The 115,343-nt window shown below is 61.5% G+C and carries 104 protein-coding genes and 5 tRNA genes (2 of these 109 cut by a window edge); 63 read left to right on the top strand and 46 right to left on the bottom strand.

The window, feature by feature from the left end; genetic code table 11:
• On the bottom strand, positions 1–308 hold the 5' end (the start) of the coding sequence (locus ACE3P9_RS01295; RefSeq protein ID WP_374491166.1) for a LysR family transcriptional regulator. Its footprint begins 649 nt before the window's first position; only the first 308 of its 957 coding nucleotides appear in the window; the start codon lies at positions 306–308; the stop codon falls past the left edge of the window.
• Positions 309–470: 162 nt separating this feature from the next.
• Here ACE3P9_RS01295 and ACE3P9_RS01290 point away from each other — a divergent pair, with 162 nt between their 5' ends.
• The 3 genes from ACE3P9_RS01290 to ACE3P9_RS01280 all read left to right on the top strand — a co-directional run bounded on the left by ACE3P9_RS01290 (position 471) and on the right by ACE3P9_RS01280 (position 2,351).
• Entirely contained in the window at positions 471–1,181 is a 711-nt protein-coding gene (locus ACE3P9_RS01290) for a pirin family protein (protein ID WP_374491164.1), read from the top strand.
• 72 nt (positions 1,182–1,253) lie between these two features.
• Entirely contained in the window at positions 1,254–1,703 is a 450-nt protein-coding gene (locus ACE3P9_RS01285) for a DoxX family protein (protein WP_374491162.1), read from the top strand.
• Between the two features lie 81 nt (positions 1,704–1,784).
• The gene (locus tag ACE3P9_RS01280; protein ID WP_374491160.1) at positions 1,785–2,351 is read left to right on the top strand and encodes a flavodoxin family protein; all 567 of its coding nucleotides are present in this window, start codon (positions 1,785–1,787) and stop codon (positions 2,349–2,351) included.
• A 374-nt stretch (positions 2,352–2,725) separates the two neighbouring features.
• Here the strand turns inward: ACE3P9_RS01280 and ACE3P9_RS01275 are convergent, their stop codons facing one another.
• From ACE3P9_RS01275 to ACE3P9_RS01255, 5 genes are all read right to left on the bottom strand, one after another.
• Positions 2,726–3,085, bottom strand: a complete 360-nt coding sequence (locus ACE3P9_RS01275; RefSeq protein ID WP_374491158.1) for a hypothetical protein — start codon at positions 3,083–3,085, stop codon at positions 2,726–2,728.
• A 118-nt stretch (positions 3,086–3,203) separates the two neighbouring features.
• Entirely contained in the window at positions 3,204–3,560 is a 357-nt protein-coding gene (locus ACE3P9_RS01270) for a hypothetical protein (RefSeq protein WP_374491156.1), read from the bottom strand.
• Positions 3,557–3,943: a roadblock/LC7 domain-containing protein gene (locus ACE3P9_RS01265; RefSeq protein WP_374491154.1), complete on the bottom strand. Its 387-nt coding sequence runs from the start codon at positions 3,941–3,943 to the stop codon at positions 3,557–3,559. The genes ACE3P9_RS01270 and ACE3P9_RS01265 overlap by 4 nt, the downstream gene beginning before the upstream one ends.
• Positions 3,940–4,497 (bottom strand): ATP/GTP-binding protein, encoded by a 558-nt coding sequence (locus tag ACE3P9_RS01260; protein ID WP_374491152.1) that lies wholly within the window; start codon positions 4,495–4,497, stop codon positions 3,940–3,942. The genes ACE3P9_RS01265 and ACE3P9_RS01260 overlap by 4 nt, the downstream gene beginning before the upstream one ends.
• Before the next feature lie 479 nt (positions 4,498–4,976).
• Positions 4,977–5,756: a hypothetical protein gene (locus tag ACE3P9_RS01255; RefSeq protein WP_374491150.1), complete on the bottom strand. Its 780-nt coding sequence runs from the start codon at positions 5,754–5,756 to the stop codon at positions 4,977–4,979.
• 325 nt (positions 5,757–6,081) lie between these two features.
• Between ACE3P9_RS01255 and dnaE the strand changes: the two genes are divergently transcribed.
• A complete protein-coding gene (dnaE, locus tag ACE3P9_RS01250) occupies positions 6,082–9,666 on the top strand; it encodes a DNA polymerase III subunit alpha (protein WP_374491148.1) in 3,585 nt (1,194 codons plus the stop codon).
• Positions 9,667–9,816: 150 nt separating this feature from the next.
• On the opposite strand, the gene tolA is transcribed toward dnaE, so the two are convergent.
• From tolA to ACE3P9_RS01200, 10 genes are all read right to left on the bottom strand, one after another.
• Positions 9,817–11,136 carry a cell envelope integrity protein TolA gene (gene tolA / locus ACE3P9_RS01245; RefSeq protein ID WP_374491146.1) on the bottom strand — a complete coding sequence of 440 codons (1,320 nt, stop codon included), beginning with the start codon at positions 11,134–11,136 and terminating at the stop codon, positions 9,817–9,819.
• Positions 11,137–11,159: 23 nt separating this feature from the next.
• On the bottom strand, positions 11,160–11,591 hold the full coding sequence (locus tag ACE3P9_RS01240) for an ExbD/TolR family protein (RefSeq protein WP_374491144.1): 432 nt from the start codon (positions 11,589–11,591) through the stop codon (positions 11,160–11,162).
• Between the two features lie 25 nt (positions 11,592–11,616).
• Entirely contained in the window at positions 11,617–12,354 is a 738-nt protein-coding gene (tolQ, locus tag ACE3P9_RS01235; RefSeq protein ID WP_374491142.1) for a protein TolQ, read from the bottom strand.
• 111 nt (positions 12,355–12,465) lie between these two features.
• On the bottom strand, positions 12,466–12,879 hold the full coding sequence (locus ACE3P9_RS01230; protein WP_374491651.1) for a YbgC/FadM family acyl-CoA thioesterase: 414 nt from the start codon (positions 12,877–12,879) through the stop codon (positions 12,466–12,468).
• 29 nt (positions 12,880–12,908) lie between these two features.
• Positions 12,909–14,090, bottom strand: coding sequence for a pyridoxal phosphate-dependent aminotransferase (locus ACE3P9_RS01225; protein ID WP_374491140.1), 1,182 nt, complete (start codon positions 14,088–14,090; stop codon positions 12,909–12,911).
• A 6-nt stretch (positions 14,091–14,096) separates the two neighbouring features.
• Complete coding sequence (gene nusB / locus ACE3P9_RS01220; RefSeq protein ID WP_374491138.1) at positions 14,097–14,657, bottom strand: transcription antitermination factor NusB; 561 nt, start codon at positions 14,655–14,657, stop codon at positions 14,097–14,099.
• Complete coding sequence (gene ribH, locus ACE3P9_RS01215; RefSeq protein ID WP_374491136.1) at positions 14,654–15,139, bottom strand: 6,7-dimethyl-8-ribityllumazine synthase; 486 nt, start codon at positions 15,137–15,139, stop codon at positions 14,654–14,656. Before ribH ends, nusB begins: the two co-directional genes overlap by 4 nt.
• Before the next feature lie 14 nt (positions 15,140–15,153).
• Entirely contained in the window at positions 15,154–16,284 is a 1,131-nt protein-coding gene (gene ribBA, locus ACE3P9_RS01210; RefSeq protein WP_374491134.1) for a bifunctional 3,4-dihydroxy-2-butanone-4-phosphate synthase/GTP cyclohydrolase II, read from the bottom strand.
• A gap of 124 nt (positions 16,285–16,408) precedes the next feature.
• A complete protein-coding gene (locus tag ACE3P9_RS01205; protein WP_374491132.1) occupies positions 16,409–17,605 on the bottom strand; it encodes a multidrug effflux MFS transporter in 1,197 nt (398 codons plus the stop codon).
• Between the two features lie 188 nt (positions 17,606–17,793).
• Positions 17,794–18,576, bottom strand: a complete 783-nt coding sequence (locus ACE3P9_RS01200; protein ID WP_374491130.1) for a 3-hydroxybutyrate dehydrogenase — start codon at positions 18,574–18,576, stop codon at positions 17,794–17,796.
• A gap of 115 nt (positions 18,577–18,691) precedes the next feature.
• On the opposite strand from ACE3P9_RS01200, the gene ACE3P9_RS01195 reads away from it, so the two are divergent.
• The 8 genes from ACE3P9_RS01195 to rlmD all read left to right on the top strand — a co-directional run bounded on the left by ACE3P9_RS01195 (position 18,692) and on the right by rlmD (position 28,197).
• Positions 18,692–19,639 (top strand): alpha/beta fold hydrolase, encoded by a 948-nt coding sequence (locus tag ACE3P9_RS01195; RefSeq protein ID WP_374491128.1) that lies wholly within the window; start codon positions 18,692–18,694, stop codon positions 19,637–19,639.
• Between the two features lie 54 nt (positions 19,640–19,693).
• Positions 19,694–21,967: a bifunctional (p)ppGpp synthetase/guanosine-3',5'-bis(diphosphate) 3'-pyrophosphohydrolase gene (locus ACE3P9_RS01190; protein ID WP_374491126.1), complete on the top strand. Its 2,274-nt coding sequence runs from the start codon at positions 19,694–19,696 to the stop codon at positions 21,965–21,967.
• Positions 21,968–22,090: 123 nt separating this feature from the next.
• Positions 22,091–22,167, top strand: a tRNA-Val gene (locus ACE3P9_RS01185).
• 170 nt (positions 22,168–22,337) lie between these two features.
• On the top strand, positions 22,338–23,480 hold the full coding sequence (locus ACE3P9_RS01180) for a bifunctional nicotinamide-nucleotide adenylyltransferase/Nudix hydroxylase (RefSeq protein WP_374491124.1): 1,143 nt from the start codon (positions 22,338–22,340) through the stop codon (positions 23,478–23,480).
• A 141-nt stretch (positions 23,481–23,621) separates the two neighbouring features.
• Positions 23,622–24,407: a 5'/3'-nucleotidase SurE gene (surE, locus tag ACE3P9_RS01175; protein ID WP_374491122.1), complete on the top strand. Its 786-nt coding sequence runs from the start codon at positions 23,622–23,624 to the stop codon at positions 24,405–24,407.
• 2 nt (positions 24,408–24,409) lie between these two features.
• Positions 24,410–25,306, top strand: a complete 897-nt coding sequence (locus ACE3P9_RS01170; protein WP_374491120.1) for a protein-L-isoaspartate(D-aspartate) O-methyltransferase — start codon at positions 24,410–24,412, stop codon at positions 25,304–25,306.
• Positions 25,307–25,526: 220 nt separating this feature from the next.
• Entirely contained in the window at positions 25,527–26,414 is an 888-nt protein-coding gene (locus tag ACE3P9_RS01165) for a peptidoglycan DD-metalloendopeptidase family protein (protein ID WP_374491118.1), read from the top strand.
• Between the two features lie 202 nt (positions 26,415–26,616).
• Positions 26,617–28,197, top strand: a complete 1,581-nt coding sequence (rlmD, locus tag ACE3P9_RS01160; RefSeq protein WP_374491116.1) for a 23S rRNA (uracil(1939)-C(5))-methyltransferase RlmD — start codon at positions 26,617–26,619, stop codon at positions 28,195–28,197.
• Positions 28,198–28,204: 7 nt separating this feature from the next.
• Here the strand turns inward: rlmD and ACE3P9_RS01155 are convergent, their stop codons facing one another.
• The 15 genes from ACE3P9_RS01155 to ACE3P9_RS01085 all read right to left on the bottom strand — a co-directional run bounded on the left by ACE3P9_RS01155 (position 28,205) and on the right by ACE3P9_RS01085 (position 42,963).
• The gene (locus tag ACE3P9_RS01155) at positions 28,205–28,480 is read right to left on the bottom strand and encodes a hypothetical protein (RefSeq protein ID WP_374491114.1); all 276 of its coding nucleotides are present in this window, start codon (positions 28,478–28,480) and stop codon (positions 28,205–28,207) included.
• Between the two features lie 233 nt (positions 28,481–28,713).
• Complete coding sequence (locus ACE3P9_RS01150) at positions 28,714–29,427, bottom strand: Bax inhibitor-1 family protein (RefSeq protein ID WP_374491112.1); 714 nt, start codon at positions 29,425–29,427, stop codon at positions 28,714–28,716.
• Between the two features lie 209 nt (positions 29,428–29,636).
• Positions 29,637–29,981, bottom strand: a complete 345-nt coding sequence (gene hemP / locus ACE3P9_RS01145) for a hemin uptake protein HemP (RefSeq protein WP_374491110.1) — start codon at positions 29,979–29,981, stop codon at positions 29,637–29,639.
• Positions 29,978–30,391 (bottom strand): ExbD/TolR family protein, encoded by a 414-nt coding sequence (locus ACE3P9_RS01140; RefSeq protein ID WP_374491107.1) that lies wholly within the window; start codon positions 30,389–30,391, stop codon positions 29,978–29,980. The genes hemP and ACE3P9_RS01140 overlap by 4 nt, the downstream gene beginning before the upstream one ends.
• Positions 30,392–30,443: 52 nt before the next feature.
• Complete coding sequence (locus ACE3P9_RS01135) at positions 30,444–31,157, bottom strand: MotA/TolQ/ExbB proton channel family protein (protein WP_374491104.1); 714 nt, start codon at positions 31,155–31,157, stop codon at positions 30,444–30,446.
• A 56-nt stretch (positions 31,158–31,213) separates the two neighbouring features.
• On the bottom strand, positions 31,214–31,969 hold the full coding sequence (locus ACE3P9_RS01130; protein WP_374491102.1) for a TonB family protein: 756 nt from the start codon (positions 31,967–31,969) through the stop codon (positions 31,214–31,216).
• Between the two features lie 111 nt (positions 31,970–32,080).
• The gene (locus ACE3P9_RS01125) at positions 32,081–33,196 is read right to left on the bottom strand and encodes an alpha-hydroxy acid oxidase (RefSeq protein ID WP_374491099.1); all 1,116 of its coding nucleotides are present in this window, start codon (positions 33,194–33,196) and stop codon (positions 32,081–32,083) included.
• Positions 33,197–33,271: 75 nt separating this feature from the next.
• Entirely contained in the window at positions 33,272–33,949 is a 678-nt protein-coding gene (locus ACE3P9_RS01120; RefSeq protein ID WP_374491097.1) for a Fe2+-dependent dioxygenase, read from the bottom strand.
• 83 nt (positions 33,950–34,032) lie between these two features.
• Positions 34,033–36,210: a TonB-dependent receptor gene (locus ACE3P9_RS01115; RefSeq protein ID WP_374491650.1), complete on the bottom strand. Its 2,178-nt coding sequence runs from the start codon at positions 36,208–36,210 to the stop codon at positions 34,033–34,035.
• A gap of 441 nt (positions 36,211–36,651) precedes the next feature.
• Positions 36,652–38,079, bottom strand: a complete 1,428-nt coding sequence (locus ACE3P9_RS01110) for a coniferyl aldehyde dehydrogenase (protein WP_374491095.1) — start codon at positions 38,077–38,079, stop codon at positions 36,652–36,654.
• A 217-nt stretch (positions 38,080–38,296) separates the two neighbouring features.
• Entirely contained in the window at positions 38,297–39,076 is a 780-nt protein-coding gene (locus tag ACE3P9_RS01105) for an MBL fold metallo-hydrolase (protein WP_374491093.1), read from the bottom strand.
• Between the two features lie 179 nt (positions 39,077–39,255).
• Positions 39,256–40,392 carry an outer membrane protein assembly factor BamC gene (gene bamC / locus ACE3P9_RS01100; protein WP_374491090.1) on the bottom strand — a complete coding sequence of 379 codons (1,137 nt, stop codon included), beginning with the start codon at positions 40,390–40,392 and terminating at the stop codon, positions 39,256–39,258.
• 78 nt (positions 40,393–40,470) lie between these two features.
• Positions 40,471–41,367: a 4-hydroxy-tetrahydrodipicolinate synthase gene (gene dapA / locus ACE3P9_RS01095; protein WP_374491088.1), complete on the bottom strand. Its 897-nt coding sequence runs from the start codon at positions 41,365–41,367 to the stop codon at positions 40,471–40,473.
• 187 nt (positions 41,368–41,554) lie between these two features.
• Positions 41,555–41,698, bottom strand: coding sequence for a hypothetical protein (locus ACE3P9_RS01090; protein WP_374491086.1), 144 nt, complete (start codon positions 41,696–41,698; stop codon positions 41,555–41,557).
• Between the two features lie 11 nt (positions 41,699–41,709).
• Entirely contained in the window at positions 41,710–42,963 is a 1,254-nt protein-coding gene (locus ACE3P9_RS01085; RefSeq protein WP_374491084.1) for an MFS transporter, read from the bottom strand.
• A gap of 343 nt (positions 42,964–43,306) precedes the next feature.
• On the opposite strand from ACE3P9_RS01085, the gene ACE3P9_RS01080 reads away from it, so the two are divergent.
• The 5 genes from ACE3P9_RS01080 (at position 43,307) to ACE3P9_RS01060 (ending at position 50,674) form a co-directional block, all read left to right on the top strand.
• Complete coding sequence (locus ACE3P9_RS01080) at positions 43,307–45,277, top strand: DNA topoisomerase IV subunit B (RefSeq protein ID WP_374491082.1); 1,971 nt, start codon at positions 43,307–43,309, stop codon at positions 45,275–45,277.
• An 11-nt stretch (positions 45,278–45,288) separates the two neighbouring features.
• Positions 45,289–46,422 (top strand): lytic transglycosylase domain-containing protein, encoded by a 1,134-nt coding sequence (locus ACE3P9_RS01075; protein WP_374491080.1) that lies wholly within the window; start codon positions 45,289–45,291, stop codon positions 46,420–46,422.
• A 212-nt stretch (positions 46,423–46,634) separates the two neighbouring features.
• Positions 46,635–48,983 (top strand): DNA topoisomerase IV subunit A, encoded by a 2,349-nt coding sequence (parC, locus tag ACE3P9_RS01070; RefSeq protein ID WP_374491078.1) that lies wholly within the window; start codon positions 46,635–46,637, stop codon positions 48,981–48,983.
• A gap of 26 nt (positions 48,984–49,009) precedes the next feature.
• Entirely contained in the window at positions 49,010–49,852 is an 843-nt protein-coding gene (locus tag ACE3P9_RS01065) for a hypothetical protein (RefSeq protein WP_374491076.1), read from the top strand.
• Positions 49,853–49,915: 63 nt separating this feature from the next.
• Entirely contained in the window at positions 49,916–50,674 is a 759-nt protein-coding gene (locus ACE3P9_RS01060; RefSeq protein ID WP_374491648.1) for a 16S rRNA pseudouridine(516) synthase, read from the top strand.
• Positions 50,675–50,793: 119 nt separating this feature from the next.
• On the opposite strand, the gene ACE3P9_RS01055 is transcribed toward ACE3P9_RS01060, so the two are convergent.
• On the bottom strand, positions 50,794–52,053 hold the full coding sequence (locus ACE3P9_RS01055) for an MFS transporter (RefSeq protein WP_374491074.1): 1,260 nt from the start codon (positions 52,051–52,053) through the stop codon (positions 50,794–50,796).
• Between the two features lie 268 nt (positions 52,054–52,321).
• Here ACE3P9_RS01055 and ACE3P9_RS01050 point away from each other — a divergent pair, with 268 nt between their 5' ends.
• The 5 genes from ACE3P9_RS01050 to ACE3P9_RS01030 all read left to right on the top strand — a co-directional run bounded on the left by ACE3P9_RS01050 (position 52,322) and on the right by ACE3P9_RS01030 (position 59,125).
• Entirely contained in the window at positions 52,322–55,009 is a 2,688-nt protein-coding gene (locus ACE3P9_RS01050; protein WP_374491072.1) for a GNAT family N-acetyltransferase, read from the top strand.
• Between the two features lie 30 nt (positions 55,010–55,039).
• Positions 55,040–55,115, top strand: a tRNA-Ala gene (locus ACE3P9_RS01045).
• Positions 55,116–55,224: 109 nt separating this feature from the next.
• The gene (locus tag ACE3P9_RS01040; protein ID WP_374491070.1) at positions 55,225–55,755 is read left to right on the top strand and encodes a disulfide bond formation protein B; all 531 of its coding nucleotides are present in this window, start codon (positions 55,225–55,227) and stop codon (positions 55,753–55,755) included.
• Positions 55,756–55,831: 76 nt separating this feature from the next.
• Positions 55,832–58,243: a UvrD-helicase domain-containing protein gene (locus ACE3P9_RS01035; protein ID WP_374491068.1), complete on the top strand. Its 2,412-nt coding sequence runs from the start codon at positions 55,832–55,834 to the stop codon at positions 58,241–58,243.
• Positions 58,244–58,372: 129 nt separating this feature from the next.
• Complete coding sequence (locus tag ACE3P9_RS01030; RefSeq protein ID WP_374491066.1) at positions 58,373–59,125, top strand: copper resistance protein NlpE N-terminal domain-containing protein; 753 nt, start codon at positions 58,373–58,375, stop codon at positions 59,123–59,125.
• A 60-nt stretch (positions 59,126–59,185) separates the two neighbouring features.
• Here the strand turns inward: ACE3P9_RS01030 and ACE3P9_RS01025 are convergent, their stop codons facing one another.
• A complete protein-coding gene (locus ACE3P9_RS01025; protein WP_374491064.1) occupies positions 59,186–60,253 on the bottom strand; it encodes a quinone-dependent dihydroorotate dehydrogenase in 1,068 nt (355 codons plus the stop codon).
• Positions 60,254–60,356: 103 nt separating this feature from the next.
• On the opposite strand from ACE3P9_RS01025, the gene rpiA reads away from it, so the two are divergent.
• Entirely contained in the window at positions 60,357–61,028 is a 672-nt protein-coding gene (gene rpiA / locus ACE3P9_RS01020) for a ribose-5-phosphate isomerase RpiA (RefSeq protein ID WP_374491062.1), read from the top strand.
• A 535-nt stretch (positions 61,029–61,563) separates the two neighbouring features.
• Entirely contained in the window at positions 61,564–62,880 is a 1,317-nt protein-coding gene (gene aceA / locus ACE3P9_RS01015; protein ID WP_374491060.1) for an isocitrate lyase, read from the top strand.
• Between the two features lie 770 nt (positions 62,881–63,650).
• Here aceA and ACE3P9_RS01010 read toward each other — a convergent pair.
• Positions 63,651–64,214 carry a phasin family protein gene (locus tag ACE3P9_RS01010; RefSeq protein WP_374491647.1) on the bottom strand — a complete coding sequence of 188 codons (564 nt, stop codon included), beginning with the start codon at positions 64,212–64,214 and terminating at the stop codon, positions 63,651–63,653.
• Between the two features lie 438 nt (positions 64,215–64,652).
• Between ACE3P9_RS01010 and ACE3P9_RS01005 the strand changes: the two genes are divergently transcribed.
• On the top strand, positions 64,653–65,687 hold the full coding sequence (locus ACE3P9_RS01005) for a 2-hydroxyacid dehydrogenase (protein ID WP_374491058.1): 1,035 nt from the start codon (positions 64,653–64,655) through the stop codon (positions 65,685–65,687).
• On the top strand, positions 65,684–67,306 hold the full coding sequence (rmuC, locus tag ACE3P9_RS01000; protein WP_374491055.1) for a DNA recombination protein RmuC: 1,623 nt from the start codon (positions 65,684–65,686) through the stop codon (positions 67,304–67,306). The genes ACE3P9_RS01005 and rmuC overlap by 4 nt, the downstream gene beginning before the upstream one ends.
• A 101-nt stretch (positions 67,307–67,407) precedes the next feature.
• Here the strand turns inward: rmuC and ACE3P9_RS00995 are convergent, their stop codons facing one another.
• The 4 genes from ACE3P9_RS00995 to earP form a co-directional block, all read right to left on the bottom strand.
• Complete coding sequence (locus ACE3P9_RS00995) at positions 67,408–67,620, bottom strand: hypothetical protein (RefSeq protein WP_374491053.1); 213 nt, start codon at positions 67,618–67,620, stop codon at positions 67,408–67,410.
• Positions 67,621–67,778: 158 nt separating this feature from the next.
• A complete protein-coding gene (locus ACE3P9_RS00990; RefSeq protein WP_374491052.1) occupies positions 67,779–68,702 on the bottom strand; it encodes a TIGR00730 family Rossman fold protein in 924 nt (307 codons plus the stop codon).
• Between the two features lie 220 nt (positions 68,703–68,922).
• The gene (gene efp / locus ACE3P9_RS00985) at positions 68,923–69,477 is read right to left on the bottom strand and encodes an elongation factor P (RefSeq protein ID WP_374491050.1); all 555 of its coding nucleotides are present in this window, start codon (positions 69,475–69,477) and stop codon (positions 68,923–68,925) included.
• 156 nt (positions 69,478–69,633) lie between these two features.
• Positions 69,634–70,857 carry an elongation factor P maturation arginine rhamnosyltransferase EarP gene (gene earP / locus ACE3P9_RS00980; protein WP_374491048.1) on the bottom strand — a complete coding sequence of 408 codons (1,224 nt, stop codon included), beginning with the start codon at positions 70,855–70,857 and terminating at the stop codon, positions 69,634–69,636.
• Between the two features lie 118 nt (positions 70,858–70,975).
• On the opposite strand from earP, the gene uvrC reads away from it, so the two are divergent.
• From uvrC to ACE3P9_RS00835, 29 genes are all read left to right on the top strand, one after another.
• Positions 70,976–72,985, top strand: a complete 2,010-nt coding sequence (gene uvrC, locus ACE3P9_RS00975; RefSeq protein WP_374491646.1) for an excinuclease ABC subunit UvrC — start codon at positions 70,976–70,978, stop codon at positions 72,983–72,985.
• A 96-nt stretch (positions 72,986–73,081) separates the two neighbouring features.
• Positions 73,082–73,651: a CDP-diacylglycerol--glycerol-3-phosphate 3-phosphatidyltransferase gene (pgsA, locus tag ACE3P9_RS00970; RefSeq protein ID WP_374491046.1), complete on the top strand. Its 570-nt coding sequence runs from the start codon at positions 73,082–73,084 to the stop codon at positions 73,649–73,651.
• A 42-nt stretch (positions 73,652–73,693) separates the two neighbouring features.
• Positions 73,694–74,809, top strand: coding sequence for a tartrate dehydrogenase (locus tag ACE3P9_RS00965; RefSeq protein ID WP_374491044.1), 1,116 nt, complete (start codon positions 73,694–73,696; stop codon positions 74,807–74,809).
• 181 nt (positions 74,810–74,990) lie between these two features.
• Positions 74,991–75,263, top strand: a complete 273-nt coding sequence (locus ACE3P9_RS00960) for an HU family DNA-binding protein (RefSeq protein WP_374491042.1) — start codon at positions 74,991–74,993, stop codon at positions 75,261–75,263.
• Positions 75,264–75,280: 17 nt separating this feature from the next.
• Positions 75,281–75,356 (top strand) — tRNA-Val (locus tag ACE3P9_RS00955).
• A 175-nt stretch (positions 75,357–75,531) separates the two neighbouring features.
• Positions 75,532–76,575, top strand: coding sequence for a tRNA (adenosine(37)-N6)-threonylcarbamoyltransferase complex transferase subunit TsaD (tsaD, locus tag ACE3P9_RS00950; protein ID WP_374491040.1), 1,044 nt, complete (start codon positions 75,532–75,534; stop codon positions 76,573–76,575).
• Between the two features lie 172 nt (positions 76,576–76,747).
• Entirely contained in the window at positions 76,748–77,005 is a 258-nt protein-coding gene (gene rpsO / locus ACE3P9_RS00945; protein WP_374491038.1) for a 30S ribosomal protein S15, read from the top strand.
• A 173-nt stretch (positions 77,006–77,178) separates the two neighbouring features.
• Positions 77,179–79,386 (top strand): polyribonucleotide nucleotidyltransferase, encoded by a 2,208-nt coding sequence (pnp, locus tag ACE3P9_RS00940; protein WP_374491036.1) that lies wholly within the window; start codon positions 77,179–77,181, stop codon positions 79,384–79,386.
• A gap of 22 nt (positions 79,387–79,408) precedes the next feature.
• A complete protein-coding gene (locus tag ACE3P9_RS00935) occupies positions 79,409–80,395 on the top strand; it encodes an NAD(P)H-quinone oxidoreductase (protein ID WP_374491644.1) in 987 nt (328 codons plus the stop codon).
• 19 nt (positions 80,396–80,414) lie between these two features.
• Positions 80,415–81,158, top strand: coding sequence for a triose-phosphate isomerase (gene tpiA / locus ACE3P9_RS00930; protein WP_374491034.1), 744 nt, complete (start codon positions 80,415–80,417; stop codon positions 81,156–81,158).
• Between the two features lie 63 nt (positions 81,159–81,221).
• Positions 81,222–81,665: a preprotein translocase subunit SecG gene (gene secG / locus ACE3P9_RS00925; protein WP_374491032.1), complete on the top strand. Its 444-nt coding sequence runs from the start codon at positions 81,222–81,224 to the stop codon at positions 81,663–81,665.
• A 120-nt stretch (positions 81,666–81,785) separates the two neighbouring features.
• Positions 81,786–81,870 (top strand) — tRNA-Leu (locus tag ACE3P9_RS00920).
• 39 nt (positions 81,871–81,909) lie between these two features.
• Positions 81,910–82,269, top strand: coding sequence for an NADH-quinone oxidoreductase subunit A (locus ACE3P9_RS00915; RefSeq protein ID WP_374491030.1), 360 nt, complete (start codon positions 81,910–81,912; stop codon positions 82,267–82,269).
• A 67-nt stretch (positions 82,270–82,336) separates the two neighbouring features.
• Positions 82,337–82,819, top strand: coding sequence for an NADH-quinone oxidoreductase subunit B family protein (locus ACE3P9_RS00910; protein ID WP_374491028.1), 483 nt, complete (start codon positions 82,337–82,339; stop codon positions 82,817–82,819).
• 10 nt (positions 82,820–82,829) lie between these two features.
• Entirely contained in the window at positions 82,830–83,441 is a 612-nt protein-coding gene (locus tag ACE3P9_RS00905; RefSeq protein WP_374491026.1) for an NADH-quinone oxidoreductase subunit C, read from the top strand.
• Between the two features lie 18 nt (positions 83,442–83,459).
• Positions 83,460–84,713 carry an NADH-quinone oxidoreductase subunit D gene (locus tag ACE3P9_RS00900; RefSeq protein WP_374491024.1) on the top strand — a complete coding sequence of 418 codons (1,254 nt, stop codon included), beginning with the start codon at positions 83,460–83,462 and terminating at the stop codon, positions 84,711–84,713.
• Complete coding sequence (gene nuoE / locus ACE3P9_RS00895; RefSeq protein WP_374491022.1) at positions 84,710–85,198, top strand: NADH-quinone oxidoreductase subunit NuoE; 489 nt, start codon at positions 84,710–84,712, stop codon at positions 85,196–85,198. The genes ACE3P9_RS00900 and nuoE overlap by 4 nt, the downstream gene beginning before the upstream one ends.
• A complete protein-coding gene (nuoF, locus tag ACE3P9_RS00890; protein WP_374491020.1) occupies positions 85,198–86,550 on the top strand; it encodes an NADH-quinone oxidoreductase subunit NuoF in 1,353 nt (450 codons plus the stop codon). Before nuoE ends, nuoF begins: the two co-directional genes overlap by 1 nt.
• A 13-nt stretch (positions 86,551–86,563) precedes the next feature.
• Positions 86,564–88,699, top strand: a complete 2,136-nt coding sequence (gene nuoG, locus ACE3P9_RS00885; RefSeq protein ID WP_374491018.1) for an NADH-quinone oxidoreductase subunit NuoG — start codon at positions 86,564–86,566, stop codon at positions 88,697–88,699.
• Positions 88,696–89,772 carry an NADH-quinone oxidoreductase subunit NuoH gene (gene nuoH, locus ACE3P9_RS00880; RefSeq protein WP_374491016.1) on the top strand — a complete coding sequence of 359 codons (1,077 nt, stop codon included), beginning with the start codon at positions 88,696–88,698 and terminating at the stop codon, positions 89,770–89,772. Before nuoG ends, nuoH begins: the two co-directional genes overlap by 4 nt.
• A gap of 13 nt (positions 89,773–89,785) precedes the next feature.
• A complete protein-coding gene (gene nuoI / locus ACE3P9_RS00875) occupies positions 89,786–90,304 on the top strand; it encodes an NADH-quinone oxidoreductase subunit NuoI (protein WP_374491014.1) in 519 nt (172 codons plus the stop codon).
• Positions 90,305–90,331: 27 nt separating this feature from the next.
• Positions 90,332–90,997, top strand: a complete 666-nt coding sequence (locus tag ACE3P9_RS00870; protein WP_374491012.1) for an NADH-quinone oxidoreductase subunit J — start codon at positions 90,332–90,334, stop codon at positions 90,995–90,997.
• Complete coding sequence (nuoK, locus tag ACE3P9_RS00865) at positions 90,994–91,305, top strand: NADH-quinone oxidoreductase subunit NuoK (RefSeq protein ID WP_374491010.1); 312 nt, start codon at positions 90,994–90,996, stop codon at positions 91,303–91,305. Before ACE3P9_RS00870 ends, nuoK begins: the two co-directional genes overlap by 4 nt.
• 5 nt (positions 91,306–91,310) lie before the next feature.
• On the top strand, positions 91,311–93,326 hold the full coding sequence (nuoL, locus tag ACE3P9_RS00860; protein WP_374491008.1) for an NADH-quinone oxidoreductase subunit L: 2,016 nt from the start codon (positions 91,311–91,313) through the stop codon (positions 93,324–93,326).
• Positions 93,327–93,340: 14 nt separating this feature from the next.
• Positions 93,341–94,816, top strand: a complete 1,476-nt coding sequence (locus tag ACE3P9_RS00855; protein ID WP_374491006.1) for an NADH-quinone oxidoreductase subunit M — start codon at positions 93,341–93,343, stop codon at positions 94,814–94,816.
• A gap of 11 nt (positions 94,817–94,827) precedes the next feature.
• Positions 94,828–96,324, top strand: coding sequence for an NADH-quinone oxidoreductase subunit NuoN (gene nuoN / locus ACE3P9_RS00850; RefSeq protein WP_374491004.1), 1,497 nt, complete (start codon positions 94,828–94,830; stop codon positions 96,322–96,324).
• Between the two features lie 30 nt (positions 96,325–96,354).
• Positions 96,355–96,678, top strand: coding sequence for a DUF2818 family protein (locus tag ACE3P9_RS00845; RefSeq protein WP_374491002.1), 324 nt, complete (start codon positions 96,355–96,357; stop codon positions 96,676–96,678).
• A gap of 143 nt (positions 96,679–96,821) precedes the next feature.
• On the top strand, positions 96,822–97,442 hold the full coding sequence (locus ACE3P9_RS00840) for an NUDIX domain-containing protein (protein WP_374491642.1): 621 nt from the start codon (positions 96,822–96,824) through the stop codon (positions 97,440–97,442).
• Positions 97,418–97,918: a DUF1178 family protein gene (locus ACE3P9_RS00835; RefSeq protein WP_374491000.1), complete on the top strand. Its 501-nt coding sequence runs from the start codon at positions 97,418–97,420 to the stop codon at positions 97,916–97,918. Before ACE3P9_RS00840 ends, ACE3P9_RS00835 begins: the two co-directional genes overlap by 25 nt.
• A gap of 78 nt (positions 97,919–97,996) precedes the next feature.
• Here the strand turns inward: ACE3P9_RS00835 and miaA are convergent, their stop codons facing one another.
• From miaA to ACE3P9_RS00805, 6 genes are all read right to left on the bottom strand, one after another.
• A complete protein-coding gene (gene miaA / locus ACE3P9_RS00830; protein ID WP_374490997.1) occupies positions 97,997–98,995 on the bottom strand; it encodes a tRNA (adenosine(37)-N6)-dimethylallyltransferase MiaA in 999 nt (332 codons plus the stop codon).
• Between the two features lie 182 nt (positions 98,996–99,177).
• A tRNA-His gene (locus ACE3P9_RS00825) sits at positions 99,178–99,253 on the bottom strand.
• A 57-nt stretch (positions 99,254–99,310) separates the two neighbouring features.
• Positions 99,311–101,245 carry a SurA N-terminal domain-containing protein gene (locus ACE3P9_RS00820; protein ID WP_374490995.1) on the bottom strand — a complete coding sequence of 645 codons (1,935 nt, stop codon included), beginning with the start codon at positions 101,243–101,245 and terminating at the stop codon, positions 99,311–99,313.
• 176 nt (positions 101,246–101,421) lie between these two features.
• Complete coding sequence (locus ACE3P9_RS00815; protein WP_374490993.1) at positions 101,422–102,015, bottom strand: TIGR00730 family Rossman fold protein; 594 nt, start codon at positions 102,013–102,015, stop codon at positions 101,422–101,424.
• Positions 102,016–102,211: 196 nt separating this feature from the next.
• Positions 102,212–102,649: a diacylglycerol kinase gene (locus tag ACE3P9_RS00810; RefSeq protein WP_374490991.1), complete on the bottom strand. Its 438-nt coding sequence runs from the start codon at positions 102,647–102,649 to the stop codon at positions 102,212–102,214.
• Positions 102,646–103,227 carry an RDD family protein gene (locus tag ACE3P9_RS00805; protein WP_374491640.1) on the bottom strand — a complete coding sequence of 194 codons (582 nt, stop codon included), beginning with the start codon at positions 103,225–103,227 and terminating at the stop codon, positions 102,646–102,648. Before ACE3P9_RS00805 ends, ACE3P9_RS00810 begins: the two co-directional genes overlap by 4 nt.
• Before the next feature lie 252 nt (positions 103,228–103,479).
• Here ACE3P9_RS00805 and ACE3P9_RS00800 point away from each other — a divergent pair, with 252 nt between their 5' ends.
• The 7 genes from ACE3P9_RS00800 to ACE3P9_RS00770 all read left to right on the top strand — a co-directional run bounded on the left by ACE3P9_RS00800 (position 103,480) and on the right by ACE3P9_RS00770 (position 113,325).
• Positions 103,480–105,249, top strand: a complete 1,770-nt coding sequence (locus tag ACE3P9_RS00800) for an acetolactate synthase 3 catalytic subunit (RefSeq protein WP_374490989.1) — start codon at positions 103,480–103,482, stop codon at positions 105,247–105,249.
• A gap of 176 nt (positions 105,250–105,425) precedes the next feature.
• Positions 105,426–105,917 (top strand): acetolactate synthase small subunit, encoded by a 492-nt coding sequence (ilvN, locus tag ACE3P9_RS00795; RefSeq protein ID WP_374490987.1) that lies wholly within the window; start codon positions 105,426–105,428, stop codon positions 105,915–105,917.
• A gap of 140 nt (positions 105,918–106,057) precedes the next feature.
• Complete coding sequence (ilvC, locus tag ACE3P9_RS00790) at positions 106,058–107,074, top strand: ketol-acid reductoisomerase (RefSeq protein WP_374490985.1); 1,017 nt, start codon at positions 106,058–106,060, stop codon at positions 107,072–107,074.
• Between the two features lie 186 nt (positions 107,075–107,260).
• Positions 107,261–107,902 (top strand): phosphatidylserine decarboxylase, encoded by a 642-nt coding sequence (locus ACE3P9_RS00785; RefSeq protein WP_374490983.1) that lies wholly within the window; start codon positions 107,261–107,263, stop codon positions 107,900–107,902.
• A gap of 311 nt (positions 107,903–108,213) precedes the next feature.
• The gene (pssA, locus tag ACE3P9_RS00780) at positions 108,214–109,086 is read left to right on the top strand and encodes a CDP-diacylglycerol--serine O-phosphatidyltransferase (protein WP_374490981.1); all 873 of its coding nucleotides are present in this window, start codon (positions 108,214–108,216) and stop codon (positions 109,084–109,086) included.
• Between the two features lie 231 nt (positions 109,087–109,317).
• Entirely contained in the window at positions 109,318–110,859 is a 1,542-nt protein-coding gene (locus ACE3P9_RS00775; protein ID WP_374490979.1) for a 2-isopropylmalate synthase, read from the top strand.
• A gap of 342 nt (positions 110,860–111,201) precedes the next feature.
• Positions 111,202–113,325, top strand: a complete 2,124-nt coding sequence (locus ACE3P9_RS00770; RefSeq protein WP_374490977.1) for a serine hydrolase — start codon at positions 111,202–111,204, stop codon at positions 113,323–113,325.
• Between the two features lie 97 nt (positions 113,326–113,422).
• On the opposite strand, the gene ACE3P9_RS00765 is transcribed toward ACE3P9_RS00770, so the two are convergent.
• Together ACE3P9_RS00765 and ACE3P9_RS00760 are read right to left on the bottom strand one after the other, a co-directional pair.
• Positions 113,423–114,229, bottom strand: coding sequence for an IclR family transcriptional regulator (locus ACE3P9_RS00765; RefSeq protein WP_374490975.1), 807 nt, complete (start codon positions 114,227–114,229; stop codon positions 113,423–113,425).
• A gap of 115 nt (positions 114,230–114,344) precedes the next feature.
• Positions 114,345–115,082: an arginyltransferase gene (locus ACE3P9_RS00760; RefSeq protein ID WP_374490973.1), complete on the bottom strand. Its 738-nt coding sequence runs from the start codon at positions 115,080–115,082 to the stop codon at positions 114,345–114,347.
• 80 nt (positions 115,083–115,162) lie between these two features.
• Here ACE3P9_RS00760 and ung point away from each other — a divergent pair, with 80 nt between their 5' ends.
• Positions 115,163–115,343 carry the 5' end (the start) of a uracil-DNA glycosylase gene (gene ung, locus ACE3P9_RS00755; RefSeq protein ID WP_374491637.1) on the top strand. It continues 494 nt past the right edge of the window, so only the first 181 of its 675 coding nucleotides appear in the window; it begins with the start codon at positions 115,163–115,165; its stop codon lies beyond the right edge, outside the window.

The raw sequence follows: 115,343 nt of genomic DNA, 5'->3' as shown, positions 1-115,343 counted from the left end.
GTGAGCTGGGGTTCCCATCCCGTGGCCACGCGCTGCACGCGGTGGGCAATGGTGTCCATGTCCGCGAGGATGCGCGATCCTTCGCGGATGAGCTCCAGGGCCGCCGGGGTGGGATGGGCCTGCCGGCGGCTGCGGTCGAAGAGAAGCACGTCCAGCGCCTCCTCCATCGCACGGATGCGGTAGGTGAGCGCGCTCGGCACCAGCCCCAGCTCACGGGCGGCCGCTGCAAAACTGCCCAGGCGGGCCGCCGTCTGCAGCATGTGCAGATTGGTGGGGGTGATGATGTCGCGGATAGCGGTCTTGGACATGTCTGTTCGAATTTATTGAATGAAAAATACGATTTTGATGTATTTCTGGGGAGGCCTGGGCCGATACAGTTGTCTTCAACGAAACAGCTTATGCCGCTTCCGCTTCCTGTCACTCCCCTTCCGGGATGGCAGGACGCCACCAGGACTCCAGGACGCTTCACCATGATCATCATCCGACGCGCTGCGCAGCGAGGCCATGCCCACCATGGCTGGCTCGATACCCGGCATGTCTTTTCGTTTGCCGACTACTACGACCCCGAGTGGATGGGGTGGGGCAATCTGCGCGTCATCAACGAAGACCGCATCGCTCCCCGCACCGGTTTTGGGCGCCACGGTCACCGCGACATGGAAATCCTGAGCTATGTGCTCGAAGGAGCCCTGTCACACCAGGACAGCATGGGCAACGGCACTACCATCGTTCCCGGACAGATCCAGCGCATGACGGCAGGAACGGGGGTGCTGCACAGCGAGCAGAACGCAGATGCAGCGGCCAGCACGCATTTTCTGCAGATATGGCTGCTGCCCGATGCCTTGGGCCTGACGCCCGGCTACGCGCAGCAGGAAACAGGCATTGCCGCTGATTCCGGCCACCTGCGTCTGCTGGCTGCCCCCGTCGCGCAAGCCCCTGCAGGAGTGCTCCCCCTGCACGCAGATGCCCGCCTGTATGCGGGCCTTCTGGATGCCGATGCCCAGGCACAGGTTTCGCTCGCGCAAGGTCGCAAGGCCTGTGTGTTCGTGGCCCGCGGGCAGATCGAGATCGATGGTCAACCTCTGCAGGCGGGAGATACCGCCCTGCTGGAGCAGGAACCGGAGGTCCTCCTCTCCCATGGCCATCAGGCCGAAGTGCTCGTGTTCGATCTGGCTGCGCAATAGGAGACCTGAGCGATACCCGCCTCCATTTTTTCGTTTTCTTTTTATCTTGCCCTTCACTTTCAGGAAAATTTCATGTCTTCTACCCTGACCCCTTCAGCTTCTTCTTCTGGCAATGCCTCTGCTGCACTGGCCCTGGCGGGTCGCCTGCTCATGGCCTATCTGTTCCTTCCCGCCGGCATCAGCAAGGTGCTCGGTTTTGCCGGCACCGTCGGCTACATTGCCTCCGCTGGTCTTCCGGTACCGCAGCTGGCAGCCCTGGTGGCGCTGGTGGTGGAAATCGGCGGCGGCCTTGCCCTGATCCTGGGCTATCGCGTGCGCATCGCAGCCATCGTGCTGGCGTTCTTCACCCTCGTGGCCAGCTACTTCTTCCACGCCTATTGGGCCGCCCCTGAGGCTGCCAAGATGGTGATCACCCTGCTGTTCAACAAGAACATCGCCGTGGCAGGTGGGCTGCTGATCCTGGCAGGCATGGGAGCCGGTGCCTGGAGCCTGGACGCCCGCCGCAGCACTACCACCCGTTGATTTTTTCCGCGCATGCAGGGTCTTTGGCCCTGCATGCATCATGTGCCATCGTTCTTTTGTGTTTTTTTCGAGGAGCTCACCATGTCGAATGTTCGTACTGTCGTCGTTTATCACTCTGGCTACGGCCACACCCAGCGTCTGGCCCAGGCCGTGGCCCAGGGAGCCGAAGCCGAACTGATCGCCATCGACGCCGAAGGCAATCTGCCCGAAGGCGCATGGGACACCCTGGCTGCTGCCGATGCCATCATCTTCGGCACGCCGACCTACATGGGTGGCCCCAGCTGGCAGTTCAAGAAGTTCGCAGATGCCACCTCCAAGGCCTGGTTCACCCGTCAGTGGCAGGACAAGGTGTTTGGTGGCTTCACCAACAGCGCCAGCCTCAATGGCGACAAGCAAAGCACTCTGTCCTACCTCACCACGCTGGCCTGCCAGCATGGCGGCCTGTGGGTCAGCCTGGGTCTGCTGCCGGCCAACACCAAGGCCGCATCCCGCAACGACATCAACAACCTCGGTGGTTCTGTCGGTCTGCTCGGCCAGACTCCCTCGGATGCCAGCGTGACCGAAATGCTGCAGGGCGACCTGGATACCGCCGCAGCCTACGGCAAGCGCATCACGGAAATGGCAGCCCGTCTGTCGAAGCAGGCCTGATGTGAACCGGTTGCTGTTTTGCCTGTAAAACCGAGGTTTTAAGCAACACATCGGCAACTGGCCAAGACGGTTATCTGGCTTCTCAGGGAATCATTTCCTGAGAAGCTTTTTTATGGCCTGCATATTGCAAACAATAGCATGCATTTTATTCTGTAATGTAGAAAGGGTGCTGTCTGGAGCTATCTGAAAATCGCACCGTAAGAGAAAAAGCCTCCATGGCGGCGCAGATTCAGAATCTGCATACATCTTCTGTATGTGCTGGAAAAGATAAAGAAAAACCCATCTGTTTCCGGATGGGTTTTGTCTGGTGGGCCTTCAGAGACCCTGCCGCAGCACCCACACTGTGGATGCCTGCATCTGCGTGAGGAATGTCCTCAGAACATCATTTCCTTGTCCGCATCCTGCGTCTTGCGGCGGGCCATGGCCAGGTTGGCACGCGCACGGTCCATCACCAGATAGATGAAGACGCCTTCTAAATGTGTAGAAGGACGAATAATATGATATTGCTTTCCAAGGGTTATCAATATATCTTCAATTTTGTCATCAAGCTGAAGTGAACGTATTGTTTTTAGCTTTGCTCGTACAACCTCTGTATTGCCTGCTGCAGCAATTTCTAGATCGACACCGCTTCCAATAGAGCCAAGCATCATTCCGCTTCCAGCATCTACAATGGCGGCACACATTGCGCCGCCTAATGTCATGAGTTCATTTAGTGTTTCATCGATAGTGGCCATTTTTACCTCACTAAATTAAAAAATATAAAATATCCAGTAGATTCTAACATACTGAAATAAATTCTTCTGAATTAAATGGAATTTAAGTCGAAGAAAATATGCTTATGAAAAAGGGTGCTCACACCATCAACGAGGCGATCTGCGTAACTTTTTCCTGCCATGCCTTCCAGTCGATCTGCATGCGGTGGGTGATCGTGACCATGATCATGGTCGTGCCGCAGGGCGCCAGCGTGAGCATGCCATGTGCATGGATCATGGCGCAGGTCTGCAGGGGGCCCAGCTTGTCGAAATGGTTCTGCAACCGCGTGTAGAGCCGCCAGTAGTCGGTGGCGGTTTCCACCAGCGGCTCCATGTGCTCGTGGCCGCCGCTCATGAAGAGCACCATGCCGGTTTCCGGATCTGCAAGGGCACAGGCCGAGATGCCGGGCAGCGCGGCAAGGGCATCCAGATGGGAGTGAATTTCAGGCGTGTTCATGATGCGGAAAGAGTGTCGGCTGTCTGGCGGGCAGCGTACATGATATGGGCGAGCATGCTCTGCTCCGAGGCCAGCAGATGCAGAACGAGCGGGACATCGGCCCGTGGAATGGCATAGAGAATGGCGCGGCCCTGCGCAGCCTCGATGGTGGCGCTGACGTAGTTGCCCAGCCCTGCCTCGCGGGCCACGGCTTCGCCCAGGGCACATACCGAGCTGGCCATGGCAGCCATGCGGGCCGCGTCGATGGTGGCATGGCTGGCCTGAGCCACCTCGAAGCCGTCCACCGTGGCAACGACGGCAGCCTGCAGGCCATCGACCGATTGCAGCAGCCGGTGCACCTCTTGCTGGGCAGCAGCCGTGATGTGGGCGGGAAGCGTAGTCATGGGGTGGAATCTCCTGGAAGGACAATATCGAGAGCGGATTCGTTCTGGGCGATGAGCGTGTCGAGGAGCAGCAGCACGTCCTGCTTGCGCCGCACATCCACGGGAAGAACGGGGAACACCAGCCCGCGCTGCGCCATCTCGTCGACATAGGCTTCGAGGCTGGGCTGGGGGTGCGATTCGGTGCGTCCTACACCCACCGTGCAGGGGAGCATGCGCAGGTCGTCAGAAAATCCGTCGAGGTAGATGCGGAAATCCTGCACCGGGTCCGGGCGCGAGTTGTCGATCAGGATGATGAGGCCGAAGGCATTCTGGGCCAGGATTTTCCACATGAAGTCGAAACGTTCCTGGCCTGGGGTGCCGAACAGGCGCATGCGGTTGCCATCGGCCAGCGACACAAGGCCGAAATCGAGGCCCACGGTCGTGCGCGCCTTGGCTACGCTGGTGTCGGTATTGGCCACATCGGTGACCACGGGAGCGATGTCGCTGATGGCGGCAATGGCAGTCGTTTTGCCAGCGCCCATGGTGCCTGTGAACAGGATCTTGAGTTCGCTCATGACGGATGAAGAACAGGGGAGAGAGTGGATGATCTCCATGGCAGTACACAGCTCAGTTCAGTTCCTCTGTCTTGCGCAGAGCGGCCGCATGCATGGGGAAAGATGAAAAGGGGAACAGGAGACAGGCAGAAAGAGCATGCAGGACAAGCGCATGCCCTCGGGACGGCTGCTCCCCGTGAAAATGCGGGCGCGCAGAAATCCGGTGTAGCCGGATGGCCGGTGCGGTGGCGATCCCCGTGATGCTGACCATGATCCTCCCGTGGATCGACTTGCAGCGACAGATACAGGGTGTGCGGCGTCATGCACACACCTGTGTTCCATCTGTTCTTGTAGTTTTGATGTCGGGCCAGTCTATCACGGGGCCATTCATTTTTCGTGCGCCACGACAGGTTTGCCCAGGGGAAACAACTGGACACCACCCCTGCCTTCGGGAAGGCAGGGAGGCCAGACCATTTTTTCCTGCGCGTTCTGAAGGAAGCTCAGAGTCCCAGGTGACGGCGCAGATTCTGGAAGAATCCGAGAGCGGCTGCCGGCTTGGAGGCCTGAGGAGCAGTGCTGTCTTGCTGGGTTTGGATGGGCGTAAAGGATGCATTGGCTGCAGCCATGACAGCATGGGGATGAGAAACTGCCGTGGCGGATGCGATATCGTGGTGGGCTCTGGGGCGGACTTCCAGCAGCTTGGCAGTCTGCAGCTCGTGTACGAAGTCGTCACAGGTTTTCATGCTTTCGCCGCTGACCACGGAGAGCTTGGCAATGCTCATCGAGCGCTTGGACAGCAGGGCAGACAGGCGGATGCGAGTGGCATCACCCCGCAGGAATACCGTGGAAGGCCAGCGAGTGAGCCGGATATCGGAATGCCCCAGCCCTGCAACGATGGGGGCAGAACGTTGAGGTTGCTCTCCATTGCCGGTGGGTTGCTCCTCCACGTAGCCGGGGGTCTTGCGTGCCAGCCAGTCCAGCAGGCATTCAGCCCGGATGGGGCGAGGCATGATGTCGTGGGCCATGTCCAGCGGACTGTGAGGCTGTCCGATGCACAGGCGTGCGCCCGCCTGGGCGATGGCATTCATTCCTTCCATGGACAGGGTGGTCACCTCCACATGTTCTCCCAGCAGGACAGCTGCCAGAGGAGCTTCATCCACACTATTCACCCAGCGCCATTGACGGACGTAGGGGTTGGAGGAAAGCTTCAGGATGGTTTGGATGAGCGTGGCTTCCGCATGGGTCAGGCCGATGCAGCTGATGGTGAGCGACCGGGTCATGGTGTCAGTTCCTTAAGAGATATGCCGAAACTGCTGGCGAGCCAATCTGCGTTCATCGTGTAACGAAGATTCATGAAGATAATTATTCATTAATTTAATTTTTTGGACAACGTGCAACTGTCTTTGTCGGCGCAATGATGAATGGAAAATTTCGTTTTCTGGTGGTCGGCTTGGAGGAGACTGTGACAGTTTCCACATCTGTGTCATTTATGTGACGTGGCTCCCTGTAGAGGCGGGGATCGCTCCACCTGCAGAAAGAGACCGGCGGTCGGTTACCCGTCTGGCTCGGAGGCAGCGGGACGCCCGGCCACCTACAATGACCGGCATGTTTGTGCACCTCCGTCTTCATTCCGAGTTTTCCGTGGTCGATGGCACCGTGCGTGTCGACAAGGCTGTTGCGGCAGCCGCGCGGGATGGTCAGCCTGCCCTGGCGCTGACCGATCTCAACAACATGTTCGGGGCACTCAAGCTCTACAAGACCGCGCAGAAGAAAGGGGTGCAACCGATTCTGGGCGCCGAGGTGATGGTCGAGGGACTGGTGCCACCCGCCAAGGATCGTCCGCTGCCGCGCATGATCCTGCTGGTGCAGAGTCATGAGGGCTATCTGCATCTGTGCGAGCTGCTGACGCGGGGCTGGCAGGCCATCGGCTCCAAGCCGCAGGCCACCATGAAATGGGAGTGGATGCGGGAGCTGTCTGGCGGGCTGATTCTGCTGTCTGGCGCACAGGCGGGGCCGCTTGGACTGCCGCTTCTGGCGGGAGACATGGAGCAGGCACATGCGCTGGCGCTGCAGTGCGAGGAGGTCTTTCCCAACCGTTTCTATCTGGAATTGCAGCGTGCAGGACGGGGGACGGACGAGTCCCATGTGGTGGCCGCCGTGCGGCTGGCGCAGCGCATGCAGCTGCCGGTGGTGGCCACCCATCCGATCCAGTTCATGACGGCGGCGGAGTTCGAGGCCCACGAGGCACGGGTCTGCATTGCAGAAGGGGAGATTCTGGGAGACCAGCGGCGCCAGCGCCGATTCACGCACCAGCAGTACTTCCACACCACGGCGGAGATGGAGGCCCTGTTCGCCGACATTCCTTCCGCGATCGCCAACACGGTCGAGATTGCGCGACGCTGTGCCATCACGCTCACGCTCGGCAAGCCTCAGCTGCCCAACTATCCGATTCCCGACGGTCTGTCGATGGAGGAGTATTTCCGCAAGCTCTCCCACGAGGGTCTGGAGGCACGGCTCGCCCACCTGTATCCCGACGAGGCCCGGCGCAACGAGGAGCGCCCCCACTATGAGGAGCGTCTGGAGTTCGAGCTGGGCACCATTTTGCAGATGGGGTTCCCGGGCTACTTCCTGATCGTGCAGGACTTCATCAACTGGGCCAAGAACAATGGCTGTCCGGTGGGGCCGGGGCGGGGGTCAGGAGCCGGTTCGCTGGTGGCTTACGCGCTGCGCATCACGGATCTCGACCCGCTGACGTACAACCTGCTGTTCGAACGGTTCCTGAATCCGGAACGGGTGTCGATGCCTGACTTCGACATCGACTTCTGCCAGACCAACCGCGACCGTGTGATCGACTATGTGAAGGATCGCTACGGGCGCGATGCCGTGAGCCAGATTGCCACGTTCGGTTCCATGGCCGCGCGGGCCGCCATCCGGGATGTGGGGCGGGTGCTGGACCTGAGCTATACCTTCTGCGACGGCATCAGCAAGCTCGTGCCGAACAAGCCGGGCATGCATGTGACGCTGCAGTACCCGCCAGCCGAAAAGAAAGAGGGCGACAAAAACAACTACGCCATCGAGATGGAGCCTCAGCTTGCCGAGCGCATCTCGCACGACGACGAGGTGCGGACGCTCATCGAGATGGCGCAGCAGCTCGAAGGGCTGACCCGCAACATCGGCATGCATGCGGGGGGGGTGCTGATCGCTCCGGGCAAGCTGACCGATTTCTGCCCGCTCTACCAGCAGCCAGGCAGCGAATCGGCCGTGAGCCAGTACGACAAGGAGGACGTGGAAGCCGTCGGTCTGGTGAAGTTCGACTTCTTGGGGCTGGCCACGCTCACCATCATGGAGCTGGCCCGGGAATTCATCTGTGGGCGCCACAAGGGGCAGGAGCATTTCGACTTCGACCAGATTCCGCTCGATGACAGGGCCACTTACCGGCTGTTTCAGGAGGGCAATACCGAGGCGGTGTTCCAGTTCGAAAGCCGGGGCATGCAGTCGATGCTCCGGGACGCGCGTCCGACGCGGCTGGAGGATCTGATCGCCCTGAATGCGCTCTATCGTCCAGGCCCCATGGACCTGATTCCCAGCTTCATTGCCCGCAAGCATGGCCGCGAGGAGGTGATCTATCCCCATCCTCTGCTCGAGAAGGTGCTGGCCGAGACCTACGGCATCATGGTCTATCAGGAGCAGGTCATGCAGAGCGCCCAGGTGCTGGGTGGCTACAGCCTCGGGGGCGCCGACCTGCTGCGCCGGGCCATGGGCAAGAAGAAGCTTGAGGAGATGGTCAAGCACCGGGAAATCTTCCGTGCCGGGGCGGCCAAGAAGGGCATCAGCCAGGAGAAGGCCGACGAGGTCTTCGACCTGATGGAGAAGTTCGCAGGCTACGGCTTCAACAAGTCACACGCGGCGGCCTATTCGCTGCTGGCGTATCAGACGGGCTGGCTCAAGGTGCATTACACCGCCGAGTTCTTCTGCGCCAATATGACCATCGAAATGGACGACACCGACAAGCTCAAGGTGCTGTACGAGGACGCGGTCAAGATGGGGCTCACCTGCGAGCTGCCCGATGTCAACCGCAGTGCCTACCGGTTCGAGCCGGTGTCGGATCAGGTCATCCGCTATGGGCTGGGGGCGATCAAGGGCACCGGCGAGAATGCCATCAAGGCACTGACAGAGGCGCGGGAAGAAGGGGGGGGCTTCACCAGCCTGTTCGACTTCTGCAACCGTGTCGACCGTACCCGCATCAACAAGCGCACGGTCGAGGCCCTTATCAAGGCAGGGGCCTTCGATGCGCTCGATCGCAACCGGGCACAGCTCATGGCCAACATCGATCTGGCGTTTGAGTACGCGGCCAGCCAGGCAGCCAATGCCAACCAGGTGGGGCTGTTCGACATGCTGGATGGTCCAGGGAGCAGCACGGACGAGCCTCCCATGGTTCCAGCCACGCCCTGGGGCATCAAGGAGCGCCTTGTGCAGGAGAAGACCGCCATTGGGTTCTTTCTCTCGGGGCACCTGTTCGACGAGAACGAGGACGAGGTGCGGCGTTTTGCGCGGCTGCGCATCGCCGATCTGACGGACAGCCGCGATCCGGTGCTGGTGGCCGGCATTGTCGGTGATTTTCGTGTCATCAATGGCCGCAGCGGCAAGCTCGCGCTGTTCAAGCTCGACGACAAGTCGGGCGTCATCGATGCGAGTGCAGATGAGTCCGTATGGTCCGCCAGTCCAGGTCTGCTGGTCGATGATGCGCTGGTGGTGGCGCAGGCTGTGCCACGCTTCGACAAGTTCAGCGGTGGCATTCGTCTCACGGTGCAGCAGGCCTGGAGCCTGCCGGCGGCACGCTGCCGGTTCGGCAAGTACCTGCTGGCCGATGTGGGCTTGCTGGCCCCTGGACAGGCGGGACCCGATGTGGCCCGCGTGCTGCAGGAACATCCGCCCGAGAGGGAGGTGCTGGAGACCGGGGACGAGATCGTGCGCGGGCTGGCGGTGCGGCTGAAGATCCGCATTCGCCCTGAAGAAGGGGAACAGGCGGACAGGGCAGGGCAGGGCGGGGCAGAGACGTCGTCTCCCACCCGTCCGGTACAGGGGCTGCTGGCGCTGGGACCAGCCTCGCGCTTCTACCCGAGCGATGCCGCCATGGCGCGGTGGCAGGCCCTGCTGTCGCAGGGGTCTGCACGCATCATGTACGAGTGAGCATCGCGGCGGTCGATATGATCGTACGGGCATGACGGGCAGGCATGAGCGAGCCGTCGAGGGCAGCTCGTGCAGGGGCGCGCATGACAGGCGCGAGGCAGTGCCCAGACGTGCAAGCCATGCCGCTCCTGCCGGCGTGGCCGTGCAGCCTCAATGCCGCTTGAAGGTGATGGTGAACGGCACCTGGGGCACCTGACCATCGACATCGGCAGGCAGGGTCCCTGTGCGTTCCAGCGCATTGAGCACGGCCTGATCCCAGTCGGAATCGGTGCTGGGCTTGACGACACGGCTGAAGAGAATGTGCCCATCCGCTCCGGCCCTGACGCGCACCACCGTCACCGGCGCTCCGTCATTGCCTCCATGGAAGCGGATGTTGGGGTAGACCCTGTTGCGAACCCGGGCTGCATAGCTGGCAGAGAATCCGCCGCGTGAGGTGGCATCCTTGCCTGTTCCCTTCTGTCCCTTGCCTCCAGCGCCGGTTCCGCGGGCATGCGCGTCTCCTCCCGATCCGCCCAGGCTGGTGCCTGCAGCCATGCGTGCCATGCGGGCGATTTCGGACTGGCGGCCTGCCTCTGCCCGTGCCTTTTCACGGGCGATGCGGGCTGCAGCCATCTTCTCGGCCTTGGCCTTCTGGGCTGCTGCCGCTGCAGCGGCACGCGCCTGACTGCGGGCGGCAGAGGCTGCTTCAGCCCTGGCTTGTGCCTTGGCCTGAGCGGCAGCCGTTGCACGGGCCTTGCGGGCCTCGGCCGCGCGGGCGGCAGCTTCCTGCTGCCGTGCCTTTTTCAGTTGAGCGGCATGGGCCTGGCGTTCCGCTTCAGCCTGCGCAGCCTGAGCCTGCCGGCGGGCCTGTTCGGCGGCATGCGCCTCCTGTTTTTGCTGGAGCAGATGGCGCTGGCGGCGCAGAGCCACATCCGCTTCCTGTTGCTGGGCTGCCTGCCGTGCCTCGGCCATGGCCTGCAGGTGGCGCTGCCGGGCCTGGGCGGCTTCCTCGGTCTTGCGGGCGCGCTCCTTCTCGCGTGCCTCGGCCTGTTGTCGGGCCTCTTCTTGTGCCTGCTGTGCTTCGGCCTGCTGCCGTACGGCTTCGCGGGCCTGTTCCCTTGCCTGCCTGGCTGCAGCCAGCTGCGCTGCATGCGCAGCGGCGCGGGCCTGCTGTGCTTCCGCCGCGTGGCGCGCATCGGCGACATCGGCCTCTGTGGGAGCTGCTGCAGCTGTTGTCGGGGCAGCAGTCGCTTCTGGGGCAGACTGGCCACCACCTGTTCCGGACTGGCCTTCCTCCGAAGGCGTGGAGTCCCAGACTTCAGCCACCACGGCTTCTCCTGCGGGCGTGTCCACCGCCCAGTGCGTGGCCCACGCCAGCAGTCCGAGCAGCCCCAGATGGATCAGCAGCGCCACGAGCCAGGCAGCGGGCCGGAAGGGTTCCCGGGGCGGAAGCAGCCCTTCGTGGGAGGAGAGATCAGGGGTATGTGACACGGGAAGCGTGCGTGGGGATGGGGCTATTTCTTTGCTGCGCTCAGTGCGGATAGCGCAATATGCGATATGCCTGCTCCTTGCAGCTGCGCGTAGGCTTGCATCACATCGTCATATTTGAGTTGGCGATCAGCCTCAATCAACACGGCCACGTCGCTGCGCCCATGCAGCATGCGCTGCAGTTCAGACAGCAGGTGTTCTCGGAGGACAGGAACGGGTGTGCCGCGTTCTCCATCCTGAAGCGTCATCTGGCCGTCAGGCATCAGCACCAAGCGGATGGCTTGTGATTGCTGGGTATGCGTGCTGCCCACCTTGGGCAGATCGATCTTGCCCGGACGCAGCATGGGTGCCGTGACCATGAAGATGATGAGCAGCACCAGCATGACGTCGATGAACGGCACCATGTTGATTTCGTTGATGGGACGGCGGCGACTGCTTCGGGAGACCACTGCAGGCATGACTTTCTCCTCTCCGATGGGGCACTCAGCGGGTGGCAGCGAAGGCGGTGGTGTCGGCCGACGCGGGTGGCGCCTGCACTGCAGGCCGGCTGGCCGCGTTGCGCTGCAGGATGTTGGAGAACTCGTCGATGAAGCTTTCCTCTGCCACGGTGATGCGCTCGATGTCGCGGGCGAAGAAGTTGTAGGCCACCACGGCCGGAATGGCGGCGAACAGGCCCACAGCAGTGGTCACCAGCGATTCGGCAATTCCGGGGGCCACGGTCGCAAGCGACACCTGCTCCATGCCTGCAAGGCCGGTGAAGGCGTGCATGATGCCCCACACCGTGCCGAACAGGCCCACATAGGGCGAGATGGAGCCGACCGATGCCAGAAAGGACAGCTTGCTCTCTGCCATGTCGGTCTCGCGCTGGAAGCTTGCCCGCATGGCACGGCGGGCACCGTCCACGAGCTGCAGCGGATCGCCGGCCTGTCGTTCGCGGAGTTTCAGGAATTCGCGCATGCCACTGGCAAAGATGCGCTCGGTAGGGCCCGCCGAGCGGGCATTGCGGCTGGCTGCATCGTAGAGTTCATTGAGACTCGCTCCCGACCAGAAATGCTGCTCGAAGAGTGTATTGAGCCCTCTGGTGCGCCGAAGCGCTCCCATCTTGGCGGCAATGACGGCCCAGCTCGTGACCGAGATGACGAGCAGCAGAGCCAGCACTGCCTTGACGATCCAGCTGGCGTGCAGCACCAGCTGCACGAGATTCATGTCCGGGGAGTTCATGGGAAGAGCCTGAGAGAAACGGGAGAAGAGAAAGAGAACGCAGAAGACGGACGCACAGGGTGCACCTGTACCCTGTCGACAGTCACGGGCTTGCAGCTCGCCCGCAGCGGCTCACTGGCTGTGGCGCTGCAGCAGGGCGTGGAGACCGGCAGGCATGCGTGCCGGCTGCAGACGCTCGCCGTCCACCCAGCCCAGGCGAATGGTGCCTTCGGCCAGCAGGGGGCCTTCGGCATGGCCGAGTCGGGCTGTCTGCACGATGACGGCCGAAGCGCGGCCGACCTGCATCGGGTGGGCCGAGACCCAGAGCAGGTCGTCCAGCCGGGACGGACGGTGATAGCGCATGTCGGTGGCGCTCACGATGAACATGCCTCCTGTTTCCGCGCGCAGCCGATGCTGCTCCACGCCGAGCGCGCGCAGCCATTCGGTGCGTGCGCGCTCGAAGAACTTGAGGTAGTTAGCATAGAAGACGATGCCCCCGGCATCCGTGTCTTCCCAGTAAACACGCACCTGAAAATGAAACATGATGTTGCAGCGCAGCAGGTCGGCGAAAGAGGTCAGGCCAGCCGCTGCAGTCGGGCAATGGCTTCCTGCAGCTGGGCAAGCGAGTTGGCCGTGGAGAAGCGCACGAACCGGGAGGTGTCTGCCGTGCCGAAGTCGCGACCGGGTGTGACCACCACGCGGGCCCGTTCCATGAGGGCAAAGGTGGCGTCCCAGCTGTTGTCCACTCCCAGGCGGGGCAGCCAGCTGCCGATGTCGGCCCAGGCATAGAAGGCACCATCGGGCCGGACCGGCACGTGCATGCCGAGGGCGTCGAGCTGCGGTACGAACCAGTCACGTCGGGCACGGAATTCGGCGCGGCGCTCTTCGTAGATGCGCAGGCTCTCGGGCTCGAAGCAGGCCAGTGCGGCATGCTGGGCCACGGTGCTCGGGCAGATGAAGAGATGCTGGCTCAGCAGTTCCACCGTCTGCGCGAGTGCCGGTGGCAGCACCACCCAGCCCAGGCGCCAGCCGGTCATGTTGAAGTACTTGCTGAAGCTGTTGATGCTGATGATGTCGTCGCCCAGCTCCAGGGCACTGTGTCCGTAGGCATTGTCATAGCTCAGGCCGAGATAGATCTCGTCGACGATGGTGAAGCCGCCGCGTGCACGCACCACGTCCACAATGGACTTGAGGGCGGCCGGCGCGATGGAGGTTCCCGTAGGGTTGGAAGGGCTGGCCAGCAGCACGCCGCGCGTGGCGGCTGTCCAGTGGGCCTCGACCTGTGCGGCGTTGAGCTGGAAGCGGTCTTCGGCCGATGCGGGAATGAGGCGCGGCGTGCCTTCTGCCGCACTCACGAAATGCCGGTTGCACGGATAGCTGGGATCCGGCATGAGCACTTCGTCACCCTGCTCGATGAGGGCCATGCACACCAGCTGCAGGGCAGCCGAGGCACCGGCCGTCACCACGATGCGGGCCGGGTCGATGGAGAGACCGAAGCGCTCGGCGTACCAGCCGCTGATGCGCTCACGCAGGGCCGGCAGGCCGTTGGCTGCGGTGTACTGGGTGTTGCCGTCGCGGATGCAGCGCTCGGCTGCCTGGGCCACCAGGGGCGGAGCCGTGAAGTCGGGCTCGCCGATGTTGAGGTAGAGCAGGGGATCTGCATGGCTGCCGGAACGCTGCTGGAGCTCCTGTGCGGCCTTGCAGATTTCCATGACATAGAACGGCTCGATGCGCCGTGCGCGGTCTGCGATATGCATGGCAGGTCAGCTCCGTTGGCGGTCGGCTTCGACCTCCAGTGCGCGCAGCTCGGGAGCCACGGCGTTGAGAACGCCGTTGACGTATTTGTGCCCGTCCGTACCGCCGAAGGCCTTGGCCAGCTCGATGCACTCGTTGATCACGACGCGCCAGGGCACATCCGGGAAATGCTGGAATTCGTATACGCCGATCCACATGCAGGCATGTTCGACCGGGGAGATTTCCTTCCAGCCCCGATCGAGATGGGGGGCGATCTGGGCATCGAGCGCCTCGGCTTCCTGCACGCATCCGTGGAAGACGGCATCGAAATGCGCGGCGTCGCCCTTGTGGAATCCGGTGAGTTCACGGGTGAACTGGTCGATGGCGGCAGCGTCGTTGTGCCCCACCAGATACTGGTAGAGCGCCTGCAGGATGAATTCGCGCGCGCGGCTGCGTCCGGTCTTGCCGGTGTGCTTGCGCGGAGCAGGGGGCTCGGCAGGGGCCGGCGCATGGTCGGCCTGCACGCTGTGGGCCAGGGCCTGCTCGGGGGTCAGCTCGGAGGCGGGAGAGGTGCGGGAGGAGGAATTCATGCCACTTTCACCATGCTGCGCATCAGAAGGGCCATTTCGACGGCCACGCGGGCGGCATCGGTGCCTTTTTCGATCTGGCGGTCCTTGGCCTGCTTGAGGTTCTCGACGGTGAGGATGGCGTTTGCCACCGGCAGACCGTGGTCCAGCGCCACGCGCGTCACGCCTGCTCCGGATTCGTTGGCCACCAGCTCGAAGTGGTAGGTCTCGCCGCGGATGATGCAGCCGAGGGCGATGAGGGCATCGTAGTCGGAGCGGTCGGCCAGACCCTGCAGGGCCAGGGGCACTTCCAGTGCACCGGGCACCTGCACGAGGGTGACGTTCTTGGCCTTCACGCCGAGCTTCATGAGTTCGGCCAGGCAGGATTCGGCCAGTGCGTTGGTGATGTCTTCGTTGAAGCGTGCCTGCACGATGCCGATGCGGAGCTTCTTGCCGTCGAGCTGGCTGGTGAGGCTGGCGATGTCGCCCTGGTTTGCGTTTTTCATGGGAAAGGAGTCCTTCAGGATTTCTGGGGGGGAGCCGCAGTGAAGCCGACGACTTCCAGGTCGTAGCCAGCCATGCTGGGCATGCGGCGCGGTGTGCCGAGAATGTTGAGCTTGCGCACGCCGCATTCACGCAGGATCTGGGCCCCGATGCCGTAGCTGCGCAGATCGAAGCTCTTGCCCGGGGCATGGGAAGCCTGGGCAGTGCCATCGAACTGGGCCAGCAGCTGGGCGGCGGATTCGCCGCAGTTCAGCAGCACCACCACGCCGCGCTGCTGTTCGTGGATGTAGCGCAGGCTGTCTTCCAGGCTCCAGCTGTGCATCTTGCGGCCGACTTCGAGGGCGTCGAGCACGGACAGTGGCTCGTGCACGCGGGTGGGAACGGGATCGGAAGGCTCCCAGCTGCCCTCCACCAGCGCCAGGTGCAGGTTGTGGCCATGCATGTCCTGGTAGGCGTGGGCGGTGAATTCGCCCTGGGCCGTCAGCATGCGGCGGGTGGCTACCTTGCGGATCAGCGACTCGTGCTTGCTGCGGTATTCGATGAGCGAGGCAATGGTGCCGATGCGCAGACCATGCTCGGCAGCGAAGAGCTGCAGGTCGGGCAGGCGTGCCATGGTGCCGTCCTCGTTCATGACTTCGCAGATCACGGCGGCAGGCGTGCACCCCGCCATGGCAGCGAGGTCACAGCCCGCCTCGGTATGGCCGGCACGCATGAGCACGCCGCCATCGACGGCCTGCAGCGGAAACACGTGGCCAGGCTGCACCAGGTCCGAGGGCTTGGCGTTTGCCGCGACGGCAGCCTGTACGGTGCGGGCGCGATCGGCTGCCGAGATGCCTGTAGTGACGCCCTCGGCTGCCTCGATGGACACCGTGAAGGCCGTGCCGTGCGGTGCCCCGTTGCGAGAGGTCATGGGGGCCAGTCCCAGATGGTGGCAGCGCTCGCGGGTGAGGGTGAGACAGATGAGGCCACGGCCGTAGCGGGCCATGAAGTTGATGGCCTCCGCGCTGACGTGGTCGGCCGCAATGATGAGGTCACCTTCGTTCTCGCGGTCTTCCTCGTCGACCAGGATCACCATCTTTCCGGCCCGGAGGTCGGCCACGATGTCTTCGATGGGGGATACGGGAGCAGGTACGGGAGCGCTAGCCATGGAGGGATGAGCCTTGATTCGAAAAATAGTTCGTATTATCGCGCAAGGGCGCGTGGGGAGGGGAGGCGGGGATGTCCATGCCGCACCAGGCACGGGCGGCCGTGTGCATCCGGTGCGGCGCCCGTCAGGTTTGCCGACGTCGCAGGGCGGCAAAGATGAGGTAGCAGCACAGGCTGGCCGTGCCGGCCCCGACCATGCCCCAGGCCAGCTTGATGCTGCTGTCGAACAGCAGTGGCACCACAAACCCCGCCATGCTGGCAAAGACCACCATCTGCACGAAGGACTGCAGCGAAGACGCCAGGCCCTGGTTGCGCGGGAAGTAGTCCATGGCAGTCATGGTGACGGCCGGGGTCAAGAAGGACAGCCCGAACGAATAGATCAGCAGGGGCAGCACGGCCCAGGGCACCGTGACATGGGGAGCGGCCAGAAGGTTGTATGCGAGGTTGAAGGAGCCTGCGATCGCCATGATGCCAAAGGCCATCACGACCATGCGCGGACGCGAGATGCGGTGGGCGAGGCGGCTGGCAATGGCAGACCCGCCGATCAAGCCGGTCACGAGCGGGATGAACATCCAGCCAAAGGCCGTTTCGGGCAGGTGGAGGATGTCCATGATGAAGTGGGACGCCGATCCGATGTAGAGCGAGAAGCCTGCAAACGACAGTGCCAGCACGACCACCAGCAGCATGAACCGCAGGTGCAGCGTGCATTCCACATACTGACGCACGATCACGGAAGGCAGGAAGGGCTGGCGCTCTTCGGGAGGAAGGGTTTCGGGCAGCCCCTTCCAGCACAGGGCAAACATGAGTGCACCGAACAGGGTGGCGAACCAGAAGACCGAGCGCCATCCGAGATGGACCTGCAGCCAGCCGCCCAGGATGGGGGCGATGGCCGGTGCGAGTCCGAACACCATGGTCATGTGTGACATCATGCGCTGGGCTTCGGCGCCCCGGTACAGATCCCGCACGATGGCGCGCCCCACCACGGCGCCCCCGCCCGCGCCCAGGCCCTGCAGTACCCGGAAGACGAGCAGACTTTCGATGCCGGTGCTCAGTGCGCCGCCGAGCGATCCTGCGATGTACAGCACCAGCGACACCAGAATGACGCGGCGACGTCCGAAGGCATCGGCGAGCGTGCCATAAAAAAGCATCATGCCCGCAAAGGCATAGAGAAACAGACTCAGCGTCTGCTGCATCAGCACATCCGTGGTGTGCAGATCGGCACGGATGGCGGCAAACGAGGGCAGATAGCTGTCGATGGCCAGAGGCCCCACCATGGTGAGGGCCGAGAGCATCAGCAGGTAGCGGAAATAGGGAGACAGCAAGGCGATGGAAGGGAAAGTGGGAACGGCTCAGAGGGCCAAAGACTTCGGGCCATCCATGACACAAGTCGCATGGATGGCCCGATGGGGCCGGGCAGAATGTCTGCGGCCGGGATCTGCTCCTTCAGGGGGCAGGGAGCGCCGACCTTACCATGGATCGGAAGCGCCTGTCCTGCAGGGGAAGGATGGCATCACTGCGCGACCCAGCCTCCGTCCATGTTCCAGGCCACGCCGCGCACATTGTTGCCCGCAGGCGAGCAGAAGAACACAGCCAGTTGCCCCAGTTCATCGGGAGTGGTGAATTCGAGCGAAGGCTCTTTCTCGCGCAGCAGCTCCACCTTGGCCTGTTCCACCGGGATGTGTTCGGCGGCGGCGCGGGCATCGATCTGTTTCTGCACCAGGGGAGTCAGTACCCATCCGGGGCAGATGGCATTGCAGGTGACGCCGGAGGTGGCGTTTTCGAGCGCCGTGACCTTGGTCAGGCCCACGATGCCGTGCTTGGCAGCGACGTAGGCAGACTTCTGTGCCGAGGCGACCAGGCCGTGTGCAGAGGCCACATTGATGATGCGGCCCCAGTTGGCCTGCTGCATGGCAGGCAGTGCGAGGCGCGTGGTGTGGAAGGCGCTCGTGAGGTTGATGGCGAGAATGGCATTCCACTTCTCGACCGGAAAGTCCTCGATCCGGGCCACATGCTGGATGCCTGCATTGTTGACCAAGATGTCCACGCGGCCGAAAGTCTGGGCCGCAAAGGCCATCATGTCCTCGATCTCGGCGGGCTTGCTCATGTCTGCGCCATGGTAGGCCGTGGAGATGCCGTATGCCGCCCCAGCCTGTCGCACCTCGTCTTCGGGGCCGGCGTGGTCGCCGAAGCCGTTGAGCACCACATTGGCACCCTGTGCCGCCAGGGCCTTGGCGATGCCGAGCCCGATTCCGCTCGTGGAGCCGGTCACCAGCGCTGTCTTGCCTTTCAACATCATGAATCTCCTTGGTGAATTCAGGTAGGATGAAATGAGGATGCGGGCCGAAGGGGCTTTCTCGGAAGCCGGGCCTGCATGGTGCAAGATCAGGTCTTTCCGTCCGGGACACATCATGAGTCAACCAGTACTCGAGCACATTGTATGCACCCTCGGTGACCATGCCGTACGCATGGGGTACTGGCAATGGGGGGAACCCGCAGCAGGGCATGTGGTGCTGTGCGTGCATGGCCTGACCCGCCAGGGGCGCGACTTCGATGCCCTTGCGAGCGAGCTGATCGAGCAGGCACACCAGCGGGGACTGCCCCCGCTGCGCATCGTGTGCCCCGATGTGCCGGGACGCGGGCAAAGTGCATGGCTGCCCGATCCTGCGCTCTACCAGATTCCGGTCTATGTGCAGGGCATGGTGCAGCTGCTGACCCGGCTCGCGCAGCAGGCTCCCATCGACGCCCTGGACTGGGTGGGAACCAGCATGGGAGGATTGATCGGCATGGGGCTGGCCTCGCTCCAGGGCAGCGCCGCATGGCCGGCCGGGGTGCCTTCCCTGGCGCATCTGGTGCTCAACGACGTGGGCCCGCAGATCACCTATGCCTCGGTGGCCCGCATAGGAGCCTATGCGGGGGATACCGGGCATTACGCATCCGAGGCCGAGGCGCTGCAGGCCCTTCAGGAGCGCTTCGCGGCATTTGGCCCTCGCACGCCGGAGGAGTGGGCACGGCTGAACCGGCCCATGCTCCGTCCCCATCCTGCCGGGGGGCTGCGTCTGCACTATGATCCGGCCCTGGCCGATGCCTTTCGCGAGGTGCCTCGCGAGGCCTTCGATGCGGGCACCCAGGTGCTGTGGAAGCTCTACGATGCCCTCTCCACTCCCACGCTCGTGATCCGGGGTGAGGAGTCCGACCTCCTGACCCCGGAAGCTGCACACGCCATGCAGATGCGCGGCCCCCGTGCGCACTTGGTCGAGATTGCCGGGGCCGGGCATGCGCCTGCCCTCGACCATGCCGCAGAGATGCAGCCGATTGCCGACTTCCTGCTCGGGAGTTCCGGTGTTTCCCGTGTCTGACTGACTGACGGGCGCAGGCGGGGGCTTCCCAGGCCTGCTTCCGGTGTGATTCCCATGATTGCCTCTTCCTCTCTGTCCGATTCTTCAGCCTCTCCCGAGGATGTGGCCCACATCGTGCATGCCACTGCCGGCAGCCTGCCGGAGCCGGCCGATGTGCTGACCCAGGCCCGCCAGTTCGCCAGTCCTCTTCTGGCCAGCGTGCAGCTCGGAACGGGCGAAAACGCCCTGGTGCATGCCGATGGCGTAGCACGCATTCTGGAGCAGATGGGAGGGGCCCCCTCCCTGCAGGCAGCCGCCTATCTGGTCTATGCGTCCGAGCATCTGAGCCGGCCACAGGAAATGATCACCCAGGTCTTTGGCGAAAGCTATGCGCACCTGGCCTTGCAGGCCACCCGGCTCATGCATCTGCAGCAGCACCAGCGCAACCAGCCCGGAGCCACCACCCCCCAGGAGCAGGCCGAGCAGATCGAGGCCGTGCGCAAGATGCTGCTGGCCTTCTCGCGCGACCTGCGCGTGATCCTGCTGCGTCTGGCCTCGCGGCTGCAGACCCTCCGGCACTATGCGGCGGTCAAGGAAGTGGCGCCCTATGCGCTGGCCTACGAATCCCTGCATGTGCTGGCGCCGCTGGCCAACCGGCTGGGCATCTGGCAGATCAAGTGGGAGATGGAAGACCTCTCCTTCCGCTTTCTGGAGCCCGACACCTATCGGCAGGTCGCGCGCTGGCTCGACGAGAAGCGCGTCGAGCGCGAGCAGCGCGCGGCCCGGCTGCGCGAGACGGTGCATGCCGGCCTGCTGGCGCAGGGCATCAGCGCCAACGTGCAGGCGCGGCCCAAGCACATCTACAGCATCGTCAAGAAAATGCGCGGCAAGGGGCTCGACTTCAGCCATGTCTATGACGTGATGGCGCTGCGCATCATCGTGCCGACGGTCGAAGACTGCTATGAGGCACTCAGCTGGGTGCATACGCGCTTCGAGGCCATCCCTTCTGAATTCGACGACTACATCGTCAAGCCCAAGGCCAACGGCTATCAGTCGCTGCACACCGTGGTGCGCGAACACGAGCAAGGTCAGCCCGAGCGCCCGCTCGAAATCCAGATTCGTACCCAGGCCATGCACGAGCATGCCGAAAGCGGGGTGGCTGCCCACTGGGCCTACAAGGAAGCCGGGACCAAGGGCTATGCCGGACACACCGCCAACAGTGCCTACGACGCCAAGATTGCCGTGCTGCGGCAGCTGCTGGCATGGGAGCGGGATTTTTCTGCCACCGGCAACGAGGATGCAGCCCCCGACGCGGCCCAGCTCGCTGCCGTGCTCGAAGACAAGATCTATGTGCTCACCCCCGAAGCGGCCGTGATCGAGCTGCCGGCAGGCGCCACGCCCGTGGATTTTGCCTACAGCGTGCACACCAGCCTCGGGCATCGGTGCCGGGGCGCGCGCGTGGATGGGGCGATGGTGCCGCTCAATACCCCTTTGCGCAACGGCCAGACCGTCGAGATCATTGCCGCCAAGGAGGGGGGACCCTCGCTCGACTGGCTCAGTTCCGATCAGAAATACATCGTCAGCAACCGTGCGCGGGCCAAGGTGCGTGCCTGGTTCAATGCCCGTGCCCAGCAGGAAACCATCGAGAAGGGCCGCGATGCCGTCGAGAAACTCCTGCAGCGCGAAGGCCGCACGGCCGTCAAGCTCGACGAACTGGCAGCCCAGCTCGGATTCGATGGTGCCGATGCCCTGTTCGAGGTGGTCGGCAAGGATGAATTCTCGCTGCGCAACATCGAGGCCGTGCTCAAGCCCCAGGCGCCCCCGCTGACGCAGGATGAATTCCTGCTGCAGAAGCAGTCGCAGCTCCAGGAGCGGCATGCCCACCGCAGCGGTCCCAAGGGGGGCGTGCTGGTGGTGGGCATGGGCTCGCTCATGACCCAGCTCGCCAAATGCTGCAAGCCAGCCCCTCCCGATGCCATCGGGGGCTTTGTCACCCGGGGCAAGGGCGTGAGCGTGCACCGGCTCGACTGTCCCAACTACCGCAGCATGGTGCGCGACAACCCCGAGCGCGCCATCGAGGTGCAGTGGCAGGCCGAGGAGGGACGGGAGGGTGTCGGGCACTATCCCGTCGATGTGCTGGTGCAGGCCCATGACCGGCCGGGTCTGCTGCGCGACATCAGTGAGCTCTTCGCGCGCGAGAAGATGCCCATGATCGGGCTCAAGAACGACATCGTGCGCGAAGTCACGCACATGACCCTGACCGTGCAGGTCAGCGACACGCATCGCCTGCGCAAGACCCTGGCCGAGCTGGCCGGCATGGACGGGGTGCGCAGTGCCCGGCGGCGCTGAACGCCCGTTCTGCCATGGGACTCTGATGCAGTCCAGAAAGAGGAAAGTGCAATTTGTCTGAAGTTTTGGATGCGCGTTGCGAAAATTGTGCAAACCCTGCTATACTACGCAGCTTCTGACGACAGGCGCGTAGCTCAGCTGGTTAGAGCACCACCTTGACATGGTGGGGGTCGTTGGTTCGAGTCCAATCGCGCCTACCAATTGCAAGCCCGCTGGTACACAGGTACCAGCGGGCTTTTTGCATGGGGTGTTGCCAGGTGCCCATTGCTGCAGGACGAGGCGCTGTCGATGCCGCAGGGGGCGCAGGGGGCAAGGGCAGTGGTGGCTCCATGCACGGATGTCGGCCGTCCTCCATGGGACAATGTGCCGCATGTCTGCCTCATCTTCCCTTGCGCATTCTTTCGCCGATTCGCTTGCCGGCAGCACGCCCGTGTCGCGGCGCTATCGCTATGCCGTGGTGATCGGACGCTTTCAGCCGGTGCATGAGGGCCATCGAGCCCTGTTGCAGGCCTGCCTGGACTGTGCGGACCAGGTCGTGGTGGTGATCGGGTCCGATCGGCAGCCCCGCAGCTTCAAGAACCCTTTCACGGTGGCGGAACGCTCGGCCATGGTGCGGGGCTGTCTGGAGGATGGCGAGCGCCATCGGGTGCGCGCAGTCGGGGTGGTGGATGATCCCTACGACGACCAGGTCTGGATCGACGAGGTGCGGCAGGCTGTGGAGGCGGTTATCCGCGCCGATGGCGGCCATCCCGACGGGATGCCCGTGGCTTTGGTGGGGCATGTCAAGGACGACAGCAGCTATTACCTGCACCTTTTCCCAGGCTGGGACTTCGTGCCCTTTGCCAACGTGGATGGTATCAATGCCACCGATGTGCGCATGTGCTACTTCGGCCGTGCGCCCGAAGATGTGGCGCGCCAGCAGAGGATGGCCGCAACCATGCTGCCTGCTTCGACCGTGGCTTTCCTGCAGACGTTCCGTGCCACGCAGGCATGGGAACAGCTGGCGGACGAGCGGGAATATCTGCTGGACTACCGGCGCCGCTTCCGCTATGCCGAAGCGGGCTTCGCGCCCATCTTCTGTACCGTGGATGCCGTGGTGGTGCAGCGCGGCCATGTGCTGCTGGTGCAGCGCGGACGGGTGCCGGGGCAGGGCAACTGGGCCTTGCCAGGAGGTTTTCTCGAAGCGGACGAGCGGCTGCTGGACGGTGCACTGCGAGAGCTGCGAGAGGAGACAGCCCTTGCCGTGCCCGATGCCCAGCTGCGCGCCAGTCTGTGGGCTCGGCGGGTGTTCGATGCGCCGGACCGCAGCCAGCGGGGACGGGTTCTGAGTCATGCCCATGCATTTGGGCTCGCCGACTCCCATCCACTGGCACCTCTGCCTGCTGTGCAGGGGCGCGATGATGCCGCGCAGGCCGTCTGGTGGCCGGTGGAGCAGCTTGAGGAGCTGCGCGATCGCCTGTTCGAGGACCACTATTTCATTCTGAAGTACTTCCTGACGCTGAAGCAGCCGTAGCGTCAGCCACGCCGTGCTCGGCAGAACGCTGCATCGGGGTTTCTCCGCGACAGGGAGAGCACCGCGGCAGGCACTGTCGGTGCCAGACCCACTACAATTGGTTGCAAGTGCCGCCCCGCGGCAGGGAGATGGAACAGGACCATGAAGATTCTCATCAGCAACGACGACGGGTACCAGGCGCCAGGCATTGTGGCACTGCACGATGCACTGCACACCATTGCCGACGTGGAGGTCGTTGCCCCCGAGAACAACAACAGTGCCAAGTCCAATGCCCTCACTGTCACGGCTCCCCTGTACGTGCAGCGGGCGGCGAACGGCTTCCGCTATATCAATGGCACCCCGGCAGACTGCGTGCACATTGCCCTGACCGGGCTCCTCGACGAGCTGCCCGATCTGGTGGTTTCGGGCATCAACAACGGTGCCAACATGGGCGATGACACCATCTATTCGGGCACCGTGGCAGCGGCCATGGAGGGCTATCTCTTCGGCGTCCCTGCCATTGCCTTCTCGCAGGTGGAGCGGGGCTGGGAACATGTCGAGGATGCCGCGCGGGTAGCCCGCGAACTGGTGCAGCGGCTTGGCGCTTCGCTCGCATCACGGCCTGCGGGCAGTTCGCCCTGGCTGCTCAATGTGAACATTCCCAACCGGCCCTATGCCGACCTTCAGCCCCTGCGCGTGTGCCGGCTGGGGCGGCGCCATTCTGCCGAGCCCGTGATCCGGCAGCAGAATCCGCGCGGCGAGACCATGTTCTGGATCGGCAATGCAGGTCCCGTCAAGGACAACGGCGAAGGCACCGACTTCCATGCCACGGACGAGGGACACGTGTCCCTCACGCCGCTCAAGATCGATCTGTGCGATCACCATGCGCTCGGCTACTGGGCGCAGGCATTCACGGCCCAGGGGGGCGGCGGCATGGGCCCCGTGTGACCATGGCGCGGCCCACCTTTCCCGCGCGCAACCAGTGGAGCGAGGCCTCGTCGTCCGACACGGGGCCGGGCCGGGCTCCTGCACCTCCCCGACCACGGGTGCCGCCGGGAACCGGCACGCTGGTGCCGACGGTTCCGGTGGGATCGGGTGCGGCTGTGCCCGTGCCGGCGCAGGCAGTGCCGCGCGCGCATGTGATGCCCGTCAACACACCAACCACGGTCGGCAACGCCGGCGCAGCCAATGCGGCGGCCCTTCGGGCCCGCATGGTTCAGCAGCTGGAGGCGCAGGGGCTGCACGATGCACGGGTGGCCGCAGCCCTGATGGCAGTGGAGCGCCACTGCTTTGTCGACAGTGCGCTTCTGGCACAGGCCTATCTCGACACCAGCCTGCCCATAGGCCTGCAGCAGACGATCTCCAAGCCCAGTGTGGTGGCACGCATGGTGGAGCTGTTGCTCTCGAGTCCGGCCATGCAGCAGCAGCCTCCCGATGCCAGGCTCGGCCGGGTGCTCGAAATCGGGACGGGATGCGGCTACCAAGCCAGCGTGCTCAGCGAGGTGGCGCAGGAGGTCTACAGCATCGAGCGACTCAAGGGACTGCACGAAAAGGCACGCGACAATCTGCGGCCGTTCCGCATTCCCAACATCCATCTGCTGCTGGGTGACGGCATGCTAGGCTATGCGCCTGGCGCACCCTATGCGGGCATCATCGCTGCAGCGGGAGGGGCCGCCATTCCACAGGCATGGGTGGACCAGCTGGCGGTAGGGGGGCGCATCGTGGCTCCCATGGCCACGGGGCCGCAGAGTCAGGTGCTCGTGGTGCTCGACCGGACAGCGCACGGTTTGCAACAAACTGTGCTCGAACCCGTGCTTTTTGTTCCCTTAAAATCCGGCATGGCCTGACGTTCGGGACGCGATGGCGTTTCCTGTCGGCCCGATCCATTTGCCGAGACGGAGGCAGCTTCCTGCAGGAGGCCGATCTGTCCGCAGCACTGGCAGATGGCCGTGCGAGGCTCCATGCCATCCCGTTGCGCTGCCGGAGGCAGTCGTGCCATGGCTCCGCAGTCCGGCGGAGTCTGTTTCGGGAGTCTGGCCATTTCGAATCCAGCAAGAAGGACTTTGCATGCGTTTCATTGCTCGCGTTGGCACTCTGCGCCAATGCACCCGCACCGCGTGGTGTCTGGGCCTGGCGGCCCTGCTCGCGGCCTGTGGTTCCACTCCCCGCGCCCCGGTCCAGGACCGTTCCACCGGCATGTTCTCCACCACTCCGCGCGTCGACCCGGCCACGCTGCCAGGGCATGAGTTCGCCGGTCGGCCCGGGTACTACACCGTTCAGCAGGGCGACACCATCCGCAGCGTCGCTCGCGCCAATGGGCTGGACTGGCGTGACATCACACGCTGGAACAGCCAGTGGGTGCCCAATCCAGACCAGATCGAGGTCGGCCAGGTGCTGCGCGTGGTCCCACCGCCCGGCATGGCAGCCCATGGGCCGGCTCCGGTGGTCAGGCACCGTGCGCCTGCAGCCATGACAGCGGCAGCCCCGGCTGTGCGCCATGCACGTGCGCATGAGGCGCCCGCTGTCACGCCGGCCCCCGGAGCGCCTGCGGTGCAGGGGCATGCCTCTGGTGCCAGTGCGGCAGGCATCAGCCTGGCCTGGCCTACGCGGGGAGGGGCCATCCTCTCGTCCTTCGACGGGGATCGCAACAAGGGCATCAGCATCGGCGGGCGCGAGGGGGATCCCATCATGGCGGCTGCCGACGGCAAGGTGATGTATGCCGGTTCAGGCCTGCGCGGCTATGGCAACCTCATCATCCTCAAGCACAACAACACCTTCCTGACCGTGTACGCCCACAACAGCAAGCTGCTGGTGCGCGAGAACCAGACCGTGCGCAAGGGCCAGACGATTGCCGAGATGGGGCGCAGCGACAGCGACCGCGTCAAGCTGCACTTCGAGCTGCGTCGCAACGGCACCTCGGTCAATCCGCTGACCTATCTGCCTTCCCGGCCCTGACCTGGCCGGCGACGGCGCCTCCCTGTCTCGGCCACTTGCCGAACGGCGCGTGCCGAAAGCAGGAGCAGTCCATCGGCTGATTGCCCCGTCCCCTGTCCAGGAGGGCAGGGGACGGTTTCGTCGATGCGGGGCAGCGTTTTCTGCGTGCGCTCGGTTCGATCGGGGCGGCGTTTAGTGTTTCTCTTTTCTTTTCCAGACCATCATGAGTGACCTTCCGATTGCACCGCCCGTCGAGGATGCCCCCCAGACCGATACCGACGAAGGGGGCACGACGGATCGGCTGGGCGAACTGCTGCCGTACTTCGGCGAACGTCCGCCGCATGCCCAGCCCGACTGGCTGCTGGTGCATGCCATGGATCTGGATGCGCAGGGGGTGTCGCGCCGCGCCGACGGCAAGGTGATCTTCATCGACGGGGCGCTGCCCTACGAATGGGTGAGTGCCAACACCTACCGCCGCAAGAACAACTGGGAGGCGGCCACGCTCACCGCCGTGCATCGCGAGTCGTCGCAGCGCGTGCGACCTGCCTGCCCGCACTTCGGCCTGCATGCCGGCGCCTGTGGCGGATGCAAGATGCAGCATCTGCATCCCGATGCCCAGGTGGCCATGAAGCAGCGCGTGCTCGAGGACAACCTCTGGCACCTTGGCAAGTGCCGTGCGGGCATCATGCTCAGTCCCATCCATGGGCCAGACTGGGGCTATCGCTGGCGTGCACGCCTGTCGGTGCGGCATGTGATCAAGAAGGGCGAGGTGCTGATCGGCTTCCATGAGCGCAAGAGCCGCTACATTGCCGACATGCGCAGCTGCGCCATTCTGCCGCCACATGTCAGTGCGCTGCTGCTGCCCCTGCGTGCGCTCGTGGCCGGCATGGAGGCGCGTGACACCTGCCCGCAGATCGAGCTGGCCTGTGGCGATGGCGTGACTGCACTGGTGCTTCGCCACCTAGAGCCCCTGAGCGAGGCCGATCTGGCGCGGCTCCATGCCTTTGCGCGGGAGCACGCCGATGCCGGAGTGCAGTGGTGGCTGCAGCCCAAGGGCCCCGACACCGTGCACTGCATCAGCCCCGATACGCCCACCCTGAGTTACAGCCTGCCCGAATTCGGCATCACGATGCCTTTCCGCCCGACGGACTTCACGCAGGTCAATCCGCACATCAACCGCGTGCTGGTCAGCCGGGCCCTGCAATGGCTGGATGTGCAGCGCCACGAACGCATCATTGACTGGTTCTGTGGGCTGGGCAACTTCACCCTGCCGATCGCCACCCGGGCCCGCGAGGTGCTGGGCATCGAAGGCAGCGAGGCCCTGGTGCAGCGCTCGCGCGAGAACCATGCGGCCAACCAGCCAAACGCCCATGGACACGCGCTGGCACCCACACGCTTCGTGGCACGCAACCTGTTCGAGATGACCCCGGCCATGCTGGTGGCAGATGGCGCTTCGGACAAGTGGCTCGTCGATCCGCCGCGTGAAGGCGCCTTTGCGCTGGTCAAGGCTCTGGCGGACATTCACCAGCAGCGTCTGGGACGGGAAGTCGAGGGCGAGAGCAGCTATGTGGCACCTGCCGAGTGGCAGCCTCCGCAGCGCATCGTGTATGTGAGCTGCAATCCCGCCACCCTGGCACGCGACGCGGGGCTGCTTGTGCACCAGGCGGGCTATGTGCTGCGCGCGGCCGGTGTGGTGAACATGTTTCCGCACACGGCGCATGTGGAAAGCATGGCGGTGTTCGAACGGGCTGATGCCTCGCAGTCCCGTATTCCGCAGGCCATCGAATCCGTGGCCGGGGCCTGACGTCTGCTCAGTGCGAGGACAGGCCGTCGGTGGTCTGGATGCTCCCGTTGCGGGAGGTCTCCCGGCGGCCCACGCTCAGGTCGACCGTGCCATAGAGCTGTACTCCGGAGGCGCTCGATCCGGCTATGCCCAGATTGCTGCCGTTGCCTGCAGGGGAACCCAGGGCCGCATTTTCCTGGAGTGCGGAAGAGCCTGCACAGCCTGCCAGCAGCAGCATGGTCGCAGCGGCAAGCGTGGCTGCAGAAAGTCGATATCGGGAGGGGACGGTAGTGGGCGTGGACATGCAGGCTCCGGAAAAATGCACCAGGAATCAAAGGCATCAGCCTAACCGCGTCCTGCGTGACTGCAGGGGGAACAGGGCAGGCAAGCTGTGACGATTGGTGACGAAGCGTTCATGGCCGGTGGCCTGGGCATGCGATGTGCGGACATGAAAAAACCGCCTCCCGTGCAGGAGGCGGTGTGTCAGAGGGTGAGACAGGCGGTGCACCGGCCATGCCGGCTGTGCACCGGGGCTGCTCAGTCCCGGTCGCTGGTGAGGCCCAGAATGACCAGCAGGCTCTGGAACACGTTGTAGATGTCCAGATAGAGCGCCAGGGTGGCAGAGATGTAGTTGGTTTCGCCACCGTCGATGATGCGCTTGAGGTCGTAGAGCATGTACAGGCTGAAGATGCCCACGCACAGGGTGGAGAGGGCCAGCATCATGGCGCTCGATCCGAGAAACAGGTTGATGAGGCCTCCGAACAGGACCACCAGTGCTCCCACGAACAGCCATTGCCCCATGCCCGACAGGTCACGCTTGACGACGGAGGACAGCACGGCCATGACGGCGAAGACGCCGCCCGTACCGGCAAAGGCGGTCATGATCAGGCGTGCCCCGTTGGCGCGGCCGAGCACGGCGGACAGCAGAGGGGCGAGCATCAGGCCCATGAAGAAGGTGAAGCCCAGGAGCACCAGCACACCGGTACCGGACTGCTTGGTGCGCTCGATGGCGTACATGAAGCCGAAGGCACCGATCAGGAACACGGCCATGCCGAGGCCTCCCGACAGCAGCGCCATGGCGCCACTGGCCACCCCGATCCATGCGCCCAGCACGGTGGGAACCATGCTGATGGCAAGCAGCAGATAGGTGTTGCGCAGCACGCGCTGGCGGGTCGCCATGTCGGGTGCATAGGCAGATCGCCCCCAGTCGCTGCTGGCGGGGACGCCGGAAGAATTGAAACGGTTTTCCATGGAATTCCTTTGGGAAAGACGGGAGCGGGGAGAAACGGAGGCAACGCGCAGGCAGAAGATACGCGACAGGTCCATGCATTTCCGCTGTTTCCGTGACGACATGGACGGATTGATTATAGAAGCGCCCCCTGAATCGCTCGCAAGGACATGTAACACCCATCCCGGTGCCCGGCCACTCCGGGGCTGCAGAGGAATGCAGCCCCGGCAGGCTATTTGGTGAGAATGAGCTTGCCCTGTCGGGTGGACTGCAGGCGATAGGTTTCGCCTTGGTGGACGATGGTGACCGAACGCTTCCCCTGAAGCAGGGCTTCGCTGGCGATGCACCGGTCGGTGGGGGCAACAACGGTCACCGGCAAGGCGGCAGCCGGAGAGGCGGAAGAAGCGGAAGAAGCGGAAGAAGCGGAAGAAGCGGAAGAAGCGGAAGAAGCGGAAGAAGCGGAAGAAGCGGAAGAAGCGGAAGAAGCGGAAGAGGCGGAAGAGGCGGAAGAGGCGGAAGAGGCGGAAGAGGCAGGAGACGATGCCGGTGCGGCATCAGGGCGTGCAGGGCAGATCATCGGGCAGGCTCCGTGACGAATCCGACCGACGTCATGCCGCCCTCGCGCGCGGCGGCCAGGGCCTGGGCGACGGGTTCGTAGCGGGTGGCCCGGTCGGCGCGCAGTTCGATGGGGGGCTGGGGGCTGCGGTGTGCGGCCTCTGTGAGGCGGGTGCGCAGCTCCTGAGGCGATACGTGCGCATCGTTCCAGAAGGTCTGGCCGGAGGCGTCGATGGTGAGCCGAATGGCGTCTGGCTGCGGTGCGGCAGGAGCGGACTGAGCCTGCGGCAGTTCGACCCGGGTGGAGTTCTGGATCAACGGCATGGCCAGGATGAAGACGATGAGCAGCACGAGCATGACGTCGACCAGGGGCGTCATGTTGATTTCCGTCATCAGGGCGTCGTCGGTGGGGTCGGAAAGGGGCATGGACATGGCGGAACGGCAAAAGTAGACAGAGGAAAGGCGAGAGGCATGCGTGCGGCGGTCAGGCCACGCGGGCGCCCGTGACGAGGCAGGCATGCAGGTCGTGCGAGAAGCGGGCCAGGCTGGAACTGACGTGCTTGTTGGCGCGAACCAGGGTGTTGTAGCCGAGGACGGCGGGAATGGCGACGGCGAGGCCCAGAGCCGTCATGACGAGAGCTTCACCGATGGGGCCGGCAACGCGGTCGATGCTGACGGCGCCGCTGCCGCCGAGGCCCATGAGGGCGTGGTAGATGCCCCAGACTGTCCCGAACAGGCCGATGAAGGGCGCCGTGGAGCCGATGGAGGCGAGCACCGAGAGCCCGGCCTGCAGCCGTGCCACGAGACTGTCCATGCTGTGGCGCAGACACAGGCTGATCCAGTCACTTACGGGCAGGGTGTCGTGCAGTTCGGTGGATTCGGCCTGCAGGCGGTGGTGGGCGCGTGCGTCCAGCCCTGCCTGAGCCAGGGCACGGAAGGGGGTTTCGGATTCTCCGAGCAGCTGCATGCCGGCGGCCATGTCGGGACTGTGCCAGAACTGTTCGGTCCTGCGTGCCAGGCGATGACAGCGCCAGGCTTCCCAGGCCTTGCCGACCATGATGATCCAGGTCAGCAGCGACATGAGCAGCAGGACGAGCGCGACGCCCCGGGTGATGGCATCGGCCTGCAGCCAGAAGTGGGTCAGATCGAAGGAGCTGGCGGCAAGGGACGGGGTGGAAGAGGAGGCTGGGGTGGTCATGGGAAGGGTCTGGGAACAGAAAGAAGAGAGGGAAGAAGCGGCCCGCCGGGCTGACATCAGTCGAGGCGGAAGGCGATGGGGACGTCATAGTCCATGGCGGTGGCTACGCCATGGCGCTTGCCGGGCACGAAGCGCCAGCGCTGCACGGTGTCCTGTGCGGATTCATCGAGTGCGGGATAGCCGCTGGAGCGCTGTATGCGCACCTGCTGGGCGGTGCCGTCGGCTCCTACCCGTACGCGCAGCACCACGGTGCCGGATTCGCGCAGGCGCTTGCTGGCGAGGGGGTAGGGCGGACGTGGGTTGCGCAGATAACTGGCCTGGCTGGAAGGAAGTTCCAGCGAGGGCGTCGTGGAATCTGCGCTCTGTGCGGCTCCTTGCCGTGCTCCTTCTGTCTGCGTATGCGTGTGGGTCGCATCCGTGGCTGAAGCGCGGGACGCATGCGCGGGAGCAGAGTCCTGGGTGCGGGATGTGGGGCCTTCTGCGGGCGCTGTGACGTGTGCGCGTTCCGGCGTGCGGGCAGAGGCCCTGGGCACCGCGGTGGGCCTGGACACAGAGGGGCGCTGCGGGGATGGAGTCGACGTCCGGGTGGGGGCAGCAGTCTGTGGGCGTGGAGCTGGCGGCTCGGAGGAGCGTGCGGGTGTGGCTGCCTGCATGGCGACGGGGCTGCGTTCGATCCAGCGTGCCTGAAGCAGGTCCGAGGTGGGCAGGGGCTGGGGGCACTGCGGCAGGGATGCAGGGGATGCGATCCACAGCAGGCTCCCATGGATCAGCACGACTGCGGGTGCAATGAACAGATAACGACGATCGGACATGATAGAAAGGGGAGCAAGGCCAGAAGCACGGAGCGGTGGAAGATGTATCCGGGAGCGATGTGTAAATTATAAATGAGAATCAATATCAATTAAGAGAAGAGGGGTTCAAGCCTATTCCAGGTGTTCCGGACCGATGGCATCGACAGTGGCACAGCCGCACAGGGCCATGCAGGCTTCGAGCTCGTCACGCAGGGTGCGCAGCATGTGGGCCACGCCGCGCGCTCCGGCATTGGCAAGAGCGAACACCTGGGGACGCCCGATGAGCACGGCATTTGCTCCCAGCGCCAGCGCCTTGAACACATCGGTGCCACGGCGGATGCCGCCATCGACCAGCAGCGGGAAGTCCGCTCCGACGGCGGCCCGGACCTGCGGCAGCAGGCGGGAGGTGGAAGGCATGGTGTCGAGAGTGCGGCCGCCATGGTTGCTCACGATGAGGCCGTGTATGCCGAGATCCTGGGCGCGGCAGGCGTCTTGGGGGTGGGTGACGCCCTTGAGCCACAGGGGCAGGGAGGTCTGTTTCTGCAGCCATTCCACATCGGCCCAGGTCGGGGCATGGGCGGTCACGCCCTGGCACAGCCCGGCCTCGGCATGCGAAGCGGGCCAGGGACGGTTGGGCAGATCGGCCAGATGGGGTGGTTGCTTCTGGGGAGGGAGTACGAATCCGGTTCGGCGTTCTGCATCGCGCACCCCCTGGACCGGGGCATCCACCGTGAGCACGAGGGCTGCACATCCTGCCTGTTCGGCGCGGTGGATGAGTGCCAGGGTGTCGTCGCGATGGGGCTGTGCATACAGCTGGAACCATGGGGGCAGGCCGCCGGAGTCGTGCAGGCAGGCGGCCAGGGGTTCGATGGGGATGCTGGAGAGGGTGCTCACGACCATGCCGACGCCCATGGCGGCTGCCGCGCAGGCACTTGCCAGTTCGCCGTCGGGGTGGGCAAGCTGCTGATGGGCCACCGGAGCCAGCAGCAGCGGGGCGTGCAGGGTGGCGCACTGCAGCAGGGTACGGGTGTGCCCGCCCGTCAGCGACTGCAGCACGCGCGGCCGCAGCGTCAGGCTGCGCCAGCCCTGGCGGTTGGCGGCATGGGTCAGGCCATCTGCCGCAGTGCCCGCAAAATAGGCATGTGCAGCGGCGCCCAGCATGTGCTCGGCATGGCGCTCGTGGTCGTCCAGGGTGATGATGCCGGGGGGAAGAGGAGAGATGGAGGGAGGATTCCAGGAGATATGCACGGCGCAGGCGGAGATGGGAGATGACAGGGGCAGCCATGGGCAGCCAGGAGCAAGTGAAAACAGAGCAAGAATCGCCTATGTCTCTGCCCACATGCGCAGCAGGTTGTGGTAGGTGCCGGTGAGCTGGGTGGTATCGGCGCTGTCGCCATGCTGGCTGCGCAGCCGGGTGAGCGCCAGGTCGAATTCATGCAGCAGACGGCGCCGGGCATCGTCTCTCACCATGCTCTCGATCCAGAAAAAGCAGGCCAGCCGTTCGCCCCGTGTGACCGGCAGCACCTGATGCAGGCTGCTGGAAGGGTAGAGCACTGCGCTGCCGGCGGGCAGCTTGATGCGGTGCTCGCCGAAGGTGTCGGCAATCTGCAGTTCGCCACCGTCGTAGGTGTCCGGCTCGTTGAGAAAGAGGGTGCAGGACACGTCGGAGCGTACCCGCACACCCTGCGGGCCCTGGAGCACGGCGTTGTCGTAGTGAGGGCCGTAGTGGTCGCCCACGCCATGTCGATTCACCCGCGGGGGAAACACCCGACGGGGCAGCACGGCACCCAGAAAAACCGGGTGTCTCTGCAGGGCGTCGGCCACCTGCTGCCGGATGTGCTGCAGGGCAGCACTGTCGGCCGGCAGCTGGCTGTTGTGCTTGACGGTGCGGGCCAGGGACCCTGCCGTGTGGCTGCCAGCATCCCACGAGGCATCCCGCAGGTGCGTCTGGATGATGGCAAGCTGGGCAGGAGAGAGCAGGGCGTCGAGTGTCAGGATCATGGCGTGCGTGTGCCTGGAGGCAGAAAAATGCAGCGATCTGTGCGCTTGACTGGCCGGGGCCTTGGGGGCCCCGGCCCGCGCGTTCAGAACCGGTAGGTGGCGGTCAGGCTGTAGGTGCGGCCGGCACCGGCGATGTAGTGCCCGCGGTAGAGCTCCGCCGCATACAGCTTGTTGGTGGCATTGAGCAGGTTGGCGCGGAAGCTGAGATGGCTGTTGTGCCGGTATTCGGCCATCAGGTCATAGGTGGCATAGCCCGGTACCCGGATGCTGCTCAGCACCGGGGTCTGCGAGCTGCGGAAGTTCACCCCGGCTCCCACGCGCCACTGGGGGTGGACCTGGTAGGTGGTCCATACCGTGCCGCTGTGGCGGGGCGTCAGCCCCGGGCGCTCCCCTACGCGCTCGCCGGGCTGGTTCTGGCTGCAGGAACCCGTGGCCGGGCAGGCAGCAGCCTTGTCCACCTTGGCGACAGGCAGATACATGTAGGAGCCATAGACCTCCCACTGGGGCGTGATGCGGCCGCTGAGGTCGATTTCCAGTCCGGCTGCATGGCGCTGGCCGCTCAGGTTGGCCACGGGAAGGTCGGGGTCGGTGTTGCGCTCGTTGTATTTGGTGGAGTGGAACAGGGCGATCCGGCCGCCGAGCTGGCGGTCGGTGGATTCGAACTTGGCTCCGAGCTCGATGTTGCGGCTTTTCTCGGGCGGGACGGAAGCGGTGGAGGCGCTCAGCGAATAGGCATCGCCCGAGGTGTTGAAGGACGTGCCATACGACAGATAGTAGGTCTGGTTGGCGGTGGGCTGGTAGAGCAGCCCGGCGCGCTGGCTCCACTCGGACACCTTCATGCGGTACGAGCTCGTGGCACCGGACAGGCTGTAGGTGTCGTAGTCACCGTGCAGCCAGTCGTAGCGCAGGCCCCCCACCACTTTCCAGGCCGGTGCGATCTGCACCACATCCTGCACATAGGCTCCCAGCCCTGTCGAACGGTAGTGTCCGGAGCGATACAGCGTGCGTGCGGCTTCATCGACCCATGCGCCATCGTCGGGACTGCCGACCGTGGTGGAGGGCTTGGTGCCTGTGCTGGTGGGGGTGTAGCTGTCCTTGGTTTCGCGCGAAAAGTCCACACCGGCCGTGATCGTATGCTCCAGTCCGCCCCACTGGAACTGGCCGGTGTAGTCGCTCTGGAGCTGCAGGGTGTCCACGTCCTGGATCTTGTACTTGGGCGAACGGGTCAGCACCGTGTCGGCCGAAAGCGTGGCGTCGGTCACTCCGCTGGCGAGCCGCATCGCACTGGCCCGTACATCGCGCGAGAAACGGCCGGCCCGCAGGCGGGTGACGATCTCTCCGCCCGTGTCGAATCGGTGGGTATGCGACAGTCCTGCCAGCGTCGCGCGACTGTGGTTGTAGTCGCTTGCCATGGCATAGTTGGCATCCGGCGAGACCGGGAGCAGCTGCCGCTCGGACGAGGAGGAGGCAGCCCCCGCCGGCGTGAGGTAGGGCACGCCGTAATTGATGCCGTTCTGGTTGTCGAGGTGGTAGAGGCTCACCAGAAATTCATCGCGCATGCCGATACCCCAGGCATAGGAGGCGGCCAGACCCTTGCGCTCCTCGCGGGCGCCGATGCCATTGCTTGCCGCATGGTCGGAAAGGGCATTGATGCGCAGGGCCTGGGTATCGCCTGTCTGGATGTTGAAGTCGCCGGTGAGACGCAGGCGCTGTCCATTGCCCACCGTGGCCGACACCTCGTAGTCGTCGAGCGGACGCGGGGTCTTGCTCACCTGGTTGACCGCACCGCCAGTGGAGCCGCGGCCGAACAGCATGGAGGCCGAGCCGCGCAGAACCTCCACCTGGTCGAGATTGAAGGTGTCGCGGTCGTAGAAGGCGGGATCGCGCATGCCGTCCAGAAACAGGTCTCCGCTGGCAGCCAGGGAGAACCCCCGCAGGCGGATGTCCTCTTCGCCCGTTTCGCCGGCCTGGAAGGTGACGCCAGCCGTTTCCTGAAGCGCTTCCTTGACCGTGGCGATGCGGCGGTCGTCCATCAGCTTTTCGGTCACCACGGTCACCGATTGCGGAATGTCCTTGAGGGCCTGCTTGCCCTTGCCGATGCGTGCGGTGGTGGCATGGATGGTGTCCTTGCCCTCGGGTTCGGGGGCCTTCTCGCGCACTTCGACCGTGGGCAGGGTGCCGTCGACCGATTCGGTTCGTACATCCTGGGCCCATGCGGCCGTGCCCAGAGTTCCCAGCAGCAAAGCGGCACCGAGGGGCATCACGGGCAGCCCGGTGCTGCCGCCAGCTGCTGCACCGCAAGCGGAGGAGGCACTCCTCCCGGCAGACAGAGAAAGGGTCGACGGAGCAGCAGCAGGGGGGACGACGGCAGAGGAGCGGGATGTGCGGCGGGAACGGGCAGAAAAAGTCATGGAATCAGAACAAGGCAATGGCGGAGAAATCGCTGGCTATGTCTGTCCATGGGCATCCTGCCGGGAACGTCTGCCGTGCGGCAGATGCATCCCGATGCTTGCGGCAGTGTGGCTGGCTGTGCAAGGGACGATGCGATCTGAAATCGACACCGCCTTGCAGGCCATTATAGGGTATGAATAAAAATCATTCTCATTTGTGTGGTGCGTGCAGCACACCTTTTCCTGCGTGGGGCATGGAGCGGAAGCACATTCTTCGCAGAAGCAACGCGGAAGACGTGGGCAAAAGCCGAACTATCCCCAGCGGCGCAGCCACTGCATGAGCCGCTCGAACCGTGTGCCGTAGGGCGGCGTGAGCCAGCGCGTGCCGCTCCAGCGCGATTGGGTGAACACGGGCTTTTCCTTGCTGAAGGCGCGGAATCCCCACTCTCCGTGGTAGGCGCCCATGCCGCTTGCCCCCACGCCGCCGAAGGGCTGCGACTCCTGGGTGAGGTGGTAGAGGCAATCGTTGATCGTCACCCCTCCGGCCAGGGTGGATTCCAGGATCTTGTCCTGGGTCGTGCGATCCTGCCCGAACCAGTACAGGGCCAGCGGGTGGTCGCCCTGACGCACGCGGTCAATGGCCTGGTCCACGTTGTCGTAGATGAGCACAGGGAGAATGGGGCCGAAGATCTCTTCCTGCATCACGCGCATCTCTGGCTGAGCGTTCAGCACCAGACAGGGGGCGAGCTTGCGCATGCCGCTGTCGGTCTCGCCAATGGGCACCACCCTCGCACCCCGATCGTGGGCATCCTGCAGCAGATCGACCAGGCGGGTGAAATGGCGGGCGCTGATGATGCTGGTGTAGTCGGGATTGTCTCCCAGCGTGGGATAGAGCGCGTGCACTGCCGCCGTGTAGGCCTCGACAAAGGCCTCGTGCTGGCTGCGGTGTACCAGCACGTAGTCGGGCGCCACGCAGGTCTGTCCGGCATTGAGCAGCTTGCCCACGGCGATGCGGTGCGCGGCATGGGCCATGTCGGCCGTGGTATCGATGATGGCCGGGGACTTCCCTCCCAGCTCCAGCGTCACGGGCGTGAGGTGGGAGGCGGCCGCCTCGGCCACGACACGCCCCACGGCGGTGGAGCCGGTGAACAGCAGATGGTCAAAGGGCAGCTGCGTGAAGGCCTTGCCGATCTCGGCATCTCCCGGCACCACCACCAGCTCGCTCGTGGCAAAGAACTTGGCCACGGCCTGCTGCAGGGCCTCGGAAAACCGGGGGGTCAGCTCGGACGGCTTGATCATCACCCGGTTGCCTGCGGCCAGCGCGGCCAGCGCGGGCGACAGCGCCAGCTGCAGGGGATAGTTCCAGGGCGACACCACACCCACCACCCCCAGGGGCTGGCGCATGAGGTGGTTGCTGGCAGGCCAGTAACTCAGGGCTGTGGGCATGCGGCGGGGCTTCATCCAGCGTGCCAGCTTGCGGCGGGTATGCCGGATTTCCAGCTGCACGACCAGCAACTCGGCCATGCGCGTTTCCTGTGCACTGCGGTAGCCGAAGTCATCGGAAATGGTCTGGATGAACACATCGGAGTGCTGATCCAGCATGCGCTGCAGGCGGTCGAGCAGGTCGAGTCGTGCTGCCAGATCAGGGTACGGACGTGCGTGGTGCGCCTCCTGCTGCTGTGCGAGCAGCAGCTGCAGATATTCGAAATGGCTGTGGGGGAGGGCAGGGGACTCTTGCATGTCGGGTGACAGGGCGGAAAAGGGGCGATGGACGCGAAGGGATTTTTCAAGTGTAAGCGTCGGCCACGCATCGCGTCATGCCCGAAACGATTCGAGCTGTGACAAGGTGTGGGCGGGTTCTGCCATGCAGAGGCGGCCTGCCTCAGGAAGAGCGGTAGGGCACCGCAGTGGGGGCGCTGGCCTGAATCGTTTTGCAGCGAAGCAGTGCGGCAGTGCGTCAGACGGACAGCCAGTCGCTGCCGTGTGCGGCATCGGCCAGCATGATGTCGTCGACTGTGCGCCCGAGGGCCTCGGCCAGTGCGGCGGAGGCCAGATCAGGGCGGTTGTTGCGTTCGCTCAGGTGGCCGGCGAGCACCTGGCCCAGCCTGGCGTGCTGCAGCAGGCGCGCCAGTCCGGCCGAGGCGGCGTTGCTCAGGTGCCCGAAGTCGCCAGACACCCGTGCCTTGAGAAAAGGCGGGTAGCGGGAGGCTGCCAGCAGATCGGGGTCGTGATTGGCTTCGATCAGCAATGCATCGCATCCCTGCAGCATCTCCACCACATGCGCGCTGGCATGGCCCAGATCCGTCACGATGCCGAGCAGACGGTCCCCGTCGGTGCAGCGCAGCTGGAGCGGCTCGCGTGCGTCATGCGGCACGGTGAAGGGAGTGCACTCCAGTGCTCCCACGCACAGAGGGGAGCCATCGCGCGCCATGTGCAGCAGCTCTCCGAGTTCAGGCTGCCCGATGCCCACATGGGTGCCCCGGCTCATCCACAGGGGAATGCCGTGGCGCTGGGCAAAGGCTACGCCGCAGCCAATGTGGTCGCTGTGCTCATGGGTGATGAACAGGGCGTCGATCTGTCCGGGCTCCACGCCGGCCTGCTGCAGGCGCAGCGTGAGCTTGCGCTGCGACATGCCGCAATCGATGAGCAGATGGCTGGTGCGCAGGCCCTCGCGGGCTTCCACCAGAGTGGCATTGCCGGCACTGCCGCTGCCGAGGCTCTTGAATCGGATGGACACGGGAAAAGAAAAGCCGAAACGAAAAATGAAAACAAAGCACAGGAGGTGCTGCTGCTCCCCCTCTGACGTCTGGAATCAGGGGCCTGAAGCGCCACAGCCTCCTGCGTCTCCGTGTGCGGAGACATGCCAGGAGGCTGTGCGGGATCCCAGCCCGTCAGGCGGGCAGCGGCAACAGAGGCTTACATCTGGCGCAGATCGTCAGCCAGCACCTGCAGGATGTGGTTGCCGTCGCGCGCAGGAGCCGCATTGCCCTGGGCATCGTAGACACGCACCATGACGCGGCCCCCCTGGGGCTGTACGCGGACCTGGTAATGCACGGACTGGGTTTCGGGCGCCTTCTTGAACAGGCGGGTCAGGACGCCGGGCTTCTTGGCGTCGGGTGCCACCAGCGGCACGTAGCGGACATCGTAGACACCTGCCTTCTGGTCACGGCCTTCCACGCTGAATCCGGTACGGTCGAGCGAGAGGCCGACACGGCGCCAGGCGCGTTCGAAGTCTTCCGACAGCACCAGTGCATCGCCTTCGATGGCGACACCGCTGGCCGCGGCCGCTGCTGCAGCAGGGGAGGCCGACGGGGCTGTCGCCGCCTTGGCAGGGACATGCGGATTGGCCTGGACCATGGCAGCTGCACGCTCCTTGGACACGCCGAGCGCGACCATCAGGCGGCGCAGGAATTCGTCTTCCAGCTCGGGGTTGACCGGGCGCGGCTGCCAGCGGGTGGCCGACTTGTCGTTGGTGCTGTAGACCTCTTCCATGCCACGGTGGCTGATGAAGATGTCCGTGCCGCCCTGGGCATTGCGTTCGAGCCGCGTCCGGAAGCGGTCGAGCTCACCAGTGGAGTAGAGCGCATCGAACATCTTGCCGAGCGTGGAACGGATGATGTCCTGGGGCAGCTTGGCACGGTTTTCGGCCCAGTCGGTTTCCATGATGCCCAGCCGCTGGTTGTCGGTGGTCAGCACGAAGCCGTTGTTTTCCCAGAAGGTGCGTACCGCGTTCCAGATCTGGGCGGGAGGCCGGTTGACGGAGAGCCAGCGCTGGTTGCCGTCGCGCTTGATCTGCACGTCGCCCACGGCATTGACGGCCGTTTCAGGCTGGGCCTGCCCGGCGGTCTGGTCCTTCTGGTAGGCCGCAGCCGAAGTGGCTTCGCCGGGGATGCTGAAGTGTCCGTCGCTGGAGAGCTTGGTCAGGTCGGGCGGCACTTCGAGTGCATTGCCGCGCTGCGCGGACTTGTAGTCCACTTCAGTGGTCGTGGTGGTGGAGCACGCGGCGAGCGCGAGGGCCGTACCCAGCACGGACAGTTTGAACAGGGTTTTCACGTCGGGAGGTTCCTTGGTTATGCCAGTAGAGATCGGACGCAACGGGAATGGCAGTCGGAAAGAAGAGAAGAGGGCGGATCAGAGCAGGCCGGAAGCCTTGAGCGCGGCTTCGACGATGGGCTGATGCGCCAGAGTCAGCTGGGTCATGGGCAGGCGCAGTTCGGGGCCGCACAGACCCAGGCGGGCAGCTGCCCACTTCACGGGGATCGGATTGGCCTCGATGAACAGGTGCTTGTGCAGGGGCATGAGCTGGAACTGGATGCGCATGGCGGTGTCGCGGTCGCCGGCAATGGCGGCAGCACACAGCTCGTGCATGAGCCTGGGTGCCAGGTTGGCAGTGACGCTGATGTTGCCCTGTCCGCCGCAGAGCATCAGGGCGACGGCGGTGGGATCGTCTCCGGAATACACGGCAAAGCCTTCGGGCACATCGCGGATGAGCCATTGCGCACGGCCGATGTCGCCCGTGGCTTCCTTGACACCGACCACGCCGGGGATCTCGGCCAGGCGCAGCACGGTGTCGTGCTCCATGTTGGCCATGGTGCGGCCGGGCACGTTGTAGAGGATCATGGGCAGATCGCCGACGGCCTCGGCAATGGCCTTGAAATGCTGGAACTGGCCTTCCTGGGTGGGCTTGTTGTAGTAGGGCACGACCTGCAGCTGGCAGTCGGCTCCCACGGCCTGCGCGCGGCGGGCGAGCTCGATGGCCTCGGAGGTGGAGTTGGCACCGCAGCCGGCCATGATGGGCACGTGACGGTCGGGATGCTGGCGCACCTGCTCGACAGCCACGCGGATGATCTCGACATGCTCGTCGACATTGACCGTGGGCGATTCGCCTGTGGTGCCCACCACGCTGATGCAGTCGGTGCCCTGTTCCACATGCCAGTCCACCAGCTTGCGCAGCGTGTCGTAATCGACACTGCCGTCGGCATGGAAGGGGGTAATCAGCGCAACAATGCTGCCTGTGATCGGTTGCATGAAGAAAATTCCTGTGAGTGGATCCGTGCGTCCTGCTCTGGATCGGCACCATCGCGAATGGTTCCCGCCGCTGCGAGCATCCGGCGCAAAACTATCATTGTATCCAGCATGGTGCCACAGTCCCAGAGGAAAAACCGCGGCGGCAGAGGCCGATCGGTTACGGCTCGTTTCCGGCCTCCGTTTGCAGTTATCGGCTGTTGGGAAGAACGGTGCAGCTCCACACGAAGTCGCTCATGGTGACCATGAAATCAGGCCTCAGATAAAGCATGAACACGGCCAGAAGCACTCCCACGGCAAGCAGGCGCAGGGCCAGGCGGGTCCATCGGGACATGACGGCACGCCTCAGGCTGAGGGCTGCACGCGGGGCGCGCGCACGAGCGGAGCCTCCCGGATGGGCAGGTTCACCAGTGCGGCCAGCACACCGAGCGCAATGGAGATCAGCCACACGATCTGGTAGCTGCCGGTGCGGTCGTAGAGTTCGCCTCCCAGCCATACGCCCAGAAAGGAACCGATCTGGTGGCTGAAGAAAGCCATGCCTCCCAGCATGGACAGATGCTCCACCCCGAAGATCTGGGCCACCAGCGCGTTGGTGGGCGGAACGGTCGACAGCCACAGAAACCCGATCACGGCCGCGAACACGTATACGCTGGCCGCCGACAGCGGCACCAGCAGGAAGATGGTGATCGCCACCGCCCGCGAGAAATAGATGCACGCGAGGATATGCCGCTTGGCCATGCGCTGGCCCAGCGAGCCGGAGAGATAGGTGCCGAACACGTTGAACAGGCCGATCAGGGCGAGCGCATAGCTCGCCACCTGGGGCGGCAGCCCGTGGTCACGCAGGTAGCTGGGCATGTGCACCCCAATGAACACGACCTGGAAGCCACACACAAAGTATCCCGCCATGAGCAGCAGGAAGCCTGGCGTGCGGAAGGCCTCGGCCAGTGCCTGGCCGGCGGTCTGCGCGCGTGCAGCGACTGCTCCGGAACGCAGCCGTGGCTCGTGCAGGCCCAGAGCAAGTGGAGCCATCAGCAGCGCGGCCGCGCCGAGCCAGAAGAGGGAGGCCTGCCAGCCGAGCCGGTCGATCATCCAGCCTTCGACGGGGACCATGAGAAACTGCCCGAAGGAGCCTGCCGCTGCCGTGATGCCCATGGCCCAGGAGCGGGTTTCGGCCGTGACGTTGCGGCCAATCACGCCATAGACCACCGCATAGGTGGTGGCCGACTGCGCCGTGCCGAGCAGCACACCGGCTGTGAGAGACAGCATGGCGGGAGTGTCCGACCATGCCATGCCTGCCAGGCCGGCGGCATACAGCACAGCGCCCCCTGCAAGCACGCGGAAGGCGCCGAAACGGTCCGCCAGCATGCCGGCGAAGATGCCCGTCACGCCCCAGGAGATGTTCTGGATGGCCAGGGCGAGCGAAAAGTCTGCGCGCGTCCAGCCGTGCGCCTGGGTCATGGGCTGGAGCCACAGGCCGAAACCGTGCCGGATGCCCATCGACAGTGTCACGATGAGGGCGCTGCAGGCCAGCAGCTGCACCAGCGGCAGGGCAGGGCGAGGCGAGGGAGAGGCTGAGACAAGAGGAGTCGGCGAGGTCATAAGCAGGGGCAGATGGCCTGTGCCCCCATCGGATCGTGGGCCGCCGGCACAGGAAAGGAAAAAACGGAAGGATGCAGAAACTCCTGCAGCCAAGGCAGAGCATACCGCGAGGAAGGCGCGGCCATCATCCGTGACCGGCTGGACTGCCATGCCGGCTTGTGAGGCGCGCATCTCGGCTGCGCATCGAGGGGCTTGTGGGGGACGTTGAAGCGACTTGGCAGAATGACTGTAAAAATGTACAGTATCCATCCGCCCTCTTCGCCTGCCGCAAGGGGTGGACGCATGGCGAGCGCGCAGGCGCCGTTGCGGCAGCCTCCCAGGGCCGCCCCTTAGAATTCATTCCATGGCCACCAAGAAATCCGACACTGCTTATTCCGAAAGTTCCATCCGGGTCCTCAAGGGACTGGAGCCCGTGCGCCAGCGTCCCGGCATGTACACGCGCACCGACACCCCCCTGCACATCGTGCAGGAGGTGATCGACAACGCAGCAGACGAGGCGCTGGCCGGCTTTGGCCGCAAGATCAAGGTCACGCTGCACGAGGATGGCTCGGTGACCGTGGAGGACGACGGGCGCGGTATTCCTTTCGGCATGCATCCCGAGGAACATGCGCCGGTGCTGGAGCTGGTCTTTACCCGGCTGCACGCGGGCGGCAAGTTCGACAAGGGCAAGGGCGGGGCCTACAGCTTCAGCGGGGGGTTGCACGGGGTCGGGGTGAGTGTGACCAATGCCCTGTCGACCCGCATGGAGGTGACCAGCTTCCGGGAGGGCCAGGTGGCCCATCTGGTGTTCGCGGGGGGAGAGGTCGCCGAGCCCCTGACGCTGCGTGAGGCCGCCGCCGGCGACCGCCGGCAGGGCACCACTGTTCGAGTCTGGCCCGATGCCCGTTACTTCGAAAGCGCAGCCCTGCCCTGGAGCGAACTGGTGCATCTGCTGCGCAGCAAGGCGGTGCTCATGGCGGGCGTTTCGGTCTGGCTTACCCAGGAAAAGACCCGCGAGACTCTGCACTGGCAGTACAAGGGAGGGCTGCGGGACTATCTGCTGCAGAGCCTGCCGGCCAATCCGGTGGTGCCGGCCTTCGAGGGCGAGCAGTACGCCGAGGGCAGCGAGCAGTTTGCCGATGGCGAAGGCGTGGCCTGGTGCGTGGCCTTTACCGAAGAGGGTGCCTCGCTGCGCGAAAGCTATGTCAACCTCATCCCCACGCCGGCGGGCGGCACCCACGACAGTGGACTGCGCGAGGGGCTCTTTCAGGCCATGAAGAGTTTCATCGAGCTCCACGCCCTGCTGCCCAAGGGAGTCAAGCTCATGCCCGAGGATGTGTTTGCCCGCGCGAGCTATGTGCTCAGCGCCAAGGTGCTCGATCCGCAGTTTCAGGGTCAGATCAAGGAAAAACTCAATTCGCGCGATGCGCTCAAGCTGGTGGCAGGATTCGTGCGGCCGGCCTTCGAACTCTGGCTCAACGAGCATCTCGACGATGGCCGACGGCTCGCCGAAATGGTGATCCGCACAGCTCAGAGCCGCCAGCGTGCGAGCCAGAAGGTCGAGAAGCGCCGGGGCAGCGGGGTGGCAGTGCTCCCCGGCAAGCTCACCGATTGCGAGAGCCGCGACATTGCCCGCAACGAGGTGTTTCTGGTCGAAGGGGACAGCGCCGGCGGCAGTGCCAAGATGGGGCGGGACAAGGAGACTCAGGCCATTCTGCCTCTGCGTGGCAAGGTGCTCAATACCTGGGAGGTGGAGCGCGACCTGCTGTTTCGCAATGCCGAAATCCACGACATCGCCGTGGCGCTGGGCGTGGACCCGCACGGCCCGGAGGACACGCCCGACCTGTCGGGACTGCGGTACGGCAAGGTCTGCATTCTCAGCGATGCGGATGTGGATGGCTCCCACATCCAGGTACTATTGCTGACACTTTTTTTCCGGCATTTCCCTAAGCTCATCGAAGCCGGGCATGTCTATGTATCGCGTCCGCCGCTGTTCCGCGTGGATGCCCCGGCGCGCGGCAAGCGTCCGGCAGCCAAGCACTATGCCCTCGACGAGGTCGAGCTGCAGTCCATTCTCGACAAGCTCCGCAAGGAAGGGGTGGCCGAGGGCAAGTGGGGCATCAGCCGCTTCAAGGGCCTCGGCGAAATGACCGCCGAGCAGCTCTGGGAGACCACCCTCAATCCCGACACCCGCCGCCTGATGTGTGTGCGGCTGGGTGATCTCGGCTGGACCGGGACCCAGGCCTGCATGATGCAGCTCATGGGCAAGGGCGAGGCGGCCGCACGACGCGAACTCATGGAGCTGCACGGCGATGCCGTGGAGCTCGACATCTGAGACAACGAGGCATGACGATGCGAAGAATCTTTCCCCTGCTGCTATGGACCGGTCTGGGCCTCATGCCCTGGGCGGCGCACGCCGATGTCTGGGGGTATGTGGATGCCGAGGGCATGTCGCACTTTGCCGATCGCAAGGTCGACAGCCGCTACCAGCTGTATTTCAAGAGCGAGCATTTCCGCTTCGATGCCCAGAAGACGCTGGCGGCAGGGCGGGGCGAGGGACGCATGCGCGTGGCTGCCCGCAGTGGCGGCACGGTCCGCGGCAGCACGCTCCTGAGCGGCAATGGCCTGGCCTTCAATCCGCAGGCCGATGCTGCTGCGGGAGTCAAGGCACGCCGGCTCACCGCACTCATCAACCAGTCCTCTGCCTACCGGGCAGTCGCCCATCACATGGCCCGCGAGGCCCGGCGCAATGCGGTGGATGTGGATCTGCTCAAGTCGGTAATTGCAGCCGAGTCGGGCTTCAACCGGCAGGCGGTGTCCGGAGCCGGAGCCGTGGGGCTGATGCAGATCATGCCGGCCACGGCCCGCGATCTGGGCGTACAGGCCGACGCAGCGGGCAGCGTGGAGCACAAGCTCACCGATCCTGCGCTGAACGTGCGCCTAGGGGCGCGCTATCTGCGCCAGCTGCTCGACCGTTTTCATGGGCGGGTCGATCTGGCGGTGGCTGCCTACAACGCGGGGCATGGCGCCGTGTCGCGTGCGGGCAATGCCGTGCCGCGTTATGCGGAAACGCAGAACTATGTGCGTACCGTCATGGCCCTGTATCAGACCTTCCGCCCCGGAGCGGAAGGCATGGGGGTGCCCATGGCCAGCGTGGCACCGATTCCTCTCGGCCGGCTGGCCGGGCGTGGGCGTGTGAACATGACGCTGGCCTCGGCGCGGAGTGGAAAAACCCCCTCTGCACGGGCCATGCGGCTCGAAGCCGCTGCGCTCGAATCGGCCCAGCGTTCCCTCACGGCAGAAGCCACCGGCACCGAGGCACCGAGTGCCATGGACCAGATTGCCGGTCAGGTGGCTGCCGCTGACAGGATGCCGCAGGTGCCGATGCAGCTTGGTGCCGATGTGGTGGTCAGAAGCGGTGCGCCCAGCGCGCATGCCACTCCCGACAGTGCACCGGGAAGCAGCATGCCGAATCCCTGAGTGCATGAAGAGCATGAAGAGACTGAGCAGAGCGGCGCCCCTGATGCCGAGAGGCCCTCGCGATGGCGAGGCATCACGATGCTTGGGCCTTTTGCCTGCTGTCTCCTGTCTTGCCTTCCGTTTTTTCTTCGCTTCCTGCATCCCGTTGGGGGTGGCAGGAGCTGGCCGGTGGGGTTCACTGGCCGTTTTTCTGATTTCCAGCGAGTTCTGACATGGATACCGTGAGTGTGGTTTCCGGGCCGGCCGAGCACGGCGACAACCCGAATCTGGCCCAGTATGCGCAGCGTGCGTATCTGGAATATGCCCTGTCCGTGGTCAAGGGGCGGGCCCTGCCGGATGTGTGCGACGGACAGAAACCCGTGCAGCGGCGCATTCTGTATGCGATGGATCGCATGGGCCTCTCCTTTGGCGGCTCGAACGGCGCCACAGGGGCCAAGCCGGTCAAGAGTGCGCGCGTGGTGGGGGATGTGCTCGGGCGTTTCCATCCCCACGGCGATCAGGCAGCCTACGATGCGCTCGTGCGCATGGCGCAGGACTTCAGCCAGCGCTATCCGCTCATCGATGGACAGGGCAACTTCGGCAGCCGTGATGGCGACGGCGCAGCGGCCATGCGCTATACCGAGGCACGCCTGTCCCGCATCGCGACGCTGTTGCTTGACGAAATTGGCCAAGGCACTGTTGATTTTGTTCCCAACTACGACGGCAGTACCGAGGAGCCAGCGCAGCTTCCCGCACGCTTGCCCTTCGTGCTGCTCAACGGGGCGAGCGGCATTGCAGTGGGCATGGCCACCGAAATTCCCAGCCACAACCTGCGGGAGGTGGCCGATGCCTGCGTGGCGCTGATCAAGCAGCCTTCCCTGTCGGACGAGGAGCTGTGGGCCCTGGTGCCCGGACCGGACTATCCGGGAGGCGGACAGATCATCAGCAGCGCCACCGAGATTGCGGAAGCCTACCGAAGCGGTCGGGGCAGCCTCAAGGTGCGTGCCCGCTGGAAGATCGAGGATCTGGCCCGCGGCCAGTGGCAACTTGTGGTGCAGGAGCTCCCTCCGGGCGTCAGCACCCAGAAGGTGCTGGAAGAAATCGAGGAGCTCACTAACCCCAAGGTGCGCGCAGGCAAGAAGGCCCTGTCGCAGGAACAGCTGCAGCTCAAGGCCAGCCTGCTGGCCGTGCTCGACGGCGTGCGTGACGAATCCAGCAAGGACGCACCCGTGCGGCTGGTGTTTGAGCCCAAGAGCCGTACCGTGAGCCAGCAGGATCTCACCACGGCGCTGCTGGCCCACACCAGCCTCGAAACCACGGCGCCCGTCAACCTCACCAGTGTGGGGCTCGATGGTCGGCCGGTGCAGAAATCGCTGCGGGCCATGATCGAGGAGTGGATCGATTTCCGCAGGACCACGGTGACGCGGCGTACCCGGCATCGGCTCGACAAGGTGCTCGACCGCATCCACATTCTGGAAGGGCGGCAGACCGTGCTGCTGCACATCGACGAGGTCATCGCCATCATCCGCCAGAGCGACGAGCCGGGGCCGGCGCTCATGGAGCGCTTCCACCTGACCGAGCGACAGGCCGAGGACATTCTCGAAATCCGTCTGCGGCAGCTCGCGCGGCTGGAGGCACTGCGCATCGAACAGGAGCTCTCCGACCTGCGCGGCGAACAGGCCAGGCTCGAAGATGTGCTCCACAGCCCGGCTGCACTGCGGCGGCTCATGGTGCGGGAGATCGAGGCCGATGCCAAGCAGTTCGGCGATGCGCGCCGCACCCTCATCCAGACCGAGAAGCGGGCCGTGGTCGAAGTCCGGGTGGTCGATGAACCGGTGACGGTGGTGCTCAGCGAAAAGGGCTGGGTGCGTGCCCGCACGGGCCATGGGCACGATCCGGCAGGGTTTGCCTTCAAGCAGGGCGACGGGCTGCAGACCACCATCGAGTGCCGCACCGTCGATACGCTGATCGCCCTGGGCAGCAATGGCCGGGTGTACAGCGTGCCCGTGGCCAGCCTGCCGGGCGCGCGTGGCGATGGGCAGCCCGTGACCACGCTCATCGAACTGGAAGCGGGGACCCATCTGCTGCATTACGTGGCAGGCCCTGACTCCCAGCAGGTGCTGCTGTCCGGCAGCGGGGGATATGGCTTCTGGGCCACCATCGGCGACATGACATCGCGTCTGCGCGCAGGCAAGGCTTTTGTCACCTGCAACGAAGGCGAAACGCCCTGTGCTCCCAGCGTGATCGATGGCGACCATGGCAGCACGCCTCTGGCTCCGGCCACCGATGTTGCCTGCGCCAGTGCAGGCGGTCGACTGCTCACTTTCCCGCTCTCCGAGCTGCGCCACCAGCCCAAGGGCGGACGCGGGCTGATGCTCATGGGCCTCGAATCCGACGACACACTCATCGGCGCAGCCGCCTATGCCCGCTCCATCCGTGTGCAGGGCACAGGCAGGGGTGGCAAGCCGCGCGAGGAGGTGCTGGAGCTGCGCAGTCTGCGCAATGCGGCCGGAACCCGGGGACGCAAGGGCAAGGAAGCCGACTGGAGCTTCCGGCCACAACGCATCGAGCGCGTGCAATGAGTCTGCAACCGAGTCCGCACCGGCCCATGCATGCCCTGCGCTCCCTGAAGCGAAAGGGGGCGCTCTCTGGCTGGATGGGGCGTGCATGTCGTCGGTTCGTCGTGGCAGGCATGGCAGCGGGGCTGCTTTCCGGGTTGGGAGCTTCCTCTGCCTGGGCTGCGCGCCATGGGCATGAGGCAGGCGCACGGTCTGGAGCCCGCATGGGGCATGTGGCCGAGCAGGTCTACGTGGTATCGCAGGATGCCCAGGGCCTGCGCACCTCCGACCTCACGCCCGAGTTTCTGGACCGTCTGGAACAGTACACGGTGGCCCAGATTCAGCAGTCATTGCCCTCGGCGTCCCCTCTTGCCCAGGCATCCGGCAGGCACACAGGGCGGTCGCGCCATGGCCGTTCGTCCGCTGCCCCGCGACATGATCCGGCCGATCAGCACCTGACCTCGCGTGCAGCTCTGGTCGATACCCCTCACGGACGGCTGATTGTGATCCGGGTCGCGGGGCCTGGTGCGGCAGAGCAGCTGTGGATCGAGGGGCTCCGTGGCAAACGCTTCGTGCGGCTCGCCTGTGTGCGGACGCAGCAGGGGGCGGCCATCGATCTGCGCAAGGGACTGTGTGCCCAGCGTGTGCGCGAGGTCTTTTCGGTCACGCGGATGACCGATCCCACGCGCGAGGCCCCCTCTGCACATGCCGGACATACCGCATCGGATCCTGCGTCGGCTCCCGCATCCGGGGGAGCTTCGGCAGCTTCTGGCATCCCTGAACCTCAATCCGCTTCTGCCGGTTCTGCCGCTCCTGCGGCGGCCTCCCTTCCTTTTTTCTCCCCCGTGCCCTTTGGGCAGGAGCGAGCCCCTTCCATCCTGCGTACCCCCTGAGGGGACATTTCTGCATTTGATTGGTTTTGCACCATGGCTGTTTCCACTTCCCGCATTCCCGTGATGTCGCTGGCCGACATGCTGTATTCCCAGGGCTTCGGTACCCGGCGCGTGTGTGCCGGTCTGGTCCAGCAGGGGCTGGTTCGGCTGGAGGGAGTGCCGGAGCCCGTGACCGATGCCCTCCATGCGGTCGAGGCACGCGAGAGGCTGGGCTTCACCGTGCAGGGGCAGCCCTGGGAGTACCACGCTCAGGCCTATGTGCTCCTCCACAAGCCTGCAGGCACCGAATGTTCGCAGAAGCCCTCGGCCTGGCCCAGCATCTACACGCTGCTTCCCGCTCCTTTGCGGCAGCGTCCACAGAAGGGGGCGGTGCAGGGAGTGCAGGCCATCGGGCGTCTCGATCAGGACACCACGGGCATGCTCCTGCTGACCGATGACGGCAAGCTCATCCACCAGATGGCCTTTCCCCGGCGCCATGTGCCCAAGGTGTACGAAGTCACCTGCAGGCATCCGGTCGATTCTGCCCAGATTCAGAGGCTGCTGGCCGGAGTCGTGCTCGACGACGATCCCAAGCCCGTGCGCGCCGCCGCCTGCGAGCAGACCGATGACCACGCCCTGCGGCTCACCCTCACCGAGGGCAAGTATCACCAGGTCAAGCGCATGGTGGCTGCGGTGGGCAACCGGGTAGAAGCGCTGCACCGCAGCCGCATCGGTGCGCTGGAGCTGCCTGCCGATCTGGCGCCGGGCCAGTGGCGCTGGCTGACCCCTGCCGAACTCGAAGCTGCACGCCAGACCGCTCCCGCTGCCACACCCGCAGCATGAACCGTGTCACGCCGATCGGTCCATGGAGCCGGGTGAAGGAAGCCGGCAGCTTCTGCCGGTGCTCCTCTCCTGCGGAGCCTGCCTGGGAGTAGAGCCAGGCGACGAATCTGCAGCCTGTGCTACTGCTGGTGCCGTGCCGGTGCACGGCAGGCAGCCGCTGCCCAGGGAAGGGCGAGCAGGGCCAGAGTGGCAAATCCGGCACCGGTCCAGAAGGTGGCGGGCGCCCCAAAGTGCTGCCACAGGGCGCCGGCCAGTGTGCTCGCCACCAGCAGGGCAGCTCCGCTCACGAGGTTGAACAGTCCGAATCCCGTGCCCAGCAGAGCGGGCGGAGCCGTGTCCGCCACCATCTTCGACAGCAGCCCCTGCGTCAGTGCCATGTGCAGCCCCCACAGGGCAGCACCCACCCACAGCAGCGTGCGCCCGGGGGCCAGTGCCAGCACCACATCGGCCAGCACCAGCGTGACCAGACCGGCACCCAGCAGCAGACTGGATGCGCACCGGTCTGCCGCCGCACCGGCGGGATAGGCACAGCCGGCATACATCACGTTCATGATGACCATGACCACCGGAACCTCTGCCTCCGGCAGTCCCATGCCCTGTGCGCGCAGCACCAGAAACGCCTCGCTGAAGCGCGCCAGTGTGAAGATCGCTCCCAGCAGCACCACCATCCAGAAGGCCAGGGGCAGCTGCGCGATGCTGCTGCGTCGCAGAGGAATGCCCGCACTCCGGTGCGGGCGCGTTTCGGCAGCCGGCTCGCGCACGCCCACCACCAGCAGCGCCACGGCCAGCAGCGCCGGCAGCACGGCCCACCACATGGCCGTGCGCACATCGTGGGTCCACCACATCAGCAGCCCCATGGCCGCCAGCGGACCCAGCAGGGCGCCCAGCGAATCCAGTGCCTGCCGCAGGCCGTAGGCAGCCCCCCGCTCCTCGGGAGCCGTCATGTCTGCCACCAGGGCATCTCGCGGAGCCCCGCGAATGCCCTTGCCGATGCGGTCCACGAATCGGGCGGTGAACACCAGCCCAATGCTGTGCGTGAGGGCAAAGACCGGCTTGCTCAGTGCAGCCAGTCCATAGCCGAACACCATCAGTCCCTTGCGCCGCCCGAAATAATCGCTCAGTGCCCCCGAAAACACCTTCATCACGGCCGCCGTGGCCTCCGCCACGCCCTCGATCACCCCCACCGTCACCATGGAGGCCCCCAGCGTCCCCACCATGAACATCGGCAGCAGCGCATGGATCAGCTCGGAAGACACATCCATGAACATCGACGCCATGCCCATGGCCCAGATGCCCACGGGCAGCCGGCGCAGCACGGCTCCCGTGCGACGGGAAGTCACGGCATCTGCGGAACCATCGGAGCAGGTATCGTCGGTCATGGGGGAGACAGAGAGAAAGAGAAGGAAACAGAAAGCAGCACACTGGCACACCAGTGCACGCATGAGGCACGCACCGCTGCACTGTCTGCTCCACTGACCAGTATGCCCCAGCGTGGCAGCGTCGGCCATGGCCTGCCGACCCGGGCGTGGAAGCGGGAGGGCCCCATGCGCTTGTCCGTCTTGCGGCCATCCCGGATAATCGGCTCAGGTTCAGGGGCATGTCCGTCCCGGTTCTGCACGTCCCGATCTCCCTGCTGGAAGGCCCTGTATGGATCAGCATTTTCTGACCCCCCTGTTCGCACCGTCTTCTATCGCCGTGTTCGCCGGCAACGCCGAGCTTCGCGCCAGCGATCCCGCCTACCGCGACGCTGCCTTTCTCTTCGATGCCCTCACGGCCCAGCAGTACAGCGGCAAGTTCACCTTTCTCGACGTCGATACCACCGAGGGGCGTCTCGCCGACCTCATCAGCACCGGTGCTGACCTGGCCATCGTGGCCCTGCCGCCCGAACGGGTCGAAGCCGCCCTCGAAGTGGCAGGCCGCATCCGCTGCCGCGCCGCCCTGGTGATTTCCACCGGCATCAGCGCCGAGCAGGCGCAGCAGCTCCATGCCGTGGCCCATCGGCATGACATGCTCCTGATGGGGCCCAACAGCCGGGGCTTTCAGCGTCCGCACATGGGACTCAATGCCAGCATCGTGGGGCCACTGGCCGAAAAAGGCGCGCTCGCGCTCGTTTCGCAGTCGGGCGCGCTCACGGCCGCGCTGCTCGACTGGGCCCGTCCCAATCGCGTGGGATTTTCCACCGTCATCTCGCTGGGGCCACACACGGCAGTCGACATGGCGCAGGCGCTCGACTTCCTCGCCTCTGATCCCCAAACCCACAGCATCGTCATCTATCTGGAGGGTATTTCCAACGCGCGCCGCTTCATGAGCGCCCTGCGTGCAGCCGCCATCTCCAAGCCGGTCGTGGTGCTCAAGGCGGGCCGCCGTCGCGCAGGCAACGAGGCCGCACGCACCCACTCGGCCGCCATCGTCGGCAGCGACGAGGTGTTCGATGCCGCGTTGCGGCGCGGGGGGGCCGTGCGCATCCGTTCCTTCACTGAGCTGTTCTCCGCCGTGCAGTGCCTTGCATCGCGCTATCGGCCCGTGGGCAACCACCTGGCCATCATCACCAATGGCGGCGGTCCCGGCGTGCTGGCCGCCGATCGTGCCAATGATCTCGGCATCGAAGTCGGACGCCTCTCCGAGCCGGGGGCCAACGCCCTGCGCGACAGGCTCCTGCCCCAGGCCTCCCTGGTGGATCTCATCGACCTCTCCGAGGACGCCACCCCCGCCCATTACCTCGCCGCCGTCGAGGCAGCCTCCAAGGAGCCCGGCATCGATGGTGTGCTCACCATCCATGTTCCCAAGGTCGGCTCCGACCTCGATGCCGTGGCGCAGGCCATTGCCGATGCGCGCCCCCATCTCAGCAAGCCCCTCATCAGCTGCATCATGGGCGACGAATCGGTGCATGAGGCCCGCGCCATCCTCAGCCAGACCAGCATCCCCATCTTCCGCAGCCCCGAGGCCGCAGTGGGTGCCTTCAGCAACATCGCCTCTTACTATCACAACCAGAAGCTGCTCCAGCAGACACCGCCCCCCCTTACCCATCTCGCCAAGCCTGATGTCGAGGGGGCGCGTCTGCTCATCGAAGGCATTCTGGCCGACCGCCGCACGGTCCTCACGGAGATGGAATCCAAGTCCGTGCTCTCGGCGTTCCATATTCCCGTCACCCAGACCATCCTTGCGCGCACCCCGGCCGAGGCCATGATGCTTGCTGCCCAGCTCGGGTTTCCCGTCGCGCTCAAGATCGACTCGCCCGACATCTCCCACAAGTCCGATGTCAACGGCGTGGCCCTCAACGTCATGAACGCCGTGAGCGTGCGCGACATCTTCGAGGACATGATGGCCACCGTCAAACGCCGCATGCCCGAGGCGCGCATCAACGGCATCACCGTCCAGCGCATGGCACGCCACACCCGGGGCCGCGAGCTGTACATCGGCGTCGTCACCGACGAGGCCTTCGGTCCCGTCGTCGCGTTCGGTGCCGGAGGTGTGCGCATCGAGCTCTATCGCGACCGAGCCATGGAGCTGCCGCCACTCAACCAGTTCCTTGCCCGCCAGCTCATCGACCGTTCGCGCGTATCCAGAACGCTCGACGAATGGCGCGGTGCCCGCCCGATCAACCGCGAGGCCCTGGAGCAGATCCTCCTGCGCGTCTCCGAAATGGTCTGCGAGCTGCCGCAGCTCCGCGAGCTCGACATCAACCCCATCATCGTGGACGAGCAGGGCGCCGTGGCCGTCGACGCCCGTCTGATCGTGGGCAACACCACCCTTTCCACGCGCCCCTATCAGCAGCTCTCCATCCTGCCGTACCCGGCGCGCTTCGAGCAGACCTGGCCGCTGCCCGGAGGCAACCACTACACCATCCGCCCCATCCACCCCGACGATGCCGACATGCTGCAGCAGCTCGTGCGCAGCCTCAGCCCCGAGAGCCGCTACAACCGTTTCGTTTCGGCCCTCACCGAGCTGTCGCCCGGCATGCTCTCCAAGTTCGCCCTCATCGACTACGACCGCGAAATGGCCCTGGTCGCCGTCATGACCGAACGCCACCCCACCGACGACGGCCACATCACCGAAACCCAGCGCGTCGTCGGTGTCTCTCGCTACGTCACCAATCCCGACAGCAGCAGCTGCGAATTCTCCCTCGTCGTTGCTGACGACATGGCCGGCAAAGGCGTCGGTTCACGCCTCATGCGCTGCATCATGGACGTCGCCCGCGAAAAGGGCCTGAGCGAAATCATGGGCCTTGTCCTCACCCACAACACCAACATGCTCAAGCTCATGCGGGCTCTGGGCTTCATCATCAAGCCCTACCCCGAAGACCCCGATTTCCGCCTCGTGAGCTATCAGCTCTGAACGGATGTACACTACATCGACCCACCCAAAGGGGAAGTAGCTCAGCTGGGAGAGCGTCGCGTTCGCAATGCGAAGGTCGGGAGTTCGATCCTCCTCTTCTCCACCACTATTCAAGAAACCAACCGCATCCGGTTGGTTTTTTTCTCCCGCTTCCCAGCGGAGACGCAGGGTGGGAGCTTTTCTCGCAAGCGCCACCCTGTGTCCATGAGAGGTTCATGATGCGTGCCCTGATTTCCCTGTTCTTTGCCAGCCCACGCCGCACTCTGGGCTGGATGGCCGTGGCCATTGTGGGGATGCTGTCGTTCGGGCTGTATCTGCAGTACCACGTGGGCCTCACGCCCTGTCCGATGTGCATCGTGCAGCGCTATCTCTACATCCTGATCTTCCTGGTGGCACTGGGGGGTGTCTTTTCACGTCGCTGCGGGGTGCAGGCGGTGGTTCTGACGCTGGTGCTCGTGCTGGCCGGCAGTGGCGTCTTCGTGGCCGCGCGGCAGACCTGGCTGCAGTGGCATCCGCCTGCTTTCTACAGCTGTGGCCGCGACTTCTACGGCCTGATCGAGCAGATGCCCCTGAGCCAGGCATTGCCCAAGATCTTCGCGGGCAGCGGGGATTGCACGGCGATTGACTGGACCTTTCTGGGCGGCAGCATCGCCAACTGGTCGCTGCTGGCCTACACCCTGATGGCCCTGGTGGCGCTGGGCTGGCTGTGGCGGCTCTGGATGCGCCGGGGCATGTGCCGGGCCTGAAGCCGGACGGCCTCTGTGCATGAGCGGGACGCTGTCGTGCCCGGCAGGGGGCACGGGCGCTCCCTACAATACGCGCATGGCTACCCTTTTCGACGACGATTTCTTTGCTCCCGCTCCCGCTCCTGCCGCAGCAGCGGTGGACCCTGCGCATGATCCCCTGCTGCGCGGACTCAATCCGGAGCAGCTCCGGGCGGTGACGCTGCCTGACGAGCATGCCCTGATTCTGGCCGGTGCAGGCTCCGGCAAGACGCGCGTGCTCACCACGCGCATTGCCTGGCTGCTGCAGCAGAACCGGGTGTCTCCCGGCGGACTCATGGCTGTCACCTTCACCAACAAGGCGGCGCGCGAAATGACCGCACGCCTCACGGCCATGCTGCCCCTCAATGTGCACGGCATGTGGATTGGCACCTTCCATGGCCTGTGCAACCGTTTTTTGCGTGCGCACTACAAAGTGGCCCAGCTGCCGCAGGGCTTTCAGATCCTGGACACGCAGGACCAGCTGTCGGCCATCAAGCGGCTCTACAAGCAGTTCGACATCAATGACGAACAGTTTCCGGCCAAGCAGATGCAGTGGTTCATCGGGGGCTGCAAGGAAGAGGGCATGCGTGCAGCCGATGTGCCCCAGCGCGATGCCGAGAGCCGTAAGAAGGCAGAGATCTATGCCCTCTACGAGGCCCAGTGCCAGCGCGAGGGGGTGGTGGATTTCGGTGAACTGATGCTGCGCAGCTACGAAATTCTGCGGGACTACCCGCTGGTGCGCACGCATTACCAGCGCCGGTTTCGCCATATCCTTGTCGACGAGTTCCAGGACACCAACCGCCTGCAGTATCTGTGGCTCAAGATGTTCGTGCCCGAGGTGGGCAGCGGCATTGCCCCTAATGCGATCTTTGCCGTGGGGGACGATGACCAGAGCATCTATGCCTTCCGCGGCGCCCGCGTGGGCAACATGAACGACTTCGTGCGCGAGCTGCATGTCCGGCACCAGATCAAGCTCGAACAGAACTACCGCAGCTTCAGCAACATTCTCGACAGCGCCAATGCGCTCATCAGCCACAACACACGTCGTCTGGGCAAGAACCTGCGCACCGATGCTGGAGCGGGGGATCCCGTGCGTGTGGTCGAACTGCCCAGCGACATGGCCGAGGCGCACTGGATGGTCGAGGAAATACGCCAGCTTGTCGGCGAGGGGCGGCCGCGCAGGGAAATCGCGGTGCTCTATCGCAGCAACGCGCAGAGCCGGGTCATCGAGTCGACGCTGTTCAACGCCGGCATTCCCTATCGGGTCTATGGAGGGCTGAGGTTCTTCGAGCGTGCCGAGATCAAGCATGCGCTGGCCTATCTGCGCCTGCTGGACAATCCGCGCGACGACACCAGCTTCCTGCGCGTGGTGAATTTCCCTCCACGAGGGATAGGCGCTCGCACGCTGGAGCATCTGCAGGATGCCGCCCGCGCCTCTCAGGCGCCGCTGCATGATGCCGTGTCGCAGGTTCCCGGCAAGGCGGGAGCCAATCTGTCCTCGTTCGTGGCCAAGATCGATGCCCTGCGGGAGCAGGCCGAAACCCTCACGCTCAAGGAGATCGTCGAAAACGTGCTGGAGCACAGCGGTCTGCTCGAACATTACCGCAGCGAGCGCGACGGTGCCGACCGGGTCGAGAACCTTCAGGAGTTGGTCAATGCAGCCGAAAGCTTCGTCAGCCAGGAAGGCTTTGGACGCGATCGGGCGGGCATGGAGCAGGTCGATGCCGGCGTGCCGGGCACGGAACCCGGAGCCTTGCCGAACGGGGAGCCAGAAGACGTACTGGGCGACGGTGAGACCCTGTCCCCGCTGGCGGCCTTTCTCACCCATGCAGCCCTCGAATCGGGCGACAACCAGGCCCAGGCAGGGCAGGATGCCGTGCAGCTCATGACCGTGCATGCTGCCAAGGGGCTGGAGTTCGACGTCGTGTTCATCAGCGGGCTGGAAGAAGGCCTCTTTCCGCACGACAACGCCCTCAACGATGCCGATGGCCTGGAAGAAGAGCGTCGTCTCATGTATGTGGCCATCACCCGTGCGCGCCAGCGTCTGTACCTGAGCCACGCCCAGACCCGGCTGCTGCACGGCCAGACGCGCTACAACATCCGCAGCCGTTTCTTCGACGAGTTGCCGGAGGAATGCCTCAAGTGGATCACGCCCCGGCGCTCAGGCTTCTCAGAGGCGCTCCATGCTCTCGAATCGGCCTGGGATGGCGAGCACTGGAACCGTGATGTGCGACAGGCTGTGGGGTGGAAAGGAACATCCACGGCCACCGCCGACGTACCCCGCAAGCAGCAGGAAGGCGGCCATGGCCTGCGCAAGGGCATGCGCGTCTTCCACACCAAGTTCGGTGAAGGCACCGTGCTCATGCTCGAAGGGCAGGGCGCCGATGCCAAGGCGCAGATCCAGTTTCCGCGGCATGGTGTCAAATGGCTGGCTCTGGGCATTGCCAAGCTCACTCCCGTGGAATCCTGAGCCGACCGCCTCAGCCAGACACACGTGCACACGATGCCACAATTGCTATCCATGACACGGCCACCGATGCGCGTGGCCCCTTCCCCTTCTGGAACCGATGGGCGCGTGCCGCCCGTGCAGGAGATCATCATGTTCGAACCTCAGGAAATGCCGTTGTTCCCCAGAGCGCTGCGGGGAACCATGCAGGTGGCCTTGGCGCTGGTCGGCGCTGGCCTGACGGGCTGTGCCACCGTGTCGCTCGATTCCCCCGACTGGGACTCCCAGCGGCCGCCGGTGGTCAATCGCTCTTCCGTGCCTGCCCCGGCGCAGGCAGCACCGGCTGCAGCAGGCAAGTCGCTCCAGACCCAGCTCGAGGATGCGGGTGTGATCGTCACCCCGGTCAGCCCCTCGGCTCTCGACCAGGTCCCCGCGCAGGCACCTGTCCCGGCCGTTCCGACAGCATCGGCTCCCGGGGTGCCGGCCTCGGCAGCGCCTGTCCCGGATAGGACCACTCCGGATGCATCCCAGATTCAGGCAGCACAAGATGAGCCCTCCTCTTCGGGGACGGTCCCGCCGCCAGTGCGGGCCGTGGACTGGGAGGGCAACTACTACGGGCTCCTTCCCTGTGCCGACTGCGAAGGCATCCGCGCCATCCTGACCCTGCGGCCCGATGCCAGCTATATTCTCAGCCTCACCTACGAAGGGCGCAACGATCTGCCTCTCATGATGCGCGGTCATTTCACCTGGGATGCGCAGGACAGCCGGATCGAGCTGGATGACCAGGGCGACCATCGCCGCTATGTCATCGGCAATGGCGAGGCGCGCATGCTCAACCGCGACGGCACCCCCATCACCGGCGTGCTGGCCAACCGCTACGTGCTCAAGAAACGCGCGGACGACTGAGCAGCCAGGGCAAGGAGACAGGGCAGGGGCAGTGGGGCCTTTTCGTCCATGCCCCCGTCTTCACCGGGCTGCGCGCAGCGCTGCAGCCACCTCGTGCACCAGCTCAGGTCCCCGGTAGATCAGCCCGCTGTAGAGCTGCACCACATCGGCGCCCGCGCGGCACTTGTCCACGGCATCCTGTCCGCTCAGGATGCCACCCACGCCGATGATGGCAAACCCTTCGCCCAAGGCCGCACGCAGGGAGGCAATTACGTGATTGCTCTTGTCGCGCACCGGCGCACCGCTCAGGCCACCGGTTTCGGTCGCATGGGCGAGCCCCTCCACTCCTTCACGACCGATGGTGGTGTTGGTGGCAATCACCCCCAGCCGGCCATGCGGCTTGCCATCGCTGCCCATGCCATGGCGCCGGAGGGTGGTGGCGATGCAATCGATCTGGGCATCGTCCAGATCCGGGGCAATCTTGACAAAGAGCGGAACCTGCCGGCCATGCTGTGCTGCCAGAGCGTCGCGCCGCCGCATGAGGGGATCGAGCAGGGCGTCCAGCGCCTCGTCGCTTTGCAGTGCGCGCAGGTTCTTGGTGTTGGGACTGCTGATGTTGACCGTCACATAGTCGGCCCAGGGATACACCCCTTCGAGTCCCTTCAGATAATCGCTGGCTGCCTCCTCGATCGGGGTGGTGGCATTCTTGCCGATGTTCAGCCCCAGCAGGCTGCGCGCATGGGTCGGCCGGCTCGCCTGCACGTTGCGGATGAAGGCCTCAAGCCCATCATTGTTGAACCCGAAGCGGTTGATGATGGCCTGTGCCTCGGGCAAGCGGAACAGACGTGGCTTGGGATTGCCGGGCTGGGGGCGTGGCGTGACCGTACCCACTTCCACGAAGCCGAAGCCCATGGCTTCCCAAGCGCCGATGCAGCGCGCATTCTTGTCCAGTCCTGCCGCCAGACCGACCCGGTTGGGAAATCGCAATCCGCACAGCGTCACGGGATCTTCGACGAAGGGCTGGGAAATCAAATGTTTCAGGGGGCCGTGCTGCAGCCGTACCAGCGTGCCGAGCAGGGAGTCATGGGCGGCCTCCGCATCCATGCGAAAGAGAATTGCCCGGGGCAGGGCGTAGGGAATGAGTGCCATGAAGTCGTCGGATAATCGTGAGGGAAATGGTGCAGCGTGCCGCAGCGGCGTGCCGCCATGGTTGATTGTCCCAAATTCCTCCCCTCCCTTTCTGCAGAAATCCATGACACAAGACGAACTCAAGACCCTTGTCGGGCAGGCAGCCCTCTCCTACGTCACCCCCGACACCATCGTGGGGGTAGGCACCGGCTCCACCGTCAACAAGTTCATCGATGCGCTCGCCACCATCCGGACCCGCATCAGGGGAGCTGTGAGCAGCTCGGTCGCCTCCACCGCCCGTCTTGAGGCACTTGGCATCCCGGTGTTTGCCGCCTCGGCCGTCGACATGCTCGACGTGTACATTGACGGAGCCGACGAGATCGACCATCAGGGCTACATGATCAAGGGCGGCGGTGCTGCACTCACGCGCGAGAAAATCGTCGCGGCCCAGAGCCGGCGTTTCGTGTGCATTGCCGACGCCAGCAAGTATGTGCCCGTGCTGGGTGGCTTTCCCCTGCCGGTCGAAATCATTCCCATGGCCAGTGGCCGCCTCATCCGCCAGTTTGCCGCCATGGGAGGAGCAGCCACCCTCCGCGAAAAAGACGGTGCGCCGCTGGTCACCGACAACGGCCAGCACATTCTCGATGTCCGAGGCCTGCGCATTGCCGATCCACTCGCCTTCGAGTCCGAAGTCAATCAGTGGCCGGGCGTGGTGACCGTGGGGGTGTTCGCCCACCAGAAAGCCCAGATCTGCCTCCTGGGGACCGAGCAGGGCGTGCAGACCCTGAACTTCTGATTTGCATTCCTGTCTGTTGACATGGCCTGGCCATGGCCATGGCCGGCATGGCAGCAGGTGCAGCTGTTTTGTTCTGTGCAGTCCGTTCTCTGTGGACGAGGCTGTGCAGCAGCAGGGATGACCGCCTGAGCGCTCCCTGCATGCGCATGGCAAGGGGTATGCGGGGGTGGCATACCGTTGGCTGCAGGGGCAGACCGGAGGAGTTTTTATTTCAGGAAAACGTATTTCATATTGCGATATTTTTGGATGTTCTTGGAAGAGAGTTTTTCCCATGATCCGGCAATATATTCCTTTATACGAAAAAACGTGCATAACGTATTGATTTCATTGAGTCAAAAATAACTCTTATATAAGACATAAGACATGTGCACGGTCTTATAGAAGACTTATGATGACGCCATGCCGACGCACACCGCAAGGAGCATCGGCGCACAGAGTGCCCCAGGCACCGACAGCGAGACAACGTGGCCCTTTGGGGTGCCATGCGACCGAGTGAGTGCAGATACCGTTTTCATTTTTCCTTCTGGAGAGAACCATGACTCAACAAACCCGTGAACAGCAAATCGCCGCCCTCGAAAAAGACTGGGCCGAGAATCCTCGCTGGAAACTCGTCAAGCGTGGCTACAGCGCCGCCGACGTGGTGCGCCTGCGCGGCAGCCTGCAACCCGAGTACACGCTGGCCAAGCGCGGCGCCGAAAAGCTGTGGGATCTGGTGCAGGGCACGTCCAAGAAGGGCTATGTCAATGCCTTCGGCGCCATCACGGCAGGTCAGGCCATGCAACAGGCCAAGGCAGGTCTCGAAGCTGTCTACCTCTCCGGCTGGCAAGTGGCCGCTGACGGCAATACCAGCGAAACCATGTACCCCGACCAGTCGCTGTACGCCTACAACTCCGTGCCGACCATGGTGCGCCGCATCAACAACACCTTCCAGCGCGCCGACGAAATCCAGTGGAGCCGTGGCGTCAACCCCGGTGATGACAACTTCATCGACTATTTCCTGCCGATCGTGGCAGACGGCGAAGCCGGTTTCGGCGGCGTGCTCAACGCCTACGAACTGATGAAGAACATGATCATGGCAGGTGCTGCCGGCGTCCACTTCGAGGACCAGCTTGCCGCCGTGAAGAAGTGTGGCCACATGGGCGGCAAGGTGCTCGTGCCCACCCGTGAAGCCATCGAGAAGCTGACCGCTGCCCGTTTCGCTGCCGACGTCATGGGCGTGCCCACCATCGTGCTGGCTCGTACCGATGCAGAAGCTGCCAACCTGATCACCAGCGACTTCGACGACAACGACAAGCCCTTCCTGACTGGCGAACGTACCCAGGAAGGTTTCTACCGCGTCAAGAACGGTCTGGAACAGGCCATCAGCCGCGGGGTGGCCTATGCCCCCTACGCCGACCTCGTGTGGTGCGAAACCGGTACCCCCGACCTGGGCTTTGCCCGTGAATTCGCCCAGGCCGTGCTGCAGGCGAACCCCGGCAAGCTGTTGTCCTACAACTGCTCGCCGAGCTTCAACTGGAAGAAGAACCTGGACGAGAAGACCATTGCCAAGTTCCAGGACGAGCTCTCCGCCATGGGCTACAAGTTCCAGTTCATCACGCTGGCCGGCATCCATATCAACTGGTACAACACCTTCCAGTTCGCGCATGCCTATGCCGGCGGCGAAGGCATGAAGCACTACGTCGACATGGTGCAGGAGCCTGAATTCAAGGCCCGCGAAGAAGGCTACACCTTCGTGTCGCACCAGCAGGAAGTCGGCGCAGGCTACTTCGATGACGTGACCACGGTCATCCAGGGTGGTTCTTCCAGCGTGAAGGCCCTCTCCGGCTCCACCGAGGAAGCCCAGTTCCACTGATCGGTGGAATGGCAGGCAGTCGGGCCGCAGCAGCCCGACTGCCTGCCTCAGAGACAGCAGACAACAGGAGACATTTGAACCACGGCCATGAGCCGTGGTTTTTTTATGGTGTGCCAAGCAGGGCGATGGGTTTGCCATCCATCGAGCATCCCGGGAAGAAGACGCCGCATGCAGTCTTTCCCTGGGCGGTCTCCAAAGTTCAGTTCCTGGCGATACGTGTCTGGCATGCAGGATAGGTATGTCGCAGCCCATGAGCCGGACTGCCGGACCGACGCATTTCTTTTCCTGCTTCTGGGGGCACATGCACAGTGACTGAGCCTATGCCTGCCGTCTCCTTTGCCAGATGGATGAATGGTTCCCATACAGGCAAGCGACAGGCCGAGACGACTGACTGAAGTCAGCGGAGTGGCGAAGGGTATGGGAAAACCGTCATGATGCATCCACCGTCTGGAGCATTGCGCATCACGCATGAGAAACGACCTCGGGCAGCAGCTGGCCAGTGAAACAGAAGATGCACAGAGCAGGGCGGCTATGGACTCAGTCGGAGCTGCGGTCAGACCGATTGCAGATTGCCGATCTGTTGTGTGACGTGCCTTGGAAAAAAGGAGATGCGCACACACGGCGCATAAAAAAGGCCCCGCATGCGCGGGGCCAATTGCATCTGCTAATTCCGGCCTTGCACCGGTTAACGAGACACAAGGAGACAACCGGTCAGGGCAAGAGATCTGTCCACGACAGCCTCTTGTCCCTTGTAAAAATCAGTCCGTCGATCAGCGGGCAACCGGCTTCTTGGCGGCTGCGGTAGCGGACTTGGTGGCGTTCAGAGCCGTGTTGGTCACTGCATTGAAGTTGGCTTCGGCCACGTCGGAAGCCTGCTTGACAGCCTTCTGGACGGATTCGAAAGCGGTATTGGCAGCAGACACCACGTTCTTCATCATGGCCACGCCAGCTTCGGAACCAGCCGGAGCGTTCTTGCTCAGGTTTTCCACGACTTCGGTGACCTTCTTCTGGGCTTCGTTGGCCTGGGATTCGAACACCTTGCCGAATTCAGCGGCGGTGCCGGAGGTCAGGTCATACAGCTGGCGGCTGTAGGCGGCGGTCTTTTCGGCGAGCGGCTGGAACATGCTGGCTTGCAGGGCGAGCAGCTCCTGGGCATCCTTCACGCCCATGGCGGCTTCGGTGGTCTTGGCTGCGTCGGCCAGGGTGGACTTGGCGACGGACATGTTCAGGTCAACCAGCTTTTCGACACTTTCGAAAGCCTTGGTGGTCAGGCCGAACAGAGTTTCGAGATTGGCTTTGTTGGCGGCGGCAATTTGTTCAGCGGTCAGCATGATAGTTCCTCCAGTGGATATACAGGTGCAACTGCGAATTGCTTTTCACGGTGTCACCACCGCCCATCCCATGCGTCGCAGATATCGCTGGTATGGTGTGTTGCAATGATTTTGCTGCACCGCAACATGGCTTTTAGTATACGGCCAAATTGAAGAAACACCAAATCGGCATTGTGCGGCGCAGCAGAATTCATCGAGTCAATTGAAACAAATTGAAACGGCGTTCAAACAGGCCTGCGCAACCTTCTGGCACGCCCATGAAAGCAGGCTGCTTCCGACCGGGCGGCACGCGCAGGCACTGCCCTTGGTGCAGCCGAACTGTCCTGAGCGAAGCCCTCTGTGTCTGCATACCTGGACACCATGTCATTTGGGAGGGACATGGCACAGAGCCGTGCAGTCGCTATGCTGCAGGACAGACAGTGGAACAAGGAATACCAACCCATGCCAGAAGCTCTTTCTCCTTCCCGGAGCCGACCGACTCAGCCTCCGGTACTGCTGGTGACACGTGCCATTTTTCCGCAGATTCTCGACAGGTTGCACCAGGTGTTCGAAGTGCGGGCGAACCAGGCAGATGATGCGTGGTCTCCCGAGGAACTCCGCGCGCGGGCACGCGATTGCGATGCCCTCATGACGACACCTGCCGAACAGGTGGATGCGGCCCTGCTGGCAGCCTGTCCGCGCCTGCGCATGTGTGCGAATGTGGCGGTGGGATTCAATAATTTCGATGTGCAGGCCATGACGGCGCAGGGGGTGCTGGCTACGAATACGCCTGGAGTGCTCACAGAAAGCACGGCAGATTTCGCCTTTGCTCTTCTCATGGCCACGGCAAGGCGGATCACGGAGTCCGAACAGTATCTGCGCGAAGGACGTTGGCAGCGCTGGCGCTACGACATCCTGCTGGGGCAGGATGTCCATGATGCCACCCTGGGCATCCTGGGAATGGGGCGCATCGGACAGGCGGTTGCGCGCCGGGCGGCGCTGGGATTCGGCATGCCCGTGCTCTATCACAACCGGCGTCGCCTGCCGGAAGCTGAGGAGCGGGCCTGCAAGGCCCGATTCGTGGAGTTCGACGCGCTGCTGCAGGCAGCCGACTTCCTCCTGCTGGCGCTGCCGCTGACTCCCGAAAACCGGCATATCATCGGAGCCCGCGAGCTGCGCCGCATGCAGCCTCATGCCATGCTCATCAATATTGCCCGTGGGGGCATCGTGGATGACGCTGCCCTGGCAGAGGCTTTGCGCACGGGGGCGATTGCTGGAGCCGGGCTGGATGTTTTCGAAAATGAACCGCACGTGCATCCGGACTTGCTGGCACAGCACAACGTGGTGCTCACGCCGCACGCAGCCAGTGCCACCCGTGCCACCCGCTTGGCCATGGCACGGCTGGCTGCAGACAATCTGATGACTTTTTTCACCAGGGGGCATGCGCTCACGGCGCTCAATCCCGAGGTACTTGCGACTCCCTTTCATAGAACATGACTGCCACTATCCTGCTGAGTGTGGGCCTGCTGTGCCTGCTGATCCTCAATCTTGCCCTGACCTATCTGCTGTGGCAGCGCAAATTCGACGAACGCGGTCTGCTGCAGGTAATTCAAAGTGGCAACGAGCGTCTCGAGCGTGAGCTCCGGCGCGAGCTGGCCGAGACCGCCAGAGACAACCGTCAGGAGCAGGTGCATACCCTGGGACAGTTCCAGTCTGCGCTCGTCCAGCACGGAGCCGAGGCGGCACGGGGACAGGCACAGCAACTCGATGCCTTTGCGCAGCAGCTGACCCAGATGCAGCGTATCGTGCATGACACCTTGAATCAGCAGCTGGGGGCACTTTATGAGGGGAATGTCCAGCGCATGAATGAGGTGCGCGGCACGCTCGAACATCAGCTGGGCCAGCTGCTGGCCAGCAACTCCGAGCAGATTGGTCAGATGCGGGCGCTGGTGGGCAATACGCTGCAGCAGACACTGCAGGCCAGACTGCAGGAAAGTGCAGAGCTGATGCAGCGCCAGCTTCTGGGCGTGCAGGCGGGCCTCGGTGCGATGCAGAAACAGGTGTCCGATACGCTTGCACGGCAGCTGGAGGTACTCACCGAAGCCAACGCACGCCGCCTGCAGGAAATGCGCCTCACGCTGGAAACGCAGATGACCCAGCTGCAGCAAAGCAATGCCGGCAAGCTCGATGAGATGCGGCAAACGGTGGACGAGAAGCTGCATGCCACGCTGCAGCAGCGGCTGGGAGAGAGTTTCCGGCAAGTGGCCGAACGTCTCGAAATGGTCTACAAGGGGCTGGGCGAGATGCAGACTCTGGCACAGGGGGTGGGCGATCTCAAGCATCTCCTCACCAATGTCAAGACCCGCGGGATGTTTGGCGAAGCGCAGCTCGGTGCCCTGCTCGAACAGGTGTTTTCGCCCGAGCAGTATGCTGCGCAGGTACAGGTACATCCCGGCAGCCGGCAGGCGGTCGACTTTGCCATTCGGCTGCCCGGCAAAAAGGAAGATGGCACGCCCCTGTGGCTGCCCATCGATGCCAAGTTTCCCAATGAGGACTACGAGCGGCTCCTGCAGGCACAGCAGCAGGCAGATCCCGAGGCGGCCGATGCCGCTGCGCGCCAGCTTGAGGCCCGCGTGCGTACCGAAGCACGTTCCATTGCCGAGCGCTACATCGCTCCTCCCCACACCACCGATTTCGCGATTCTGTTCCTGCCCACGGAAGGGCTTTATGCCGAAGTGTTGCGCCGAGCCGGTCTCATCGAGGGGTTGCAGCGCGACTTCCACGTCACTCTGGCAGGTCCGACAACTCTGCTGGCCATGCTCAACTCACTGCAGATGGGATTCCGGACCCTGGCGCTCGAAAAGCGCAGCAGCGAGGTGTGGCAGGTTCTGGGGGCGGTCAAAACCGAATTCGGCAAGTTCGGCGATGTCCTGGGGCGCATCCGCAAGCAGACGCAGGTCGTCATGAATACCCTCGATCAGGCGGAAGTCCGGAACCGGGCCATGCAGCGCGCCCTGCGCAGCGCAGAGGCCCTTCCAGACGAACAGACCCAGCACGTGCTGGGTCTGGAGGGTGAGCAGGGAGCGTCTGCCCCAGAGGAGGAGGAATCGGCATAGCCATCCTCGGGGCGTGTGATGCGCCCACATCATGAATGGGCCGCTCGAGTCGGAGCGGGACAGGGCAGAGGAGGCGGTGCGTGACCTCTGGCGGGTACCGATCAGCGTTCGATGGAGCGCCCGTCCTGCTGATGTCCCGGAGGAATGAATCCTCCCTCGGGAGTACAGTTGCCCTTGCGTTCCTGTCCGGGCGGGCAGTGGCTGTGCTGACCGACGGCGCGGCCGCGGTCATGCGGCATGTCGGGATCGAGCACCACACAGCCTCCGAGCAGAGTGGTCGTCAGGGGAAGACACAGCAGATACCAGCGTTTCATGAGAAGGCTCCTTGGAAAAGGGGAACAAAGAAGGAAAGAGAAGACCGGGGTTTCCTCTTCGTGTGCTCCTATTGTGCCTTCGTCCGCAGGTGCAGAAACCATCCCAGGAAAATCCCCGCAGGCACTCGAGCGTTCTGCCGAACGCCCTGCAGAGGGTGTCATCTGAACAGATCACACAGTCCCGAGGGGGCATGTCCCCCTCCACACGCAGGCTGGTAGAAGTCACGGATGGCCTGCCAGGCATCTTCCGGGCTGTCCACATAGCTGAGCATGTCCAGGTCGCCTGGAGCGATCATTCCTTCCTCCACCAGCAGGTCGAGATCGAGCAGGCGTTTCCAGTAAGCGGAACCGTACATGACGATCGGCACGCGGTTCCTGATCTTGTGCGTCTGCACAAGGGTGATGACTTCGAACAGCTCGTCGAGCGTGCCGAATCCTCCTGGAAAGACCACCAGCGCCTTGGCCCGGATCATGAAGTGCATCTTCCGCATGGCGAAGTAATGGAAGGTGAAATTCAGCGCAGGCGTGATGTAGGGATTGGGGTGTTGTTCATGAGGCAGGGTGATGTTGAAGCCCAGCGTGGGTTCTCCTGCCTCGAAGGCGCCGCGGTTGGCCGCTTCCATGATGCCTGGGCCTCCTCCCGTGCAGACATACAGATGGGCATGGCGTGGTCGCCCCTGGCTATGGGTGGCCACCAGATGGGCAAACCGGCGCGCTGCCTCGTACTGGGTAGCCCCCCGTCGCATCCGAGCCTGCTCGGCCGCCGCAAGTGGATGCCCCTGCTCGGCAGCCGTCTGGATGGTGTGTTCCACGGTTTCGGATGAACGCACGCGCGCACTGCCATAGACGACAATGGTGTGGTCTATCTCCTGCTGCTGCAGTTCCAGCTCCGGTTTGAGCATTTCGAGCTGAAGCCGAATGTGCCGGGTTTCGGAACGGAGCAGGAACTCGGGATCGTCGAATGCGATGCGACTCGCCTTGGGAGGCAGCGAGATCCCCGCGCTGTCGAGCACCCGCATTTCCTCCCATGCATGGGCCATGCGATGCTGCTCCAGCGTGCTGTCGTTGTCGTGCAGATCCATGATGCAGAATGTTTTCCTTGTAGGGTGAAGAAGGGGTGGGGGCGGCACAGGCAGGCATTCCCGGGAATCCGGGAGTCTCCCCCATGACGGCGCGAACCGGCGCGGGTCTTTGCAGTTCCAATGAAAAAAGGCTTCCTGAGAAGCCTTTTCATCCTGGGCACAGCCTTTGCAAGCCATGCAGTCGATTGCTGCGAGCGCTGTCGCAGCCGCGACCTGCACCTTACACGCGCTTGCGATACTCGGCGGTGCGGGTGTCGATTTCGATGCGGTCACCCTGAGCCACAAAGATCGGCACGCCGATCTCGAACCCGGTGGCAATCTTGGCCGGCTTGAGTACCTTGCCCGAAGTGTCGCCCTTGACGGCGGGTTCGGTCCAGGTGATCTCGCGCACGACGCTGGTGGGCAGTTCCACGGAGATGGCCTTGCCATCATAGAACACCACTTCTGCGGGCATGCCTTCTTCAAGGTAGTTCAGGGCGTCGCCCATGTTTTCGGCCTCGACTTCATACTGGTTGTATTCGCTGTCCATCCAGACATACATCGGGTCGGCGAAGTAGCTGTACGTGCATTCCTTCTTGTCGAGGATCACGTTGTCGATCTTGTCATCGGCCTTGAACACGACTTCGGTACCGAAGTTGTTGAGCAGGCTCTTGAGCTTCATGCGAACGGTGGAAGAACCGCGGCCGCCACGGGCGTATTCGGTTTTCAGAACGACCATCGGGTCCTTGCCGTGCATGATGACGTTGCCGGCGCGAATTTCTTGGGCGATTTTCATGGTGATGTGAAAGGTTGGTGCCGCTCGAAGAAGCTCGAACGCTCTGGCGGCGATGCAAGGGCGCGGTCCGGAAAAAGAACACCGGACATGGCGCAGTCTGGAAAAAGAAAAGGCGAGGCCTTTTTGACAGCCTGCCATTCTATCCAGAATTGCGCCTCAGGCCAAGCCGCGGAGGCTGGCGTTCGGGGGCACGGACAGTGCGGCGGAGGGTGCAGGAGACAGTGCTCCCACTTCCTGCAGCAGCTGCGTTGCAAGATCTTTCTGTTCAAGCAGGCGCTTCCTGGCGGCAAGCACGCAGTCACGCCATCTCTGCAGACGCGCAGGGGTCAGGGAGGGGAGGGGGCCTGTCTGGAGTCCATTCCAGATGGCATGGAACTCCCGCAGATCATCGGGGGCATCGAGCCAATCCAGAAAGGCCTGCAGCTTGGCATGATGGGCGCGATCCTCCTGGGCATAGATGTGCCAGACGAAAGGGTGGCCAGCCCACAGGGCACGTACCAGCGAATCCTCTCCACGCACGCAGTTGAAGTCACAGGTCCACAGCAGGGCGTCGAACTGTCGCTGGGACATCCACGGCAGCAGCGCGATGGAGCAGGCACCGTAGGCAAGGGTCTGCAGGGGCTCAGGATTCTTGTCTGCCAGAAGGGGCCAGGTACAGCTCTGGACTGCCGTGCGTGCGCGACCTGCCGTGACCAGCAGCCGGCAGGGCATTGCAGAGAGCTGCTCCAGCCAGGAGGCGAGCGGCGGAGGCTCGTAGCAGAACAGGCTGACGGTGAGGCTGCCGGACGGCATGGGGGGCAGGGCGGGCAGAAAGGACAGGTGGCTGTGTTCGGCTGCCGGGTCTCTTGCCAGGAGGTTCGTTTCTCGCAGCAGCCCCCCGGTATCGGGTGTGAAACCGGGATAAAAGAAGCGCTTGTGCAATCCGGCAGCCGGCCCTTGCATGACAGGCGACTCCAGCCGATGAAAGCGCGAGGCGTAGCTTTCGGCCGTCAGGTATTCCAGGTTGATCCAGTGGCCGGCAGCCAGACCCTGCGCTGCCCGGAGGTGCTGCGCCTCGGCCCACCAACTCTCCACTCCCGTACCCAGGGCACAACCGAATGCTTCCACCAGCACATCGCCTGCATCTGCCACAGGGAGCGGCAAGGCAGAGGATTCCGCTGTCCAGCGGCACACGTTGATTCCGTGCGGTACCACGGGGGCCATCCAGTGCAGGTCTTCCGGATGGTCAACCCACAGGCGCACGCGCTGACCACGTTCTGCCAGATCGGCGCACAGGCGCCAGCACACGCCCAGGTCACCGTGGTTGTCGATGACGTTGCAGAATATGTCCCAGCGCAGGCGCAGGGGTGAAACAATCGAAGAAGGGGCTGGCGCTGTCATGGCGACCTATTGTGCTTGATTCCTCTGCAGCAGACAGCCTTCTAGAATGGGCGGCATGGTCACGCCTTCTGCACAACAGCCCTCTCAGCCATCGCCTCCCGGCGATGTTCCCGCACCAGTGGCATCCGTGCATCCACCGGAACTGCTGGCGCAGGTAGCCGCTCTGCCGTTGCTGCCCGGGGTGTATCGCTATTTCGATGCGGCAGGCCAGGTGCTGTATGTGGGCAAGGCCGTGAATCTGAAGCGGCGGGTGTCGAGCTATTTCCAGAAGGATCATGGCGGCACGCGCATCGGCTTCATGGTCAGCAAGATCGCTCGGCTGGAGGTGACGGTGGTGCGCTCGGAGGCTGAGGCACTGATCCTTGAAAACAACCTCATCAAGACACTCAAGCCCAAATACAACATCCTTTTCCGGGATGACAAGAGCTACCCCTACCTCAAGCTCACCGGTTCGGGGCAGACGGCCCGGTCACATTCGGCATCCGAAGGGCATCTACGGGCCACGGATTTCTCACGCATGGTGTATTACCGTGGTGCCACCGATCGCCGACACCGCTATTTCGGTCCGTATCCCAATTCCTGGGCTGTCAAGGAAACCATCCAGTTGCTGCAGAAGGTCTTTCGTCTGCGCACCTGCGAGGATTCCGTCTTCGGCAATCGCGTGCGCCCCTGTCTGCTCTATCAGATCAAGCGGTGCAGCGGTCCCTGTGTCGGCCTGATCGACGAGGAAACCTATGCCCGCGATGTGGCCCATGCCATCGAGTTTCTCGAAGGGGCCACCGATACCCTGCTGCAACAGTTGCAGGAACGCATGCAGGCCCATTCTGCACGCCTGGAATTCGAGCACGCAGGCGAGCTGCGCGATCAGATCGCCGCTCTGAGCAATGTTCTCCATCAGCAAGCGGTCGAGGACACACGGTCGGACAAGGATGCCGACATCCTGGCCGTCAGGGTGCAGGGCGGCAAGGCCTGTGTCAATCTGGCCATGGTGCGCGGAGGGCGTCATCTGGGCGACCATGCCTACTTTCCCTCGCAGCTCGACGATGCGGCACGGGTGCATCAGCCCGAACACGCCGCTGCGGGTGACGGGGATCGGGCGCAAGAGGACGCCCCGTCGCTGGAACAGCTCATTCTCGAGGCCTTCGTGGCCCAGCACTATCTGGGAACCGATATTCCACCCCTCCTGCTCACCAGTGTTCCCCTGGACAAGGGGCTGGCGGCAGCCTTGCAGAAGGAGGCAGGGCATCGCATTCAGCTGGTGCATCAGCCTCGTGAGCATCGGCGCGTATGGCTGCAGATGGCCGAACAGAATGCAGCCCTCCAGTTGACCAGACTCCTGGCAGAGGAAGGATCGCAGCAGGCGCGCACCCGGGCTCTGGTCGAAGCGCTTGAGCTTGACATCGACGACATGGACAGCCTGCACATCGAATGCTTTGACATTTCCCACACGGCAGGAGAGGCCACACAGGCCTCGTGCGTGGTCTTTGCGCAGCATGCCATGCAGCCAGCACAGTACCGCCGCTACACCATTCGGGACATCACCCCGGGCGACGACTATGCCGCCATGCGCCAGGTCCTTCAGCGCCGCTATGGAAAAATGGCGGAGCAGGGGCACGACACCGCGCTCTCCGTCACGCCGGACACCTCCGGGGCAGAGTCTGCAGGGAGTACGGCGCCGCGCTGGCCTGACATCGTGCTCATCGATGGGGGCAAGGGACAGGTCTCGGTCGCACGTGAAGTGTTCAGCGAACTGGGCATCAGTCTTTCCCGCATTGTCGGGGTCGAAAAGGGGGAGGGGCGCAAGGTAGGACTCGAAGAACTGGTGTTCGCGGATGGGCGCGAGAAAATCTGGCTGGGCCGTGATTCCGCTGCGCTGATGCTCGTGGCGCAGATTCGTGACGAGGCGCACCGATTTGCCATTACCGGCATGCGCGCCAAGCGTGCGCGCGTGCGCACGGGAGCCAGCCGTCTCGAAGATATTCCAGGCGTGGGGCCCAAGCGTCGTGCGCGGCTCCTGCAGCGTTTCGGCGGAGTGGCCGGCGTCTCGCGTGCCTCCGAGGAGGATCTGGCTACCGTCGAAGGCATCTCCCACGAGCTGGCGGGGCAGATCTATCGCGCATTGCACTGAGCTTCCGGGAGGGCCGCTGCGCGTCCCTTGCAAACCATGCCACAATACCCGACGAACATGCTCCGGATCGGAGCCGTTTCGTTTCAGTGATCTGCCATGTTTTTCACCATACCCACCATCCTCACCTGGACGCGGATCGCGGCCATACCGCTGCTGATGGGTGTCTTCTATCTGCCGATGGCACCGCATCTGCAGAATTTGGCGGCTGCGCTTCTTTTTGTGCTCTTTGCTATTACGGACTGGCTCGATGGGTTTCTTGCGCGTCGCCTGAACCAGACATCGGCGTTCGGCGCTTTCCTTGATCCAGTGGCCGACAAGTTTCTTGTCTGTGCCAGCATCCTCATGCTCGTGCATCTGCAGCGCGCCGATGTGTTTGCGGCCTTGATCATCATCGGCCGCGAAATCGCCATCACTGCCCTGCGCGAATGGATGGCACAGATCGGGGCCTCGCGCAGTGTGGCCGTGCACATGATCGGCAAGCTCAAGACCACGGTCCAGATGATCGCCATCCCTCTGCTCCTTTATGACGGACGTCTGCTTGGCGGAATGATCGATACCCATGCATGGGGAACCTGGCTGCTCTGGGTAGCTGTGGTGCTCACCGTCTGGTCCATGGTCTACTACATGCGCCGTGCAGTTCCCGAAATTCGTGCCCGTGCACATTGACCAGGACAGATCTGCAGCCTGTCCACTGGAGCCCGTGACGCCATGAACCCCCAACGCATTGCCGTCATTGCCGGAGATGGCATCGGCCAGGAAGTCATGCCCCAGGGGCTTCGAATTCTCAGAACGGCAGCAGTGCACCTGGGGGTATCCCTGCAGTTCGATATCTTCGACTTCGCCTGCTGGCCTTATTACGAGCGTCATGGCTGCATGCTGCCTCCTGACTGGAAGCAGCAGCTCTCTGGCTACGATGCGCTGTATTTCGGTGCGGTCGGGTGGCCCGACAAAATTCCGGACCACATCTCGCTCTGGGAGTCACTGCTTCTTTTCCGACGTGAATTCGACCAGTACATCAATCTGCGTCCAGCACGTCTCATGCCAGGCATTACGGCTCCCGTTGTGCGTCGCGATGGTACGCCGCGACAGCCCGGCGAGATCGACATGCTGATCGTGCGCGAAAACACCGAGGGCGAGTATTCGGCGATCGGTGGGCGCATGTTCGAGGGCACCGAGCGCGAGATGGTCATGCAGGAAACGGTCATGACCCGCGTGGGCGTCGATCGCGTGCTGCGATTTGCCTTCGAGCTGGCACAGTCACGCCCCCGTCGGCATCTCACCAGTGCCACCAAGTCCAATGGCATCGCCATCACCATGCCCTATTGGGATGAGCGTGTGGCAGCCATGGCAGGACAGTATCCGGACGTCGTCGTCGACAAGTTCCATATCGACATCCTGACAGCCCATTTCGTCCAGCGCCCCGAGTTCTTCGATGTCGTGGTGGCCAGCAACCTGTTCGGTGACATCCTGAGCGATCTGGGGCCGGCCTGTACGGGCACTATCGGCATCGCTCCGAGTGCCAACCTCAATCCTACGCGTCGCTACCCTTCACTCTTCGAGCCCGTGCACGGTTCTGCACCCGACATCGCCGGCAGAGGAGTGGCCAATCCCATTGGACAGATATGGGCTGGCGCCATGATGCTCGATTTCCTGGGGCATCGCCCCGCTCACGATGCCATTCTGCGAGCCATCGATGCGGTTCTGAAGGCGCGGCAACCAGGCTGTCTGACCCCGGATCTGGGCGGAACGGGGACCACGGAAAGTCTTGGCACCGCCATCGACCAGGCGCTGACGCACATCCTGTGCACTTCCGGCCGGACATAGCATCTCTCGCAACCTCTGCCGGGCGCCCATGCGATTGCTTTTACAATAGCTCTCCCATTCAGGAGCCGGCCTCTGATCGGCGCAGGCTGAACCCCTGCGCAGCAGGGCGCAAGCCTCCCGTGTTTTGACGGTATAGTATCTCCCTGTCAGAAAAAACGTTTACCAAATCTGGGGAATCGTCGTGAACAAAGCAGAACTGATTGAGCATATCGCCAAGGAGGCCGATCTGTCCAAGGCCACCGCCACGCGTGCGCTGGATGCCACACTGGAGGCAGTTCGCATTACCCTCAAAAAGGGGGGCGCCGTGTCTCTGGTGGGATTTGGCACCTTTGCGGTGGGCAAGCGCGCCGCACGCACAGGAAGAAACCCGCGCACCGGGGCTCAGATCAACATAAAGGCTGCTAGAATCCCCAGATTCCGCCCAGGCAAGGGTCTCAAAGACGCCCTTAACTGAGCCAGGATCACACAAGTGGGTGTTTAGCTCAGTTGGTAGAGCGGCGCCCTTACAAGGCGTAGGTCGGCGGTTCGACCCCGTCAACACCCACCACTTCATGGTCTGCGTCAAAGCCCGTACCCTTGGTTCGGGCTTTTTCGTTTTCGGTGCGCATGGAGTGCGCGGACCATGATCGCATGGCCATGGTGCGGTCGTCATCCTCTCGGCAGGACCGTGCAGGAAGCGGCACAATGACACCTTGATTCCTCCTCTTCGAAAGCATTCTTCCATGTTGGTTCTTGGCATCGAATCTTCCTGTGATGAAACTGGAGTGGCACTGGTCCAGACGCAGGCAGATGCAGACATTCCCTGCCTCCTTGCCCACGCCCTTCACAGTCAGATCGACATGCACCGTGCCTATGGAGGAGTGGTTCCCGAGCTCGCCAGCCGCGACCACATCCGCCGAGTCGTGCCTCTCGTGAGGCAGGTCATGGCAGCTGCAGGCCAGACACTGGAATCCGTGGACGTGGTTGCCTATACCCAGGGACCGGGGCTGGCTGGGGCGCTTCTTGTGGGTGCAGGAGCCGCCTGCAGTCTTGCGGCAGCCCTCGATCGGCCTGTGTGGGGTGTTCATCATCTCGAAGGCCATCTGCTCTCTCCCTTCCTCAGTGCAGATCCTCCAGAATTTCCATTCGTGGCTCTGCTGGTTTCCGGGGGGCATACCCAGCTGATGCATGTCGAGGGAGTAGGGCGTTACACCTTGCTCGGCGAAACCATTGACGATGCAGCGGGCGAGGCATTCGACAAGTCTGCCAAACTGCTGGGGCTTCCCTATCCAGGAGGGCCTGAACTGGGCCGATTGGCGGAGGCGGGCGACCCATCGGCCGTTGCCTTGCCTCGGCCGCTCCTGCACAGTGGCGATCTCGATTTTTCCTTTGCTGGACTCAAGACGGCTGTTCTGACCCAGGTCCGCAGGCATGCTCCTCTGTCCTCTCGGATGCGTGCAGACATCGCGGCCAGCACGCAGGCCGCCATCGTGGAAGTGTTGACGAAAAAGGCCATGGCTGCGCTTGCCCGCACGGGTATGAATCGCCTGGTCGTGGCGGGCGGAGTCGGTGCCAATGCCAGCCTGCGGGCGCAGCTTGGGGCTGCCTGCGCCGCCAAGGGAGTGCGTGTGCACTATCCCGAGCTGCATCTGTGTACCGATAATGGAGCCATGATCGCGCTGGCGGCCGCCATGCGGCTGCAGCGGGGGCTGGCGCAGCCTGCAAAAAACTATGCCTTCGACGTGCGCCCCCGCTGGGGGCTGGACATGGCGCCTGTTCTGCCGTGACCCAGGGAAGGTGCAGGGGCCATAGCCACCGCGGTGCACCGTTCTTGTTCTCCCTGTGTGGATCAGCTATACTCGCAAAGCTTTTGCATGCTTGTCATGCGGCACGTGCGCAAAAGTACACGCGTGGGCAATCCGGCCCATAGCGCAAGTCTGATGATTCCAAGGAAATTCCATGGTCGACAAAATCGCCGTTATCACCGATAACGCTCGCAGTGCCAACGATACTGGCAGTCCCGAAGTGCAAGTGGCCCTGCTGACCGCACGCATCAATGAACTGACGCCTCACTTCAAGCAGCATACCAAGGACCATCATGGTCGTCGCGGTCTTCTGCGCATGGTGAGCCGCCGTCGCAAGCTCCTCGACTACCTCAAGTCCAAGGATGCCGACCGCTATCTGGCACTCATCGCCAAACTGGGCCTGCGCAAGTAAGCGCAATCCGGCAAGAGACGCCTGAGAGATGTCCATCCCTCAGGCGTTTTGTTTTTTCAGGGGTTCTTTGTCAGCTCGAAGCTGTGTCATTCCATGGATGCATCGACAACCGATCGGCATCGATGGAATGGCATCGTGTGCTGCAGGGTGCTCCTTTGTTTCAGGAGAAAACCATGTCCATCTTCAATAAAGTCACCAAAACTTTCCAGTGGGGGCAACATACCGTCACCCTCGAGACCGGTGAAATTGCCCGTCAGGCCAGCGGGGCCGTGCTGGTCAACATCGATGACACCGTCGTGCTCGCCACGGTGGTCGGCTCCAAGAACGCCAAGCCGGGTCAGGATTTCTTTCCCCTGACCGTCGACTACATCGAAAAGACCTATGCGGCAGGCAAGATTCCGGGCAGCTTCTTCAAGCGCGAAGCCAAGCCCAGCGAACTCGAAACGCTCACGAGCCGTCTCATCGACCGCCCGATCCGTCCGCTGTTTCCCGAGGGTTTTTACAACGAAGTGCATGTGGTGGTCCACACGGTGTCTCTCAATCCTGAAGTGGATGCCGACATCGCAGCCCTGATCGGGGTGAGTGCAGCGCTCGCCATTTCCGGCATTCCCTTCAACGGCCCCATCGGTGCAGCGCGCGTCGGTTACATCAACGGCGAATATGTGCTCAACCCTGGACAGACGCAGCGCAAGAACAGCAAGCTCGACCTCGTGGTGGCAGGCACCGAAACCGCCGTGCTGATGGTGGAATCCGAGGCGCAGCAACTTTCCGAAGATGTCATGCTGGGTGCTGTCGTGTTCGGGCATGAGCAAGGCAAGATTGCTATCAATGCCATCCATGAACTCGTGCGCGAAGCCGGCAAGCCCATGTGGGACTGGCAGCCCGAAGCCAAGAACGAGGCATTCATTGCAAAGGTCAATGCCCTGGCTTCCGACAAGGTGCATGCGGCTTACCAGATCCGCAGCAAGCAGGCACGAACCCAGGCTCTGCGTGAAGCCTATGCGGCCGTCAAGGCAGACCTGACAGCCGAAGGCGTGGCTTTCGACGAGGTCAAGGTCGACAACCTGCTGTTCGAGCTGGAAGCCCGCATCGTGCGCGGCCAGATCCTGGCCGGTGAGCCCCGCATCGATGGCCGCGACACACGTACCGTGCGCCCCATCGAAATCCGCAGCAGCGTGCTGCCGCGCACCCATGGCTCCGCCCTGTTTACCCGTGGTGAAACCCAGGCACTGGTCGTGACCACACTCGGCACCGAGCGTGATGCACAGCGCATCGATGCCCTGGCAGGCGAATACGAAGACCGCTTCCTCTTCCACTACAACATGCCTCCCTTCGCCACGGGCGAAGTGGGGCGCATGGGCAGCACCAAGCGCCGCGAAATCGGTCATGGCCGTCTGGCCAAGCGCGCCCTGCTGGCATGTCTGCCCAGCAAGGACGAGTTTCCCTACACCATCCGCGTGGTGTCGGAAATCACCGAATCCAACGGGTCTTCCTCCATGGCGTCCGTGTGCGGTGGTTGTCTGAGCCTGCTGGATGCAGGGGTTCCCATGAAGGCACACGTGGCAGGCATCGCCATGGGGCTGATCAAGGAAGACAACCGCTTTGCCGTCCTGACCGATATCCTGGGCGATGAAGATCACCTGGGTGACATGGACTTCAAGGTAGCTGGTACCACCGATGGTGTCACGGCTCTGCAGATGGACATCAAGATCCAGGGCATCACCAAGGAAATCATGCAGGTGGCACTGGCCCAGGCCAAGGAAGCGCGCATGCACATCCTGGGCAAGATGCAGGCTGCCATGGGGGAGGCACGTTCCGAAGTGTCCGAATTTGCGCCTCGTCTGTACACCCTCAAGATCAATCCTGAAAAGATTCGTGACGTCATCGGCAAGGGTGGAGCAACCATTCGCCAGCTGACCGAAGAAACCGGAACCCAGATCGACATTGCGGAAGATGGCACCATCACCATCGCCAGCACCGACACCGCCCGGGCCGAAGAGGCCAAGCGTCGCATCGAGCAGATCACTGCCGAAGTCGAGGTGGGCAAGGTCTACGAAGGTCCCGTGGTCAAGATCCTGGATTTCGGTGCGCTGGTCAATGTACTGCCTGGCAAGGATGGCCTGCTCCATATCAGCCAGATCGCGCATGAGCGCGTGGAAAAGGTCAGTGACTATCTGCACGAAGGGCAGGTGGTGCGTGTCAAGGCGCTCGAAACCGACGACAAGGGGCGCATCAAGCTGTCCATGAAGGCGCTTCTGGAGCGTCCCGAGGGCAGCGGTCGTTCCGAACGCGGAGATCGCGGAGACCGCTTCGATCGTGGCAACGGCAACGGTGGGGCTCGCCATGCAGGCGAGCAGCAGCCTCAGCAACCCCAATCCTGATGCAATCGGAGCACACGCCATGATGAAGGCCATTGCCATTCGTGAATACGGTGCTCCTGATGTGTTGCAACTCGTGGACCTTCCCATCCCCGTCCCCGGGGAAGGGGAGGTGCTCATTCGGGTGGCGGCATCTGGCGTGAACCGTCCCGATGTGTTGCAGCGCAAAGGGCGTTATCCCGTCCCTCCAGGGGCTTCCGATCTGCCAGGTCTGGAAGTCGCAGGCGAGATCGTGGCAGGCGACAAGGCTGCCATGCAATCGGCTGAGATAGCCATGGGAGATCAGGTGTGTGCCCTGGTGGCTGGAGGTGGGTACGCGCAATACTGCGTAGCCCCTGCGGCTCAGTGCCTGCCCGTGCCGAAAGGGCTGGACATGATCCAGGCGGCGAGTCTTCCGGAAACCTTCTTCACCGTTTGGAGCAATGTCTTCGATCGTGGCCATCTTGAGGCGGGGGAGACACTGCTCGTTCAGGGAGGCACCAGCGGTATTGGTGTCACAGCCATCCAGATGGCCAAGGCGATGGGCGCGCAAGTCATTGCGACTGCCGGCAGTGACGACAAATGCCATGCCTGCCTGGAATTGGGTGCCGACGCAGCCATCAATTACAAGACACAGGATTTTTCTCAGGAAGTCCGTACCTTGACTCAAGGAGCGGGTGTCGATGTGATTCTGGACATGGTGGCTGGAGCCTATGTGGCTCGCGAAGTCGACTGTCTGGCAGAAGACGGCCGTCTGGTCATCATCGCCATTCAGGGAGGAACGCAGGCTGATTTCAATGCAGCCAAGGTGCTCATGCGCCGCCTCACCATCACGGGCTCCACGCTCAGGCCGCGCTCGGTGGAATTCAAGCGTGCCATTGCACATCGTCTGCGAGAAACGGTGTGGCCGCTCATCGAATGCGGTGCCATCAAGCCGACGGTGTTTGCCACTTTCCCTGCTGCAGAGGCTGCAGCGGCACATGCCCTCATGGAATCAAACCGACATATCGGAAAAATCGTATTGACGTGGTAACAAGAGAGAACACAGCGACATGAAAAAACTCATTGCCGGCAATTGGAAGATGAACGGGAGCCTTTCGGCCAACGAACAGCTGGTTCGTGAACTGTGCGCAGGAGTGGGCAATCCTTCCTGTGACGTGGCCATCTGCGTGCCATCTCCATATCTGTCTCAGGTGCAGGGGCTTCTCGGGGGGCAGTCTGTCATCGCGCTGGGAGCTCAGAATGTTTCGTCACATGAATCAGGGGCCTATACCGGTGATGTCTCAGCTGCCATGCTTCGAGACTTCGGGGTGCGCTACGCCATCGTGGGGCACAGCGAGCGCCGTCAGCATCAGGCTGAAACCGATACCCATGTCGCCATCAAGGCGCAGCGAGCCCTCACTGCCGGCATCACTCCGATCGTCTGTGTGGGTGAAAGCCTGGCAGAGAAGGAAGAGGGCATGACCGACTTCGTCGTCAAGCGCCAGCTGTCTGCCGTCATTCATCTCCTGGGACGTTGCATCAGTGAGGTCGTCGTGGCCTACGAGCCCATCTGGGCCATAGGCACAGGCAAGACTGCGACTCCCGAGCAAGCGCAGAAGGTGCATGCCATCCTTCGTGCCCAGCTGCGTGCAGCGACTGACCGGGCTGACCGCATCCGCCTTCTGTATGGTGGCAGCATGAATCCCGCCAATGCGGCAGAACTCCTGGCACAGCCAGACATCGACGGTGGTCTGATCGGCGGTGCTTCACTCAAGTCGGCAGATTTTCTCGCGATTGTGCGTGCCGCAGAGTAAAATTCGCTTCATCAATCGGCCCTCGCGCGCAGCGCAGGGCCTTGTTCATTTCCAGATTCTTCTATGCATTTCCTTCTCAACATCCTGTTGGTGATCCAGATCCTTTCCGCATTGGCGATGATCGGTCTCATTCTCATGCAGCACGGCAAAGGTGCAGACATGGGAGCCGCGTTTGGAAGTGGCGCATCCGGGAGCCTGTTCGGCGCCAGCGGTAGTGCCAACTTTCTGTCCCGATCCACGGCGGTCTTGGCGACAATCTTCTTTGTAGTTACTCTTGTGCTGGCCTATTTTGGTAATTTGCGAGGCGGTGCAGCTGGCGGCAGTGTGCTCAGTGGCCTGCCCGCCGCGGCACAGTCCGCATCTGCTCCGGTACCCGCTCCTGTGGCATCGCAGGTCCAGCCAGGCAGTCTCGTACCGGGAATGAGTCCTGCTTCCGCCGAAAAAGCGGACGCTTCTTTGGTACAATCACGCACCAGCAGCAAGCCTGCTGCGTCAGCCTCGCGCTGATTGCCGCACATGCAGATGTGATGTAAAAAAATCACATCAAGACTCAAAGAAGTCAAATATGCGGTTATACTTTATGGCTGATCCAGATAAGCCATAAAGTTTTCACTCTGGTGCAAACTTGCCGTCGTGGTGGAATTGGTAGACACGCTATCTTGAGGGGGTAGTGGCGAAAGCTGTGCGAGTTCGAGTCTCGCCGACGGCACCAGGATTCAATATTGGCTTCACGCCAGAATGGCTGTGCAAAATGGATCTCTCTCAATATCTCCCGGTACTTCTTTTTATCGTCGTTGGCCTTGTTGCAGGGGGCGTGACGTTGGGGCTGGGGTCTGCATTGGGTCCGCATCGACCCGATCCTGCAAAAAACTCTCCATACGAGTGCGGTTTTGAGGCATTCGAAGATGCGCGCATGAAATTTGATGTGCGTTACTATCTGGTTGCCATCCTATTCATTCTTTTTGATCTTGAGGTTGCGTTCCTCTTTCCGTGGGCTGCTGCGCTCAAGGAATTGGGTCCGACGGCGTTCTGGGCGGCCATGGTGTTCCTGGGGATCTTGCTCGTGGGCTTCGTCTACGAGTGGAAAAAGGGTGCTCTCAACTGGGAATGACGAAAGCCTGTGGCGTGCTCTCGTGTCGAGGCGTGAGAAGTGGGCCGCAAGTTTTTAGGAGACTTGCATGTCGCTAGAAGGTGTTTTCAAAGAAGGGTTCATCACCACCAGCTATGACGCGGTGGCGAACTGGGCCAAGACTGGGTCGATTTGGCCGATGACCTTTGGTCTTGCGTGTTGTGCGGTGGAAATGATGCATGCTGCCGCTGCACGCTATGACATCGCTCGATTTGGTTCCGAGGTATTTCGTGCCTCTCCACGCCAATCCGATTTGATGATCGTGGCGGGTACTCTGTGCAACAAAATGGCGCCTGCCTTGCGCAAGGTGTATGACCAGATGGCTGAGCCGCGTTGGGTTCTTTCCATGGGTTCCTGTGCCAATGGCGGTGGGTACTATCACTACAGTTATTCTGTGGTGCGTGGTTGTGATCGGGTGGTTCCTGTGGATGTGTACGTTCCAGGGTGTCCTCCTACGGCGGAGGCGTTGATCTACGGTATTCTTCAGTTGCAGCAGAAGATCCGTCGCACCAACACAATTGCTCGTGTCTGAAGGGGAGATCATGGCCGATTATGCAGTCGATATCGAAGCTCTGGCTGGTGTGCTCAAGAAGACGTTGGCGTCTTCTGCAGTCGAGTCTTTTCATCAGGAGCATGGGGAGCTGACGATCGAGGTCAATGCCTCGCATTATCTTGAGGTGTGCCGCGTATTGCGTGACGCGCAGGGTCTTCAGTTCGAGATTCTGGTTGATCTGTGTGGGGTTGACTACTCTGAATATCGTCAGGAAGTGCGGGAATCTCGTCGGTTCTGCGTGGTACTTCATCTGCTTTCCATCAGTCTCAATCAGCGTCTTCGTGTCAAGGTCTATGCGCAGGATGATGCGATGCCCCTTGTTTCTTCTGTGGTGGATGTCTGGAGCGCTGCCAATTGGTTCGAGCGCGAGGCGTTCGACCTTTTTGGTATTGTTTTTGAGGGGCATCCGGATTTGCGGCGTATCCTGACGGATTATGGATTCATCGGTCATCCTTTCCGTAAGGATTTTCCGCTTTCTGGATATGTGGAAATGCGGTATGACCCTGAGCAGAAGCGCGTTGTCTACCAACCTGTTTCCATTGAGCCTCGTGAAATCACGCCTCGCATCATCCGTGAGGACAACTACGGCGGCCTCCATTGAGGTGTGAGGGGAGCTAGTATGGCTGAGATTAAGAATTACACATTGAATTTCGGACCGCAGCACCCGGCGGCACATGGTGTGTTGCGTCTGGTGCTGGAGCTGGATGGGGAAGTGGTGCAGCGTGCAGATCCGCATATCGGTCTTCTGCATCGTGCTACCGAAAAGCTTGCCGAAAACAAGACCTTTCTGCAAACCCTCCCCTACATGGATCGTCTCGATTACGTCTCCATGATGTGCAATGAGCACGCTTATTGTCTTGCGGTAGAGAAGTTGCTTGGAGTTGAGGTGCCCCTCAGGGCTCAGTACATCCGGGTGATGTTCTCCGAGATCACCAGGCTGCTCAACCATTTGATGTGGCTCGGTTCGCACGGCAATGATTGTGGCAGTTCGACAATTCTCATCTATACCTTCCGGGAACGCGAAGACCTGCTTGATATGTATGAAGCAGTATCGGGCGCGCGCATGCATGCCGCATATTTTCGCCCAGGTGGGGTGTATCGTGATTTGCCGGACAGTATGTCCAAGCTTGCGCCCAGCAAGGTACGGAGCAATCAGGCACTGCAGAAATTCAATGCCGCCCGTGAAGGGAGCCTGCTTGATTTCATTGAGGATTTCACTGCTCGTTTCCCCAAGTGCGTGGATGAGTATGAGACTCTGCTGACCGACAATCGCATTTGGAAGCAGCGTACTGTGGGTATTGGTGTCGTGAGCGCCGAGCGTGCCATGAATCTGGGCATGACAGGGCCCATGCTTCGTGGATCCGGTGTGGCATGGGATCTGCGCAAGAAACAGCCGTATGACGCCTATGCACAGGTGGATTTCGATATTCCAGTCGGTGTGACGGGGGATAGCTATGACCGGTATCTGGTCCGTGTGCAGGAAATGCGTGAGTCCAATCGCATCATCAAGCAGTGCGTGGATTGGCTGCGTGCTCATCCTGGCCCTGTGATTACCGAAAATCACAAGATTGCTCCTCCGTCGCGAACCGACATGAAGAGCAATATGGAGGATTTGATCCATCACTTCAAGCTCTTCTCCGAAGGGTTCCATGTTCCCGAGGGCGAGGCCTACGCCGCAGTGGAGCATCCAAAGGGTGAATTCGGGATCTATCTCGTGAGTGATGGTGCCAACAAGCCCTATCGCATGAAAATCCGTCCACCGGGATATGTTCATCTTTCCGCTTTCGATGAGCTTACGCGTGGGCATATGCTGGCAGATGCCGTGGCCATCATCGGTACGTTGGATATCGTGTTTGGAGAAATTGATAGATGATTTCCGAAACTATCAAGAATCGCTTTGCCCAGGAAGTGAGCAAGTATCCGCCGGACCAAAAGCAATCTGCAGTCATGGGGTGTCTTGCCATCGTCCAGCAGGAGTTGGGTCACGTGTCTCCGGAAAGCGAGGCCGAAGTGGCCTCTTATTTGGACATGCCTTGCATGGCGGTTCATGAGGTCACGACGTTCTACAACATGTACAACCAGCGTCCTGTTGGTAAGTACAAGTTCAATGTGTGTACCAATCTTCCGTGTCAGCTGCGAGATGGGGGCAAGGCACTCAAGCACCTTGAGGACACGCTGGGCATCAAGGATGGAGAAACCACTCCCGATGGAATGTTCACCCTGCAGCATTGCGAATGTCTGGGTGCCTGTGCGGATGCACCGGTAATGCTGGTCAATGATCGCTCCATGTGCAGCTTCATGTCTGCCGAGCGGCTTTCGGCACTGGTGGAAGAACTCAAGCAGTCGGAGGCCAAGTAATGTCGGTGCAAGAAGTACTGTCTCGATTTGCCGCCTCCGGTGCGGATACCTGTTTCCATGGACGTCATATTGATCCTCAGATCTATAAGGATCTGGATGGTCGGAACTGGCATCTGCAGGATTACATCCAGCGCGGCGGATATCAGGCCCTGCGCAAGGTATTGGGCATGGACGGCGGCGAAGGAATGACTCAAGATCAGGTGATTTCCACCGTCAAAGAGTCTTCGCTGCGCGGACGTGGTGGTGCCGGTTTTCCCACTGGACTGAAGTGGAGTTTCATGCCACGTCAGTTTCCTGGGCAGAAATACCTCGTGTGCAATTCCGATGAAGGTGAGCCAGGTACCTGCAAGGATCGCGATATCCTCATGTACAACCCGCACATCGTGATCGAAGGCATGGCGATTGCTGCTTTTGCGATGGGGATCGGAGTAGGGTACAACTACATCCACGGGGAAATTTTTCAGGTTTACGATCGTTTCGAGGAAGCTCTTCGTGAGGCACGCGAAGCAGGCTATTTGGGACAGAATATCCTGGGCAGTACCTTCAACTTCCAGCTGCATGCCCATCATGGATTTGGTGCCTACATCTGCGGAGAGGAAACGGCCCTGCTGGAATCCCTGGAAGGCAAAAAGGGGCAGCCGCGATTCAAGCCGCCTTTCCCAGCCAGTTTTGGTTTGTACGGGAAGCCCACTACCATCAACAATACTGAGACATTTGCAGCTGTACCGTGGATCATCCGTCACGGTGGTCAAGCTTATCTGGAGTGTGGCAAGCCCAATAATGGCGGTACCAAGATCTACTCCGTTTCGGGTGATGTCAATCTGCCGGGGAACTATGAGGTTCCTATGGGAACCCCCTTTTCGAAACTGCTCGATCTTGCAGGTGGGGTACGTACAGGGCGCAAGCTAAAGGCTGTCATTCCTGGTGGGTCTTCCGCGCCCGTGTTGCCGGCTGATGTGATCATGGATTGCACCATGGACTATGACTCCATTTCCAAGGCCGGATCGATGCTGGGATCGGGCGCTGTGATCGTGATGGATGACAGCCGGTGCATGGTCAAATCGCTGCAGCGGCTCTCCTACTTCTATATGCACGAATCCTGTGGGCAGTGCACGCCATGTCGTGAGGGAACTGGTTGGCTATGGCGCGTCGTGGACCGTATTGAAAACGGTCTGGGTCGTCAGGAAGATCTGGAATTGCTGGACTCTGTCGCCTCCAATATTCAGGGGCGGACGATCTGTGCGCTGGGGGATGCGGCGGCTATGCCTGTGCGTGGAATGCTTAAGCATTTCCGTGATGAATTCGCATATCACGTGGAACATAAGCACTGCATGGTGCCGACCTATATTTGACGAGTGAATATCCATGGTTGAAATTGAACTCGATGGTAAAAAGGTAGAAGTCAAAGAAGGCAGCATGGTCATGCATGCGGCTGAACAGGCAGGTACCTATATTCCGCATTTCTGTTATCACAAGAAGCTGAGCATCGCTGCCAACTGTCGTATGTGTCTGGTGGATGTGGAGAAGATGCCCAAGGCAGTTCCGGCATGCGCCACACCAGTAGCACAAGGCATGATTGTTCGCACCAAGAGCGACAAGGCCATCAAGGCTCAGAAGGCTGTGATGGAGTTTCTCTTGATCAACCATCCCTTGGATTGCCCAATTTGCGACCAGGGGGGCGAATGTCAGCTGCAGGATCTGGCGGTTGGATACGGTGGCAACGGCTCTCGTTATCAAGAGGAAAAGCGTGTCGTTCGAGCCAAGGATGTGGGTCCTTTGATTTCCATGGCGGAAATGAGCCGCTGCATTCAGTGCACGCGATGTGTGCGGTTTGGCCAGGAAATTGCGGGTCAGATGGAACTCGGCATGAGTCATCGTGGCGAGCATTCTGAGATCGAGACTTTCGTGGGCGCCACGGTGGATTCCGAACTCTCAGGCAATATGATTGACATCTGTCCTGTCGGTGCACTTACCAGCAAGCCTTTTCGGTATCATGCAAGGACATGGGAGCTGGGACGCCGTCGTTCGGTCAGCCCGCATGATTCTACTGGGGCAAATCTGATCATTCAGGTCAAGAATAATCAGGTCATGCGCGTAGTTCCCTTCGAAAATGAAGCAGTGAATGAATGCTGGATTGCCGATCGTGATCGTTTCAGCTATGAATCCTTGAATTCTTCGGAACGCCTCACTTCGCCCATGATCAAGCAAGGAGGCGAATGGCATGAGGTGGATTGGCAGACTGCGCTTGAATACGTAGCCAATGGAATGAAACACATTCAAGAGGAGCATACAGGGCGTGGTCTGGGGGCACTCTTGAGTCCTCACAGCACGCTGGAAGAGCTCGCTCTCGCGACACGTCTTTTGCGTCAGATGGGAAGCGATAACATCGACACCCGATTGCGTTGTGCGGATTTTTCTGATCAGCATGGCAAGATTCGCTGGCTGGGTATGCCTATCGCTGCGCTCAACGGTCTGGATCGGGTATTGATTGTAGGCAGCCATCTTCGCAAGGACCATCCCTTGCTGGCACAGCGGATTCGTCAGGCGGCCCGTCATGGTGCACAGATCATGGCGTTGAACGAGGAGCGTTTCGACTGGGCCATGCCTATGCATGCGAGCCTGGAAGCTCCTGCCGTTCAATGGACATTGGCCTTGGCTGGTATTGCTGCTGCCGTGGCTTCGGAGCGCGGCATCCAACCACCTGTGGAAGCAGAATTCGGGCTGGAAGCCACAGATATTGCTCGTGCCCTTCTCAATGGGGCGAACAAGGCTGTTCTTCTCGGGAATGCCGCAGTTCATCATGAACAGGCCTCTGCGCTGCACGCACTCGCGCAATGGATTGCGAAGGAAACAGGTGCAACGCTAGGTTTCCTTGGAGAAGCGTCCAATACGGTGGGTGCCCAACTGGTACGAGCCCAGCCTGTGGCCGACGGGCTGAACGCAGCAGAAATGCTGCAGGGACAAGTGAAGGGGCTTCTGCTTCTTCACACAGAGCCTGAATTCGACAGTGTCTTGGGAGCTCGGGCAGCGCAACAGCTCGAAAACGTCGACATGGTTGTCACCATGAGCCCTTTCAAGTCCAACATGGCTTTCAGCGATGTGCTGTTGCCAGTGAGCCCATTTACCGAAACCTCTGGTAGTTTTGTAAATACCGAAGGGCGTGTGCAGGGATTCCATGCTGTCGTCAAACCGGCAGGTGAAACGCGTCCTGCTTGGAAAGTCTTGCGCGTACTTGGCAACATGCTGAATCTTTCAGGATTTGACATGGAGTCGAGCCACGCTGTACTGACATCCATCGACGGCGTGCGAGATGACCATGAAGGAGTTGTGGATCATCTGCTGGACAATGCCACTGATGCAACCATCACCGTGAATCAGGCGCAGGCAGCTCCAGTGGTGGCATCCATTTATCAGCTTGACGGGATCGTGCGTCGTGCACCTTCACTGCAGGCAACAGCAGATGCGCGTGCTGCTCGGCAGCATCAAGGAGGCAACGCATGATCGATGCCATTTTTTCGGCTGGACAAGGGTTGGTGCAGGCCAACTGGTGGATGACGCTCGCATGGCCAGTGCTGTGGGCACTGATCAAGATTGTTGTAGTGGTGTTGCCATTGCTGATCTGCGTGGCTTATCTCACTTACTGGGAGCGTCGTCTTCTGGGGTTCATGCAGGTTCGTCTTGGACCCAATCGGGTGGGCCCTGCAGGGTTGTTTCAGCCATTCGCGGATGCGCTCAAGCTGCTCACCAAGGAAGTACTGCGACCCGATCGCGCAAATACAGCCATCTACTACCTGGGCCCGATCATTGCCTTCATGCCCGCACTGGCGGCTTGGGTAGTGGTTCCCTTCGGCCCTGAGATGGCATTGTCCAACATCAATGCGGGCCTGCTGCTGCTGATGGCCATCACTTCTGTCGAAGTCTATGGCGTCATCATGGCCGGCTGGGCTTCCAATTCCAAGTATCCTTTCCTGGGGGCGCTGAGAGCATCTGCACAGATGGTGTCTTATGAGATAGCCATGGGATTCTGTTTGCTCATTGTGCTAATGATCAGTGGGAGCATGAACCTCAGTGACATCGTCATGTCTCAGTCGAAAGGTATTTTCGCTGACAAGGGCGTGAATCTGCTTTCATGGAACTGGCTGCCCTTGCTTCCAGTCTTCTTGGTGTATCTGATTTCCGGCGTGGCAGAAACCAATCGACATCCGTTCGATGTGGTCGAAGGCGAGGCAGAAATTGTGGCTGGTCACATGGTGGAGTATTCGGGCATGGGATTTGCCATTTTCTTCCTGGGTGAATATGCCAACATGCTCCTCTTTTCCAGCTTGGCAGCAGTTATGTTCCTGGGAGGCTGGCTTCCACCCTTCCAGTTTCTCGGGTTCATTCCTGGGTGGATATGGCTGGGGCTGAAAATTTTTGTTGTGGTGAGCATGTTCATCTGGATCCGGGCAACGTTCCCTCGCTATCGCTACGATCAGATCATGCGATTGGGCTGGAAGGTTTTCATTCCTGTCACGCTGGTGTGGCTGGTGCTCATCGGTCTGTGGATGCAATCTGCATGGAACGTCTGGAAATGAGCGGGGGAGTGAAATGTCTGCAGTCATGAACAAGTCGCAATCAGGCTTTTCCATCAAGGATTTTCTACACAGTTTCATGCTTGTGGAACTGTTCAAGGGTATGGCTTTGACAGGTCGATATGCCCTCAAGGGAAAGTTCACTATTCAGTACCCAGAAGAAAAAACTCCTCTGAGTCCTCGCTTCCGGGGATTGCATGCGCTTCGCCGTTATGAAAATGGGGAAGAGCGCTGCATTGCCTGCAAGCTGTGCGAAGCCGTGTGTCCTGCCATGGCCATCACCATTGAATCTGCGCAGCGCGAGGATGGCTCGCGACGTACGACACGGTACGACATTGATTTGACGAAATGCATTTTCTGCGGATTCTGTGAGGAAAGCTGTCCCGTCGATTCGATCGTAGAGACAAATATCTTCGAATATCACGGGGAAAAACGAGGCGATCTTTATTTCACCAAGGAAATGCTCCTTGCCGTTGGTGACAAGTACGAAACTCAGATTGCTGCCAACAAGGCAGCGGATGCACCCTATCGGTGATCAGTCATACATTGGAATCGAATAATCATGGATGTCACCTCTGTGCTTTTCTACGTGTTTGCCGCGGTGCTGCTTTTTGCTGCATTTCGTGTCATCACGGTCCGCAATCCCGTATATGCCGCTCTTTATCTGGTTCTGGCCTTTTTCCAGGCGTCAGGAATCTGGATGCTGCTTCAGGCGGAGTTTCTCTCCATCACACTCGTTGTCGTGTACGTTGGGGCCGTTATGGTTCTATTCCTCTTCGTCGTCATGATGCTCGACATCAATGTCGATGCCTTGAGAAGCAAGTTCTGGACACATTTTCCCTTTGCTGCACTGGTGGGAGTGATCATTATTGCGGAGATGGCGGCTGTTCTCTTGGGCAATTTCCATGAAACTGTGCCGAACCCGATGCGGGGCGCGGATGGCATGCCGCTTCCGCCTGGAGCATCGAATACCAAAGAGCTGGGGAGGCTGTTGTTTACCCAATATCTCTTGCCCGTGGAAGGGGCTGCTGTTCTGTTGCTTGTTGCGATGGTGGCTGCCATTGCCCTTACGCTTCGTAAACGCAAGGATAGCAAGTATCAGTCGCCTGGAGAACAGGTGCGTGTGCGTGCCTCGGATCGCGTACGCATTCTGAAAATGGATGTGACTCTGCCTGCACCTTCTCATGCCAAGCAGTCTGATGCAGTCGTTGAGGAGAAAAAAGCATGACATTGACAGTGGGACATTACCTGACGGTAGGCGGCATTCTGTTCGCCCTGTCTGTGGTTGGCATCTTCCTGAATCGCAAGAATCTGATTGTGCTGTTGATGGCAATTGAACTGATGTTGCTTGCTGTAAACATCAACTTCGTGACTTTCTCCCATTTTTGGGGGGATCTCAGTGGGCAAATCTTCGTATTCTTCATACTGACAGTGGCTGCGGCAGAGTCGGCCATTGGCCTTGCCATCTTGATACTTGTTTTCCGCAATGACAAACAGCACATCAGCGCAGACGTGCTCAATTCACTGAAGGGGTGATACTCATGAATTCCAGCCTTTCTTTGAATATGCTGCTTATCGTGCCGTTGGCCCCTTTGGTCATGTCGATTCTGGTCGGGGTTTTCGGAACGGCGTTGGGAGGCAATATACTTGGGCGTAAGGCATCCCAAATCCTTGCTATTTCTGGGGTTTTTATCTCCTTTGTTGTGTCTGTTCTGGTATTCAAACAGACGCTGGCAGGAGCTACCTTCAATCAGACCATCTACGAATGGATGAACATTGGTGGTCTGAAGATGGAGGTGGGTTTCATGGTCGACAACCTCACGGCCATGATGATGTGTGTGGTGACATTCGTGTCCCTGATGGTGCACATCTACACGGTGGGTTACATGGAGGATGACGACGGCTATGATCGTTTCTTTTCCTACATTTCCCTGTTTACCTTCTCTATGCTCATGCTGGTCATGAGCAACAATTTTCTGCAGCTGTTCTTTGGCTGGGAAGCGGTAGGCTTGGTGTCCTATCTGCTGATCGGATTCTGGTTCAAGAGGCCGACGGCAATTTTCGCCAATCTCAAGGCTTTTTTGGTAAACCGAGTAGGAGATTTTGGATTCATTCTCGGTATCGGTCTGATCTTGGCTTACACAGGTACATTCAACTACACTGAATTTTTTGCCAAGGTCAATACTTTGGCAGTTCAGACATATCCAGGCGTTGGATGGAATGTGGCGACCATGGCTGCCATTTGTCTTTTCATCGGTGCAATGGGAAAGTCGGCACAGTTTCCTTTGCACATCTGGCTGCCGGATTCCATGGAAGGCCCCACTCCCATTTCGGCACTGATCCACGCAGCCACCATGGTGACGGCAGGTATTTTCATGGTGACGCGCATGTCGCCTCTTTATGAGTTGAGTGATACAGCCCTCAACTTTGTATTGGTCATTGGCGCCATTACCGCCTTCTTCATGGGACTTCTGGGAATTATCCAGAACGATATCAAGCGCGTGGTGGCGTATTCAACTCTGTCGCAGTTGGGGTACATGACCATGGCATTGGGTGTTTCAGCCTATCCGGTGGCAGTGTTTCATCTGATGACGCATGCCTTCTTCAAAGCGCTTCTTTTCTTGGGCGCTGGCTCGGTAATCATGGGTGTCCATCACAACCAGGATATGCGCTGGATGGGAGGACTGCGCAAATACATGCCTATCACTTGGATCACTTCTCTGATTGGTTCACTTGCATTGATCGGGACTCCGTTCTTTGCTGGCTTCTATTCGAAGGAAAGCATCATCGAGGCAGTACACATGAGCACTTTGCCTGCCGCAGGTATTGCCTACTGGGCGGCACTTCTGAGTGTATTCGTGACAGCGCTCTACAGTTTTCGGATGTATTTCCTGGTTTTTCATGGGCCGGAACGGTATGACCTCAATCCAGAGGCGCATCATGGGCATGATGCGCATGCTCATGGGCATTCTTCCAAGCCTCATGAGTCGCCATGGGTGGTCACGTTGCCTCTGATTTTGCTGGCGATTCCTTCTGTCGTTGTGGGCTATGTCGCAATTCAGCCTCTTCTGTTCGGACATTTCTTCGATGGCATCGCGCAGATCAATCTGCATCAGCACCCTGTCATGGAGCATCTCGGGGAAGAGTTCCATGGTGCCTGGGCCATGGGCATCCATGCAGTGACCACCATTCCTTTCTGGCTCACAGTGGCAGGGGTGGGAGTCGCGTATTACCTCTATATTCTCGACAATGCGATGGCAGCGCGTCTCAAGACCCTGTTCTCGCCCTTTGTCACCATTCTGGAAAACAAGTACTACCTTGACTGGATCAACGAGAACATCATTGCGCGCGGTGCCCGCCTGCTTGGTACTGGATTCTGGAAGGTGGGGGACCAGACCTTGATCGATGGATTGGTGGTCAATGGTTCCTGGAAAGTGGTGGGAGGCATTGCTGCTGTGGTGCGCAAGCTCCAGACCGGTTATGTCTATCACTATGCGCTCCTCATGATCATGGGCGTGCTGGCTCTGATGACCTGGTTCGTCTGGCTTGGCAAATAAGGAGAAAGAACAAAATGGGATTGTTAAGCCTATCGATCTGGATGCCCATCGTCATCGGCTCCATCCTGCTCGCGTTCGGCGCCGATCGCTACAAGAGCATGGTGCGTTGGCTGGCGCTCTTGGGGTCTCTGGCCAGTTTAGCGGTCACTGTTCCGCTCTATACAGGATTCCGCCTGCACACTGCAGCCATGCAGTTCGTGGAAAACAATCCATGGATTCCACGCTTCAACATCAATTACCACCTTGGGGTGGATGGCATTTCGCTGTGGTTCGTACTGTTGACGGCTTTCATTACCGTGATTGTCGTGATTGCCGGCTGGAAGGTCATTACCAGCCGTGTCAATCAGTACATGGGCGCTTTTCTCATCCTGAGTGGATTGATGATCGGTGTCTTTGCATCACTGGATGCCATGTTGTTCTATGTGTTCTTCGAGGCTACCCTGATCCCGATGTATCTCATCATCGGAATTTGGGGTGGGCCGAACCGCATCTACGCAGCCTTCAAGTTTTTTCTCTATACCCTGGCAGGCTCGCTTCTGATGCTGGTTGCACTGGTGTATCTGTTCAATGTTTCCGGCGGCAGCTTTGACATTCAGCTCTGGCAGAGCATGCCGCTGGGGGCACGTGCCCAGACTCTGCTTTTCTTTGCTTTCTTTGCTGCTTTTGCCGTGAAGGTGCCCATGTGGCCTGTGCATACTTGGTTGCCCGATGTGCACGTCGAAGCTCCTACCGGAGGCTCCGTGGTGCTGGCAGCCATCATGCTCAAGCTGGGTGCCTATGGCTTTCTGCGTTTTTCGCTGCCCATCGCACCTGATGCAGCGCACCAATGGGCGTGGCTCATGATTGCCTTCTCACTGGTGGCAGTGATCTATGTGGGCCTGGTGGCCATGGTGCAGCGCGACATGAAGAAGCTGGTTGCCTATTCTTCCGTGGCGCACATGGGGTTTGTGACACTGGGCTTCTTCATATTCAATGATCTGGGTATCGCAGGGGGCATCGTGCAGATGATTTCTCACGGTTTGGTATCTGCTGCCATGTTTCTGTGCATTGGGGTGCTTTACGATCGTGTGCATTCCCGTGAAATCGCAGCCTATGGCGGCGTGATCAATACCATGCCGAAATTTGCCGCCTTCGCGCTGCTGTTTTCCATGGCCAACTGCGGTTTGCCGGCAACCTCGGGGTTTGTGGGTGAATGGATGGTGATTCTGGCTGCTACGCAGGCTGGTTTCTGGCTCGGGGTTATGGCAGCATCTGCCTTGGTGCTCGGTGCAGCCTATTCGCTCTGGATGTACAAGCGTGTGTATCTGGGCCCTGTCGCAAATGACAATGTGCGCAAGTTGATGGATATCACTCCTCGGGAATTCTTGATGCTGACGCTGCTGGCATTAGGGGTGTTGTGGATGGGGCTCGATCCCAAGCCGGTCACTGATGTCATGGATGCGTCGGTCACTCAGCTGCTGCAGCATGTCGCACAATCCAAATTGCAATAAGAGAACGCACCATGATTGATAACCTGAGCTGGGTCGCCATTTTCCCGGAGTTGATTCTGCTGGTCATGGCCTGTGCCATCACGCTGGCAGATCTCTCGGTCCATAGCACCAAGCGGACATTCACTTATGTATTCACGTTGCTGACACTCTTCGTGGTGGCTGTATCACAAGGGTTGTATGCGCTGAATGGGTTCACGATCTATGGCTTCGGCAACATGATCGTCAGCGATCCCATGGGAAATTGGCTCAAATGCTTTGCTGCACTGGCCATGATGGTTACCATGATCTATGGCCGTCCCTATTCGGTGGCGCGAGATATGCTGTCGCGTGGCGGGGAGCTGTTCACTCTCAGTCTGTTCAGTCTGCTCGGCATCTTCATGATGATTTCCGGCAATCATTTTCTTGTGATCTATCTGGGCCTCGAACTCTTGACTCTTTCCAGCTATGCGTTGGTTGCTCTGCGCCGTGATCACAAGCAGTCTACGGAAGCAGGCATGAAGTACTTTGTGCTGGGTGCATTGGCTTCCGGTTTCATGCTTTACGGCATGTCGATGATCTATGGCGCAACTGGAACCCTGCAGATCAATCAGATTCAGCAGATCGTTGCAACCGGTATGGCCAAATGGCAGATTCTGATGCTTGGACTGGTGTTTCTGGTGTCAGGGCTGGCTTTCAAGCTGGGGGCTGCTCCATTCCATGCGTGGCTGCCTGATGTGTATGAAGGGGCTCCGACCTCTGTGACGCTGATTGTGGCAAGTGCGCCCAAACTGGCGGCGTTTGCCATCATGGTGCGCCTCCTGGTAGAAGGATTGATGCCGCTGGCTGTTCAATGGCAGCAGATGATGGCCGTGTTGGCCATTGCATCTCTGTTGATCGGTAACCTTGCAGCCATCATGCAGACCAATCTCAAGCGCATGCTTGCATATTCCACCATTTCGCAGGTGGGATTCGTGCTGTTGGCTTTCGTCTCTGGATACAGCAATGGAAATTTCAATCTCGTCGTCGATGCCTATTCGGCTGGCATGTTCTATATCGTCACCTACGTCCTGACCACCCTGGTCAACTTTGGTGTGATCATGCTCCTGTCGTATGAGGGGTTCGAGTGCGAGAACATTCAGGATCTTTCCGGACTGAATCAATCTCGCCCGCTGTACGCAGGTGTGATGGCTGTGAGTCTCCTGTCCTTGGCTGGTGTGCCTCCGATGGTAGGGTTCTATGCCAAGCTGACAGTGCTGCAAGTTCTGGTGGCTTCCGGACAGACATTCCAGATTGGACTTGCCATTTTTGCGGTGCTCATGTCCCTGATTGGTGCGTTCTATTATCTCCGCGTCATCAAGGTCATGTACTTTGATGCCCCGAATCCCCAATTGCCAAAGGAATTGCATGCAGGACTGGATGTTCGTGCCGTACTGTCCATCAATGGCGCGTTGGTGCTGCTGTTTGGATTGATGCCGGCAGGGTTGATGGCTATCTGTGCATTTGCCATCCATCGCATGCTCAATGCCTGAAATTCTCAGTGTAATAACAGGAAATATCCCATGAGTCAGCAGTTCTCTGTGCTGTTGGTTGTGCTGGTGGCCTTTATCGCGGCCAATCTTCCTTTTCTTAATGGCCGTCTTCTGGCGTGTGTCCCCTTGACAAAAAAAGAGGGGGAGCACAGCAGTGGAAAAAGATTAGGGCTTCAGTTTATGGAGTGGATATTCCTGTATATGCTCACAGGGCTGTTCAGCCGTTGGATTGAGTCACGTGCCGGGCAGGTCTATTCACAAGGCTGGGAATTCTATGTCACTACGGTGGCCTTGTTTGCCACTTTTGCATTTCCGGGGTTTGTGTACAGCCATATGACCAGATCAGGAGAATGAGCGACTCCGCTTGCTCTTTCGCCATTCAGGGAATATTGAATGCTTCGCACGGTCACCTTATGGTGACCGTGCGATTGTTTTTTGCAGCATTCTGGTCGAAAAGACATCCAATGGAGTGATCCACCATGCGTAAAAACGAGGAAATGAACCCTCTCGTATCTGACCTTCTTGCTCATATTGCAACAGGATCGTCTGATCTGAATGAGAGCGTCCTTGAATCAGAGACAGTATGGACTGGGCGATTTCTGAAGGTCCAGCGTGACAGGGTGGGGTTACCTGATGGGAAAGAGGCTTCGCGCGAGTTTATCCGTCATCCAGGGGCAGTTGTAATAGTGCCGCTTCTGGAGGATGGAAGATATCTCGTGGAACGCCAGTATCGACATGCTGTGGATCGCGTCATGATCGAATTTCCTGCTGGCAAGCTGGATCCTGGCGAAGATGGTCTAGCATGTGCCCGTCGCGAACTGATTGAAGAAACGGGATTCGATGCGATGGAATGGGCTTATGCAGGCGTGATGCACAATTGCATAGGATATTCGGATGAGCACATCGACATCTGGTTTGCCAGGAGGCTGTGTTTCAAGGGGCAGCACTTGGAAGAAGGAGAGCTGTTGCATGTGCATGGAGCAACCCTGGAGGATCTGCTCGAATGTGTTCGTCAGGGAGAACTGACAGATGCCAAGACACTCAGCTGTCTGCTCTGGATGCAGAACCTGGATGGCAGAGGATGGACTTTGCCATGGAAGCAGGTGACAGTCACATGAAGGTGCTGGATCTGGAGTGTGCGGTTGGACATCGCTTTGAAGGATGGTTCGCTTCTGAGGGGGAGGCTGTTGTACAGCTTGAGCGCAAGGAAGTGCTGTGTCCGGTCTGTGGGAGTTTCTCCATCGTCAAGCGACTGTCTGCTCCTCGGCTGAATCTGGGGCATCATGCATCTACGCCTGCCCCATCTGCTGCCACCATACACAAGAATCAAGACAAGCTACCAGAGCAAAACCTACCCATGTCCCCTGCGATGCTGACAGCGGTATACGAACGCATGGTGCAGCAGGTACTTACCCATACCACGGATGTGGGGACAGAGTTTGCACGTCAGGCCAGGGACATGCACGAAGGTCACAGAAAGCCAGAAGCTATTCGTGGACAGGCGACTGCACAAGAGGTACGTGAGCTGCGGGAAGACGGGATCAAGGTGTTGGCGCTACCTGTGCCGGAAAGCTCCAAGCAGTCCTTGCAATGAATGTGCGCTTCCTGAGCAGAGGAAGAACAGATGCTGCCGCGAGCAGAAGGCGCAACACACGATCAGCGAGGGGTGGGTTCAGAGCGCGGAGAAAAACTCGTGGGTGCGCAAGGCTGTTTCCGTGAGCTGGAAAACTTGGTGTGCGGCATCGGGAGCTTCGCATGGAACGATTTTCCGAGCAGGCATGCTTCTGAGCCAGGTGAGCTGACGCTTGGCAAGTTGTCGGGTTGCTGCAATCGCCTTCTCTCTCCATGAGGAGAGAGGCTCTTGATTGTCCAATCCTTCCCAGGCCTGGCGGTACCCTACGCACCGCATGGAAGGGAGTCCGACATATAGATCGGGTCTGGCCCGCAGGGCATGCACTTCTGCCATGAAGCCCGCGTCCAACATGGCATCGAAGCGTCGAGCAATGCGCTGATGAAGCCAGGCACGATCCATCGGCTCAAGAGAAATCAGAGTCAACGGAGGCCGAGGTGGGAACTGACTGGAGCTGCGGTCTGCCTGCCATTCCGAAAAGGGCTTTCCTGTTGCCAGCCATACTTCCAGTGCACGACCGATGCGTTGGCTGTCTTGGGGGGGCAGTCGCTGTGCAGCCAGAGGATCGACACGTGCCAGTTCGGCATGCAGGGCTGGCCAGCCTTGTTGAGCAGCCTGGGCCGCTACTTGCTGCCGTATCTGCGGATCAGTTTCAGGAAGATGACTCAGTCCCTCGAAAAGAGCCTTGTAGTACAGCATCGTGCCGCCGACCAGAAGGGGGAGATGGCCACGGCCGTGGGTAGCCCGTATGGCTGCCGTGGCATCCTGGAAGAAGCGTGCAGCGCTGTAGGTTTCCGACGGATCGAGAATGTCGATGAGATGGTGTCTGGCCCGCATGCGCTCTTCTGCGCTGGGTTTTGCAGTACCAATGTCCATGTCCTGATACACCAGCGCAGAATCGACACTGATGATCTCCAGCGTGATTCCCCAGCGGGCTTGGGCTTCTTCTGCCAGATACAAGGCTGCCGCAGTCTTGCCGCTGGCAGTGGGGCCAGCCAGTGCAAGATAGGGCAGGGATGAGGGAGCGGAGGCGGCAGGCACAGTACTTGAATGTCGGCTTCAGGAGAACCAAGAGCAGATAAATGGGCAAGCACGAGAGAACTCTGCCGCTCTCAGTGCACATGGACGTATGTAGGTGTCCATGCGAGGAATCCTGCCGGCAGTTTTGCGATGCATGAAACCGCAAAAAAAAGCCCTGATGAAAACTCAGGGCTTTTGATATCTGGGGTGGCTGATGGGGCTCGAACCCACGACAACAGGAATCACAATCCTGGACTCTACCAACTGAGCTACAGCCACCAGAAAGAATGAATTATAGCTTGTTTTTTGAGATGTTCGTCAGCGACACTTCAAAAATTACTTGATGGGACGAGAGGTGGAGCCGAGGGGGTTGGCCACCAGGATTTGTACCTTCAGGAGTTTCTTGAGTGCCTCATAGTACGCCACCATGCTGGCTTCATTGAAGGCTTGTGCCACTTGGGGGCGCTGCTGTGCCTGAGCGGCGGCAGTGGCGGCATCTGCGGGAAGGATCTTGTTGACGCGGACCACAGCGTAACCCTGAGGGCCAAGATCGACACCCTGAAGCGCCGGGAGATGAGAAGGGCTGACTCGCAGTGCGCCATTGATGACCGTTTGTGGTGTGCCATTCGGTTGTGTGCGGGACACGTCCATAGTGGCAGGCATGGGAGCCTGCGCAGGATGGGGTTGCCATTGCTTGAGGGTTGCTTCACCTGCAGCCTTGGCCAGTTGTGCTGCCTTGGCTTGAGTCACCTGGCTTTCGATGGTGGCTTTGACCTCGTCAAAGGTCTTTTGTCGTGCCGGGCTATAGCTGATGATGCGTCCACTGGCCAGCTGGTTGGCACCGATTTCCATCGGTGTGATGTTCTGCTTTCCGGACAGGGAGCTGGCTGTGAACAAGGCATTCAAGAATGCGGGCTGAGCCAACGGGCCCTGTGCATGGGGAACAGGGGTACGGCCAATGTTCTGGGCAGTCTGGATCTGCAGGCCGAACTTGTCAGCCACAGCCTTGAGGGACTGCGGTTGTTTGAACACATCTTCCTTGAAGGCCTCTACGGCTTCGCCGAATTTCTGCTGGGCCTGCTGTTTCTTGAGCTCGGCTTCGATCTGCGGCTTGAGTGTGTCGAAACTCTGCTGCCCACTTCCTCCGCGGATTCCAGTCAGTTTGATGATGTGATAGCCGTAGTCAGTTTCCACCACCTTGCTGATTTCGTTTTGCTTGAGTGCAAAGGCAGCTTCTGCGAAGGGCTTGACCATGGTGGTGCGATCGAAATACCCCAGGTCTCCTCCCTTCTTGGCAGAGCCGGGATCCTGCGAGTACTTCTGTGCCAGCTGTGCAAAGCTGGCAGGGTCTTTCTGGACCTGCGCCAGAATGTCTTCGGCTTTCTTGCGTGCTGCTTCTCGCAGGGTGGAAGAGGCCTTGGCATCGGCTGCGATCAGAATGTGGCTTGCACGGCGCTCCTCGCGCGTACCGAATCGGTCCTTGTTCTGTTCATAGAATTTCTGGAGGTCGGCCTCACTGACCGTGAGGTGCTTCTGCACTGAAGCCAAATCCAGCACCACATATTCGATGGAGGCCTGTTCGGGGGCACGGAATTCTGCAAGATGGCTCTTGTAGTAGGCTTGCAGATCCTGGGCAGAAGGATGAACGTGTGCCTTGTAGGATTCAGGCTTGAAATAGATGACGCTGATGTTGCGTCTTTCGAAGAAAGGGCGTGTTACCAGGTCAGCCAGGGAGGCTGGCATCCAGCCGCCGGCACCCGACACGCCCTGCAATACCTGCCGGCTGGTGAGTTGGCTGCGGACCATGGCCTCATAGCGCTGTGGCGTGAGTCCCTGTGCGGCCAGGAGCTGCGCATAACGGGTTTGATCGAGCTTGCCATCGCTTCCCCGCAGTGCAGCGATTGCAGGATCGCTGATCAGTTCCTGCGCAAGGCGCTGGTCGCTGATGAACAGCTTGAGCTTGGATGCGGCTTCTGCCAAGACACGGTTCTGCACCATGCGCTCCAGCGTGGCGTACTTCGCGGCCGGAGAATCCAGGAGCTGGGCATCGATGCCGGGTTGACTGGCGCGGAGCTGATCCACTTCCTGCCGATGGGCATTGTCCCATTCCGCCTGCGTGATCTTCTGGCCGTTGACAATGGCCACGGTGGTATGCCCCGCGTCGTTCATGCGCTGATAGTTGTCGACGCCCAGCATGACGAATGAGGGGATGACCAATGCGAACAGCATGATCATGAACAGCTTGTTGTGCTTTTGGATGAATTCGAACATGCCATGTCCTGAAGCAATGAAAAAGGCGAACGATCAGTCCGCCTTTCAGGGGGACAGAGGCCACAGGTGTGGTTCCTCTGAGGGCGCGCAACGCGGCAGCAGACCCCGTGCAGGGGTCTGCCTGATGCATTCTGTGGTGCCCGGCCTGGATCGATGGATTGTAGCAGGCGTGATTTTCACGCTCTCCCCTCTGGAGGAGCCTGCAGATCGAGCCGACTCCCTGCGGCATCTGCCACACGGGCTTCTGTCGGGCCAGCAAGATAGTGCAGGACGTCAGGCACCTCTGTGCCTACGTGGATCATTTCCATCTGTGCATGACGCATGAAGCCTGCGGTCACCGATCCTTCGAGGAACTGGAGAAGGGTGTCGTAGTAGCCGGCCGTGTTGAGCAGGGCGACCGGCTTGTGGTGGTAGCCCAGTTGGCGCCAGGTCCAGGCTTCGAAGAACTCCTCGAATGTGCCAATGCCGCCCGACAGTGCCAAAAATGCCGTGGCTCTCTCGGCCATCATGAACTTGCGCTGATGCATGTTGTCCACGATATGGAGTTCAGTGCATCCATGGTGTGCGAATTCACGATCGACCAGTGCCTTGGGAATGATGCCGACGACCCGGCCACCTGCCTGCAGTGTGGCGTCCGCCAGGATGCCCATGAGGCCCGCGTGGCTGCCGCCATAGACGAGCTGTCCGCCGTGGCGTCCAATCCAGTCGCCTACCGCATGAGCGGTCCGGCTATGAATGGGATCCCGCCCCTGCTGCGATGCGCAGTACACGCAAATGGAAAACGGAGGGGCGTGGGGGCCGAAGAGGGCGGTATTTTCAGCGAAAGAAGGTGCAGACTTGGAAACTGAGGGATCGCGCATGAGGGAGATACATCAAGGAATAGGCGTGCTTCATCATACGCGTGCACATCCGATGCACTGTGTCGGATCCGTCATCGCTTTCCGTGGGCTTGCCGGCCATGTGTTTTCATGCGGGCATCCAGCGTGACCAGGCGAAGGCTCCCCATGTTCCGATGGCAGTCAGTGTGCTCAGAAATACGGCGGCACTGCCGAAGTCCTTGGCCTGCTTGGAAAGAGGGTGGAGCTCATAGCCCACGCGATCTGTCACGGCTTCGATGCCACTGTTGAGCAATTCGACGATGAGCAGCTGCCAGGTGGCGACCCACAGAATGACCACCTCCATCCAGCTGCGCCCCAACAAGCAGGCTACGGGCAACGCGAGCAGATTGAGGCATGCCTCCAGCCGGAAGGCAGGAGATTCTCGGAAGGCAGAGAACAGTCCGGCCAGAGAGTAGCCCGTGGCGTAGTACAGACGAATCAGGCCCTTGCGCCGTTTCTGGGGATGGGGACCAGCCGGCGCACTGGAGATGGAGTCTGCCGCCGCATGCTGTTTGTCCGCACTCACAGCTGCCACCATTTGCGCTTGGATTCCGCGTCCTTGGGCGGTTCCTGGGAGATCAGGCGGGTTCCGGCCATCAGATCATGTGCGAACTGTCTGCCCGGCATCAGACGGGTCAACAAGGCCCAGAACAGTACCCATCCCAGCAGCAGCATGATGGCCAGTCCGCCATGCCTTTGCCATGTGCCTGCCAGATACAGTGCTGCAAGCGGGGGGAGAAACCACAGCCAGCTCCACATGTACCGCAGCAAGGCGCGCCACTGGGCAATCGGCTTTCCTGTCCGATCCGTCACCCGGATGTGCCAGGTCTTCATGGCCAGGGTCTGACCCTTGCTCCAGAACCATGCGAAATAGATGCCCAGCATCAGAAACATAAAGCCCTGAAGTGCATGGCGGTTCTGTGTTCCGCTGCGGGTCTGGGTGAGGGCGCTGAACAGGTATCCCGTGATGAAGACCACACCGAAGAGCAGGACTCCTTCATAGAGCCAGCATGCCATGCGTCGCCATAGGGGAGGGGCCTGGAGGACGGACGAAGAAGACGAATGCACGGCAGGAAGAGGCGAAGAGGACGGCTGCGAGGACATCGGCCGAGTATATCGGGATGTCGCTCGGGGCAGACAGCATGGGCTGGCCATGCAAAAAATGGCGGGGGACTGACTTTTGCATTGCAACAATGCGATAATGAAACTTGTCACGCAATACGGCAAACGGGTCACTGCCCGGCGCGTTACCAGAGCGCTCATGGTTTTGGCCTCAAGTCTCGACGCCCTTCCACAAGAAGGACGCTGAGAGGCACCCAAGGTTTTTCTGTATAGAAAATCACAAAAGGTTCATCAATGGATACAGCTCAAGTTCAGGCGGCAACCGCCAAGCCTGCCCCCAAGGTTCCCATGCTCATGGGATCCGAAGCACTCATCAAGTGTCTCGAAGCAGAAAACGTCAAGCACATCTGGGGATATCCCGGTGGTGCGGTGCTCTACATCTACGACGCCCTCTACAAGCAAAGCTCCATACAGCACGTGCTCGTGCGGCACGAACAGGCTGCCGTGCATGCGGCAGACGGTTTTGCGCGCGCGACCGGTGAAGTCGGGGTGGCTCTGGTCACGTCAGGTCCCGGGTTGACCAATGCGGTCACCGGGATCGCCACTGCCTACATGGACAGTGTGCCGCTCGTGGTCATTTCAGGTCAGGTGTCCACTGCCGCCATCGGTCAGGACGCCTTTCAGGAATGCGATACCGTGGGTATCACGCGTCCGATCGTCAAGCACAATTTCCTGGTCAAGGACCCGCGCGACATTCCGCAGGTCATGAAGCGCGCCTTCCATATTGCGCGTACTGGACGTCCCGGACCGGTGGTGGTGGACATTCCGAAGGACGTGTCGTTCCAGAAAATGGCTTGGCATGGCTATCCGGAAACCGTGGAGATGCGTTCCTACAATCCGGTGCGCAAGGGACATGCAGGCCAGATCCGCAAGGCACTCCAGCTGCTGCTGGCTGCCAAGCGGCCCTATGTGTATGCCGGCGGCGGGGTGGTCATGGGCAACGCCAGCAGCGAGCTTCGAGCCCTTGTCGATGCTCTTGGTGCGCCGTGTACCAATACCCTCATGGGTCTGGGATCCTATCCGTCCACCGACCCCAAGTTCCTGGGCATGCTTGGAATGCATGGTACGGTCGAGGCCAACAATGCCATGCAGAACTGTGATGTGCTGCTGGCTGTGGGGGCGCGGTTCGACGATCGCGTGATCGGCAATCCCAAGCACTTTGCGCAGAACGAACGCAAGATCATTCACATCGACATCGATCCTTCCGTCATTTCCAAGCGGGTCAAGGTGGATGTACCCATCGTGGGAGATGTCAAGGATGTCCTGGCCGATCTGCTCACCGCGATCCACGATGCACCGGTACAGCCGGATCCTGCAGCCTTGGCTCCCTGGTGGGACACCATCAACAAATGGCGCAGGACCGAATGCCTCAAGTACGATCGGGATGACAAGGAAGTCATCAAGCCACAAAAGGTGGTCGAGACACTTTGGCAGATGACTCGAAACGATGATGTGTACATCACTTCGGATGTGGGGCAGCATCAGATGTGGGCGGCCCAGTACTACCGTTTCAGCGAGCCTCGCCGCTGGATCAATTCCGGTGGGCTGGGGACCATGGGCGTGGGGATTCCCTATGCCATGGGGATCAAGCTGGCGCGTCCCCAGAGTGAAGTGTTCTGCATCACTGGTGAAGGTTCGGTGCAGATGAACATCCAGGAACTCTCGACCTGTCTGCAGTACAACACGCCCATCAAGATCTGTGCGCTCAACAATCGCTATCTGGGCATGGTGCGTCAGTGGCAGGAAATCGAATATTCCGGTCGCTATAGCCACAGCTACATGGATGCATTGCCCAACTTCGTTAAGTTGGCCGAGGCCTATGGCCATGTGGGGCTGCTCATCGAGGATCCCAAGGACATTGAGCCGGCACTGCGCGAGGCACGCAAGCTCAAGGATCGCACGGTTTTCCTGGATTTTCGGACCGATCCTTCCGAGAACGTCTATCCCATGGTGCAGGCAGGCAAGGGCATCACCGAGATGCTGCTTGCGTCCGAGGAACCCTGATCCATTCCAGCCACTGCTGCCGGTCTTTCAGGCAGGAGGGGCTGGTTGGTCTGCGCCGAGTGCTGCAGCAAATTCTGCAGCTGGCCAGCGGTGGCTCTCACGTTGGAATCTATTGTCCGCCAAGTCCTGTGCTTACCGGTACGGGAGGAGGGCGACGAAAAGAGGAAACACTCATCATGAAACACATTATTGCCGTGCTGCTCGAGAATGAGGCTGGCGCTCTGTCCCGTGTGGTCGGGCTGTTCTCTGCCCGTGGCTACAACATCGAAAGCCTGACGGTTGCTCCCACTGAGGATGCCAGCCTGTCGCGCATGACCATCGAGACCAGCGGGTCTGATGATGTCATCGAACAGATCACCAAACACCTCAACCGTCTCATCGAAGTCGTCAAGGTGGTGGATCTGACCGAAGGCGCCTACATCGAGCGCGAGCTGATGATGGTCAAGGTGCGCGCCGTAGGCAAGGAACGCGAGGAAATGAAGCGCATGGCGGATATTTTCCGTGGGCGCATCATCGACGTTACCGACAAGAGCTACACCATCGAGCTCACCGGGGACCAGTCCAAGAACAACGCTTTTCTCAATGCCATCGAGCCCAGTGCCATTCTGGAGACCGTGCGCACGGGAGCCAGTGGCATCGGGCGTGGAGAACGCATTCTGCGGGTCTGATTCCCCCTTTTACCAGGCCCCAGCGTGTCGACGGGCTCAACGCTGGCGGTTTCTCATGAAGGCGAAATGTCGATGCGTTCGCCCTGAGCCTGTCGTAGGGCAATTTCGCCATTTCCCCATTCTTTCCATTGGAGAGCTGTATGAAAGTTTTTTACGACAAAGACTGTGACCTGTCCCTGATCAAGGGCAAGACCGTAGCCATCATCGGCTACGGAAGCCAGGGCCATGCCCATGCACAGAATCTGAACGACAGCGGTGTGAAGGTTGTTGTCGGTCTGCGCAAGGGCGGCGCCAGCTGGCCCAAGGCCGAAGCTGCGGGTCTGACCGTGAAGGAAGTCGACGAGGCAGTCAAGGACGCCGATGTCGTCATGATTCTTCTGCCTGACGAGAACATCGCCAAGGTGTACAAGAACAATGTGGAACCCAACATCAAGAAGGGTGCCTCTCTCGTGTTCGCACACGGTTTCAATGTGCACTACAACCAAGTGGTTCCCCGCGCCGATCTGGATGTGTGGATGGTGGCGCCCAAGGCTCCCGGTCACACCGTGCGCAGCACCTACAAGCAAGGCGGCGGTGTGCCTCACCTCATCGCCGTGCAGCAGGATCCGTCCGGCAAGGCCCGTGAGCTGGCTCTGAGCTATGCCATGGCCAACGGAGGGGGCAAGGCAGGCATCATCGAAACCACCTTCAAGGAAGAAACCGAAACCGATCTGTTCGGCGAGCAGGCTGTGCTGTGCGGTGGTGCCGTGGAACTGGTGAAGATGGGCTTTGAAACCCTGGTCGAAGCCGGCTACGCTCCTGAAATGGCTTACTTCGAGTGCCTGCACGAGCTCAAGCTGATCGTGGACCTGATCTACGAAGGCGGCATTGCCAACATGAACTACTCGATTTCCAACAATGCGGAATTCGGCGAGTACGTGACGGGGCCCGAGGTCATCAATGACAAGAGCCGTGAAGCCATGCGCAATGCCCTCAAGCGCATCCAGAACGGTGACTACGCCAAAATGTTCATCCAGGAAGGCGCCATCAACTATCCGGCCATGACGGCACGTCGTCGCAACACGGCGGCTCACCCCATCGAAGTGGTCGGTGGCAAGCTGCGTTCGATGATGCCCTGGATCGCCAAGAACAAGCTGGTCGACCAGACCAAGAACTGATGATGGCTGGGAGCTGTGCCATCCGGCCGGCTCCCGATTCATGCCACAATAGGCCTCTGTCCGCTTCAAGGCGGCAAGGCATGCAGAAAAAGCCACTGTCAGTGGCTTTTTCCGTTTCTATTCCCTCTCCACTGCGCCATGTTCCGGGCATCGCCTGCGGAGCATGCCCCGACGCGAAGAAATGCAATGAGCAAGAACTATCCCCACCCTCTCCTGGCACGCGAAGGATGGCCTTTCATTGCCACCAGCATTCTGGTGGCTGTCCTGATGCAGATATTTTTCGGTTTTGCAGTGGCTGCGGCATTTTGGCTGATTGCCCTGTTCGTGGTGCAGTTCTTTCGCGATCCGCCGCGAAACATTCCCCAGGATGCAGGCGCCGTACTCTCTCCTGCCGATGGCCGCATCGTGAAGATCGAGAAGGTTCGCGACCCGTATGCGGACCGCGATGCGTTGCTCATCAGCGTGTTCATGAACGTGTTCAACGTGCACAGCAACCGTGCTGCGGTCGACGGGGTGGTGCGCAAGGTGGCGTATTTTCCAGGCGCCTTTGTCAATGCCGATCTCGACAAAGCCTCGACGGAGAATGAACGCAATGCGGTCGTGATCGACAGCCATGGCACCACGGTGACCCTGGTGCAGGTGGCAGGACTCGTGGCCCGGCGCATTCTCTGCTATGTCAAGCCCGGGGATACCCTGGCTCGAGGACAGCGCTATGGGTTCATTCGCTTCGGGTCCCGCGTGGACGTGTATCTCCCAGTGACGGCACGGCCGTTGGTGGCGCCGGGACAGAAGGTGTCTGCCACCACCACCGTACTGGCTGCTCTTTGATCGGTGCCCGAGCCCTCTTGCCCTGCGTCTGGCGTGGCTTCAGGATGCGGTCACGCATATGCGCAGGAAGTCGGGGCATGACGTCGGCAGCGCGCTGAGCTCGCTATGATAGGCGGCAACCGTCATGGGAAATTGCGGCGCCTGTTCCTGTCACCTTCCCGGCATGGTTTCGGGCATCGAGGAGAAATCCTGGCATGCAGGAGCGCGGGGATGAGCCCTCTTTCTTGTCCGGGCGAGGTGCTGGAGGCAAGGCGGCCGTGTGTGGGGCCTGTATGTTCCGCACTTTTTTCCTGCAATCATTGAAAGTTCGTATGGATTCCAACCATCTTTCACCAGCCGAAGGAGGCCTGAGGCCACATCCCCGTCTGCGCAAGGGGATCTACATCCTGCCCAACCTGTTTACGCTGGCAGCTCTTTTCGGAGGGTTCTACTCGATCGTCATGGCCATGAACGGCCGATTCGATCTTGCCACGATCGGGGTCTTCTGTGCCATGGTGCTCGACAGTCTGGATGGTCGAGTGGCCCGCCTTACCCATACCCAGAGTGCCTTTGGGGAGCAGATGGATTCGCTGGCCGACATGGTGAGCTTCGGCGCAGCTCCTGCGCTGATCGCCTATGAATGGGCTCTGCGTCCCATCGGGCGCTGGGGATGGATTGCTGCATTCGTCTATTGCGCCTGCGCAGCCCTGCGGCTGGCGCGTTTCAATGTCAATACCGGGGTGGTGGACAAGCGGTACTTTCAGGGGCTCCCTTCCCCCGCAGCCGCAGCTCTGGTCACAGGGTTCATCTGGCTCACGAATGAGATGATCGGCGCGCATCGCGAGGTGCCTTGGTTCAAGGCATTCATCGAGTTGTTCACCGGAAGTGGGATCGTGCGCGGTGATCTGTCCTGGTTCATGTTTGCCCTGACGCTGTTCGGGGGGCTGACCATGGTCACCAATATTCCCTATTACAGCTTCAAGGATTTTGGTGGCAGACGCAGTGTTCCCTTTACCCTCATCGTGGCGCTGGTGCTGGTCATTGCGGTCATCAACATCGAGCCGCCCACGATGCTGTTTGCCTTTTTCGTCTGCTATGCGCTGAGCGGCTACATCGTCTACGCCTGGCGCAAGTCGAGGGGGGAGGCTGTGAGCATCGTCAGCACCTCCACCAGTGAGCCGGACGAGCAGGGGTTGCACAAGTGATTGGCAGCTCTGGGCTGTCTGCACAGTGGAAGCCATTTTGTGCTACATTGAATGACATGAAAACATTTGCACGTGCTCTACTACTTCGCAACGTCCAACGGGCGGGGTGATCAGCGCGCGCAATACCCTTTCTGCACAGGCCCGTTTGCAACCGCAACGGGCTTTTTTGTTGTCTGCATTGCGGTTGTCAGGCGAATCTTTTTCACTGCACCATTTGCTGAAGGAATGTCCATGACCGACAAACTCATCATTTTCGATACCACCTTGCGTGACGGCGAGCAATCTCCGGGCGCATCCATGACGCGCGACGAAAAGATCCGCATTGCCCGGCAGCTCGAGAAACTGCGGGTGGATGTGATCGAAGCCGGATTCGCTGCCAGTTCCAATGGCGATTTCGACTGTATTCGGGCGATTGCCAATACGGTCAAGGATTCCACCATCTGTTCGCTGTCGCGCGCCAATGATCGTGACATCAGTCGTGCGGCCGAGGCGCTCAAGGGGGCCAATAGCAGTCGGATCCATACCTTCATTGCCACCAGTCCCCTGCACATGGAGAAAAAGCTGCGCATGTCTCCCGAGCAGGTGCTGGAGCAGGCGCGACTGGCAGTCCGGTTTGCCCGCAATCTCGTGGCCGATGTGGAATTCAGCGCGGAAGATGGCTATCGCAGCGACATGGATTTTCTGGTGCGTGTGTGCGACGCGGTGATCAAGGAAGGGGCTACGACCATCAACATTCCCGATACCGTGGGGTATGCCGTGCCGGAGCTGTATGGCCAGTTTCTCAGAACCCTGCGCGAACGGGTGGTCAACAGTGACAAGGTCATCTGGAGCGTGCATTGCCACAACGATCTGGGCATGGCGGTGGCCAACAGCCTTGCGGGGGTCAAGCTTGGTGGTGCGCGCCAGGTGGAGTGCACCATCAACGGGCTCGGAGAGCGAGCGGGGAACTGCTCACTCGAAGAGGTGGTGATGGCCGTGAAGACGCGACGCGACTTCTTCGGGCTGGAGGTCGGCATCGATACGCACCAGATCGTCCCGGCCAGCCGCATGGTGAGCCAGATCACCGGATTTGCGGTGCAGCCCAACAAGGCCGTGGTCGGTGCCAATGCCTTTGCCCATGCGAGCGGCATCCATCAGGATGGCGTTCTCAAGGCGCGTGATACCTATGAGATCATGCGCGCCGAGGATGTGGGCTGGTCGGCCAACAAGATCGTGCTCGGCAAGCTCAGTGGGCGCAATGCCTTCAAGCAGCGCCTGCATGACCTTGGCGTGTCCATGGACAGCGAGGCGGACATCAATGCAGCCTTTGCACGCTTCAAGGATCTTGCCGACCGCAAGAGCGAGATTTTTGATGAGGACATCCTGGCACTCGTGAGTGATCATCAGGTGGGAGGTTCGCCCGAGCATTTCGGATTCGTGTCGCTTGCTCAACGCAGTGAAACTGGCGAACAGCCTGCAGCGACGGTGGTGTTCACGCTCGATGGCAAGGAAGTCACTGGGGAATCGACAGGCAATGGTCCGGTCGATGCCTCACTCAAGGCAATCGAGTCGCATGTCAGGAGCGGTGCCGAAATGGTGCTCTACTCCGTCAACGCCATCAGCGGCAATACCGAGAGCCAGGGTGAGGTGACTGTGCGGCTGCAGCAGGGAGGACGCATTGTCAACGGGGTGGGAGCCGATCCGGATATCGTGGTGGCATCGGCCAAGGCCTATCTGAGCGCGCTCAACAAGCTGCACAGTCAGGTGGAGCGTGTGCATGCGCAGGGAGTGTGAGGCTCTGCACGTGCTGGGCTGAAGAACCTTTCCCTGCAGGGTGAATGCAGGGAAAAAGCCGGAGTTCCCCTGGAGCTCCGGCTTTTGTGTTTCAGGAGGAGAGAGCGCAGGTGGCTCGTGTGTCAGCACTTCGACAGGAGAGGTTCGCGATTGCTTACAATTTATCCTGTCATTGCATTATGTTGTTCAAGTGCTTGATATTGTGGATTTTTTTCAATGGCGTATAGTCACGCTATCTTTGAAGACACTGGAAAATCGACCATGCCGACCGATGAAAAGTTTGTGACAGCAGGAATTCTGAAGTACCTGTCACAAAGTGCAATCTGCCTGGGTGCCGCCTGCATGACTCTGGCATTGCCTGTTCAGGCACGTACCGAAAAGACCGATCATTCCAAGGTGGTGGTTAAGAAGCATGTCGTGACCAAGAACAAGTCCAGCCACGACGATGACGAGGAAGATGCAGCGCCGAAACGCAAGGTATCTGCCCGGAGCAGCGGCACGACCAAGTCCAGGGCAGACTCCGGCAAGGGCAAGGCATCGCGGTCGGCCAAGGCATCCGACGACGAAGAGGATGATGGAGATTCTGTACGGAATCTCCATGGCAAGCGTGGAACTACCGCCAGCAAATCCAAGGATGGAGCCAAGGCGCAGGACAAGGCTCGCAGCAAGGCTGCGGTCCACAGCCGTGCCGATCAGACAGACGAGGAGGACGCGCCTTCCCTGCCTCGCAAGGGCAAGAAGGGAGGGGCACACGCTTCTGCTGATCGGCAAGGCAAGGAAATCAAATCGATGCGCACTGCGCGTCGCAGCGCGGCATCCGACGACGATGAGGATCAGGCGACCGCTCCTGCCACGGCACGCCGACTGAAATCGGCAAAATCCCGCAAGGCGGAAAGGCTGGCCGAGGAACGCAGACAGCAGGTGGCCGAAGAGGCGCGCCAGGCACGCACGGAAGCCGCAGCCCGTGAGCGCCAGATGGCAGAAGCGCGTCGTGCCAAGGAAGCTGCTGCCGCAGAGGCTGCCCGCCAGCAGCAGCTGCGCGAGCGCAAGCAGGCCGAAGCACGTCGGGCGCGTGAACGCGCGCTGGAGGAGGATCGCCTTGCCACGGCTGCAGCTGAGCGCGATTCACGTGTGCGGGAGCTTTCGGCGAATGCGTTGGGCTCAGATGGCAGGTCTGCTGTTCGTGCCGTGCCAGCCGTGCAGCCCCAGGGGATTTCTCGCATGTCGGTGCCTCCCGCGGCCGCTGCGGCCACAGCTGTGCTGGCAACGGGAACTGTGCGGACCTCGCCGCGCATCGGCAACGAGGCAGAAGGGGGGAGCTCCCACCCCATGACGGTGGCTGCGCTGCCTTCGGTGAACAGTGTGGTGTCGTCCGATGCCTTGCCTGCTGCGCAGCAGCCTTCTTCCCTGCAGAGTGCCACGTCCCGTGTGGCGTTTCCTGCAGCGGCAAGCTCCACCTATCGCGTATCGTCGCGTGCACCTGCATCAGCCATGGGCGTGGCTTCAGCGCAGGGAAGTGGTGCGGTCTATACACCCGTGGCACGCTATGCGCCCCCCGCACAGTCGGTCATGCGCATCTCTGTGCCACAGCGGGACAGCATGGGGCAGATTCGCGGCCTGAGCAATGTGCCGCCGGGAGCGCCGACGGATCTGAATTCGCATGTCGCCTATGTGATGGATCAGAACAGTGGGCAGGTGCTGCTCAACAAGAATGGCGGGCTGGTGACTCCGATCGCTTCCATCAGCAAGCTCATGACGGCTGTGGTCACCATGGATGCGAATCTTCCCATGGATGAGATGATCACCATCACCTATGACGATGTGGATCATCTCAAGGGCAGCAGTTCACGCCTTGCCGTTGGCACGACCCTGACCCGCCAGGAAATTCTGCATCTGGCGCTGATGTCGAGTGAAAACCGTGCGGCCCATGCCTTGGGGCGCACGTATCCGGGCGGGATGGATGCCTTTGTCCGGGCCATGAACATGCGCGCCATGATGCTGGGCATGCGCGACACCCACTATGTCGAGCCGACCGGGCTCAACAGTGCCAACCAGTCGAGTGCCCACGATCTGGCGCTTCTGGTGCAGGATGCCTATCGCTATCCGCTGATTCGCAATTACACGACCTATCCGGCAGCCGACTTTCCGGTCAATGGGCGCATCGTTCATTTTCATAACACCAACCGCCTGGTGCATGACGTGAACTGGAACATTGGCTTGCAGAAAACCGGATACATCTCCGAGGCGGGGCGCTGCGTGGTGATGCAGAGCAATATTGCCGGGCGCAATGTCATCATCGTGCTGCTCGACTCGGGTGCCAGCTCCAAGCGGGTGGAAGATGCCGAGGCCATTCGTTCCTGGGTGGAGAACGGTCAGCAGGGACGGGGCGCCTATCCGGCTACTGTGCGGGTGATTGCACAGCAGGGAAGGCCAGACCGTAACGGGTGGGGAATTTCGGCATCTTGATGCCGCACTGTACGGCAACTGCTTTTGTACAGCGGTTCAGGTGTTGAGCAGAAGCCGCCTCGCATCGTGTGAGAGGCGGCATGGCGTGGGGAGCGGTTCAGACGCGGCCAGTGTCCATGCCGGTGCCACGGTAGCCCAGCGAAGCGGAGATGCGCTGGGCGGCCTCGCGCAGCCTGTCCATCCACCCTTCGTCAATGCGGTGGGCAGGCGCGGAAATGGAAAGTCCTGCCACCAGTGTGCCCTGGTCGTTGTAGATGCCGGCGGCCATGCAGCGCACGCCCAGTTCCAGCTCTTCGTTGTCGCGCGCCACTCCTGTCTGCCGAGCCCGTACCAGCTCGCGTTCGAGCTGGGGGAGCTGGGTGATGCTGTTGCGTGTGTTGCCATGCAGGCCTGTGCGCATGGCGTAGGAGCGCACCTTCTGAGGATCATCCATGGCCAGGAAGAGTTTGCCTGTCGAGGTCAGGTGCAGGGGAGCATGGGCACCGATGGCACGCACCACCTGCATGCCGGAACGTTCGCTGTAGGCGCGTTCGATGTAGATGATCTCGTCTCCCTGGCGCACGCTCAGGTTGATGGGCTGCTGGATCTGATGGTGCAGCTCGCGCATGACCCGGGCTGCGGCTTCGCGCACGCTGAGGCGGGCCTTGACGAGATTGCCCAGTTCCAGAAAGTGCATGCCCAGGCGATAGGTGCCGGTGTCCGGGCGTTCCACGAAGCGGCCGATGACCAGATCGTTCAGGATCCGGTGAGTGGTGCTGGGATGCAACCCGGCCTTTTCGCTGATTTCCTTGAGGCTGACCGGCTCGTCATGGGCCGCCAGGATGTCCAGCAGCAGAAACATGCGCTGCAGGACCTGGATGCTGATGCCTTCGTAGGCGGAGGGGGCGAGTTCGGTGTCGGACATGGAAAGAGGCCGGAGCGAGGCGCAGGACGGCAGCCGTGTCGGCGTGGGGCTCGGCCCTGCTGGTGGAAGAAGAGGTTACATTTTATGTCGTGAAATGATCGGACGGCGCATGATGTCACTGCGAATGCAGCATGGCGCGTTCCCAGGAGGATTCACGCAGGATTTCACATGGTTGGAAACGGGTCTTGTAGCGCATCTTTCGGCATTCCTCGATCCAGTATCCCAGATAGACATGGGCCTTGCCGGTGGCCCGTGCATGGGCAATCTGCCAGAGTACGGCGTAGGTGCCATAGGCCGCATGGGGGATGTCGTCGTAGAAGGTGTAGACGGCGGACAGCGCCCGTGGGAGGACGTCGACGAGGGCCACCATGCGCAGGATGTCTCCCTCGCGGAATTCGACGAGCACGCTGTGGACGGGGCTCGCGAGGATGAAGTCGCGGTATTCCTGCGGATCATCCACGTCCATGCTGCCGCCTGCATGGCGGGCATGCTGATAGCGTCGGTACAGGGCATAGTGCTCCTCGCTGAAGTGCAGGGGGAGTACGGTGGCTGCCAGTGTGCCGTGGTGTTTCCAGGCCCGTCTCTGGCTGCGATCCGGATGGAAGGCATCTGCCGGAATGCGCAGCGGGATGCAGGCGCTGCAGTGGTCGCACCAGGGGCGGTAGATGGTCTGGCCGCTGCGACGGAACCCTTTCTCGATCAGCTGGGCATACACCTCCGTATCGATCTCGTTGCCGGGAACCACTACCTGCGAGCGTGCCTCATGTGCCTCAAGGTAACTGCAGTCGTAGGTGGCCGTCGCATAGAGATGCAGCACCAGCTGGCGGGAGTGTGCGGAGGAGGGGGCAGACATGCCGGAATGGTAGCGCAGGCTTCCTCGGGCCGAGAGACGGTGCCGTATGATGGCGGAGCTTTGTGGAGGGATGATGGGTGATGGACGGAGCAGCGATACACACATGGCATGAGGCCATCGGGAACGAGAAGACGCAGCCTTATTTCAGAACGCTGTGGGAGCGTGTGAGACATGCACGTCAGTCCGGGGCTGTCATCTATCCGCCTTCGGCGGAGGTGTTCAGTGCCTTTGCCTCCACCGAATTCGACCGGGTGAAGGTGG

Source organism: Allobrachymonas sp. (assembly GCF_041912815.1).
Taxonomy (GTDB): domain Bacteria; phylum Pseudomonadota; class Gammaproteobacteria; order Burkholderiales; family Burkholderiaceae_C; genus Brachymonas.
This window is presented reverse-complemented; position numbering and strand designations above follow the sequence as displayed.

Coding starts and splice junctions, on each gene's coding strand:
- ACE3P9_RS01180 (WP_374491124.1), top strand. CDS start 22,338: ATGTCTGCCTCATCTTCCCTTGCGCATTCTTTCGCCGATTCGCTTGCC.
- ACE3P9_RS00995 (WP_374491053.1), bottom strand. CDS start 67,620: ATGAAACGCTGGTATCTGCTGTGTCTTCCCCTGACGACCACTCTGCTC.
- surE (WP_374491122.1), top strand. CDS start 23,622: ATGAAGATTCTCATCAGCAACGACGACGGGTACCAGGCGCCAGGCATT.
- nuoF (WP_374491020.1), top strand. CDS start 85,198: ATGTCGGTGCAAGAAGTACTGTCTCGATTTGCCGCCTCCGGTGCGGAT.
- ACE3P9_RS01265 (WP_374491154.1), bottom strand. CDS start 3,943: ATGACTACGCTTCCCGCCCACATCACGGCTGCTGCCCAGCAAGAGGTG.
- ACE3P9_RS01115 (WP_374491650.1), bottom strand. CDS start 36,210: ATGCCCCTCGGTGCCGCTTTGCTGCTGGGAACTCTGGGCACGGCCGCA.
- pnp (WP_374491036.1), top strand. CDS start 77,179: ATGTCCATCTTCAATAAAGTCACCAAAACTTTCCAGTGGGGGCAACAT.
- dnaE (WP_374491148.1), top strand. CDS start 6,082: ATGTTTGTGCACCTCCGTCTTCATTCCGAGTTTTCCGTGGTCGATGGC.
- aceA (WP_374491060.1), top strand. CDS start 61,564: ATGACTCAACAAACCCGTGAACAGCAAATCGCCGCCCTCGAAAAAGAC.
- tolQ (WP_374491142.1), bottom strand. CDS start 12,354: ATGAACTCCCCGGACATGAATCTCGTGCAGCTGGTGCTGCACGCCAGC.
- nuoE (WP_374491022.1), top strand. CDS start 84,710: ATGATTTCCGAAACTATCAAGAATCGCTTTGCCCAGGAAGTGAGCAAG.
- tpiA (WP_374491034.1), top strand. CDS start 80,415: ATGAAAAAACTCATTGCCGGCAATTGGAAGATGAACGGGAGCCTTTCG.
- ACE3P9_RS01150 (WP_374491112.1), bottom strand. CDS start 29,427: ATGGAAAACCGTTTCAATTCTTCCGGCGTCCCCGCCAGCAGCGACTGG.
- ACE3P9_RS01275 (WP_374491158.1), bottom strand. CDS start 3,085: ATGGCCACTATCGATGAAACACTAAATGAACTCATGACATTAGGCGGC.
- ACE3P9_RS01080 (WP_374491082.1), top strand. CDS start 43,307: ATGGCCACCAAGAAATCCGACACTGCTTATTCCGAAAGTTCCATCCGG.
- ACE3P9_RS01165 (WP_374491118.1), top strand. CDS start 25,527: ATGCGTTTCATTGCTCGCGTTGGCACTCTGCGCCAATGCACCCGCACC.
- ACE3P9_RS00835 (WP_374491000.1), top strand. CDS start 97,418: ATGGAAGCAGGTGACAGTCACATGAAGGTGCTGGATCTGGAGTGTGCG.
- ACE3P9_RS00915 (WP_374491030.1), top strand. CDS start 81,910: ATGGATCTCTCTCAATATCTCCCGGTACTTCTTTTTATCGTCGTTGGC.
- nuoH (WP_374491016.1), top strand. CDS start 88,696: ATGATCGATGCCATTTTTTCGGCTGGACAAGGGTTGGTGCAGGCCAAC.
- secG (WP_374491032.1), top strand. CDS start 81,222: ATGCATTTCCTTCTCAACATCCTGTTGGTGATCCAGATCCTTTCCGCA.
- ACE3P9_RS00805 (WP_374491640.1), bottom strand. CDS start 103,227: ATGTCCTCGCAGCCGTCCTCTTCGCCTCTTCCTGCCGTGCATTCGTCT.
- ACE3P9_RS01190 (WP_374491126.1), top strand. CDS start 19,694: ATGATTGCCTCTTCCTCTCTGTCCGATTCTTCAGCCTCTCCCGAGGAT.
- ACE3P9_RS00770 (WP_374490977.1), top strand. CDS start 111,202: ATGACTCTGGCATTGCCTGTTCAGGCACGTACCGAAAAGACCGATCAT.
- ACE3P9_RS00855 (WP_374491006.1), top strand. CDS start 93,341: ATGGGATTGTTAAGCCTATCGATCTGGATGCCCATCGTCATCGGCTCC.
- pgsA (WP_374491046.1), top strand. CDS start 73,082: ATGTTTTTCACCATACCCACCATCCTCACCTGGACGCGGATCGCGGCC.
- ACE3P9_RS01055 (WP_374491074.1), bottom strand. CDS start 52,053: ATGACCGACGATACCTGCTCCGATGGTTCCGCAGATGCCGTGACTTCC.
- ACE3P9_RS00910 (WP_374491028.1), top strand. CDS start 82,337: ATGTCGCTAGAAGGTGTTTTCAAAGAAGGGTTCATCACCACCAGCTAT.
- rlmD (WP_374491116.1), top strand. CDS start 26,617: ATGAGTGACCTTCCGATTGCACCGCCCGTCGAGGATGCCCCCCAGACC.
- ribBA (WP_374491134.1), bottom strand. CDS start 16,284: ATGGCTAGCGCTCCCGTACCTGCTCCCGTATCCCCCATCGAAGACATC.
- ACE3P9_RS01050 (WP_374491072.1), top strand. CDS start 52,322: ATGGATCAGCATTTTCTGACCCCCCTGTTCGCACCGTCTTCTATCGCC.
- ACE3P9_RS01120 (WP_374491097.1), bottom strand. CDS start 33,949: ATGATCCTGACACTCGACGCCCTGCTCTCTCCTGCCCAGCTTGCCATC.
- ACE3P9_RS01075 (WP_374491080.1), top strand. CDS start 45,289: ATGACGATGCGAAGAATCTTTCCCCTGCTGCTATGGACCGGTCTGGGC.
- nuoI (WP_374491014.1), top strand. CDS start 89,786: ATGTCTGCAGTCATGAACAAGTCGCAATCAGGCTTTTCCATCAAGGAT.
- ACE3P9_RS01005 (WP_374491058.1), top strand. CDS start 64,653: ATGCCAGAAGCTCTTTCTCCTTCCCGGAGCCGACCGACTCAGCCTCCG.
- ACE3P9_RS01110 (WP_374491095.1), bottom strand. CDS start 38,079: ATGCAAGAGTCCCCTGCCCTCCCCCACAGCCATTTCGAATATCTGCAG.
- ACE3P9_RS00840 (WP_374491642.1), top strand. CDS start 96,822: ATGAACCCTCTCGTATCTGACCTTCTTGCTCATATTGCAACAGGATCG.
- ACE3P9_RS01090 (WP_374491086.1), bottom strand. CDS start 41,698: ATGTCCCGATGGACCCGCCTGGCCCTGCGCCTGCTTGCCGTGGGAGTG.
- ACE3P9_RS01135 (WP_374491104.1), bottom strand. CDS start 31,157: ATGACCACCCCAGCCTCCTCTTCCACCCCGTCCCTTGCCGCCAGCTCC.
- ACE3P9_RS01030 (WP_374491066.1), top strand. CDS start 58,373: ATGTTCGAACCTCAGGAAATGCCGTTGTTCCCCAGAGCGCTGCGGGGA.
- ACE3P9_RS01195 (WP_374491128.1), top strand. CDS start 18,692: ATGAGTCAACCAGTACTCGAGCACATTGTATGCACCCTCGGTGACCAT.
- ACE3P9_RS01225 (WP_374491140.1), bottom strand. CDS start 14,090: ATGCATATCGCAGACCGCGCACGGCGCATCGAGCCGTTCTATGTCATG.
- rpiA (WP_374491062.1), top strand. CDS start 60,357: ATGACACAAGACGAACTCAAGACCCTTGTCGGGCAGGCAGCCCTCTCC.
- ACE3P9_RS00900 (WP_374491024.1), top strand. CDS start 83,460: ATGGCTGAGATTAAGAATTACACATTGAATTTCGGACCGCAGCACCCG.
- ACE3P9_RS01155 (WP_374491114.1), bottom strand. CDS start 28,480: ATGTCCACGCCCACTACCGTCCCCTCCCGATATCGACTTTCTGCAGCC.
- rpsO (WP_374491038.1), top strand. CDS start 76,748: ATGGTCGACAAAATCGCCGTTATCACCGATAACGCTCGCAGTGCCAAC.
- ilvC (WP_374490985.1), top strand. CDS start 106,058: ATGAAAGTTTTTTACGACAAAGACTGTGACCTGTCCCTGATCAAGGGC.
- ACE3P9_RS00800 (WP_374490989.1), top strand. CDS start 103,480: ATGGATACAGCTCAAGTTCAGGCGGCAACCGCCAAGCCTGCCCCCAAG.
- ACE3P9_RS01260 (WP_374491152.1), bottom strand. CDS start 4,497: ATGAGCGAACTCAAGATCCTGTTCACAGGCACCATGGGCGCTGGCAAA.
- hemP (WP_374491110.1), bottom strand. CDS start 29,981: ATGATCTGCCCTGCACGCCCTGATGCCGCACCGGCATCGTCTCCTGCC.
- nuoN (WP_374491004.1), top strand. CDS start 94,828: ATGATTGATAACCTGAGCTGGGTCGCCATTTTCCCGGAGTTGATTCTG.
- ACE3P9_RS01290 (WP_374491164.1), top strand. CDS start 471: ATGATCATCATCCGACGCGCTGCGCAGCGAGGCCATGCCCACCATGGC.
- nuoL (WP_374491008.1), top strand. CDS start 91,311: ATGAATTCCAGCCTTTCTTTGAATATGCTGCTTATCGTGCCGTTGGCC.
- ACE3P9_RS01170 (WP_374491120.1), top strand. CDS start 24,410: ATGGCGCGGCCCACCTTTCCCGCGCGCAACCAGTGGAGCGAGGCCTCG.
- ACE3P9_RS00990 (WP_374491052.1), bottom strand. CDS start 68,702: ATGGATCTGCACGACAACGACAGCACGCTGGAGCAGCATCGCATGGCC.
- ACE3P9_RS01065 (WP_374491076.1), top strand. CDS start 49,010: ATGCATGCCCTGCGCTCCCTGAAGCGAAAGGGGGCGCTCTCTGGCTGG.
- ACE3P9_RS01140 (WP_374491107.1), bottom strand. CDS start 30,391: ATGTCCATGCCCCTTTCCGACCCCACCGACGACGCCCTGATGACGGAA.
- earP (WP_374491048.1), bottom strand. CDS start 70,857: ATGACAGCGCCAGCCCCTTCTTCGATTGTTTCACCCCTGCGCCTGCGC.
- ACE3P9_RS01200 (WP_374491130.1), bottom strand. CDS start 18,576: ATGTTGAAAGGCAAGACAGCGCTGGTGACCGGCTCCACGAGCGGAATC.
- tsaD (WP_374491040.1), top strand. CDS start 75,532: ATGTTGGTTCTTGGCATCGAATCTTCCTGTGATGAAACTGGAGTGGCA.
- ACE3P9_RS00775 (WP_374490979.1), top strand. CDS start 109,318: ATGACCGACAAACTCATCATTTTCGATACCACCTTGCGTGACGGCGAG.
- ACE3P9_RS01270 (WP_374491156.1), bottom strand. CDS start 3,560: ATGAACACGCCTGAAATTCACTCCCATCTGGATGCCCTTGCCGCGCTG.
- ACE3P9_RS00870 (WP_374491012.1), top strand. CDS start 90,332: ATGGATGTCACCTCTGTGCTTTTCTACGTGTTTGCCGCGGTGCTGCTT.
- pssA (WP_374490981.1), top strand. CDS start 108,214: ATGGATTCCAACCATCTTTCACCAGCCGAAGGAGGCCTGAGGCCACAT.
- ribH (WP_374491136.1), bottom strand. CDS start 15,139: ATGAAAAACGCAAACCAGGGCGACATCGCCAGCCTCACCAGCCAGCTC.
- ACE3P9_RS01085 (WP_374491084.1), bottom strand. CDS start 42,963: ATGACCTCGCCGACTCCTCTTGTCTCAGCCTCTCCCTCGCCTCGCCCT.
- ACE3P9_RS01025 (WP_374491064.1), bottom strand. CDS start 60,253: ATGGCACTCATTCCCTACGCCCTGCCCCGGGCAATTCTCTTTCGCATG.
- ACE3P9_RS01255 (WP_374491150.1), bottom strand. CDS start 5,756: ATGACCCGGTCGCTCACCATCAGCTGCATCGGCCTGACCCATGCGGAA.
- dapA (WP_374491088.1), bottom strand. CDS start 41,367: ATGCAACCGATCACAGGCAGCATTGTTGCGCTGATTACCCCCTTCCAT.
- ACE3P9_RS01035 (WP_374491068.1), top strand. CDS start 55,832: ATGGCTACCCTTTTCGACGACGATTTCTTTGCTCCCGCTCCCGCTCCT.
- nuoK (WP_374491010.1), top strand. CDS start 90,994: ATGACATTGACAGTGGGACATTACCTGACGGTAGGCGGCATTCTGTTC.
- ACE3P9_RS00760 (WP_374490973.1), bottom strand. CDS start 115,082: ATGTCTGCCCCCTCCTCCGCACACTCCCGCCAGCTGGTGCTGCATCTC.
- efp (WP_374491050.1), bottom strand. CDS start 69,477: ATGAAAATCGCCCAAGAAATTCGCGCCGGCAACGTCATCATGCACGGC.
- ACE3P9_RS01240 (WP_374491144.1), bottom strand. CDS start 11,591: ATGCCTGCAGTGGTCTCCCGAAGCAGTCGCCGCCGTCCCATCAACGAA.
- ACE3P9_RS00935 (WP_374491644.1), top strand. CDS start 79,409: ATGAAGGCCATTGCCATTCGTGAATACGGTGCTCCTGATGTGTTGCAA.
- ACE3P9_RS01280 (WP_374491160.1), top strand. CDS start 1,785: ATGTCGAATGTTCGTACTGTCGTCGTTTATCACTCTGGCTACGGCCAC.
- ilvN (WP_374490987.1), top strand. CDS start 105,426: ATGAAACACATTATTGCCGTGCTGCTCGAGAATGAGGCTGGCGCTCTG.
- ACE3P9_RS01285 (WP_374491162.1), top strand. CDS start 1,254: ATGTCTTCTACCCTGACCCCTTCAGCTTCTTCTTCTGGCAATGCCTCT.
- nusB (WP_374491138.1), bottom strand. CDS start 14,657: ATGAATTCCTCCTCCCGCACCTCTCCCGCCTCCGAGCTGACCCCCGAG.
- rmuC (WP_374491055.1), top strand. CDS start 65,684: ATGACTGCCACTATCCTGCTGAGTGTGGGCCTGCTGTGCCTGCTGATC.
- ACE3P9_RS01060 (WP_374491648.1), top strand. CDS start 49,916: ATGTCGCTGGCCGACATGCTGTATTCCCAGGGCTTCGGTACCCGGCGC.
- ACE3P9_RS00820 (WP_374490995.1), bottom strand. CDS start 101,245: ATGTTCGAATTCATCCAAAAGCACAACAAGCTGTTCATGATCATGCTG.
- ACE3P9_RS00765 (WP_374490975.1), bottom strand. CDS start 114,229: ATGTCCGACACCGAACTCGCCCCCTCCGCCTACGAAGGCATCAGCATC.
- ACE3P9_RS00905 (WP_374491026.1), top strand. CDS start 82,830: ATGGCCGATTATGCAGTCGATATCGAAGCTCTGGCTGGTGTGCTCAAG.
- ACE3P9_RS01130 (WP_374491102.1), bottom strand. CDS start 31,969: ATGTCCGATCGTCGTTATCTGTTCATTGCACCCGCAGTCGTGCTGATC.
- ACE3P9_RS00785 (WP_374490983.1), top strand. CDS start 107,261: ATGAGCAAGAACTATCCCCACCCTCTCCTGGCACGCGAAGGATGGCCT.
- ACE3P9_RS00965 (WP_374491044.1), top strand. CDS start 73,694: ATGAACCCCCAACGCATTGCCGTCATTGCCGGAGATGGCATCGGCCAG.
- ACE3P9_RS00845 (WP_374491002.1), top strand. CDS start 96,355: ATGAGTCAGCAGTTCTCTGTGCTGTTGGTTGTGCTGGTGGCCTTTATC.
- nuoG (WP_374491018.1), top strand. CDS start 86,564: ATGGTTGAAATTGAACTCGATGGTAAAAAGGTAGAAGTCAAAGAAGGC.
- ACE3P9_RS01040 (WP_374491070.1), top strand. CDS start 55,225: ATGATGCGTGCCCTGATTTCCCTGTTCTTTGCCAGCCCACGCCGCACT.
- parC (WP_374491078.1), top strand. CDS start 46,635: ATGGATACCGTGAGTGTGGTTTCCGGGCCGGCCGAGCACGGCGACAAC.